The sequence below is a fragment of the Massilia sp. TSP1-1-2 genome, assembly GCF_049896185.1.
Taxonomy (GTDB): domain Bacteria; phylum Pseudomonadota; class Gammaproteobacteria; order Burkholderiales; family Burkholderiaceae_D; genus Telluria_A.
This window is the reverse complement of sequence record NZ_JAFCTU010000016.1, coordinates 1-115,343: the sequence shown is the minus strand read 5'-3', so window position 1 is coordinate 115,343 and position 115,343 is coordinate 1. Positions and strand designations below refer to the sequence as shown.

Below are 115,343 nucleotides of genomic sequence, written 5' to 3'. Positions count from 1 at the left end.
GGGTGCGAAGCACTGGGGGCGCAAGGCGCCACCGAGGACGCGAAAAATTCCGATCGGAAATCAGCATGAGCAAAATCGATTGAACTTTGCGCGGGTGAATAGTTCAACTTGATCTTGCACACATTTTGCGATTTCCCTACTGCTAACCTCGTTCAATTAAAACGGGTGCACTTTTCCGCCGCGCTGACGGCGGGGAGTGACGTCCAAGTCCAGCCAACCAAAAATAACGATAAACAATTGAACGGAGCAAAGTATGGAGCAGTCGCAGTTGCCCTCATGGATTGACCGACGGGCGAGTTCACGCTTACCAGAGGTACGTTTCATCCGTATGAAAGAAGTCCTGGCAATATGCGGAAAGTCGCGAAGTAGTGTCTATGAAGCCATGCAAAAGGGCGAATTTCCCAAACCAGTAAAACTTGGAAGCCGTTCATCAGCATGGGTTAAAAGCGAAATCGAGCATTGGGTACAGGCGCGCATCAAGGCACGTGAGACGCAGTAGTTTAGCTAGTAAGGATCAGACGGCCGTCACAGCGGATTTTGCTGGCCGCTTCGCGCAAGCTACAGCGGCAAGGTGAAGTTGTCCCGGGCAGGCTGCTGCAACGCGCCATGTGGGTCCGGGACACCCGCCATGCACCGCGCCGCCAACACGTAGCTTGTTATATTGCAGGCCCCCCACTCAGCAGAACCGACCACATTCGCAAGGTTCGCGGAAGACGATGCCAGCAAGTCGACGGCCGCAGCTCTCTCGCCGCAAAGGACCTCGTACGGAAGCCCAACCCATGAGTTCACTGCCTTGACTTCCCTCACCGTACTGGCGCAGATCAGTGTCATTGATCGCCGCATTTGCGCGCGCCCAGTCCCGGCTTTCATTTAATATTCTGTGTATACGCTGTGTATACGTTGCATATAGAAAAAGCCGGCACAGGCCGGCTTTCACTAAGTCTTTGATTCTATTGGTCGGGACGGAGTGATTTGAACACTCGACCCCTTGCACCCCATGCAAGTACGCTACCAGGCTGCGCTACGCCCCGACGAGTTGTGAATTATATCAGAGCATGCGCCGGTTTTGGCGCTGAAATTCACGCTCCACGTTTGCCCTCCCCGCAATAGGAGATAAGACAAACATGCGCGAAATTCCGGCGAATAACGCATCTTGCTTCGCGGAAAATCCCAAACTCAAGCGAACCGCAAGCCTTAGCCCAATCATGTGGTATCCAAATCAATAGTTGCAAAAACTAAATCTAAATCCGATCTAGGGGCACTTTCCCATGGAAAATCAAAACAGCGAAACCAACCGTTTTCTTTCGACCGGCGTGCCCGGCCTGGACACCATCCTCGGCGGTGGCCTCACCAGCGACCGTCTGTTCCTCATTGAAGGCGAACCGGGAACCGGCAAGGCCACGCTGGCCCTGCAATTTCTGCACGAAGGCGTGCGGCGCGGCGAATCGGTCATCTATATCACGCTAGCCGAAACGCGCGTCGAATTGACGTCCGTGGCGCAGTCGCACGGCTGGTCGATGGACGGCATCCACGTCGAGGATATCATCCCCAACGAGAACATCCTCCACCCGGACCACCAGTTCACCATCTTCCACCCGTCCGAAATCGAAATGGGCCTGACCACCCAGCGCATCCTCGACGCCATCGAAAAATACAAGCCGACCCGCGTCGTGCTCGATTCGCTCTCCGAGCTGCAGCTGCTCGCTGAGAGCGCGCTGCGCTACCGCCGCCAGGTGCTCGCGCTCAAACAGTACCTGTCCGGCAAAGGCTGCACCACCCTCTTCCTTGACGACCGCACCGCGCTCTCGGGCGACCTGCAAGTGCGCAGCGTGGCGCACGGCGTCATCACGCTCGAACTGATCAACCAGGACTACGGCTCCGAAAGGCGGCGCGTGCGGGTCGTCAAATACCGCGGTATCGCCTTTCGCGGCGGCTCGCACGACTACAAGATCCTCACCGGCGGCCTGTGCGTCTACCCGCGCCTGATCGCGGCCCAAACGCGCGTGACCGCGCCGCGCGGGCGGCTCTCGAGCGGCATCGCCGCGCTCGATGCGCTCACCGGCGGCGGGCTTGACGAAGGCACCAGCACCCTCATTTCCGGGCCGCCCGGCACCGGCAAATCCTCGCTGTGCTGCCAGTATGTATATGCCGCGATCCAGCGCGGCCAGAAGGCGGCCATGTTCCTGTTTGAAGAAGCGGCCAACAACCTGCTGTTGCGCTGCGCCGGCCTCGGGCTCGACTTGCAGGGTGCGCTCGACAAGGGCGACCTGACGATCCAGCAGATCGACCCGGCCGAGATGTCGCCCGGAGAATTCATGCAGGCCGTGGTCGACGCCGAAGGCGGCGGCGCGCGCGTGATCGTCATCGACAGCCTCAATGGCTACCTCAACGCCATGCCCGACGAGCGCTTCCTGACTACCCACATGCACGAGCTGCTGACCTACCTCGGCCAGCGCGGCGTGGTCACCATGCTGGTCGGCGTGCAGCCAGGCGTGATCGGCGGTGCGATGTCGTCGTCGGTGGACGCCAGCTACATTGCCGACAGCGTGATCATGCTGCGCTACTTTGAGGCGCGCGGCAAAGTGCACCAGGCGATCTCGGTATTTAAAAAGCGGGTCGGCCTGCACGAACGCACCATCCGCCTGTACTCGATGAGCGCCAAGGGCATCGCGGTGGGCGACGTGCTGACCAACTTCCACGGCATCCTGACGGGCGTGCCGAGCTTCGATGAAAACCAGTGCGACGTCCTGTTCGACGACGACCTCTCATAAGCCACCTATGGAAAAGCGTGTCCTGATCTACGCCCCGACCGGGCAAGACGCCATGCTGGCGTCGAAGGTGCTGACGCTGGCAAAGGTCGACAACCTGGTCACCGCTACCGCCGCGCAGCTCGCGGCCGAAATGGCGCTCGGCGTGGGTGCGGTGCTGACGGTGGAAGAGGCGCTGGCGAATGGCGCGGCGCTAAAGATGCTGGGCGAGGCGGTGCAGCGCCAGCCCAGCTGGTCGGATATTCCCATCGTCCTGCTGACCAATCGCGGGCCGGACTCGCTCAGCGTGCGCCAGGCCATCAGCGTGCTGGGCAACGTCACGCTGCTCGAGCGGCCGGTGCGCACGCTCACGCTCATCACCTCGCTGCAATCGGTGCTGCGCGCGCGCGAAAAACAGTACCAGGTGCGCGAGACCGATCGCCGCAAGGATGAATTTTTGGCCAGTCTCGGCCACGAGCTGCGCAATCCGCTGGCCCCGATCCGCACCTCGATGGGCGTGCTGACCCACATGTACCCGGACCAGGCACCCGTCAAGAAGGTCAGCGAGGTAGTCGAACGCCAGGTAACGCACTTGACGCGGCTGGTCGATGACTTGCTCGACGTGGCCCGTATCAACAGCGGCAAAATCGCGCTGCAGCGCGACTACACGACCTTTGGCGCCATCATGGACCATGTCACCGAGCTGTGCTCCGGGCCGGCGGCGGCGCGCCGCATCAAGATCGAGCTGGCCTTGCCCGCCGAAGAAGTGGTGCTGCACGCGGACTACGCGCGCGTAGTGCAAATCGTGTCCAATATAGTCTCCAACGCCGTCAAGTTCACGCCGGTCGAAGGCCGCATATCGGTGCGCGCGCTGGTCGAATGCGGCGCCATCAAGATCTACATCAAGGACACCGGCATCGGGCTCGATCCGGCTGCAGTGGAGCGCATTTTCGCGATGTTCGAACAAAGCCGGCCGCCTTCGGGCCAGATCACGAGCGGCCTTGGCATCGGCCTGAGCTTGTCGCGCCAGTTCGCCGAAATGCACGGCGGCAGTGTGCATGCGCGCAGCGAAGGCCTGGGCAAGGGCAGTGAATTTGTCGTCACGCTGCCGGTGGTGACCGAAGCGCGGCCAACCCAGGCGCCGCAGCCCGGCCAGGCGATTGGCAAGGTCGATCACCGGCCCAAGGTGCTGGTGGTCGACGACAACCGCGACGCGGCCGACTCCTTGCAGGCCCTGTTCGAGATGGAAAACTGTAACGTGGCCACGGCCTACGACGGCTACGGGGCGGTGGCGGCAGTGGATGCGGCAATGCCCGACATGATCGTCATGGACCTTGGTATGCCGAGCATGGACGGCTATGAAGCGGCGCGCCGCATCCGGTGCAAACCGGGCTCGCAAGACGTGCTGATGATCGCGCTGACAGGATGGGGGCAGAGCGATGCAAGGCAGCGCACCATTGAGGCAGGCTTTGATCACCACCTGATCAAGCCCGTCAATTTCGATGAGATCAAGCGCCTGGCCAGCGGGCAGTTAAGCCGCGCGCCCGTGCTGCGGCGCGTGGTCTAAGTCCGGTTAGCGCACCAGGGCTTTACTTCCAGTCGCCGCGCAAGTTCTTCACCTGCTGGTGCAAATACTCGGGCGTGGCCTGGGCCGGTTGCACCGGGGCGCCCACGGCCAGCGCCAGTTGCGAGCGGGGCCCGCGCGCGAACGAGCGCCCGAACAGGTTGGTCGGGTCGCGCGTAAGCAAGCTGCCCCACAGCCCGCGCAGCGCCATCGGAATGACGGGCACCTGGCTGCGTTCGAGGATCTTGACGATACCGCCCCGGAATTCATTCATCTCGCCGGTGCTGGTGAGCTTACCTTCCGGGAAAATGCATACCAGGTCCCCTTCCGCCAGCGCCTGCGCGATGTCGATGTATGCCTTTTCCATCAGCCACGGATCTTCCTTGGCCGGCGCAATGGGAATGGCGCGCGCCGTGCGGAAGAACCAGCCCATGAAGGGCGTCTTGAAAATGCGGTGATCCATCACGAAACGAATCGGGCGCGGACTGGCCGCACCGATCACCAGCGCATCGACAAAACTCACATGGTTACAGACCAGGACCGCCGCGCCTTCAGCGGGAATGCGCTCGACATCGACCACTTCAACCCGGTGGATGGTATGAATCAGCATCCAGGCCATGAAGCGGATCAGGAATTCGGGCACCAGCGAGAAGATGTACACCGCGACGATAGCGTTTAGCACCGCCGTGGCCAGGAACATCTGGGGAATCGACAAGCCAAACTGGTGCATGACGATGGCAGCGCCGGCAGCGGCAATCATGAACAGCGCATTGAGAATGTTCATGCCGCCGATGGTGCGCGACAAGTGCTTGGGGTCGCAGCGGGTCTGGATCAGCGCGAACAGCGGCACGATGAACAGGCCACCGAACACGCCGATCATGGCGACGTCGATCAAAATGCGCAGCGACCCATGATTGCTGAAAAACCCCGCCATGGTGACCAGTTGCGGACCGGCGCCATAGGCGACGCTGGCAAAATAGAGCTCGATGCCAAACAGCGACAGGCCAATCGAACCGAAAGGCACCAGGCCGATTTCAACCTTGTGGCCGGACAGTTTTTCGCACAGCAGGGAACCGACGCCCACGCCGATCGAAAACACCGTCAACAGGCCCACGAACACGCTCGGGTCGCCGTGCAGGTAGTCCTTGGCGTACAGCGGGAACTGCGACAGAATCATCGCGCCGTAAAACCAGAACCAGGAATTACCCAGCATGGACAGGAACACGGTGCGGTTCTTGCGCGAAAACGCCAGGTTGCGAATGGTTTCCGAAAACGGATTCGGGTTGATTTTCAGTTCAGGCTCGGGCGCCGGCGAGAGCGGAATGCGGGTGCTGACAAGCAGGCCAAGGACCGCAAAAAACAGCGTGGCGCCGGCCACCATGCCGATCCCGCCCGGCTTGTACTGCACCAGCGCCGTGCCGATGACTTGGCCAAGCAAGATGCCGACAAAGGTGCCCATTTCGATCAGGCCGTTGCCCCCGACCAGTTCTTCCGCCTTCAGCTGCTGCGGCAGATAGGCATATTTTACCGGTCCAAACAGCGTGGAGTGAACGCCCATGCCGATCACGGCGGCCAGCAGCAGCGGCACCGACTTGGTCATCCAGCCAAGACCGGCTACGAGCATGATGACGATTTCGATGACCTTCACATAGCGCGCTAGCCGCCCTTTTTCCATCTTCTCGGCGATCTGGCCGGCAGTGGCCGAAAACACCACGTACGGCAAAATGAACAGGCCCGGAATCAGCGTGGCCAGCATCGCCGGATCGGCAATGCCCCAGTTGGCGGCATCGAAGGTCAGCACGACCAGAAATGCTGTCTTGAACACGTTATCGTTGAACGCGCCCAGGAACTGGGTCCAGAAGAACGGGGCAAAGCGCCGCTGCGTCAACAATGAAAACTGGCCGGATTGACTCATATGGTGGTCTCGGAGAGGTTGAGGTAAGGTCGGATTTGAGGTAAGGATGGATCAAGCGACGGGATGGCGAAGCAAAGTCTTGAATGCATGCGGCACCCAGCGCCGCGCCGCGACCATGAAGCTGATCGCGTGGCGCTGCTCGAGCGGCAGCCGCGTTTCGTGCTGGTGCTGCTGTGCGAATTCGGAAGCCACCTGTTTCAGGCGCTCAAGCAGCGCGGCGCCAGACTGCTTGGTGAGCATCACGTTCACCAGCCGCAGCACTTCATCTTCGCCGTCAAAGCGCGAATCGAGGTAGTCGGCGGCGGCCTCGTGCCGGAAGTAGGTCTGGATCGGGCCATTGGCGATCCAGCTGAAAGTGCGCGCAATGAGCAGCTTGACGCGGTTATTCGGCATCAGTTCCAGAAAGCCGATCTTGTCGAGCCGCAGCAGGTACTTGGTCACCTCCACGTCGCTCAGGGCGTACAGCCTGACGATGTCGTCAAAGCTGATGTGGTTCATGGCCGACACCGCCACCACCAGCAAGCGCGAGTCGCCAATGATTTCGCGCTCCTGCGCCAGCGTCAGGTGCGAAATGAGCGTTGGCGCACTTTGGGCTGCGCTCAGTTCATCGAACTCGATGCCGCTGGCGCTGAGAATTTCGTCCAGCCGCTGCAAGGTGAAGTTTTTCTGTGAAAACATGCGTTTGACACTCGCTTCCGACATATCGATGCGTACGGCAAGTTCGCCGTACGTAATGCCACGCGCCTTCAACAAGCGCTTCAAGGTGTCGACCAGTGTAATTGCGTGCGGCATGCAAATGTCCCTTCGTCTATCGGTAGCAGATATTAATACTTATTCAACTTAAAAGCGATACCGTGGAGCATTTGATTGAGAAAAGTCAAATGGGACGTCATCATGCGTCCATGCCATCTGGTCCAACTTGACGAAAAAAGCCCAACACATGAAAACCGTTCTCTGCCTGGTTCTTGCCTGCACCTTGTGTAACGCCAACGCCCGCGCGCCCTTCCCGACCTACAACTCGAACGCTTCCGAGATGTCCGCCTTTGGCTCGGTCGTCGTAGTCGCGGGCACGATGTCGCTGCTGGCCGGCTCCGGCACTGCCGTGGTGGAGAGCGTGGAAAAAGTGGGCGAATCGACAGTGGTCGTGCTCAAGGGTGCAAGCGACGCGGCGCGCGTGACGCTCACCATGAGCGGCAAGGTGGTGACCGGCGCTTCAATGGTGGCCGGTACCGCCGTGAGCGTGGTGACGATGGCCAGTGGTTATGCGCTGGTCGTGGCTGGCGCCGTGATCGCCTTCATCCCCAATGAAATGGGCAAGGCGCTGCTGCACCATTCACGCGCGGAGGGACATTGATCATGAAGCGTTTTTTGTTGCTGCTCATATGCGGCCTGGTTGCGTGCAGCCTGGGCACGGCGCATGCGGGCCAGGCCTGCGAAGAGAAGCAATCCAGCGTAGCGAGTTTTGTCAGCAGCATGAAGCTGGCCGAGAACACGCTGGCGGCGCTGGAGGCGAGCGATGCGCAGGTGGCGCTGATCGCGCGCGTGGGGCAGGATTTGTCGCGCCAGGGCTTGCGCTATTCGCACATGGCCTACGTGTGGCGCGACCATCCGAAGGGGCGCTGGCTCGTGGTGCATGAACTGAACGAGTGCGGCACGGCGCAGTCGGCGCTGTATGACGAAGGGCTGGGCAACTTCTTTTTTGACGTGTTCGCGCACGAAGCGGCGATCTTGATTCCTTCGCCGCAGAGCCAGGCGAAGATCGTGGCGATGCTCGCCTCACCGGCGGCGCGCACCTTGCATTGGCCGCGCTATAACATGCTCGCGTATGCGTTTTCGACCCAGTATCAAAATTCGAATCAATGGGTGCTGGAGACGTATGCGGCCAGCGCCAGCGACATGGTTATTAGCGACCGGACGCGCGCGCAGCAGTGGCTCAAGCTGGCCGGGTATGCGCCGGTTACCGTGCATGTGCCGACCGCGCAGCGACTTGGCGCGCGCATGTTCAGGGCAAACGTGGAGTTTGATGATCATCCGTTCGGGCGCCGGGCGGCCGGGCAGATTGATACGGTGACGGTGGAGTCGGTGATGCGGTTTGTGAAAAAGAACGATCCGGCGGCGCGCGAGATGATGGTGAAGTAACGAAGACGGTCGCAAAAGTGGCGACCGGACGGCATAGCGCTAGGCGGGTTACAGTAGGGCGGAAAAGGGCAAGGCCCGCATTCCGCCATGCGTCGCGACGGCGCTTGTCGGATAAGGGGGCCGCCCAGGCCCTTCGGCCTTTTCCGACCTACGAGGCTACGCAATAGCCAACCCTTTTGCATCTGACCAGTAGCCGTCGCAGTTGCCCGACCAGCCTCAGCTCAAATTTTCCAGCCTGATTTTCACCAGCTTGCCAACCACCGTCTCCAGCGCCTCGATCTTGGCAATCGCCGCGTCGATGTTCTTTTCCTGCGTCTGGTGCGTGAGCATGATGATGTCGGTGCGCGTCTCGCCTTCGCCCGGCTCCTTCTGCAGTACGGCGTCGATCGAAATCTGCGCGTCGGCCAGAATGCGCGTCAAATCGGCCATCACGCCCAGCTGGTCCTTCACGTACACGCGCAGGTAGTAGCTGGTGGTGATCTCCGACATCGGCAAAATCTCGACATCGGTCATCTGGTTCGGCTGGAACGCCAGGTGCGGCACCCGATACTCCGGATTGGCCGTCGCCAGGCGCGTGATGTCGACCAGGTCCGCAATCACCGACGACGCGGTCGGCTCGGCGCCCGCGCCTTTGCCGTAGTACAGCGAGGCGCCAACGGCGTCCGCCTGCACCAGCACCGCATTCATCGCGCCCTCAACGTTGGCGATCAGGCGCTTGGCGGGAATGAGCGTCGGGTGCACGCGCAGCTCGATTCCTTCAGCGCCGTTGACCATCGCGCGCTTGGTAATGCCCAGCAGCTTGATGCGGTAACCGAGCTGCTCGGCGTAGCGAATGTCGATCGCCTGCAGGCTGCTGATGCCTTCCACGTGCGCCTTGTCAAACTGCACCGGAATGCCGAAGGCAATGGCCGACATGATGGTCAGCTTGTGCGCCGCGTCCACGCCTTCGATGTCGAAAGTCGGATCGGCTTCGGCGTAGCCGAGCGCCTGCGCCTGCTTCAAGACGGTGGCAAAGTCCAGCCCCTTGTCGCGCATCTCGGTCAGGATAAAATTGGTGGTGCCGTTGATGATGCCGGCCACCGATTCAATCCGGTTTGCCGTCAAGCCTTCGCGCAGCGCCTTGATGATCGGGATGCCGCCGGCCACCGCCGCCTCGAACGCGACCATCACGCCCTTAGCCTGGGCCGCAGCAAAAATCTCGTTGCCATGCAGCGCCAGCAGCGCCTTGTTGGCGGTGACGACGTGCTTGCCGTTGTTGATGGCGCGCAGGACCAGCTCCTTGGCCGTGTCGCAGCCGCCGATCAGTTCCACCACGATCTCGATATCCGGATGGTCCACGACCAGGTAAGGGTCGGTGACGACCTCGCAGTCGCCCGCAACAAGCGCTTCGGCGCGTTCGGCGTTGCGCACCGCGACCAGCGCGATTTCAATCCCGCGGCCGGCGCGGCGGCGGATTTCTTCCTGGTTGCGCTTCAAGACATTAAAGGTGCCGGTGCCGACAACGCCAAGGCCGATCAGGCCGATTTTGATGGGTTTCATAGTGTTCTATAAGTTGTTGGTCAGAGCCGGCCGTGGCGCCGACGGTAGCCGTCGAGAAAACGCGCGATGCGGCCGCAGGCGTCAAGCAAATCGTCGGAATTGGGAAGGAACACGATGCGGAAGTGATCCGGCGCGATCCAGTTAAAGCCCGTCCCCTGCACGATCAGGACTTTTTCTTCGGACAGCAGCTCATAGGCAAACTGCTGGTCGTCCGCGATCGGATACATCGCGGGGTCGAGCTTGGGGAACATGTACAGCGCCGCTTTTGGCTTGACGCAGGTAACGCCGGGAATATCGGTCAACAGCTTGTGCGCGATGTCGCGCTGCTTGAGCAGGCGCCCGCCCGGCCCCACCAGGTCGTTGATGCTCTGGTAGCCGCCCAGCGCGGTCTGGATCGCGAACTGGCCCGGCGCGTTGGCGCACAGGCGCATCGTGGCCAGCATGTTCAAGCCGTCGATGTAATCCTTGGCATGGCGCTTCTCGCCCGACACCACCATCCAGCCGGCGCGGTAGCCGCACGAGCGGTAGTTCTTCGACAGGCCGTTCAGGGTAATGAACAGCACATCGTCGGCCAGCGAGGCGATCGAGTCGTGCTGGCAGCCGTCGTACAGGACCTTGTCGTAAATCTCGTCGGCCATGATGATCAACTGGTGCTGGCGCGCCAGCTCCACGATCTCGAGCAGGATCTCGCGCGGATACAGCGCCCCGGTCGGATTGTTCGGATTGATGACCACGATCGCCTTGGTGTTGGACGTGATCTTGCGGCGCATGTCGTCAATGTCCGGATACCAGCCGGCCTGCTCGTCGCACACGTAGTGCACGGGATTGCCGCCCGACAGGCTGACCGCGGCCGTCCACAGCGGATAGTCGGGCGCCGGCACCAGCACTTCGTCGCCGGTGTTGAGCAGGCCGTTCATGGCCATGACGATCAGTTCGGAGGCGCCGTTGCCGAGATAAATGTCGTCGATCGTCACGCCGCTGATGTTCTTGCTTTGCGAGTAGTGCATGATGGCCTTGCGGGGCGCAAACATGCCTTTCGAATCGGTGTAGCCGGCCGCGCCATGCATGTTGACGATCATGTCGTGCACAATTTCGTCGGGCGGATCGAACCCGAACACGGCCAGATTGCCGATGTTGAGCTTGATGACCTTGTGCCCCTCTTCTTCCATCTGCCTGCACTTTTCCAGTGCCGGGCCGCGGATCTCGTAACACACGTCGTCTAATTTGTTCGATTTGAGAATCGGTCGCAAAATTTTTCCTGTCCAAAAGCGTTATGTTGCAGTGCGATAATTACCATTCTGCCCAAACCGGTGCATTTAATCAACTGGTGAGTTTCTTAAAACACAGAGAAATAGCCTGTTTCAGCCGCTTTTGACGGCAGAATCGTGAAAATTCGCGCTTTAACGCTCTTTATGGCATGCTGGCGTTCTCCCCCTTCACGAACATTCACCATGAAGCTTCATGCCAGCACTACCAAACAATACCAGACCGTCACCGGTTACGATGACGCAGGGGTCGAAATCAACGCCGAGCGCTATGCGTTCAGCCTGATCGTCATGCCCGAAACGGCGCCGCGGCCGTGGAATGTGCCCAATTTTGCGGCGCTTACCGCCGCCCATTTCGAGCAGATCGAGCAGGACAAGCCGGACGTCGTCATCCTTGGCACCGGCGAGCGCCAGCGCTTTGTGCACCCGAGGCTGATCGCCAGTCTGTCGGCCCGCCATATTGGCGTAGAATCGATGGACAGCAAGGCCGCATGCCGCACCTACAATGTGCTGATGGGCGAAGGGCGCAAAGTCACGCTCGCCCTGATCATTGACTCGGCCAAGCCGGCATGACGTTTCGCCATCTTTTTCAGTCCCCGTTAAGCTTCGGGGTATACACTACAGATGACAAATTTAATGGAGAGACCCGTGGCGGATAGCCCAACTGCAGCACCCTACAACGATTTTTCGGCCGTAATGACCGGCGGCGCACCGTTCCAGTTGCTCGGCCGTCCGGCGCGCTACACCGTGCTGTATTTTTACCCCAAGGACAATACCCCCGGCTGCACCACCGAAAGCATCGCGTTTCGCGAATTGCACCCGCAGTTCCAGGCGGCCGGCACCGAAATCTACGGCATCAGCCGCGATTCGCTGCGCTCGCATGACGGGTTTAAAGGCAAGCTCGACCTGCCCTTCGAACTCATTTCCGACCCCGACGAAGCGCTCTGTCTTCAGTTCGGCGTGATGAAAATGAAGAATATGTATGGAAAGCAAGTCCGAGGGGTCGAGCGTAGTACGTTTGTAATTGACGCTGAGGGCAAATTGGTGAAAGAATGGCGTGGTGTGAAAGTTCCTAATCACCCCGAAGAAGTGCTGGAATTTATTCAAGGCCAGCCGTGATCAACCGCTCTCGAACCTGAGTGAACCCATCCATTTTGAGTCAAACAGTCAGCTTCCACGCATCACTCCAATCTGGCCTTCGGCCGGGCAGGCAAGCATGCCGGCCCACCTTAGCGCCCTGTAGTACCCAAAATCGCATCGACCCCGTCGCCACCTGTGTTGCCTTTGGCGACGAAGCCGGGCTATCCTCCAAGAAATTTTTAGATTGAGACCCTGATGCCACTGCCGAAACTCCCTTCCAAGCCTGCCGCGCTGCTGCTCGCTAAAGATTACCCTAAAGCGGACCGGACCAAGCCTGCCGGCGCCGCGTTCGCGCCGCCCAAACCCAAGCTGGCCGCTGTCGCTGAAGCGCCGCCTGAGCCGGTCGCCAAGCCGGCGCGCGTGACCAAGGCCAAGGCCGCCGCACCCGTAGCCGAACTTGCCGCACCCGTAGCCGAACTTGCCGCACCGGTGGCAGAACTGGCCGCGCCTGAAGTTGCCCCTGCCCCTGCCCCTGCCCCTGCCCCAGCGCCAGCGCCCGCGGCCAAGCCGACGGCCCGCAAGGAAAAGCCGCACGTGGAACTGGAAGCCCATCCAGTCAAGCACAAGCCGGTGGAAATGATGGTCAAGTCCAAGGCGAGCCGCAATGCCGACCGCTCGGGCATGACCAAGCTGTTCGTGCTCGATACCAACGTGCTGATGCATGACCCATCATCGCTGTTCCGTTTCGAGGAACACGACGTCTACTTGCCGATGATGACGCTGGAAGAACTCGACGATCATAAAAAGGGGATGTCGGAAGTGGCGCGCAATGCACGCCAGGTGTCGCGCACGCTGGACGCGCTGGTCGGCACGCTGGAAGACGGCGCCATTGAAAACGGCATCACGCTCTCCAAGCTGGGCAACAAGGACGCCAAGGGCCGCCTGTTCTTCCAGACGCGCCTGCAAAACGGCCCGATGCTGCCCGAAGGCCTGCCGCAAGGCAAAGCCGACAACCAGATCCTTGGCGTGGTGCGCAACCTGGAGTCCGAGCAGCCGGGCCGCGCCATCGTGCTGGTGTCGAAAGACATCAACATGCGCATCAAGGCGCGCGCGCTGGGCTTGCCGGCCGAAGATTACTTCAACGACCATGTACTGGAAGACACGGACCTGCTGTATTCGGGCATCGTGCAATTGCCGGACGACTTCTGGAACAAGAACGGCAAGGACATGGAGTCCTGGCAGGAAAACAAGAACGGTACCTCGGCCACGTTCTACCGCGTCACGGGCCCGACCATTCCAACCTTGCTGGTCAATCAGTTCGTGTACCTGGAGCCAAAAAATGGCGAAGCGCCCTTTTACGGCCAGGTCAAGCAGCTCAACGGCAAGACGGCTGTGCTGCAAACCTTGCGCGACTTTAGCCACAACAAGAACAATGTCTGGGGCGTCACGGCACGCAACCGCGAGCAAAACTTTGCGCTGAACTTGCTGATGAATCCGGAATGCGATTTCGTCACCTTGCTCGGCCAGGCAGGTACCGGCAAGACCTTGCTGGCGCTTGCCGCCGGCCTGGCGCAAGTGCTTGAAACCAAGCTGTACAACGAGATCATCGTTACCCGCGTGACGGTGCCGGTGGGTGAGGATATCGGTTTCCTGCCGGGTACCGAGGAAGAAAAAATGTCGCCGTGGATGGGCGCGTTCGACGACAACCTGGAAGTGCTCAACAAGTCCGACTCCGACGGCGGCGAATGGGGCCGGGCGGCAACGCAAGACCTGATCCGTTCGCGCATCAAGATCAAGTCGCTCAACTTCATGCGCGGCCGTACGTTCGTCAACAAATTCCTGATCATCGACGAGGCGCAGAACTTGACGCCCAAGCAGGTCAAGACGCTGGTCACGCGCGCTGGTCCCGGCACCAAGATCCTCTGTTTGGGTAACATCGCGCAGATCGATACGCCGTACCTGACCGAAGGCTCGAGCGGCTTGACGTATGTGGTGGACCGCTTCAAGGGCTGGTCGCACAGCGGGCACGTGACGCTGGCGCGCGGCGAGCGTTCGCGCCTGGCTGACCACGCGAGCGAAGTGTTGTAAGCACAACGCGCTGCAGCAAAAAACCCTGTGCGCCTTGCGGTGCACAGGGTTTTTTATGCCGCCAGGTCATCGTCGCCCTATGCGGAGGTGCAATTGATACGCTCGACGGTCGATGAACTAAACGCTTCCACCACATCGTCCTCGCGCACGCGGGGACCCATAGAACAGTTGCTTAATTGAACCGTTCCATAGGTCCCCGCGTGCGCGAGGACGATGTGGTTGTCGTTTTCGAGTTCGCAAACTTCACCATTGCGAGAACGATGTGATGCTTACCGAACTTCGCAGCTGATCTTCTCGCTCGCCCCAACGCCAACGCCTGCACCGTCAGCCTTCACCTCCAAAAACGCCGCCGGCACCATGAACCGCGCCCCCGCATCAGCCGGAACAATCACCGGCGGCATATTCACGGACGGCACAAACCCAAACTGCCCCGCAGAAAACAACTGCGAACCACCATCATTGCTCACATTGATCATGCCATCGGTCACGTTCACATGCAGACCCGGCGCCAACGCCGACGACACACCCTCGGCCACAAACTCCGCCGAAAACGTCGTCCCCCGAATCCCGATGGTCGCGCTCGGCGTCTTGAGCTGGAACTTTTCCTTGTTGCGTTTGCCCAGCAATCCGGTAATCGAGCGCAAGCCACCCTTCACCAGACTGAAACTGGCGCTGTCGCCCGCCGGCTTGCCCGCATCGTAAGCGAACGCCTCCACCTTGAAGGTGGTGTTGGGCTTGAGTGTAATCTCGCTGTTGTCCACGAACCGGATTTGCGCGTACGTGTTTTTTTCCGACACCAGCGTGTCGCCCTGCTCAACCTCCGACTTGACCACCAGCACCTTCACCGCGCCGTCGGCCTTCTTCGCCAGCAGCGCGCCGCTGAGGTTCACGACCGTGCCCGCAACCTGCCCCGCAAAACCCAGGCCGCACACGCCGGCCAGCATCAGCGCGGCAAGCGCCTTAATCACAATAATTTTTGGCGACGTCATGACGCTTCTCCCCTGGCTTGGTCTCCACGCCGGCATCAGCGCTGGCGTTCTTTTTCTTCTTCTCGTCCTCCTCGGCAAGCGAGACGTCGTCGCGCGACTTGTCGAGCGCATCGATGGTCGTCTTGACGGCGGTCTCCAGCTTGCTGTCGGGTGTCGCCTTCACCGGCTGCAACACCACGCTGCAACCGGCCGCGTCGGGATTGGCGCCGCATGCGGCCAGGGTCGGGAGCACCACCGAACAGCCCGGCGTGTTGGGCTGGGCACTGCATGTGGCCAGGCTCGGCAGCAGTGCAAGGCAATTGGCCCCCGTCGGGGTGACAATGCACGCATTAAACGCATCCTTGAGCACGGCCGCGCAACCGGCAAGAGCGCCGTTCGCCAGGCAATTGCCCACGCCCGGCACCTTGACGGGCAAGCCCTTGACCGTCCCGCCCGGCGCGGAAAACGTGCCGCTGCCGGCAACGGACGCCGCAGCAATGTTGATGTTGCCGCTCGCGGTAGTGACGCTGCCATCGTTGACCAGCGAGCCACCTGCCAAGCCAATATTGCCGGCCCTGGCCGACACGCTGCCGGTGGGGCCAATCGTCAGCACGCCCGCATTGCCGGCCTCCAGCATGATGGCGCCGCTCTGGGACATGACGTCGCCGTCGATCGTCAGCGGGCTCATGGTTTTCAAGGTAATGTTGCCCTTGCCGCCAGTGAAAATTGACACCGGCACCGCCGACTTCGGCTCGAACTCGAGCAGCGTCATGCCGCCCTTGTTGGCGATGGTAATGTCGCCTTCATTGCCGCTGCCTGTCTGTTGAACGGCGCCCACGATCAGCGTGCCCGTGTTGGCAATATTGATGGGCGCCACACCATTGATGTGATCGTTTGCCGCCGTCAAGCCCGACGTTTCCGTCACGAACGGCGTCGTATTTCCACCGATGCCAAAACTGGCCTTCATCCTTACCAGGTCCGCCTTGGCGCTGGCCCCGGCCGCCGTTTGCAAGTCATTACCTTGCAGGAAAAGGTCGCCGATGGTTACCAGCTTGCCATTCAACTGCACATTGCCCAGGCCCCCATTCAACATCAACTTGCTCCCGGCCGGCAAACTACTGCTGAAATCCATGCCGCCGGCGGTGACGGTCAAACCACCCATCTGGCCGGCATTGCCGCCGATGGCGAGGATGCGCGTTTTGATGAACGCCAACTCCGTATCAAACAGGCCGAGCATGTCGAAACCGTCGACGGCGCCCACGCCGATCATGATCTGTCCCGTCGGCATGTGCGGGTTCAGGGCAACTTCGCCATTGCCGCCGGTGCCCATGATGCTGGCCCCGATCCCGATATTATTGGCGCGCAGCTCGATATGGTCTGCCGCCAGGGCGCCGCCCCGCGCCAGCTTGCCGTCCGCCGCCGTGGTAATGCTGCTCTTGTGATTGGCGCCTTCCACCAGCAGCAATAGCGCGCTGTCCACACCCGACGGCATCGTCACGGGCGCGTTGACCGCGATGTTGCCTTGCGTTTGAAATACCAGCTTGTTGGTCTTGCCGTTGCTGTATTCGGATTGCACACCAATATTGCCGGCATAGCCCTGGTGACCGATATTGATCGACGCCGCATCAAAGCGCGCCAGCGCCGCCGGATCGATTGCCAGGGCCGCCCCGGTGCCGCCACTGATCAGGTCAATCGGCCGCCCTGGTGTGTACGTGCTCAGGCTCACGACCGGCCGCGTTGCCTGGTACGGTCCAATGGCGCCCAGCAGCGACATGGTGTCGGCATTGACCACCACCGCATTGTTCGAGCCCAGCATCCAGTTGGGTCCCAGCGTAAAAGCGCCACCCATGGTATTGAACAGCATGAAGCCGCCGCTGGCCGAAGTGCCGGTGCCGCCAAACGCAATGTCGCTACCGGTGACGGTCAGGTGGCCGTTGCCGGTCGCGATATTCTGGTTGAAGCCAACTAGCGACGCGGCGTTGATCGTGACGTTGCCGTTGCCGGTATTCACCGGACCGTCCAGCATGACCTGGAAGCCGTTCAGGTTCACACTGCCCCCGCCGGTAGTGAGCGAACCACCCGTGCCCAGCTGGATCGCGCCGGTCTTGCCGGCGTAGTCCGGATGGTTGGCCGTCATCTTGACCGAGCCGCCGTTGGTATTGATCGCGGCATTGATGACAATGCTGTTGCCTGCGTCCAGCGTCAGACTGCCGCCTCCCAGCATGGGATTAATCGGCTGCGAAAACTTGATGTCGTGCGTCGCTTGCAGCACCACGTTGGTGCCCGGCGCAACCGTCGAGATGGTGCTGGCATCAATCTGCGCCAGCGTACCCGGATCGGCGAACTGGTCGATGTCAAGCAGTGCGGACTTGGCGCGCGCGTCAGTCACCTCGATATCGAATGGGTCGAGCAGCCAGACGCCGTTGGCGCCGTTTTGTACGCCCGCCTGTGCGCCAGCCTGCACGCTAATCCCGTTCACGTCCAGGAACTTGCCTGACGTTTCCACCGTGCCGCCGTTGCCCGATACCTTGCCCCCGCGCGCAGAAATCTGTCCGCTGGCGCGCGTACTCGCCTCGCTCCACAGCACTACCGTGCCGCCGTTGCCGGAGTCGATCGCGTCGGCCCGCACCGAGGCGTTCTTGCCCAATAAAGTTTGCTGCGCATTTTTGATGAGCGGGTTTTTCCCCTGGTAGCCGCCGCCCAGCATGACGCTGCCCCCGCCGGTGGCGCCGCTGGCGTCGATCCGGGCGTCGCCGCGCAAGGCCACGCGCATGCCTTCGACCGTGACGTCGCCGCCGCGCCCGGCGCCGGTCGCCGTGGTCACGCTGCCCGGCTCCAGCATGGCGTCGCCGTCGGCGCGCAGCACGATCTTGCCGTTCTCGCCCACCTGCGCGCTGTTGGCGTTGACCACGCCGCGCTGGCTGACCAATGCGCCGTAGATGCCAACCGTGCCGCCCTGCGCGATGATCTGGCCCAGGTTCACGGCACCGCTGGCCGGGGCGGACACCACCACGTGCAGGCTCGGATTGGCCGAATCGACCAATTGCACCGAATGTCCCGCAGCCAGCACCACCTGGCCTTGGGGCGACGTGATGATGCCGGCATTGTCGACGTTCGATGCGATCAAAAACACCTGTCCGCCGGACGGCGTGGTAATGCTGCCCTGGTTGACGATGGCGCCGGCCAGCGCATCGCCATCAAACCGCTTTTTCCCTGCCAGGAAATCGGCGTCGGTCATGCCCAGCGTGGAGGCGGTCAGGCCGTTGACGTCGATGCGCGAATCGCGCCCGAACAAAATGCCGTTCGGATTAATCAGGAACACATGGCCGTTCGACTGCAGCGCGCCCAGGATGCGGCTGGGGTCCTGGCCGACAATCCGGTTGAGCACCGCGCTGTCGCCGCTTTGCTGAATAAAGCGCGTCACTTCGCCCGCGTTGACCGAAAAGCTTTGCCAGTTGATCACCGCATTGGGCGTGTTCGTAATCGAAAAGACGTTCCCGTTCTGGGAAAACGTCGCCTGTCCCTGGACCACCAAGGGCGCTGTCGGCGCCGCCTGCGCGCTGCCGAAACAGGAAGCAACGAGCATTGCCGCCAGTGTGAGGAGCAGGGTCGGTGAACGGTGTTGGAGTGTCATGTGGAGCCCCTTAATAGGCAAAGGCCATGCGTACATGGAGACGGTTCTTGCCGCCGGTGGTCGCGCCAGGCCGGATCACGTGGCCATAGTCGAACTGCAGGTTGACCGCCTCGCCCATTGCCACGCGCGCGCCAAGGCCCGCGCTGGCGACCGAGGTGCTCTCGACTTCGCCCGGCAGGCTATGGTTGCGGGTGCCGCTCGCTGCATCGTAAAACGCCAGCGCCCTGCACTGCCAGCGTGCGGCCGCCGCGCACAGGTTCGACGTGTACAGTTCGGCGTTGGCAAACACGCCGGAGTCGGCCGACAGGGCGCGCTCGTCCAGGCCGCGCACCGAGGTGCCGCCGCCTGCGGCGAACTGTTCGCCGGGCACCAGCGCATCGCCCGTCAACTGGCCGTTGAGCAGCAAGCGCGCCTGCCAGTCGCGGCCAACGGCGCGCGTGACGGCGGCGGCAAAGCGCACGATCGTGTAGGCTGGCTTGGCGCCGGCGCGGGTGCGCTCGAAGTCGGCGTCGCCGCCGCGGCTGCCGCCGGTGATATTGTGCACCAGCGTGACGGAAGCATTCGCTTCGCCTGCGGCCAGCACACGGCTGGCCACGTAGCCCACGCTGATCGGGCGCACCGTGATGTCGTTGCCAAAATCCTGCCCGCCAAACAGCACCGTATTCTTGAACGCTTTCACGTCGGCGCCCAGGACCAGGCGCGCATCGAGCTCGCCCCGGCGCGCCAGCGTGTGGTTGTAGCGCGCGCCATACACGGCGCCCTTGCCGCTCACGGCCAGGTTGAGTAAACCTGCGGCCACCGAGCCGGAGTCGATGTTCGAATAGCTGGCGAACAGGTCGACCGAGTCGCCCAGCGTGTAGAGCGGCACGTGATACCCCAGTCCATAAACACTGACCTTGCTCGGTTCTTCCAGCGTGGTGGTGTACTGAAAGGTGCCGACGTGGTCGCGCCCCCACAGGTTGGCGTGCTGCAGCACCAGGCCGGCATGGGTTTTCCCGGTGGCGTCGGTCCCTGAATTGTCCAGATTCAGCGACGCCTTCCAGCTCTTCTCGTCCACCACCGCCAGCAGCGCGTCGACTTCATCGTCGGCGGCGGCGTTCTGCAGCTTGAGTGTGATCTTGCGCGCCGGGTTGTCGTTGGCCATGCGCAGGCTGGCCGAAACGTCGGTCAGTCTTGGCGTGGTGCCTTCCTGCAGCGAAGGCAGGCTGCGGCGCACGTTGGCCTCGTCGTGGAAGCGGTTGCCGCTTACTTTGACGCGCCCGATCCTGGTCTGCACCACGATCAGGCGCACCACGCCGCGGTTAAGTTCCTGCTCCGGCAAGCGCACCGACACCACGCTGTAGCCGCGCCGGTGGTACACGTCTTCGAGTGCCTCGAGCGCGCGCTGGACGTCGCCGAAATCGCGGTTTTTGCCGGCATACGGGGCCACGGCGGCGGCAGCTTCAGCTCCTGTGATCAAGGTGTTGCCGGCGATGTCGAAGCGGGCGATATCGAAGCGGATGGGAGCGTCGGCTTCGGCGGCGCAGGCGGCGCCCACGGCGCCGGCAAGGAGGGAAGCGGCGATCAGGCGCGCGTAACGAATGCTCATAATGTGTATGGTCACAAGGTGCTCTACGGTGTGAAGGATCGTTGGGGGCAAAGGCGGCGTTCAAAACCAGTCTATGCCGCTTTTATCTTGCACGTTAGAAATTCTATGCAAAATTGGTAAATACCCCGGGAAATGTTGCGCCGGTGCCGCGCTTGTTGGTCTGCTGATAGCAGTCCGATAAGGAAGCGGCAACCTTGTGCTATTTGGTGTCGAAACTGGTCGCGCCGTCCCAGTGGGGCGCGGGCGGATCGATCTGCCACTGCGCCAGGCGCGCGAGGTAAAGCTGATACAACGCGCAGCCCGGATGCGCCTCGGCCAGCGATATAACGGCAGCTTGCGCCGCGTTCCACTGCCGCCCGCGCACCAGAACCAGGGCCGCGTCCCACGCCGCCAATTCGGCCGCCAGCGCCGCACTGGCCGCTTCCACCAGGCCCAGCGGCTCGTAGATCGCCACCGGCACGTTCTTGCCCTTGACCCGCACCCGGTCCAGCTCCCGGTACAAAAAATGACACGCTGCCGCGCGCGTGGTTTCGCCCACCGCGATCCCCACGCCATAGACCTTGGTGATTCCCTCCAGGCGCGAACCGAGGTTCACCGCGTCGCCCATCACGGTATAGGCCTGGCGGATCTGGGAGCCCATGTCCCCCACATGCATGATCCCGGTATTGATGCCGATGCCGATCTTGAGCGGCGGCCAGCCGCGCGCGCTGAACTGGGCGTTCAGGCGCGCCGCGCTAGCCTGCATCAGCAGCGACGTGGCCACGGCGCGGCTGGCGTGGTCGGCAAAGGCCACCGGCGCGCCCCAGAACGCCATCACGGCGTCGCCAATGTACTTGTCCAGCGTGCCCTGGTGGCTGTCGCGGATATCGACCGACATCGCCGTCAGGTACAGGTTGATGTATTCGCGCAGCTCTCTGGGTTCCAGCCCTTCGGAGATCGTGGTAAAGCCGCGCACGTCGACAAACAGCACCGTCAGCTCGCGGCTCTCGCCCTCCATCGTGTACTGCTCCGGGTCGTCCGCCATTTCAGCCACTAGCTCCGGCGCCACGTACTGCGAAAAACGCGACACCAGCGCCTGGCTCTTGCGCACTTCAAAAAAATAGCCGTAGGCGACGTTGAGCACGAACAGCGCAACGATCAGCAGCAAGATCGCGGCGGCATTGATGACCGCGTTAAGCTGGTAATACAGGTACAGATTGATCGCCACGGCACCGGCCAGGGCGGCTACCGCCAGCGCGATCGAACGCAGCGGCGAGAGCACCGCCAGCGCGAAGCCGAGCACCGTGCCAAAGGCCAGCAGCTCGATCGCTTCGATCACCCAGCCCGTATCGGGCCTGGCCTTGAAGTCGTTGTCCAGAATCGACTTGATCATGTTGGCGTGCACCTCGACTCCCGGATAGGTGGCGTTGACGGGTGTGACGCGCATGTCGTTCAGTCCCGGCGCCGTGGTGCCCACCAACACCAGGGCGCCGCGCAGCACCTCCGGCGCCACGCTCCCGGTCAGCACATCGACCGCCGACACGTAGCGGAAGGCGCCGCCGTTCGCACCGCCCCTGCCCCGGAACTGCACAAACGCTTCCATGCCGTAGCCGACCGGGATGCTGATGTTGCGCTTGGGGAGAAACAGGGTCACGTAATCGACGCCGCCGGCGGCGCGCTCGTTCGCGCTCATTTCGTCGACGCTGCTTTCAAAGACGGGAAAGATCGCACGCGCCTTCAGGTAGACCGCCGCCGTGGCCAGCGACAGCGTGGGATAGTAGCCGTCGCCTATTTTATACAGCAGGACCGAGGAGCGGATCACACCGTCCGCGTCCGGCGCAGCAGTAAACACGCCGGCGCCGGCGGCAGCGCTTTGTAATCGCGCGATGTTCGCCTCATAGCCGGACGGCTCGCGCGCCAGCAGTTCGCGTCCGTTCAAGCGCTCGACCGTGAACGCGGGCGCCGGCAGCAACCCTTTTTTCATATTGTCCGACACGTTGTAGCCAAGCACCACCGGCTGGCCGCGCAGCGCGTCGGCAAACAGGCCGTCATAATCCATTTCTCCTTTTAGCGCGGCCAGCTGCTCGCGAAACAACGCCACGTCCTTGAGCGGGCCATCGGCCAGTTTTTGCAGCACGCCGTAACCGGACGAGGTATCCGCTTCGGGGAAAGAAACGTCAAAGCCGACCGCGCCCACGGCGTAAAACCCGGTCAACTGGCGCACCAGCGTGGCCTGTACATCGCGGCTCCACGGCCAGCGGCCCACCAGCGACAGGCTTTTTTCGTCGATGTCGACAATCACCACGCGCCGGTCCAGCACCGGCTTTTCGATGCGCATGCGCAGGCCCGACAAAAAGCCGTCCATGCGCTCGATTGAGTCGCTCGAATAGAATCCGATCGCGTGCAGCACCGCCGCCAGGCTCAAGGACAGGCCAAGGGCCCAGCGCGCGCCGTAGCGCAGCACGGCCCGCTTCCATCTTGTGCGGTTCTCGCGCATCGGCTAGGGCGTGTAGCCGGGAATCTGCGCTTCGTCGACCACGTCGATCTGGCACGGGTCCATGTTCGCCAACGCGAACGTGGCGTAGACTTTGCTGCGCACGAAAATGTCGAACAGGTCGGGATCGATATGGCCGTTCAGCGCAAAGTTGCCAAGGATGCGCAGCGATTCGCTGAGCATCTTGCCCTTCTTGTAGGGGCGGTCGCGCGCGGTGAGCGCCTCAAAAATGTCGGCAATGGCCATCAGGCGCGCCGGCACCGACATCTGCTCGCGCGTCAAGCCGCGCGGGTAGCCCTTGCCATCCATCCGTTCATGGTGCCCACCCGCGTATTCCGGCACATTGGCCAGGTGCTTGGGCCAGGGCAGCGCTTCGAGCATCCTGATCGTCACCACGATGTGGTTGTTGATGATCTTGCGTTCGGCCTCGGTCAGCGTGCCAAAGCGGATCGTCAGGTTCAGGACCTCGTCTTCGTCGAGAAAATCGCGCTCCACGCCGTCCATGTCGCGCCAGCGGTAGCGCGCGATGCTGCGCACGCGCTCTTGCGCAGCCTGCGTCATGCCTTCGCTGCCCACGTTCGCCTCGCGCAAAAAGGCGCGGTCGGCGCGCAGCGCAGCGAGTTCCCCGGCCAGGCGCAGATCGACCGCGTCGGCGTGCGCGCCTTCGGCCTTGTCGAGCAGCGCGCGGATCTGGCGCTCGCGCATCAATACTTCAAAGCGCGTATCGATGGTCTGGATGCGGTCGTAGATGGTTTCCATCTTGGTGGCCTTGTCGACCACGTGCACGGGCGTGGTGATCTTGCCGCAATCGTGCAGCAGGCCCGCCAGCCACAGCTCCTTGCGGTCGGCGTCGAGCATGCGAAACGACGCCATCGGCCCGGTGGTGGTGGCGTGCGCCGCTTCGGCCAGCATCATCGTCAGCTTGGGCACGAACTGGCAATGCCGGCCCGTATAGGGCGACTTTTCATCGATGCCGATGTTGATCAGGTTGACCGGCGACTCGAGCAATTCTTCGAGCTGCAGCACCAGGTACTGGTTGGTGATCGCCACCGCCGCCTGCGCCGCCAGCGCCTCGATAAAGCGCTGGTCGGTCAGTGAAAAGGCGCGCACTTGCCCGCTGTCGGCGTCGATTGCGTTGATCAACTGGAGCACGCCGACGAGTTGCCCTTCATGGTCGTTCATGGGCACCGACAGGAACGATTGCGAATGGTAGCCAAAGGCGGCGTCGAAGCTGCGCATGCTTGAAAAATTAAAGGCGTGCGCTTCATAGACGTCTTCGATGTTGACCGATTTGCCGCAGTTGGCCGAATACGCCGCCACCGAACTCAAGTTCGGGTTGCCGCGCGCGTCGAACAGGGGCACGCTGGGCATGTCAATCGGCGTGCCGCTGGCGCCGCCCTGGTACAGACCCAGCGTACCGTTGATCGAAATATCGAACAGCAGCATGGTTTTTTGCGCACTGGGGCGGTACAGCGTGCCGCCGTCGGCGCCGGTCATGGCCATGGCTACCTTGACGATGCGGTCGAGCAGCGTGCCGGTGTCCGGGCTGTGGCCCAGCGCTACGCTCACTTCGATCAGCAGGTCGAGCCGCTGTGCAATTTGGATGTGGCTCAACGCTTGCATATCTTGTCGCCAGAATTGCCGTGTTGAAAGTAAGTAAAGTGTAGCCCGACAAAAAGCGCGTGTACACTGCCGTTCGCGAAAGCACGGGAATTTGTCGCGTAAAGCATTTCTGTCGCTTCCAAGAAACATTTTTTGCGCTTGCGTGACACAAACCGGCTATCATCGTTCCTGATCGCGGCTGGCGCATTGGCGCCCCAACCGCGGTCCACGGGGGAGTTCACAAGTATGAAATTCCGATTCTGGGGTGTGCGCGGCTCGATCCCTTCGCCCGGCCCGCGCACCGCGCGCTATGGCGGCAACACCACCTGCATCGAAGTGCGCACCGACGCCGAGGCCCTGATCATTCTCGACGCCGGCACCGGCATTTTCGCGCTGGCGCAAGACCTGCTGCAGCGCCAGCCGGTGCGCGCAAATATCTTCATCACCCACAGCCACTGGGACCATATCCACGGCCTGCCCTTCTTTACGCCGCTGTTCATCCGCGGCAGCGTGGTGCGCCTGCACGGCGCGCCCGACGCGGCCAGCGGTTCCGGCATCGAACACGTGCTTGGCGTGCAGCTGCAAAACAGCTACTTCCCGGTCAGCGAGGCGCAGATGAAGGCCACCATCGAATACCAGACTCTGGCCGCGGGCGATTGCGTCACGGTGCACGATGCGGTGGTTGACCATGTCGTCATGAACCACCCCGTCACCAACCTGGGCTACCGCATCAGCTGCAATGGCAAATCGGTGTTTTTTACCGGCGACCATGAACAGTTCTACAATCTGTACCTGGACGACGATGCGCGCCATGCTCCCTACCAGGTCGAAATGGAACAGCGCGGGCGCGCCATCGACGCGGCCATGCAAGGGGTGGACGCGCTGATCGTCGACTGCTCGTACACCATCGAGGAATACCCGTCCAGGCAAGGCTGGGGCCATGGCACGTTCGACGCAGCGCTGGCGATGGCGCTGCGGGTCGGGGCCAAGGCGCTGTACTGCACCCACCATGAACCGACGCGCAGCGACGAGGAGCTCGAAGCCGTGTTCGCGCAACTGCTGGCGCGCAGCGCGCCGCTGCCCGACGGCCTGAAAGTCTGCCTCGCCTACGAAGGCCTGGAAGTTGACCTGTCCTGACCCTACCCCCGGAACATCCATGAACGTCACCGCCAACCCGTCCGACACCGATGCGCGCCTCGCGTTCTTCCAGAAGCTGCAGGCAGTGACCAACAAGATCCACGCCACCAGCAACATCGACGAGATCATGCTCGACCTGGGCATGGACTTTTGCGACCTGCTCAATTGCGACCGCTTCACGCTGTATGCCACGACGCCGGAAAAGACGCACATCATCGCCAAGGTCAAGACCGGGCTCACGTCGTTTCGCGACCTCAAGCTGCGCATTTCGCCGTCCAGCGTGGCCGGGTTCGTCGCGCAAACGCGGCGCACCATCAACATCACCGACGTCTACGACGAAGCCGAACTGCGGCGCTATTCGCCGGACCTGAGCTTTCTGATCGGCGTGGACCAGCGCACCGGCTACCGCACGCGCGAAATGCTGGCCGCGCCGCTGGTGGCGCAGCAAACGGGCGAGCTGCTCGGCGTAGTCCAGTTCATCAACAACCGCAGCGGCGGTCCGTTTTCGGGCGTGTGCGCCGAAGGCGTCAAGGAGCTGTGCGCGACGCTGTCGGTGGCACTTAGCCAGCGACTGAAACCGGCGCCGCCGGCGCGCTCCAAGTACGACGGTCTGGTCGAGGAAGCGCTGCTGTCGGCGCCGGAACTGGAAATGGCGGGCCGCTCGGCGCGCGCCAAGGACCTGGACGTCGAGGACGTGCTGGTGCAGCAGTTCCAGGTCAAGCCGGCGGCCATCGGCGCTTCGCTGGCCAAGTTTTTTTCGGTCGCTTACGAGCCATATCGGCTCGACCGCATCAAGCCGGCCGACCTGCTGCGCAACATCAAGGCGCAGTACGTGCAGCAAAGCGAATGGCTGCCGCTGGAAGACGGCAAGGATGGCCTGGTGGTGATGGCGATTGATCCGGAGCGCGTCAACACGAGCAAGATCGTCAACCAGATTTTCGCCAGGTCGACCATTGTTTACCGGGTCACCACGCGCCAGGAATTCAAGCTGACGGCCGAGCACTTTTTCGGCGCCGCCGTCGACGACGGCGCCTCCGTGGGCGATCTGCTCTCCGGGATGGACGGCGAATTTGACGACGTCGAGGCGAGCGCCGAAGTGTCCGAAGCGGTGGAAAACGAACTGGTCAAGCTGCTTAACAAGATCATCATCGACGCCTACCGCCAGGGCGTGTCCGACATCCACATCGAACCGCTGCCGGGCAAAGGCAAGACCGGCATCCGCTTTCGCAAGGACGGCACGCTGGTGCCCTACATTGAAGTGCCGGCCAGCTACCGCGATGCGATGGTCGCGCGCGTAAAAATCATGTGCGACCTGGACATCTCCGAAAAACGCAAGCCGCAGGACGGCAAGATCAAGTTCAAGAAATACGGGCCGCTCGACATCGAACTACGGGTGGCGACCATTCCGTCGGCCGGCGGCGTGGAAGACATCGTGATGCGCATTCTGGCGGCCGGCGAACCGATCCCGCTCGACAAGCTGGGCGTGCTTCCCTATAACCTGGAGCGCCTGCGCAACACGATCAGCAAACCGTACGGGCTGTTCTTCGTGTGCGGGCCGACCGGCTCGGGCAAGACCACCACGCTGCACTCGGTGCTCAATTACCTGAACACCCCCGAGACCAAGATCTGGACCGCCGAAGACCCGGTCGAGATCACGCAAAAAGGCTTGCGCCAGGTGCAGGTCAACCGCAAGGCGGGGCTCGACTTTCCCACAGTGATGCGCTCCTTCCTGCGCGCCGACCCGGACATCATCATGGTGGGCGAGATGCGCGACAAGGAGACCGTCGGCATGGGCATCGAAGCGTCGCTCACCGGCCACCTGGTGTTCGCCACGCTGCACACCAACAGCGCACCGGAGTCGATCGTGCGCCTGCTCGACATGGGCATGGACCCGTTCAATTTCGCCGACGCCCTGCTCGGCATCCTCGCGCCTCGCCAAGCGCCTGTGCGCAGCGTGCAAGCGGGTGTACCACCCGGACGAGGCCGAGGTCGCACAGATGCTGACCGAGTTTTGCAGCGAACTGCTGGCCACGGAAAGCTTCATCAAGGATGCCGACGCCGGCCGCGCGGCGGTGCTGGCAGGCTGGAAGCAGCGCTACGCGGATGCAAGCGGGCGCTTCACGCTGTACCGGCCGGTCGGCTGCGCCGAGTGCAACAAGGGTTACAAGGGGCGGGTTGGCCTGCACGAATTGATGATCGGCACCGACAAAGTAAAAAAACTGCTGCAGGAACACAGCCGGGTGGCGCAGCTGCTCGCCGCCGCGCTGGAAGACGGCATGCTGACGCTGAAGATGGATGGCATTGAAAAGGTTCTAAGCGGCATCACCGACCTGAAGATGGTGCGCCAAGTGTGCATCAAGTAGGGCGCGCAAGCGACAGCGCATTGCGCCAAAGTATTGCCACGTCGTGCGCCGGCTTGCCGCCCGCAGCGTTTGACAACCCTCCCCCCGCAGCGCTAACCTGTGCCCCATGCTGCAAGAACTCCCCTTCCCCTTTCCCGTGCGCATCGAATGCCCGCCCGGGCTATGCGTGTGCGAGCGCGAACAATTGCTGGCCGATCCGGCGGCGGACAAGCGCATCCTGATGCTGACGCGTGAGCAGGAAAAAAAGATGCTCGAACGCATAGAGCGCATCGACAGCTACGCCCAGCTGCAGCACGTAAGCAAGTTGATGCTTGACCAGCTCGGCATCGTACTGACCATCGCTCCCGCCGCGCGCGAAGTGAAAACCGTGCGCGGACTGGCGATCGGCGTGCGCGAGTTTCCCGGCCTGTGCCGCAAGACCCGCCAGGCCATCCCCGCCGCCATCCGCCGCTGCCTGGAGCAGCATCCCGAGATCGTCTACGCCATCCTCGACGAGCACGACCTGTTCGGCCAGGGCTAATCGCTCACCGGCCCGTTTTGCGCACCGGAAGCGGTGATCAAAATCAAAGACAATTGTCATATTTACCACAATATGGAAGGATCAACGTCCGTGATAGCGAGACACGCATGGTGCCCTTTAGCAAGTACGATGGCCTGGTGGTGGAGGCGACCCTTTCCCTCACCGAACTCGAGCTGGCGGTGCGCACGGCGCGCGCGCAGCAACTCCATATTGAAGAGGTGCTGATGCGCGACTTCAAGGTGCCGCTGCCGCTGATCGGCGCGGCCCTTGCGCGCCACTTCAGCGTGCCATACGAGCCGATGCGGCCCGCGCGCATCAAGCCGGGCGTATTGCTGCGCAACCTGAAGGCGCAGTATGTCGAAGACCACCAATGGCTCCCGCTCGACGAAGACAAGAACGGCCTGCTGGTGCTCGCGCTCGACCCGGACCGGATCCGCGCGAGCAAGATCGTCAACCAGGTGTTCCCCAAGTCGAACGTGACCTATTGTGTGACGACCCGGCTCGAATTCAAGCACACGATGGACCAGTTCTTCGGCACCACCGCGCGCAGCGACGGCAGTTCCCTGCGCGAGCTGCTCGCGGGGATGGAAGAGGAAACGACCGAAGAGACGGTGAACGTGTCGGAGGAAGTCGAGTCGGAGCTGGTCAGACTGGTCAACAAGGTGATCATGGACGCTTACCGCCAGGGCGTGTCCGACATCCATATCGAACCGCTGCCGGGCAATGGCCGCACCAGCATCCGCTTTCGCAAGGACGGTTCGCTGGTGCCGTATATCGACATCTCGTCGAGCTACCGCAATGCGCTGGTGGCACGCATCAAGATCATGTGCGACCTTGACACGTCCGAGCGGCGCAAGCCGCAGGACGGCAAGATCAAGTTCAACAAGTACGGACCGCTCGACATCGAGCTGCGCGTGGCGACCATTCCATCGAGCGGCGGCGTGGAAGACGTGGTAATGCGCATCCTGGCCGCAGGCGACGCGATCCCGCTCGATAATCTGGGCGTGCTGCCGCAGAACCTGGAGCGCCTGCGCGGGGCGATTGAAAAACCGTATGGCCTGTTTTTCGTGTGCGGGCCTACCGGCTCGGGCAAGACCACCACGCTGCACTCGGTACTCCAGTACTTGAATACGCCCGACACCAAGATCTGGACTGCGGAAGACCCGGTCGAAATCACGCAGAAGGGCTTGCGCCAGGTGCAGGTCAACCGCAAGGCGGGGCTCGACTTCGCCACCGTGATGCGCGCATTTTTGCGGGCCGATCCGGACATCATCATGGTGGGCGAGATGCGCGACAAGGAAACCGTCAGCATCGGCATTGAAGCGTCGCTGACGGGGCACCTGGTGCTGGCCACGCTGCATACCAACAGCGCCCCCGAATCGATCGTGCGCCTGCTCGACATGGGCATGGACCCGTTCAATTTTGCCGACGCCCTGCTCGGCATTTTGGCGCAGCGGCTGTGCAAGCGCCTGTGCACGCGCTGCAAGCTGGCCTATGTGCCGAGGGCCGAGGAGATCGAGTACCTGCTGACCGAGTTCTGCGCTGAACTGGTGAACACGGCGGCCTTTATCCGCGATCCGGAAGGCGGGCGCGCCAAAGTGCTGGTCAGCTGGCGCGAGCGCTATGCCCAGGCCGATGGCAGCTTTACCCTGTACCGGGCGGTGGGCTGCGCCGAGTGCAATCAAGGCTACAACGGGCGCATGGGATTGCATGAGCTGATGATCGGGACCGACAAGGTCAAGCAGCTGCTGCAGGAGCACGCGCGGGTGGCTGAATTGCTGGCGGCGGCGCTCGAAGACGGGATGCTGACCTTGAAGATGGATGGGATCGAGAAGGTGCTGCAAGGGCTGGTTGATTTCAGAACGGTGCGGCAGGTGTGCATCAAGTAGCAGCTCACCGGGCCACGATATGACGCGTTGACGCCTGTCGCAATGCGCTGCGCTTTTGCGACCTACCGTGCCATGGTGCGTGGCCGTGCAGGGTGCAGGCGAAAAAAAAGCCGTTCAATCTTCATCGAACGGCTGTTCTTGCATCTGACTGCTTACATGATTTTGGTGCCGATCCACCAAGCCACTGCCGACATGAATGCCGCCGCCGGAATCGTCAGGAACCACGCCCACACGATATTGCCCGCCACGCCCCAACGCACTGCGGACATCTTCTGCGCCGAACCGACACCGACAATGGCGCCCGTAATGACGTGCGTGGTCGATACCGGAACGCCCAGGAAACTGGACATGAACAGGGTGATCGCGCCGCCGGTTTCCGCGCAAAAGCCGCCGACGGGCTTAAGCTTGGTGATCTTTTGGCCCATGGTCTTGACGATGCGCCAGCCGCCAAACAGCGTGCCGAAACTGATCGCCGTGTAGCAGGCGACGATGGCCCAGTACGGCGGCGCGAGATCGGCCTTGCTCATGTGGCCGGACGCGATCAGCAGCATCCAGATGATGCCCAGCGTTTTTTGCGCATCGTTGCCGCCGTGGCCCAGGCTGTAGGCAGCGGCCGACACCAGCTGCAAGCGGCGAAACCAGGTGTCGACCTTGCGTGGCGTGGAGCGTACGAAGAGCCACGAGACGATCAGCATCATGATCGAGCCGAGCAAAAAGCCCAGCAACGGCGCCACAACGATGAACACCACCGTCTTGACCAGGCCGCCGGATACCAGCGCACCCGTGCCCGCCTTGGCGACCGCTGCACCCACCAGCCCGCCGATCAGCGCGTGCGAGGACGACGAAGGAATGCCGTAGTACCAGGTAATCAGGTTCCAGACGATGGCGCCCACCAGCGCGCCAAAAATCACATACTGATCGATGATCTCGGGATGAATAATCCCCTTGCCGATCATCGACGCGACCTTCAGCCCCACCACGAAGATGGCGATGAAGTTAAAAAAGGCCGCCATCGCCACCGCGCTCTGCGGCTTTAACACGCCGGTCGAAACCACGGTCGCAATCGCATTGGCCGCGTCGTGAAAGCCATTCATGAAGTCGAAAATCAGCGCCAGGCCGATCAACAGCACAAGCACATAAATACTGATCTGCAGGTTATTCATCTGATGTTCTTTATGCGTTTTCGACGATGATGCCTTCGATGATATTGGCGACATCTTCGCAGCGATCGGTGACCGTCTCGAGGATCTCGTAGATTGCTTTCATCTTGATCAGGTTGCGTACGTCCGGCTCGTCGCGAAACAGCTTGGACATGGCCGCGCGCATGACATGGTCGGCGTCGGACTCAAGGCGGTCGATCTCTTCGCAGATGGCGACGATCTTTTGCGAGTTGTCCATGTTGTGCAGCAGCGCGACGGCGGCCTGCACTTTTTCGCAGCATGCGAGGCACAGTTCGGCCAGGCGCTTGGCTTCCGGCGTAACGGCCTTCAAGTCGTACAGCGACACGGTCTGGGCGGCGTCTTCCATCAGGTCCAGGATGTCGTCCATGCGCGTGATCAGCTTGTGGATGTCGTCACGGTCGATCGGCGTGATGAACGTCTTGTGCAGCATGTCGACGGTGGCGTAGGTGATCTTGTCGGCCTGCTTTTCGATGCCTTCAATGGCGTGGGTGCGCACTTCAAGGTCGTCGAAGTTGGTCATCAGACCAACCATTTCTTGCGCGCCCTTCACGCACAGATCGGCGTGCTGGTTGAAAAGGTCAAAGAATTTGCCCTCGGTGGGCATTAAACGTCCAAACATGGCTATCTCCGTTAAAGCATATTGATACTGCTGAAGGCCGCCGCTATCAAAGCCAGACGGCGCATTGAATTAGTCACCCTGGTAAAGGGCCAGGCCACCGCTGTAGTTGCCGAACTTGGTGTACTGACCGATCCAGGTCAGGCGAATGGAACCGATCGGACCATTACGCTGCTTGCCGATGATGATCTCGGCCGTCCCCTTGTCCGGCGAATCGGGGTTGTAGACCTCGTCGCGGTACAGGAAAATGATGACGTCCGCATCCTGCTCGATCGCGCCCGACTCGCGCAAGTCGGACATGATGGGGCGCTTGTTGGGGCGCTGCTCCAGCGAGCGGTTCAGCTGGGACAAGGCGATCACCGGGCAATGCAATTCCTTGGCCAGGCCCTTCAGGCTACGCGAAATCTCGGAAATCTCCGAGGCGCGGTTGTCGCCCGGCTGGCTGCCCGTCATGAGCTGGATGTAGTCGATGATAATCAGGCCAAGCTTGCCGCACTGGCGCGACAGGCGGCGCGCACGCGCGCGCAGCTCGATCGGATTGAGCGCCGGCGTCTCGTCGATATACAACTGCGCTTCGTTCATTTTTTGAATCGCGTGCGTCAGGCGCGGCCAGTCTTCGTCAAGCAGGCGGCCGGTGCGCAGGCGGTGCTGGTCGAGCTGCCCCACGGAGCCGAGCATACGCATCGCCAGCTGGGTGCCGCCCATCTCCATCGAGAAAATTGCGACCGGCAGGCCCGCCTCGATCGCGACGTTTTCGCCGATGTTGACCGAGAATGCGGTCTTGCCCATCGAAGGACGGCCGGCGACGATCACCAGGTCGCCCGGCTGCAAGCCGGAGGTCATGCGGTCCAGGTCAATAAAGCCGGTTGGCACGCCCGTGATTTCGCTCTGGTTGTCACGGCTATACAGTTCATCGATACGCTCGACCACTTGGGTGAGCAGCGGCTGCACCGCGATCCAGCCTTGCGAGCCGCGCGCGCCCTGCTCGGCGATGGCAAAAATCTTGGACTCCGCTTCGTCGAGCATCTGCTTGACTTCCTTGCCTTGCGGGTTGAACGCATTGCCCTGGATTTCATCGGCCACGGTGATCAGTTTGCGCAGCACGCCGCGGTCGCGCACGATCTCGGCGTAGCGCCGGATATTCGCCGCCGACGGCGTATTTTGCGCCATCGCGTTCAGGTACTGCATGCCGCCCACGTCTTCGGCCTTGCCGATATTCGACATGGCCTCGAACACGGTGATCACGTCGGCCGGGCGCGAGCTGTTGATCAGCTTGACGATCTGTTCGAAGATGATGCGGTGGTCGTAGCGGTAAAAATCGTCCGCATGCATCATGTCGGCAATGCGGTCGAACGCGGCGTTATCACGCAGTAATCCCCCGATAACAGACTGCTCTGCTTCAATGGAATGCGGCGGAATGCGAAGAGCGTCGACTTGCGGATCGGATGGTGCGTTCATGGCGCGAATTATACCTGCTTAGGGTCAACCACCTGACATAATTGGGGAGAATTCGACGTAAAAAAAGCCGGGAAACCCGGCTTTTTTTGTAATGCAGCAGCATGTTGCTGCTTGATGGCGCTTCGTGCTTTAAGCAGCTTCGCCGGTAACAGCGATCGTGATTTCAACAACCACGTCGGTGTGCAGAGCGACAGCAACAGCGTGCTCGCCGGTCGTCTTCAATGGGCCGGTAGGCATGCGTACTTGTGCCTTTTCAACCGCGAAACCAGCCTTTGTCAGCGCTTCAGCGATGTCGAAGTTGGTGACCGAACCGAACAGACGGCCATCGACGCCCGCTTTTTGAGCGATAGCGATGGTCATGCCCGACAGCTTTTCGCCCTCAGCCTGGGAAACGGCCAGCTTTGCAGCGGCAGCTTTTTCCAGTTCAGCGCGCTTGACTTCGAATTCTGCCACTGCCGAAGCGGTCGCACGACGAGCCATGCGTTGCGGGATCAGGAAGTTACGTGCGTAACCGTCTTTGACTTTGACGACGTCGCCCAGATTGCCGACGTTAACAACTTTTTCTAACAGAATGATTTGCATATGAGTTCTCCTTTATCTGCCAGCGCTTAAGCGTGGTGCAGATCGGTGTATGGCAGCAACGCGAGGTAGCGGGCGCGCTTGATTGCGGTGTCAACCTGGCGCTGGTAGTGCGCCTTGGTACCGGTCAGGCGTGCTGGCATGATTTTGCCATTTTCCTGGACGAAGTCTTTCAGCGTGTCGACGTCTTTGTAGTCGACCTGTTCTACGTTCGCTGCCGTAAAGCGGCAGAATTTCTTACGCTTGAACAGTGGGTTCTGTTGTTTGCGTTTTTCTTTAAGCTTGAGCTTGTTCTTGTCGAATTTTTTACCGAATGCCATTTGAGGCTCCTGTATCTAAAATGTATCGTCGCTTAAGCGGCGGCACAGAAATCAATGATGTGAAACACCAGGCTTTTGCTGCTGCGGTTCTTTTTTGCCAAAAATCCCGTGAACTGGTGCGCTGCGCCTAATTCGGCCTGGCTGAACCTGCCTGAAATCTCGCCCGCTGCAACAGCGGCAATTTCAAACTCGGTCAGCCTGGGCACCCCTGCTTCGACCTGCTGCGAACTGTGCATCAGGGTGGCGGACACGATGGGCACGCCGGCCGGGGTGTAGCGCAACACATCGCGCTCGCCAATCAGGGCTACGAACTGGAGTTGATTCACCGAGGTGGCATCAATTCGCGTTCAGGACTTTCAAACAAAAAATTACGCTGCTGCTTGAACTGGGGCTGGAGCTGCTGCGGCAGGAGCCGGAGCTTCCGAGCGGTGGCTCTTGGCTGCGTCTTCACGTTGTACCGATTTCATCATCGGCGATGGCGTGGTTTCAGCCTTCTTCATGCGAACGGTGAGGTGACGCAGCACCGCATCATTGAATTTGAACGCGGTTTCGAGATCAACCAGCGTCTCGTTGTCGCATTCGATGTTCATGCAGATGTAGTGCGCTTTTGGCAGCTTGTTGATCGAGTAAGCCATCTGACGACGACCCCAGTCTTCAACACGGTGAATGGAACCACCGCGCGTGGATACGCTGGCTTTGTAGCGTTCGATCATCGCCGGGACTTGCTCGCTTTGGTCCGGGTGGACGATAAAGACGATTTCATAATGACGCATGCATAACTCCTTAGGGACGTTTAAACAGATGCCCACCTCGGCGTCAAGACGAGTGTGGGAAGGGAAAGCCGGCAATTATAGCGCGAGATGGCGCTTGCTGGCAATGCCCTTGTTGCTCCTTCAAAGTCCGGGGATGAAATCGTGGTCAAGAAGTTGGCTTGGGCAGCATGGCATGGCCGCCGGCAAAGCTGATCTCTGATCGCGTGAGGCCGCCTGCAAGGGCTACTTCGCTGATGAAATCTTCTTCATTCGCTGAAATTGACACGTCAAAGTGCAAATAATTCAGGCAAAACCGCATTTAATACTTGCGCTGGGCGAAATACTGTACAAAAATACAGTCTGTTTATACAAACAGTCTCTTATACCGATGATCAAGCTCACACCACGTCAAGAACAAATCCTCAACCTGATCAAGGACGCGATCGACAACACGGGCTTTCCACCGACCCGCGCCGAGATTGCCAACGAACTTGGCTTCAAGTCGGCCAATGCGGCCGAGGAGCATCTGCAAGCGCTTGCGCGCAAGGGTGCGATCGAAATTTCGCCGGGCACGTCGCGCGGCATCCGCCTGATCGGCGCCAGCCTGGACGTGATCCCGCTGGTGCCGGCCTCGCTGATGATGTCGCTGCCGCTGGTCGGGCGCGTCGCTGCCGGCTCGCCCATCTTGGCGCAGGAGCATGTGGAAGCCACTTACAGTGTCGACCCGGCGATGTTCTCGTCCAAGCCTGACTTTTTGCTCAAGGTACGGGGGTGGTCGATGCGCGACGCCGGCATCATGGACGGCGACTTGCTGGCCGTAAAAAAGGTCGATACGGCCAAGAACGGCCAGATTGTCGTTGCCCGGATCGGCGAAGACGTCACCGTCAAGCGCTACAAGAAAACCAACGGCATTATTGAACTGCTGCCCGAAAATCCCGATTTCAAGGTCATCCGCGTCGACCCTGAAACCGACGACTTCGCGCTCGAAGGCCTGGCCGTCGGCCTGATGCGCAGCTGGCACTAACAGCAACCATTCCCGCAATCTACCCCGGGGTAGATGTTGTTTGACTGTGGCTACTTGACCATGCGGTTGTGCTCGGCAACGTAGGCGTCGGTGGCGTCGCGCCAGACGGCGTAGTCGGCCAGCAGCAATTTGGAGGCGATGCGGGCTTCTTCGACGATGCGCGCCTGCACGCCTTCGAGGTGTGTGGTGGCGGTGGCCATTTCGTCTTTGGTGAGCAGGTCGGCAATGTCGGCAGGGATGCGCTTGGTCAGGGGCGTGGCGGCGTTGATGTTTTCAACAAAGCCGTTGTAGCACAGCTGCCAGGCCTGGACTTTGGCGGCGACGGCGGCAATTTCATCGTTCACTTTCGACATGGCCGGGATCCGCGGCACCGGACAACGGTACTTGCCTGACTTTAAGTCAGCACCGTCGTACTTCGACATCCAGTAAGCGATCTCTTCTTTGTGGGCTTCGCGCCGCTTCATCATCTCCAGCGCGGCAAGCGCCGTCTTGTTGCCCTTCGCGGCCGACTTCTTGAACCATGACTCGGCCTTGACCAGGTCCACGCTGCCGGCGTCGCCGTATAGATACATTTCGCCAACGTGCAACTGTGCTTCGGCATTGCCGGCGTTGGCGGCCTTGGTAAATAACTGCAAGGCTTGCGGATAATCCTTCTTGGCAAAGAGCGCGTTCGCGCTCGACAGGTCATCGGCTTGCGCCGCGCCGCACAGCAACAGGCTCAGGCAGAACAGGGTTTTCTTCATGTGTTGGCAGTCTTGCGCAGTAGGATCAAGCCAAGATGATAAACCGGTTTTGCGCTTTCAGTTCAATCCGCTTCGCCATTGACGCGCATCATCCGGCGCCGCAGCGCGCTGCCGAACGGTACAGGCATGCGCGAGCCTGCACCTTTCACAGCGTCGGCCATCAGGCGCGCCTCTTTCTTAGGGCCGGTAGTTGCGGCGCGCGGCGCGAATTGCGAGCAGCATCTCGGCCGCGCTCTGCTGCTTTGACAGCGCGCCCGGCGCCATGCCATACAGCAGCGCGTCGGGCGCAGCCGCTGGCTTGGGATGGCGCGCCGCTTCCACCAGCCCGCAGATCACGCCGGCATTGGCGGCAATCGCCACGCTATCAAATCCTGCAGCGCCATCATTGTCCGCTCCGTAGCGCCGCTTCATGTCGGCCAGCGCCTGCTTTGCGCCGAGCTGCACGCTGGCGATCAGTTTTCCACCATTGTCGAAAATCTGCTGGTCGAACGGCATGAACAGGCGGCTCTCGCAATCGGTGTGCGCTGTTTCGATGGCAAATGCGGCGCCAGGCGGCTGCTTTTGCGCGATGCCCGGGTGGGCGGCATCGGCCTGGTAGACCTGGTCGAAGGCACTCCCCTTCAAGCCTTTGACAACCACGCGCTCCAGGCCCGCGGCGCGCATGCCGGCGTTGACCTTGGCAAGCGTGGCTGCATCGGCCACGCTGTCGCTCGGCGCTGGAAAATAAGGACTGTTGATCGATTTGCGCCACGCGGCGTGCTGCCCGCGCATCTCGCCAAACAGCGCCAGCGCGGAAGCGGGCGGCTGCTTTTCCAGGCTGCTGAAGTCGTAATGCATGCGCGCCATGGTAAAGAGCTGCTTGCTGTCTTCGAGCTGCGCCGGATTGGCCGGGTCGGGGGCGACGAATTGCGCCTTGATCGCGCGCGCAGCGCGCTGGCCCTTGAGCGTAGGGCTCGACGCGGCTGCGCACGCGAGGAAAATGTCGCTCGGCTCGGGCCAGTTGTCGCTGTCGGCTCGCTTGAGCTGCTGCTCGAGCTGGGCGCTTACCTGGCGCGCCGGGCTGTTGCGCGAGGCGACCTGCACCCCGGCCTGGTCGAGCAGCGCGGTCGACGTTTCGGCATAAAAGCCGGTCTCGCAATCGATCAGGCGCGTGTCGTAGTTGTAGGCGGCGCGGCCCGCTTCGTCCGGCAGCCAGCCTTCGCTGCGGCTGCGCGGATAGCGGGTCGAGGAGGTGAGCAAGCCGTCGGTGCTGAAGACAAGCGACGTCAGGTGGATCGCGCGCGTATTGTCGGTGGCCGAGATCGGGAAGAACAGGTAATCGTCATCGGCGGCGTTGGCCAGCGGTGCGCCAACGAGCGCGATGAAGGCCAGTACACCTGCGGCAACTGGCCGTGCGGCGAAACGGAAAACGGTATTCGGGCAAAAAGGAATGATATTCTCCTGGGAGGAATGACAAGGTGCCGCCTTTGAAAACGGACAATCTTGCCTAGAATAACATCTTTCTTATTAAAAAATAATCCCCGACGCTGTCATTTCGCCACTATTTTTCCCTATACGGCTGCGGTGGACGGCGCGTCCCGCAAAGCCTCGCCAAAGTCGGCCAGCAGGTCGTCGATATCTTCGATGCCGACCGACACCCGGATCAGCGATTCGGCGATCCCCATGCTGGCGCGCCGCTCGGCGCCCATTTCGAAAAAGATCGTGTGCGCCACCGGAATGACCAGCGTGCGCGTGTCGCCCAGGTTACTGGCGGCGATACCAAGCTTGAGCCGGTTCAGGTAGTCGAAGCAATCGATGCCTTCTTTCAGCTCAAAGCTGAACAAGGCGCCATAAGCTTTGAACAGGCTGGAGGCCAGCGCGTGCTGCGGGTGCGACGCCAGGCCGGGATAATGTACGGCGGCCACGCGCTCGTCCGCTTCCAGCATGCGCGCCAGCGCCAGCGCATTGGACGAGGCGCGCTCCATGCGCAAGGCCAGCGTCTCGGCGCCCACGGCGATGTGGTGCGCCGCCTCGGGCCCCAGCGAGGCGCCAAAGTCGCGCAAGCCCTTGGCGCGCAATTGCACCATGCCCCACATCGGCTGCGGCTGGCGCTTGTAATTGGCCGCGATATTCGGATAAACGCTCCAGTCATAGACGCCGGTATCGGTCAGGCTGCCGCCCAGGGCGATGCCATGCCCGCCGATCGACTTGGTCAGCGCATTGACCACCAGGCCCGCCCCCACCGATTTGGGACGGAACAGGTAAGGCGTGGTCATGGTGTTATCCACCACGAACAGGATGCCGCGCTCCTTGCACAGCGCGCCGATGCGCGCCAGGTCCGCCACCTGCGTGCGCGGATTGGCGATGGTCTCGACAAATACGATGCGCGTCGCCGGCGTCAGCGCCGCCTCCACCTTGGCCACATCGGTGGCGTCGACAAAGGCCACGTCCACGCCCTGCCCCGCCGCCGTCTGCCACAGGCTGTTGGTGTTCCCGAACAGGAAAGCGGACGACACCACATGGTCGCCCGCCTTCAGCAGCGCCTGAAATACGGCGCCGATGGCGCCCATGCCGGTGGCAAAGCAGATCGTGGCCACGCCGTCTTCCATGCGCGTGACCTTGTCCTCTAAAGCGGCAATGGTCGGATTGCCCTGGCGGCCGTAGCGAAAGCCCGGCTCCTTGCCCTGGAAAACCGACGCCAGCTGGCGCGCGTCGGTGTAGCCAAAAGCGACCGAGGTATGCACGGGCTTGTGTAGCGAGCCGTGTTCGATCGGCTTTTGCCGGTCGTTGTGCAAAATCGTGGTCGTAAAGCCGTAGGTTTTTTTCTGGTTTTGCTCGCTCATGAAACTCCTTACTCGGCCGTGGCCAGGTTCAGGTTCAGCTGGGTGCGGGCCGCGTCTTCCAGCGGCGCGTCCTTCGGATGATTGCGCGCGTATTCCAGCTCGTTGAGGTAGTCCACCGTCACGTCGCCGGTCACGTAAATACCGTCAAAGCAGGAAGCTTCGAAGTTTTTCAGTACCGGGTTGACGTCCGAGATCGAGCGCTTGAGGGCGTCCACATCTTGGTACACCAGGGCGTCGGCCGTGATTTCGCGGCAGACTTCCTCGGTGCTGCGGCCATACGCGATCAATTCGTCGCGCGTTGGCATGTCGATGCCGTACACGTTCGGGAACAGCACCGGCGGCGCGGCGGAAGCGAAAAACACATTGCGCGCGCCGGCCTCACGGGCCATCTGCACAATCTCGCGGCTAGTGGTGCCGCGCACGATGGAGTCGTCCACCAGCAGCACGTTCTTGCCCTTGAATTCGGAAGCGATAGCGTTGAGCTTCTGGCGCACCGACTTGCTGCGAATCGCCTGACCAGGCATCAGGAAGGTGCGGCCGATGTAGCGGTTCTTGATGAAGCCTTCGCGGTATTCGACGCCCAGCTTGAGCGCGAGCTGGATCGCGGCCGGACGCGAGGAGTCGGGAATCGGCATGACGACGTCGATCTCGCCGTGCTGGAATTGTGCGCGCACCTTGTCGGCCAGGTACTCGCCCATTTTCAGGCGCGTGGCATACACCGAGGCGCCGTCGAGAATGGAATCGGGGCGGGCCAGGTAAACATACTCGAACGCGCAGGGATTGAGCGATGGATTGTCGGCGCACTGGCGCTCGTGGAGCTTGCCGTCGTTGTCGATGAAGACCGCTTCGCCCGGGGCGATGTCGCGCAGGAAGCGAAAGCCGATGCCTTCGAGCGCGACCGACTCGCTGGCGACCAGGTATTCGTTGCCCTGCTCGGTCTCGTTGACGCCGATGCACAGCGGACGGATGCCGAACGGATCGCGAAACGCCAGCAGCCCGTGGCCGGCGATCTGCGCAACCACGGCATAGGCGCCGCGCACGCGGCGGTGCACGGCCGCGACCGCCTTGAAGACGTTGTCCGGGTCGAGCGTCATGCCGGTGGTGGACTCCTGGATTTCGTGGGCCAGCACGTTGAGCAGCACCTCGGAATCGGAATCGGTGTTGATGTGGCGCCGGTCGTTGCGGAACATCTCGGACTTCAACTGGGCCTGGTTGGTCAGGTTGCCGTTGTGGGCCAGCGTGATGCCGAACGGCGCATTGACGTAGAACGGCTGCGCTTCTTCTTCGCTGGACGAGCCGGCGGTCGGATAGCGGCAGTGGCCGATGCCGGAATTGCCTTGCAACGAACGCATATTACGCGTGCGGAACACGTCACGCACGAGGCCGTTGGCCTTGTGCATGGAGAACATATTGCTATGACTGGTTGCAATTCCCGCCGCATCCTGACCGCGATGCTGCAACAGCAGCAAGGCATCATACAAAAGCTGGTTGACGGAATTATGCGAGACGACGCCGACGATGCCACACATGGTGCGCTCCTAGAGACTGAATGATGATAAAAAACTTAAAAGTTCACGTGCTGCGACAGGGCCGCAGGAAGAAAGGGTTTGACGGTGCGCGCCCCGGTTTCGGCCATCGGGCTCAGTAGCGCCTGGGTCCAGAAATCTTGCTTGGGCAAGGCGGTCATGCCGGCCACGATTACCGCCGCCAGCACAATGACAATCCCGCGCGCCAAGCCAAACAACCCGCCAAGTCCGCGGTCGGCCAGGCTCAAGCCACTGGCCTTGATCAGGGCATCGACCGCCAGCATCAACAGCCCCATCAACAGGCGCACGCCGATGAACAAGGCAATAAAGGCGACAATCAAGCGCATTGCGGCGCCCGGTATCACGTCCGGCAACAGGGGAGCCAATTGCGCGCCGAACATATTGGCAACGACAAAGGCGACGATCCAGCTGACCAGCGACAGTATTTCCTTGACCAGACCGCGCATGGTGCTGATGACGATCGACGCTGCCAGGATAAAGATGACCAGGTAATCGAAAATCGTCACGCCGCGCAGTTCCCGTCAGTCATGTTGCTATTAATGGGAGACGACGCTGGCCGACAGGCCCATTTTGGCCAGCTTGGGGCGGATCTTGTCACCCTCTTCCTTGCTGAACGGGCCGACGCGCACCCGGATCAGTTCGCCATTCGGGCTGGCGCCCTTTTTGGTAAAGGAGGCGACCCCTGCCGCCTTCAGTCTGGCTTGCAGTTCGTTGGCTTTGTCCTGGCTGGCCAGTGCGGCCACTTGCCAGACGATTTTCTGGCTGATTGGCGCGGCCGGCTTGTCTTCCAAAATCGCCATGGCGCGTTCGTCTTCGGTCCTGGCGTCCGGCTTGGCTTCGGCCAGCTTGACGGGCGGCTTGTCGACGGTCTTTGGTTCGACACGGGCCGGCTTCGGGTCCGGCTTGACTTCGGGCTTAAGTTCGGGCGTGAGATTGGGCTTAAGATCGGGCTTCAGGTCGGGCTTGAGCGCAACCGGGCGCACCTCGGCCACCTCGCGCGCAGGCGGTGCCGGATCGGCGGGGGGGACGAAGGAATTCGGCGGCGGCACAATCACCTCGCTTTTGTCGAGCGTCTCGGCAGCGGCCACAGGGGCCGGCAGCGGTTGTGCGGGCGCCCTGTCCTTGGCGGGAATACGAATATCGATGTCAGTGGCGAGCGGCTTGGGTTCGGAATCGAGGATCATCGGCAGGCCAACTGCGACCGCCAGCGCCAGTGCGATGGCCCCGACCAGGCGGCGGCGCGCGCGTTTTTTCTCGGGCAGCACCGGGTCAACTGCGGCGCGGCCATCTTTGGTGCGGCGGGCGGCAGGCTCGCCTGCGCTGGAAGCGCGCTTGGAACGGGCCCGCGCCCCGGCTGCGGCGTCATCGTCACGGGCGACGTAACTGCTGTCTTCGTCGGCAGCTTCTTGCTTGTTTTTATTGAGGAACGAGAACAAGCCCATGCGTTTTTCTTTAATGAAGTGAGGTTTTTCGGGCTGCCATCACGCCGGCGACGGTGTAGAAGGAGCCAAAGACCACAATTCTATCATTCTCCCCGGCCCGGCTCATTGCATTTGCAAAAGCTGCGGCCGGATCGGCAAAGCCGGCGACCGTGCGTTCGCCCGGTTTGGCGTCGCCCAGCGGCAATTGGCCGAGGCGCTCGACCAGGCTGGCCGCGCTGGCCGAACGGGGCGACGGCAGGTCGGCCGCGCACCAGTGGTCCACGTATTGCGCCATGGGCGCGATCACGCCGTCGATGTCCTTGTCTTGCATGACGCCAAACACCGCGTAGGTGTAAGGATGAAAACCCATATTGCCCAGGTTTTGCGCCAGCGCCGCGGCGGCGTGCGGGTTGTGGGCGACGTCCAGGATGACGGTGGGACGCCCCGGCAAGACCTGGAAGCGCCCCGGCAGCTCCACCACCACCAACCCGGTGCGGATATCCTGGGCGCCTACCGGCAGCTCCAGGCGCAGCACTTCCAGCGCGGCCAGCGCGGCCGAGGCGTTGAGCAACTGGTTGGCGCCGCGCAGGCTTGGATAGGCAAGCGAATTGCGGCGCTGCTCGCGTCCGCCGTAATTCCATTGCTGCTTGTCGCCCGAATAATTGAAGTCGCGCCCCAGCAGCCACAGGTCGGCGCCGATCGCCTCGGCGTGCGCCACCAGCGAGGCGGGAGGGACCGGGTCGCTGCAGATGGCAGCTTTGCCGGGGCGGAAAATGCCCGCTTTTTCAAAGCCGATTTTTTCGCGCGTGTCGCCCAGGTAGTCGGTGTGGTCGATGTCGACCGAGGTGACGATGGCGACATCGGCGTCGATCACGTTGACTGCGTCAAGCCGTCCGCCCAGGCCGACTTCAAGGATGGCCACGTCCACCTTGGACCTGGACAGCAGGTGCATGATGGCCAGCGTGGTGAATTCGAAATACGTCAGATCAATGTCGCCGCGCTTTTCTTCCACCGCGTCGAAGCTGGCGACCAGCGCTTCGTCGCTGGCCAGTTCGCCGTTGACGCGCGCGCGCTCGTTAAAGTCGAGGAAGTGCGGTTTGATGTACAGGCCCACCCGGTAGCCGGCGCGCAGCAAGATTGCCTCGAGCATGGCGCAGGTCGAGCCTTTGCCGTTGGTGCCGGCCACCATGATGACGGGACAGGCAAAGGCAAGGCTAAGGCGTTCCTTGACGGCGCGCACCCGCTCAAGGCCCATGTCGATATGGACTTCGGCGTGGCGCGATTCAAGCAGCGCGAGCCAGGCGGGCAAGGTGGTGGGAGTGGTGGGAGTGATGGACATGAGGAGAACCGGAGGAAGATATTGGCGGCTCATGGCGCAATGCGGACTTTGTCCTTTTGCGCCCTACGGTGCATTGCTGGCCGTAGGGCGCAAAAGCGAAGCGCATTGCGCCATGCGTGCCCGGATAAAACGAATGTTATGCGATCACTTCAACAGCCTGATCCTGCAGCAGCGCCAGCAAATGCGCGATTTCGTCGCGCATCTTGCGCCGGTCCACGATCATGTCGACCGCGCCCTTGGTGACCAAAAACTCGGCGCGCTGGAAGCCTTCAGGCAGTTTTTCGCGCACGGTGTTTTCAATCACGCGCGGCCCGGCAAAGCCGATCAGCGCCTTTGGCTCGGCAATGACCACGTCGCCCATGAAAGCGAACGAGGCCGACACGCCGCCCATGGTCGGATCGGTCAGCACGCTGATGAAAGGCAGCTTTTTCTCGGACAGCTTGGTCAGCATCGCGGTCGTCTTGGCCATTTGCATCAGCGAGAGCAAGCCTTCCTGCATGCGCGCGCCGCCGGTGGCGGTGATGCAGATGAACGGCACCTTTTGCTCAAGCGCGACCTGGGCACCGCGCACGAAGCGCTCGCCGACCACGGATCCCATGGAACCGCCCATGAATTCGAATTCAAAGCAGGCCACCACGACAGGCAGGCTCATGATGGAGCCGCCAAGGACGATCAGGGCGTCGGTCTCGCCGGTCGCTTCCATTGCCGCCTTGAGGCGGTCAGGGTATTTTTTGCTGTCCTTGAACTTGAGCGTATCGACCGGCAGCGTTTCCTGGCCGATTTCGTAGCGCCCGCCTTCATCCATCAAGCCGTCAAGGCGCGCGCGCGCGCGGATGCGCATATGATGGCTGCATTTGGGGCAAACATGGAGATTTGATTCGAGGTCGGTACGGTACAGTACGGCTTCGCACGATGGGCACTTGACCCACAAGCCTTCCGGCATGGTTTTACGGGAGGCAGCGTCGGAGCGCTGGATGCGGGGGGGCAGCAGTTTTTCTAACCAACTCATACATTCTCCTTCTGCGGCGATCTTCAGTGGTCAGTAGTTTAGCCTTTTAGCACCTGCTTGTCGAACATTAGCAAGGCAAAATTGCAATTATAATAACAATACCCGCATAAAACCAAGCGAAATACGCCCCACCGGCCGGTTGGACACCATGACCGGCCAGCAGTTCACCCATTCATCCGCCGCGAACGGCTTGAGCGCACTTACGTTAAGCTTGCTGACATGAACATACTCTCCCCGAAAAAACTGCTGCGCACCAAGTGGACGGCAGTCATCCCCGACAACAAGGAAAAGCACTTTATCGTCACCGCCGTGGTGCAGGCCGACCAGCCAGACCAAACGCCGGAGTGGATCGACCTTGAAGCGGTGCACAGCGGCGTCACGCGCCGGATCGGCTGGCGCGAATTGCGCGACGCATCGCTGTGGCGTCAGGGCTGGACCTGACGCCTGCCGCTGCCGAAGCTACCGAAGCTACCGATGCTACCTGCGGCCACGACTTTCTCAATTCCCGCGTCGTAGCGCCCGTTCGGCGCCCGTTCAGCGCGCGGCATCGAGCGCACTGCGAATGCCGGCCACAAAGCTTTGGACCGCGTCGAGTACCTGTTCTTTTGGCGTCGCTTCGATTTCCTGAATGATGCGGCTGCCGATCACCACCGCGTCGGCCACGGCCGCCACCGCCGTTGCCGTGGCCGCGTCACGGATGCCAAAGCCGACGCCGATGGGAATGCTGACGTGTTCGCGGATCGCCGCCAGGCGGCGCGCCACGTCTTCGGTGTCGATGTTGCCCGCGCCCGTCACGCCCTTGAGCGACACGTAGTAACTAAAGCCGCTGCCGAACTTTGCCACCTGTGCAATGCGCTCGGGCGTCGACGTGGGCGCCAGCAGAAAGATCAGGTCAAGGTCGTTGGCGCGCATGGCGGCGGCGAATTCTTCGCATTCTTCGGGCGGGTAGTCGACGACGATGGCGCCGTCGGCGCCGGCCGCGCGCGAAGCTTTAATGAAGGCCTCGGTGCCCATGCGTTCGATCGGGTTGGCGTAGCCCATCAGGACCACCGGGGTGCTCTGGTTGGTTTCGCGGAACTGGCGCACGTATTCGAGTACGTCCTTGGTGCCGATGTTAAATTTCAGGGCGCGCTCGCAGGCGCGCTGGATGACCGGGCCTTCGGCCATGGGGTCCGAGAACGGGACGCCCAGCTCGAGGATGTCGGCGCCACCGGCGACCAGCGCGTGCATCAAGGGCACCGTCATTTCAGGGCCGGGATCGCCGGCGGTGATGAAGGTGACCAGGCCGGTTTTGTTCTGGGACGCGAGGGCGGCGAAGGTAGGAGTAATTCTGGACATATTAAGTAGCTTTCTTGATGAATGGGGAGAGATCCGTAGGGCGGAAAAGCGTCAGGGCTGGGCGCCCCCCTTTTTCGCCATGAGCCGTCGAAACGCATGGCGAAAAAGGGGGGCGCCTAGCCCTATCGCTTTTCCGCCCTACGGTTGTACGGTTGTACGGTTCGTGATCCGTCTAACTCTAGCTGAAATCAAGCCCCATTCGCTCGGCCACCGTGTGCATGTCCTTGTCGCCGCGGCCCGACAGGTTGACCAGAATGAGCTTATCCTTGGGCAGCGTGGCAGCCAATTTGGCCGCATACGCCAGCGCGTGCGACGACTCCAGCGCCGGGATGATCCCCTCGATGTGGCAGCAGTCATGAAACGCCTGCAAGGCTTCGTCATCCGTCACCGACACATACTCGGCCCGGAACGAATCCTTCAACCACGCATGCTCCGGCCCCACGCCCGGATAATCCAGGCCCGCCGACACGGAATGCGTTTCAATGATCTGCCCATTTTCATCTTGCAGCAGATAGGTGCGGTTGCCATGCAAAACCCCGGGAAAGCCCGCCGTGAGCGAGGCCGAATGCTTGCCCGACTCCAGCCCTTCGCCGGCCGCTTCCACCCCGATCAGCTTGACATTTTTTTCGTCAAGATAAGGATAAAAAATCCCCATGGCGTTCGAGCCGCCGCCGATGCAGGCCATCACGTAGTCCGGCTGGCGCCCCGCCAATTCCGGCATCTGCACCAGGCATTCTTCGCCGATCACCGACTGGAAGTCGCGCACCATCATCGGATACGGGTGCGGCCCGGCTACGGTGCCGATGATGTAGAAGGTGTTCTCGATATTGGTGACCCAGTCGCGCATCGCTTCGTTGAGCGCGTCCTTGAGCGTCTTGGACCCCGATTCGACCGGCACCACGGTGGCGCCCAGGAGCTTCATGCGGTACACGTTTTGCGCCTGGCGCTTGACGTCCTCGCTGCCCATGTAGACCACGCACTCGAGCCCGAAGCGGGCGCAGATGGTGGCCGTGGCCACGCCGTGCTGGCCGGCGCCGGTTTCGGCGATGATGCGTTGTTTGTCCATGCGGCGTGCGAGCAGCGCCTGGCCGATCACGTTGTTGATCTTGTGGGCGCCGGTATGGTTCAGGTCTTCGCGCTTGAAGAAGATTTGCGCGCCGCCCTGCTGCTCGGACCAGCGCTTGGCGTGGTAGATGGGCGAGGGGCGCCCGACGAAATGCTTCAATTCATAACGAAATTCGTCGAGAAATTCTGGGTCGTGGCTATAGCGCTCGTACGCCGCAATCAGTACAGCGAGCGCGTGGCTCAGCGTTTCGGCGACAAAGGCGCCGCCGTAGGGGCCAAAATGGCCGCGCGCGTCGGGGAACTGGTATTCGGCAGTCTTGAACAGGGGTGCGGCCGGGGCGCGCTCAGGTGCTTCTTTCATGGTGTCTCTCGCTTTTAATGATGGTGTCGGCAGCCCGCACCGCCGCGGAAAACGCGGCGATTTTACGGGCGCATTTGATGCCCTTGCTTTCTTCGACACCACTGCTGATGTCGACCGCATAGGGACGTACGCTTACCACCGCGTCAGTCGCGTTTTGTACGTCCAAGCCACCACTTAAAACGACCCGAGGCGCGAGTTCTTTTGGAATGAGAGACCAATCAAAGACCTTTCCTGCGCCACCGTAGGCATCGACATAGGTATCGAGCAAAAGGCCCGAGAACAGTCGGCTGGCGGCGCGGTACTGCAGCTCATATTCTAGCAAATCGGCGCCGCTCGTGTCGGGCCGGACGCGAAACACGCGCAGGAAGGGCCGGTTCACGGCGCCGGCGATGTCGGCGCACTGCTGCGCGGTCTCGTCGCCGTGGAACTGGAGCTGGGCAAACGGCGCTGCAGCCGCCACCAACTGCACCTCACGGGCGCTGGCGTTGACGAACAAGGCGACGGTGCTGACAAAAGGCGGCACCTCGGCCATCAGCGCGCCGGCCTGCGCGGCAGTGACGAAACGCGGGCTCTTGGGATAAAACACGAAGCCGAGTGCGTCGGCGCCTGCGGCAACGGCGGCGCGGACGTCTTCAGGGCGGGTCAGGCCGCAAATCTTGATGCGTGTGCGTAGCATGTTTAGAACCAGGGTAATGGGCTGGTCGCGTCTTGCGGCAGTCCCCACTTGGGATCGTAATCGATTTTGGCCAGGTACAGGCCGTCGGGCATGAAGGTGGGCGCGGCCTCGCCGCGGTCGCGCCCTTCGAGCACGTCGCGCAGCCAGGCCGGCGTGTGCCGCCCCTGGCCCACATATATGAGCGAACCAATCAGGTTGCGCACCATGTGGTGCAAAAAGGCGCTGGCGCGCACCGTGAAGACGATCACTTCGCCATGGCGCCTGACGTCCACCGCGTGCATCAGCTTGACCGGCGTTTTGGCCTGGCATTGCGAGGAGCGGAAGGCGGAAAAATCATGGGTGCCCACCAGGCATTGCGCCGCTTCGCGCATCAGCGCCACGTCGAGCGGGCGAAAGGTCCAGCCGGCGCGGCCCACCAGCAAGGGTGAACGTACCGGGTTGTTAAACAGGACGTAGTGATAAGTGCGCGCAAAGGCGGAAAAACGGGCGTGGAATTCATGTTCAGGCAGGACCGGCAGTTCGTGCGCCCAGCGCACCGCGATCGAGTCGGGCAAAAAGGCGTTCACGCCCCTGACCCACGACTGCTTGTCGCGCGTCAGCTCCGTGTCGAAGTGGATGACCTGTTCGAGCGCGTGGACACCGGTATCGGTGCGCCCGGCACAGGTGGTGGACAGGGCAACGCGCGCAAACTTTTCGAGCGCGATTTCGAGCCTGTCCTGCACGGTATGTTTGTCTGGCTGCTTCTGGTACCCATTCCAGGCGGTACCGTCGTACTGGACACCAAGTGCTATCCGTTTCAATGTATGTCCAGTACCTTCAGTGCGTCAGGCCAGCTTGGCGCGCATATCGTTGGCCTTGCTGATCTGCTCGCCGCTGCCGCCCTTGATCACTTCGTCGAGCAGTTCGCGCGCGCCTTCCTTGTCGCCGATTTCCTGGTAGGCGATGGCCAGATCGAGCTTGGTCTCCATCTCCATGTGCATGGCCGACAGGTCGGCCGGGCTTTGCACCAGGGTGTCGCCGAAATCAGGCAGCGTGTTGCCCGACTCCTCGTTCGGCAAATCGAGATCGATACCCGACATGTCGAACTGCGGCGCAGCCTTGGTCGTCGACAGCGGCAGCTCGAAGTTCATCGCGTCCAGGTCGAGCGCATGGTCGGCATGGGCCGGCGTCGCCACTGGCGTTGCAGAAATATTGAAAGCATTGGCCAAGTCGCCCATGCCGCTCAGGTCATCCTTGGCTGCGTATTCGGCCGTGAAGTCGTTGCTCGCCAGGTCGGTGTCGATCTCTTCCATCGCCCGCGCATGGCTCACGCTTGCCGGCACCTTGGCGGGCGTGTCGAAGTCCATGTTGAAGTCCATGTCCATCGGCGCTTCTTCCTTGGCCAGTACCGGCGCTACGGGAGCCGAACCAGGCATGGCGAAATCCATGTCGGCGATATCGTTGGTCGTACCAAGCGTCGGCGCGGCCTTGGCCATGTCGACCGGCTCAAAACTCAGGCCGCCCAGGTCAAAGTCGAGCGTATTGTCTTCCGGGGCGGCGCCCGGTGCAACCACCACCGGCGCCGGCATTGCCGTCAAGTCCAGGTCGGCGTCGGACTGCTTGTTCAGCGACACCGCCGCCACCGTTGCTGCAGCGGCGACGGGAATGATGGTGGACGGACCGGCGTTCGCGGCGCTGGCGTATAGCGGATTGAGCGGATCGATCGACAGGCCGAGCGCGGCAGCCTGCGCCCACTCGTCGCCGCTGCCCTTGCTCATGCTGTACAAGTCGGTAGCCTGGGTTTCGAACGAGCGCGCGTCCTTGCGGGCGGCGTAGATCTCGAGCAGTTTCAGGCGCACCGGATAGCGCTCGGGGTGGGTGCGCAGCGCTTCCTTGAGAATTTCCTCGGCCTGGGCATCGCGGCCGTAGGCGATGTAGACGTCGGCTTCGGCCACCGGATCGACTTCGTTGGTGTCGAGCTGGCTGGCCGATGGCGCAAAGCTGGAGTTGAACACGCTGTTGCTGGTGTCCACGCTCTGGCCGCCCGTTTCGGCGAACAGCGAATGGGCCTGGTCGGTGGGCGCGCCCAGGATCGACGGTTCGTTGGACGACTTCATGTCGCTGCCGCGGCGCTTTTTCAGGCCCAGGGCGACGGCTACCAGCAAGCCCAGGCCCGCCAGCGCGCCGATGATCATCAGGATGTTATTCAAGATCCAGTCCACGATGCCAGGCGCTTCGGCGACGTCGCTGTTCTTTTTCAGTTCGGCCGCCGGTTTCGGCTTGACCGGACTGGCGCGCGGCGGCACGGCCGGCGCAGCCGGCACAGCTACTTCTGCCGGAGCCTGCACCACTGGCGCAGGCTCGGCAACCACAGGCGCCTTGACCGTTGCTACTGGCGCCGGCGGCACCACGGTGGCCACTTTGGCCGGCACTGGCGGCGCCACCGCGACCGGCGCCTTTTGCGCTTCGGCTGCGGCGCGGTTTTTCACCACCACCAGTTTTTCCAGTTCGCTGACGTTGCGCTCGAGTTCCTTGACGCGGGCGGTGGCGTCGGCCAGTGCTTTTTCCTTGGCGATGCGCTCTTCCGCGCCGGCGGTCTTGCCGGCGTCAGCCGGTGCCGCGGCCTTCGACAGCTTGAGCTTGTCCTGCGACGCATTGGCCGCGGTCGGGCGCTCTTCGACTTTCGAGGTGATCTTGCCGCCGGTGCTCTGGCTCGCTTCCTGCGCCTTTTCGGGCGCCGCGGTGGCGACCTGGCCGGCCAGCTTGTTGCGGTAAGCGTTAAAGTCGGCGGCGTGGGCGATGACGACACCGCGCGCTTCACCGGCGTTGGTGCCTTTGATGGCCGCGCTGTCGGGAACATTGAGAATCTGGCCCGACTTCAGGCGGTTCATGTTATTGCCGTTGAAGGCATCCGGATTGGCCCGGTACAAGGCGACGAGCATCATGTCGAGCGAGACGTCAACCGGCTTCAGGTTGGCTGCGATTTTGCCCAGCGAGTCGCCCTTTTGCACCTTGTATTGGGATGCGGCGCTCGCGCCTTCGGCCGGCGCGGCGGCGCGCTCGCGCTCACGGCGCGGGGCCGGGGCCGCAGCAGGTCGAGCAGGCTCGCTTGAGGTGGCCGGCGTGGCGCGCGTGGTCGATGCACCCTGGCGCGCAGGCGTGGTGCGCGAACCTTGCGAGAGCACGTCCACGGGCGCCGCCACTTGCGGCGCCTGGGCGCTGCGCAGTTCGGCCGGATCGAGCAGGAAGGTATATTCCCGCACCAGTTTGCCACTGCTCCAGCTCAATTCAAGCAACATGTCGACGAACGGTTCGTTGACCGGCTGCGACGAGGTGATCTTGATGAACTGGCGCGACCCGCGCTGCTCGACGACAAACCGCAGCGACAGCAGCGCCGGGCTGAATTCGATGTTGGCGACGCGGAAGGCGTCCACCGGCGCGAGCTTGGCGACCAGGCCTTTCGCTTCTTCGGCGGAGACGGACGTCAGTTCAATTTCGGCGTTCAATGGCTGTCCAAGTCCGGACATCACGGTGAGCTTGCCCAGGCCGGCCGCATGGGCCGACGAGGACAGTATCACTGCGCTGGCGACCGCGCCCGACAGTGTTTTCAACGCGAACGAAGTAATCTTGGAGCGAGTGTTTAAATGCATAGTTGGGGGCATTATGAGTTGACTGGCGAGAAGGCTGATTTCTCGGAAGTCTCAACATATCATCATGCTTTAGAGCATGCAAGCTTTTGGATGATAAGTAGGGGCTAAGTGCCTGTAAACGCGCAATTTGCAGCTTTCGGTCGCGCTGGGACCACAACTTGTGGTCCCAGCGCCAGCTTGCAGAAATTACAAGAATATGGAAGGTTTTGACAAGTTACTTGTCGAGGATAATACGAAGCATGCGACGCAGCGGCTCGGCCGCGCCCCACAGCAACTGGTCGCCCACGGTGAAGGCCGACAGGTAGTCGCCGCCCATCGACATCTTGCGCAAGCGGCCTACGGGAATGGTCAGGCTGCCGGTGACGGCCGCCGGCGACAGGTCGCGCATCGACGCTTCGCGCGTGTTCGGTACCACTTTCACCCACTGGTTGTTGGCGGCGATGATGTCGTTGATTTCATCCAGGGGCACGTCTTTTTTCAGCTTGATGGTCAAGGCCTGCGAGTGGCAGCGCATCGCGCCCACGCGCACGCACAAGCCGTCGACCGGGATCTCGCTGCTGCCGAAGGCGGCGCCCAGGCCGAGGATCTTGTTGGTCTCGGCGCCGGCCTTCCATTCTTCCTTGGACTGGCCGTTGCCCAGGTCCTTGTCGATCCACGGAATCAGGTTGCCGGCCAGCGGCACGCCGAACTGGCGGGTTTCTTCAGCCGACATGCCGTGCTGAGTGGCCAGCACCGTGCGGTCGATGTCCAGGATGGCCGCGGCCGGATTGTCGAGCAGCGCCTTGACAGATTGATTGATGGTGCCAAATTGGGTGAGCAATTCGCGCATGTGCTGGGCGCCGCCGCCGGAGGCTGCCTGGTAAGTCATGGAACTGACCCAGTCGACCAGCTTGTGCTGGAACAGGCCGCCCAGGCCCATCAGCATGCACGAGACGGTGCAATTGCCGCCGATGTAGTTTTTCACGCCGCGCGTCATCGCGTTCTTGATGACGTCGAGGTTGACCGGGTCGAGCACGATGACGGCGTCGTCGTTCATGCGCAGCGTGGAGGCGGCGTCGATCCAGTAACCGTTCCAGCCGGCCGCGCGCAATTTGGGGAACACCTCGCCAGTGTAGTCGCCGCCCTGGCAGGAGATGATGATCTCGCATTTGGACAGCTCGGTAATATCGGTCGCGTCTTTCAATGTGGTTTCATTTTTCGCCATCGCCGGGGCTTTGCCGCCCGCGTTCGAGGTGGTGAAAAAAACCGGTTCAATGTGGGCAAAATCACCCTCGTCCTGCATGCGCTGCATCAGGACTGAACCGACCATACCGCGCCAACCTACCAAGCCAACTAATTTCATCATGCTCTCTCTAGTATAAAAATGTGTAGAAAACTACGTCGTCCTCGCGCATGCGAAGACCCATAGAACCGACGAGTGACAGTTTCCATTATTCGAGCTAGTCACTGTAACGCATTGATTCCAAGAGAACTATTGGCATCTTGTCTATGGGTTCCCGCGTTCGCGAGGACGATGTAACTTTTTGCTGCTAGCCGAGGGCTTTTACCACCGCGTCACCCATTTGCTCGGTGCTCACCTTGGTCGTTCCCGCTTCAAAAATATCGGCCGTGCGCAAACCTTGCGCCAGCACGCTCTTGACTGCGTTCTCGATCCGGTCCGCCTGCTCGGTTTTATTGAACGTAAATTTGAGCATCATCGCGGCCGACAGAATCGTCGCCAGCGGATTGGCAATGCCCTTGCCCGCGATATCGGGCGCCGAGCCGTGCGACGGCTCGTACAGTCCCTTGTTGTTGGCGTCAAGCGAGGCCGACGGCAGCATGCCGATCGAGCCGGTCAGCATGGCCGCGCAGTCCGACAGAATATCGCCGAACATATTGCCCGTCACGATCACGTCGAATTTTTTGGGCGCGCGCACCAGCTGCATCGCCGCGTTATCGACATACATATGTTCGAGAACCACGCCAGGATAGTCGCGGTGCACGTCGGTGACGATATCGCGCCAGAACTGGAACGTTTCAAGCACGTTGGCCTTGTCGACGCTGGTCACGCGCCCATCGCGCTTTTGCGCGGCCTGAAAGGCCACGTGCGCGATGCGGCGGATCTCGGTCTCGGCGTAGCGCATCGTGTCGAAGCCTTCGCGCTCGCCCTTGAACGGGCCGTCGGGGCACTCGCGCACGCCACGCGGCTTGCCAAAGTAGATGTCGCCGGTCAGTTCGCGGATGATCAGGATATCCAGGCCGGATACCACTTCAGGCTTGAGCGTCGAGGCGCCGGCCAGCTCGGGATACAGGATCGCCGGGCGCAGGTTGGCAAACAGCGCCAGTTCGCGGCGCAGGCCGAGGATCGCCTGTTCCGGGCGCAGTGCGCGCTCCAGGTTGTCGTACTGGTAGTCGCCCACGGCGCCGAACAGAACCGCGTCGGCCGACTTGGCCAGCGCCAGCGTGGCCGGGGGCAGCGGGTGGCCGTGCGCGGCGTAGCCGGCGCCGCCGACCTGCGCGCTTTCAAGTTCGAACTGTTCGCCAAGGACGTTCAAGACCTTGACCGCTTGCGCCATGATTTCTGGGCCAATGCCGTCGCCGGGCAGGATTGCAATTTTCATGTGGTTCTTTTAAATGACGTTGGCCAGCCACGGCTGGGCGGCCAGGTGGCGCTCTTCAAAGGCGCGGATCTCGTCGGCGTGACGCAGCGTCAGGCCAATGTCGTCCAGGCCATTGATCAGGCAGTATTTGCGGAATTGGTCGATGTCGAACTGGTACGACAGCGAGCCGTTGCTGGTGGCGATGCGCTGCTGCTCCAGATCGACCACGAGGCGAAAGCCGGGAAAGGCTTTGACTTCATTGAACAAGTGATCGATCTGCGACTCCGGCAACACGATCGGCAGCAGGCCGCTCTTGTAGCAGTTGTTAAAGAAGATGTCGGCGAAGCTGGGCGCGATGATGGCGCGAAATCCGTACTGGTCGAGCGCCCACGGCGCGTGTTCGCGCGACGAGCCACAGCCGAAATTTTTACGCGTCAGCAGGATCGAAGCGCCCTGGTAGCGCGCCTCGTTCAACACGAAGCCGGGATTGAGAGGGCGACCGCTGTTGTCCTTGCCCGGCTCGCCGTGATCAAGATAGCGCCACTCGTCGAACAGATTGGGCCCGAAACCGGTGCGGTGGATCGACTTGAGGAACTGCTTGGGGATGATGGCGTCGGTGTCGACGTTGGCGCGGTCGAGCGGCGCCACCAAGCCTTCGTATATCGTGAATTTTTCCATGAGCTGTATAAGTAATTGATCCGCGTAGATGGTCAGCGCAGCGCGCGCACGTCGACAAAGTGGCCGCTGATGCCGGCCGCCGCCGCCATTGCCGGCGAGACCAGGTGGGTGCGCCCGCCCTGCCCCTGCCGGCCCTCGAAGTTGCGGTTCGAGGTGGAGGCGCAGCGTTCGCCAGGTTCGAGCCGGTCGGCGTTCATGGCCAGGCACATCGAGCAGCCCGGCTCGCGCCATTCAAAGCCGGCATCGCGGAAAATCTTGTCCAGCCCTTCGCGCTCGGCCTGGTCCTTGACCAAGCCGGAACCCGGCACCACCAGCGCCAGGCGCACGTTCGAGGCGCGGTGCTTGCCGCGCACGACCGCTGCAGCCGCGCGCAAATCCTCGATGCGCGAATTGGTGCATGAACCGATGAAGACCTTGTCGATGCGGATGTCGGCGATCGGCATGTTCGGCTGCAGGTTCATGTAGACCAGCGCCTTTTCCATCGCGTCGCGCCGCACGGCGTCCTTTTCCTGGTCCGGGTCGGGCACCCGCCCGTCGATCGACGTGACCATTTCGGGCGAGGTGCCCCAGGTGACCTGCGGCTTGACTTCCAGCGCGTTGAGGGTAACGACCATGTCGAACTGGGCGCCGGCGTCCGAATGCAGCGTGCGCCAGTAATCCACGGCGCGGTCCCAGTGCGGCCCGGCCGGCGAATACGGCCGGCCTTTGACGTAATTGATGGTGGTCTCGTCCACGGCGACCATGCCCGCGCGCGCGCCCGCCTCGATCGCCATGTTACAGACCGTCATGCGCCCTTCCATCGACAGCGAACGGATGGTCGAGCCGCCAAATTCGATGGCGTAGCCGGTGCCGCCGGCGGTGCCGATTTTTCCGATCACGGCCAGCACAATGTCCTTGGCGGTCACGCCGAACGGCAACGCGCCGTCGATCTGCACCAGCATGGACTTGGATTTTTTGGCCAGCAGCGTTTGCGTGGCCAGCACGTGTTCCACTTCGGAGGTGCCGATGCCGTGCGCCAGGCAGCCGAAAGCGCCGTGGGTGGAGGTGTGCGAGTCGCCGCAGACGACCGTCATGCCGGGCAGCGTGGCGCCCTGTTCGGGCCCGATCACGTGCACGATGCCCTGGCGCTTGTCGTTCATGTTGAAGTACGTCAGGCCGTAGCTTTTCGCGTTCGCGTCCAGCGTTTCAACCTGCAGGCGCGAGGTAGGATCGGCAATGCCGTCCTTGCGGTCGGTGGTGGGCACGTTGTGGTCGGCCACGGCCAGGTTGGCCGAGGTGCGCCACAGCGAGCGCTTCGCTTCGCGCAGGCCGTCAAACGCCTGCGGGCTGGTTACTTCATGGACCAAGTGGCGGTCGATATACAGCACGGTGGTGCCGTCGTCGTCGGCGCGCACCACGTGCGATTCCCAGAGTTTGTCGTACAGCGTTTTTATCATGATAGTTGGTGTCAGGCGAAGGCAATAATCGAGTACCGCATTTGATTATGCCATAATTGTGCACTGCGGTAGTACCTGCACCATGTTGATACTTTCGTTCCTTTTGATACGCTTTGACAGAAGTTTGTTCACTGGATGTATCACGTCAACAAACGAACGGTCATTTTCTTTCTTTAGTTCAATTTGAACGATGCCAGGAAAGCGTCCGTGGCGGCCGCTCCCTTGGCCGCGTCCGGCACCTCGATGCTGACCATGTAAAAATGCGTGCCGACCACCGCAAAGCGGGCCGCGCGCAGGCCGCCGCCCGGTGTGCCGATTTTGACCTGACGGCCTGTGGCGCCCTTGAGCAGGGTGGGCGTCGCTTCCATGAGCGTGCCATCCTTGGCCATCACCGAGCGCTGCATCGCGTCCATGACATCGAAGCGATTGTCGGGCATGCGGTCGTGATAGTCGATCGACTGCACCGTATAGACGTTGCCGCCAGCGGCCAGCTGGTACTGGTGCAGCTCGACCTCGCCCAATTGCTGGACCATGGCCGCCGGCAAGGCGACCTTCACGGGCACGCCGGGCAGCGCGACCGTAAATGGGTTGCCGGGCGGTGAAAACGGTACGCTGGCCTTGGCAGCAGCGGCGCTGCCGCGCGGGACGGGAAACGGCAGGCGGTTGTTGTACTTGCCCGAACTGGCCGCCCCAATCTGGCCGAACTGCAGCAGGATGAACAGCGTCGCGCCGACATTGACGAGCGTGGAGTTGGGGCCGGGCTGTTCGCCGTAGTCGTTCTCGCCATCGGTGCCGGGAATGAAGCAGTAAATGACCATCGACGCAATCCAGAAAACGACGAACAGCACGCCAAGCATGATCCAGTTTTGCAGCACGCCGCCGAGCAGCATCAGGGCGAAGGCGCCGGCCAGCCATTTGCCGCTCAGGTTCACGTCGTGCATGCGCAGCACCATCAGGCGCACCGAAAACCAGATGCAGGCCGGCACGCCGGCCACCAGCAAGGTCAGACCGAGCGCCTTGCTGGCCGGGACCAGCACCGCGGCAATGATGCCGACCACGGCCAGCGAGAGCATCACCGGAAACGAATAAGCGAGCACGCGCATGCGCCCCATGCGCCCGGCCAGCGAAAAGCCAAACATAGGCGGCGTTTCGGCCTCTTCCCAGTCGCCGCCAATGCCGCCCAGGCTGGCCGGCGGACTGTACACGCTGGCCGCGCTGGCATTCATGTCGACCCGGCCGAGCAGCCACTTCCACAGTGCGCGCTGCTCTTCAAATGCGCCGGCCGGCGCGCGCACGGTGATCGACGCGAGCACGCCGTCGGTCCAGATGCAGGCGACCAGATAGCGGCTCTCGCAGGCGTCGCCGGGAAAGGTGCCGGTAAATTCGGTCGCCATGCCCGTCACGCGGCCGCGCCAAAGTTCGCCTTCAAATGGGTAGGATTCGCCATCCTGGGTCAGGTATCGCATTTCCTGGCGCACCAGCGCCAGACGCATCTCGAGCCACTGCGCCATCGACAGGTTGGGGCGGTGAAAGCCGCTTGCCTCGACCGTGCAGGCGTGTTCGGTGCCGGTGAAGCGCAGGCCGGTGGCGGTGGCGCTCTCTTGCCAGCTGGCCGGCACAAAAAACTCGAGGCCGATTTTCGGCATCGTCACATTGCGCGGCTTGAGGGCGGCCACGTCCAGCACGCCGACCTGGTTGCGCGTGACGGGCGACGACTGCGGCGCTGCCTTGGCCAGCGTCAGGGTCGCTGCGGCCGGGGCCAGGGGCGCCAGGGTTGGAGCCGGAGCCGGAGCGGAATCCGGAGCTGAGGCCGGAGCCGGCAAACTACCTTGCTCGAGCGAAGGGAAGCTCGCCGCAGCCGGCTGCGCCTTTTCGGCGGCGCGCGCCCGGGCCGCTTCAATGCCTTTTCTGAGCCAGTCGACGCGGTCGCGGGCGATGGCAAAGACGCCTTCGCTGAGCGCAACCAGGATGCCCGCCTCGGCCTGCAAGCGGCGCACCACTTCGGCGCCCGACAAGGTCACCAGCGTATTGCCGCCGCCGACAACGAGACGCTCGCGCTGCTCTGAAATGCGGACCGCGATGTTGCCGTCGGCGTCGGCGTCTGCCAGCTGCAGCGTGAAGTTTTTCGGGTTGCCGTCGGCCGAGCGCACGATCGCCACAAAGAACCTGGTGTTGACAAATTTTTTCCACGCTTGCGTGGTGGAGCCTGCAGCCTGCGCCGCTGCCAGGACTTGTTCAAATGTTTCCGACGACATTACTTAACAACCTTCAATTATAGTTTTCAAATTGCAAAAAAAATACATGGCGATATTGCCATGTATTGAATAGCAATACAATCATAAAGTTGTTCGAAATTAATTTAGCAGCTGTCGGCCGCGCATGCCGCGCGGCGAGCCGGTCAACGTGTCAGTTGAGCTTGAAGGAATCGAGGAAAGCGTCGATCTCGGGCCCCGACTTCTGGCCATTGGCCGCCACCACCGCGACCATGCAAAATTTGCTGCCGCTAAAGGCAAAGCGCGCGGCGCGCACCGCCCCGTTGGCGAGTTGCACGCGCACTTCGCGCCCGGCCGCACTGCGCAGCGAGACCGGCCTGGCCTTGATCAGCGTGCCATCCTGGCCGACGATCGAGCGTTGCATGCCATCCATCGCCACGACCAGGTCGTCGGGCACGCGAGCGCCGTAATCGGTCGACTGCATGGTGTAGATGCGCTCGCCGATGGCCAGCTTGTACTGGTGCATGCGCAAGTCGCCCATCTGCTGGACCTGGTCGGGCGAGAGCTCCAGCTCTTCCGGCATGCCGGGCACATTGACGGTGAAGCTGTTGTCGACCGGGGAAAACGGTACGCCAGGGGCCAGTGGGGCGCTCGGCACCACGACGACAGGCGCGGCGGCAGGCGGCGGCACTGTCGCAGCGGGCGCGCGCGCGCTTGGCGCCATCTCGGTATCGGAGGCGCCTACACCGCCAAGCACCAGGTAAATGACGGCCGCGATGCCGACGGCGATCACGCTCAGCATGGCCGGCATGGAGGTGGCAAACGCGCGTGCGCCCGACGCACTCTTGCCGGCGGGCGCGGCGGCGCCATCATTCCATTGCGACGGCTCAAAAAACTCCAGGCCCGTCTTGGCCTGCTTGGGCACATGCAACGCGGCCAGCGCTTCCAGGGAACGGCGCACCGGCGCTGGCGCCGGCACCGTAACCGGGGCAGCGCTGCCGACCAGCTGCGCTGCCTGGACCGACAACACCGGCAGCGGCGCGGCCGGAGCGGCCGCCTGCAAGCGCTTGCGGGTGGCCACGCGCGCCTGCGTCACTTGTATACCGCTTTGCAACCAAGCGACGCGCTTCCTGGACACCGTAAATACGCCGTCGCTCAGTTCGACCAGGATGGCGCCCTGGTCGCCTAGCCGGCGCACGATATCGGCCCCGGAGACGGCGACTACGCCATCGCCCTGGTGCTGGTCGATCCGGTCGCGCACTTCGGCAATGATGACGACCGGCTTGCCGTCGCCCGGATTGCGTGACATCGACAGCAAAAAATTTTTCGGGTCCTCATCCGGCGAGCGCAGGATGGCAACGAAAAACTTGGTCTTGATGAATTTCTTCCAGGCGGGCGTCAGCGATCCGGCAAGCTGCGCCGCCTTCAGAACCGGCTCGAACGTTTCAAGCAGCATGACTGTCAGCCTTCACAAAAGCGGGAAGGAATGGTTGCCACCGCACCGGGCAACAGCGCGGCGGCGCAAGATTCAGGCGGCAACCTTCAAGTTACCGCGGCAACCGTCCATCAGGAACGACAATCCTACCACCAGCACCAGCTCGCCCTCGGCCGAGCGCGCCGTGCCGGTGATGCCGTCGACCGTGATGGCGGTCATCGGCTTGATCACCAGGTCGGCCGTGCCGTCGACCGCAGCGACCGCCAGGATGTAGGGCTGGGGCGCAGCGACCACGATGCCCACTTTCTCCAGGCATGCATCGTAGCCGAGCGCGCCGGCCAGCGAACGCACCGGCAGCGGACGGCCCTGGTCTTTCAAGACCGGGGCGCCGCCCACATTCATGAAGCTGTCGGGCAACTCCACCACGCGCTGGACGACAGCCATCGGCAGCGCCAGCATTGCGCCCGAGGTCGACACCAGCATCGTTGGCACGATCGACAATTCGATCGGCAATCGGATGGCAAACTTGGTGCCGTGCCCGAGCGAAGACTCGATATGGATCGCGCCGCGGTTTTTTTCGACCGCAGTCTTGACCACGTCCATGCCGACCCCGCGTCCGGAAACGGAGGACGCCACATCCTTGGTCGAAAAGCCCGGCAAAAATACCAACTGATAAGCTTCCTCGTCGCTTTGGGCGCCGGATTCGTTGATCAAACCCTTTTCGATGGCTTTTTTGCGCAGGCGCACCGGATCCATGCCCTTGCCGTCGTCTTGCAGCACGATCATCACGCTGTTGGCTTCTTGCCAGGCCTTGAGCGAAATGAAGGCCTTGGCCGGCTTGCCGGCCGCGAGCCGGTCTTCGGGCGACTCCACGCCATGGTCCAGCGCGTTGCGCAACATGTGCACCAAGGGATCGTACAGGCTGTCGACGACGACGCGGTCCACTTCCGTTTCCGCCCCTTCAATGGTCAATTCGACATCCTTGCCCAGGTCCTTGGCCAGCTCGCGCACCAGGCGCGGAAACTTCTGGAACAAGCGCCCTACCGGCTGCATGCGGGTCGCCAGTGTGGCGCGCTGCAGCTCGGCCGAATAGCGCGAGGCGCGCTCGAGCGTTTCGCTCAGCGTTGCCATCAGCGTGGCGGCCACGCCTTCAAACTTGAACTGCAGCAGGCGCTCTAACAGTACGGCCGCCTGATTGGCAGCTTGCACGGATTCGCCCGCCACTTCCAGCAGCGCGTCGAGCTTGACGGCGTCGACGCGGATGCTGTCTTCCTTGACGGGTGCCGAGGCGGCCCGGAATTCCTGGACCTTCTCGTCGCGACGCTCCTGGCCGTCCCAGCCGGCCGGCTTGGCTTGGGCCGCTGCCCCGGCGCTTGGGGCGTGAGCCGGCGCATGGGTTGACCCCGTAGTTGGACCCGTAGTTGGGCCGGTAGTTGAGCCGGTAGTTGAGCCGATAGTTGAGCCGATAGTTGGGCCGCCGCTTGGCGCAGGCGCAGCGGATGCGGCAGCGTGCCTGTTGGCCGGAGTGTAGGTGCCCGGTGGCACCACCGCCATGAACATTGCTTCCCAGTCGAGGCCGTCAGCGCCGACCGAGGTGACCGGTAGTGCTTGCGCCACCGGCATTGCTGGCATCGCCGGCGTTGCCTGTTGGGCGGCCGGCAGCGGCGCCGCGGGTGCGGAAACGGTATTGCCTTCGATGGCGTTGACCAAAATGCGTTCCAGCGAATCGGGCATCGACGCCAGCTGCTCGGGCAAGGCGCCGTTCGACAGGTCGGTCAACTGGTCGGCCACGAAACCGGACGCCTGCAGCGCCGCCTCGATCGCGATCGGCGTTACCGGCGCGGCGCCCGTGCGCAAGGCGTCAAACAGGTTTTCGGTCAGGTGGCAAGCGGCCACCAGCGCCGGCAGGTTCATGAACCCGGCGCCGCCCTTAATGGTATGGAAAGAGCGGAACACCGCGTTCAGCGTTTCCTTGTTGTTCGGGTCACGCTCGAGGCGCAGCAAGTGCTCTTCTACGTTGACTGCAAGATCCATCGCCTCGACGACGAAATCCTTGAGCATATCGTCCATTAGAATCCCAGATCAGCTAAAAGATCGTCAACATTGTCCTGGTCGAGCGCCACCGACGGCAGCGCGGGACCTTGCATCAGGGCAGGCTTGGCTTGCAATTTGTCGCGTACGGCCGGTGGTGCATTGTCGCGCAGCAGCTGGGCCAGTTCGTGCTCGACCGTCTTGGTGATCGTGACCACCTTCTTGATCAGCTGGCCGGTGATGTCCTGGAAGTCCTGGGCCATCATGATGTCGAGCAAACGCGCTTTTTCGGCCTCGGTCGCTTCCGTCACCGCTTGCGCAAAGGAGCGCGCATCGCCCGCCAGGGTTTTGAATTCGTCAATGCTCAGCTTGCCGGCAAACAGGTCGGCCCAGCGCGCTTCCATCGCTTTCGACTTTTTCGACAGCACGTCCTGGGCCGGCATGCCTTCGTCGAGCGTGTTGAGCACTTTGTTGGCGGCCTGTTCGGTCAGGCTGGCGACGTATTCCAGGCGGTCCTGGGCGTCGGTGATCTGGCTCGACGCTTCATTGAGCGCCTTGTCGTAGCCCAGTTCGCGCAGCGAATCGTGCAGCAGGCGCACAATGCCGCCCAGGCGCTCGAACATCGGCTTGTCGGCGGCGTTGACCTCGGCGCCGTCGGCGTGCGCGGCCGATTCAGCTGCGACAGCAGGTTCGGCTGCGGCCGGTGTCGGGGCGGGCGCGGAAGGCGCCACGGCCACCAGTTGCGGATGGGCAGCGGCGACCTGGTCAAACAGGGCGTCCATGTCATCTTCGGCGCTGGCGGGCGCGGCGGCCGGTTGCGCTGCAATTGCGGTATCTCGTTGCGCAGACACTTCATCGAACAGTGCGTCGAAATCATCAGCGGCGTCGGTCATATCCCTGCTTCTCCATAATATTAAATGTCGCGGTGGTCCAGAATGATTTGTGCCTTGCGAGTTTTTGGCAGAGCATGACCCGTGGCAACTTTTTGCCGCGTTCATGCGAGTGTAGCAGTGCTATGCGGCTGCGGTAAATCACTGTGCGGTCCCGGCCCCCTAATCAGGTCAGAAACTTGTGAGCACGACAAGCAAAATGTGTCTTTGCGGTCAAAATGGCGTCAACATCTGTTGTATTTCGTAATCGTACCATCGCGACGTCGGGAATTTTGGCGCGCCTGAGTAATAAATTTCGCCCCTGCACGCGCTGTTTCTCAAGACGGAGTTTGATCCGTATCAAACGTTTGCGCTCTATCAATAGTCAGAAACCCTGGAAAACGGGAAAATGTACCTAAACTCTGGGAGAAATGCAGCATGTACCAAAAAATTCTGATTACCACGGATGGCTCGGCAGTCTCGCGTCACACCGCGTGCGCGGGGGTGGAGTTTGCCCGCCAGATGGGCGCGCAGGTGCTGGTGCTGTATGTGGCGCCTTCGTACCAGTACCCCGTGTATGTCGAGATCGTGCCGCCGGCCTATCCCAGCGAGGAAGACTACATAGCCCACATGCGCCGCGTGGGCGACGAGCACACGGGCGCGGTGGTGCAGGCGGCGCGCAAGGCCGGCCTGGTTGCCGACGCCATGACGGCGTTCGCCGATTCGGCCGGCCTCAAGATCGACGAGATTGCCGACAGCGAACGCTGCGACCTGATCTTCATTGGTTCGCACGGGCGTAGCGGCTGGGGACAGCTGTTGCTCGGCAGCGTCACCAACAAGGTCCTCTCGCACACGACCAAACCGGTGCTGGTGCACCGCTTGATCAGCGAACCGGGCAGCTAAGCGGGCAGCTAGCGGGCAGCTAAGCGGGCAGCTAGCGGGCAGCTAAGCGGGCAGCTAGCGGGCAGTTAAGCGGGCAGCTAGCGGGCAGCTAAGCGGGCAGCTTGGCGTCATAACTGTTGCGTTGCTGCCAATTCCACCGTAGGCTACGGGTGTACTTACATTTTTACAAGTTAGTAACTAACAACCGGTAATAATCGGATACTCCACACTGCCAGATTGCCCACTTATGATACGAATAGTAGTTGCCGACGACCACACGATCATGCGCGAAGGCCTCAAACGCATTCTCGACGGCGCACTCGATATCGACATCGTGGGCGAAGCCACCAATGGGTTCGAAGTGCTCTCGCACGTGCGCCAGGGCGGCTTCGACCTGCTGCTGCTGGACTTGTCGATGCCCGGGCGCAGCGGCGTCGACCTGATTCGCCAGATCAAGAGCGAAGCGCCCAAGCTGGCCATCCTGATCCTCACCATGCACGAGGAAGAGCAATACGCGGTGCGCGCGATCCGCGCCGGCGCCCAGGGCTACCTGACCAAGGAGAGCGCGGGCACGCAACTGGTGGGCGCGATCCGCAAGGTCGCCTCCGGGCGCCCGTACATCAGCACCGAAGTGGCCGAACAGCTTGCGCTGAACATCATGACGCCCAACGAGCAACTATTGCACAAGCAATTGTCCGACCGCGAATTCGAAGTTTTCTCCCTGCTCGTGGGCGGCAAGTCGATCACCGAAATCGCCAACGGCCTGCACTTGTCCGTCAAGACGGTCAGCACCCACAAGACGCGCATCATGCAAAAAATGGGCATGACCTCGCTGTCCGAAATGGTCCAGTACGCGGTGGCGCACCGTTTGCTTTCCCCATTTCGTTCATGAAGCAAAGCGAAGATTTTTAGACAACATCCGTGCAATTTCGTGCGGACAAACGTCAATCGAATGCTTTCGCCAGGTATTTGCCAAGCGTTTTTCCGCCACGCCGTTCCGCCCCCTCCCCCTATGACAATGCCAACGTTTGTTAGGATTCATCCTACAAAGGCCCGCCATATCCTACTCCCAGATTCAGCCGTCGCTGATATCAATACCGGACTCGAGTTGGCATACTAAATCCAACGATTCGGGCTTTCCTGCGGTTCACTTTCAACGACGCAAGCTATCCCAGCCGTGCTGTTCCATCACTTTCAAAGCTCCGGTCGCGGCATCACAGATCGTTGTTTTAGCCCGTGATTGCCGCAGCTTGAACCTAAAAGTTTTTTCACCTGGAGATGAGCATGCTGTCCACGCCAACGTCAGATAACCGTACCAACCCCTCGTCGACCCTGCATTCCTCACCCATGGAAGCCGGTCGCCAGCGTCAAGGCCGCCTCTGGTCCAACCTCAAGGAAGTGTGCGACTTGCTGCACATTACCGCCGCCGTGTCCGTTAACAGCGAAGAATTGCTGTTCCAGCATGTGCAGTTCAAGACGGGGCAGCGCGTGCACACCATCGGCCAAGCCTTCGATACGCTGTACATCGTCAACTCGGGCTTTCTCAAAACCGTCCTGATCGACGAATTCGGCAACGAGCAGGTGCTCAGCTTTCCCATGAAGGGCGACATGCTCGGCGTCGACGGCATTCACACCCGTCATTACGCCTCGGAAGCGGTCGCGCTGTCCGATTGCGACTTGATCTTGCTGCCATTCAAAAAACTGACCGCGCTCGGCCGCGTGCACCTGGAACTGGAAAACGTCATGTACGGCGTCATGAGCCGCGAACTGGTGCGCGAACAAGCCATGATCGGCATGCTCGGCGCCCTGTCGGCCGAAGCGCGCGTGGCCCGTTTCCTGGTCTCGCTGGCCGACCGTTTCGCTGCCATGGGTTACTCGAGCAAGCTGTTCAACCTGCGCATGACCCGTCACGAAATCGGCAGCTACCTGGGCTTGACGCTAGAAACGGTGAGCCGCACGCTGTCGGCTTTTAACGAAATCGGCCTGATCACCGTCGACCAGCGCACCATCGGCATCAAGGACGCCGAAGCGCTCAAGACGCTGCGTCGCCTGCCGCCTTCCCGTTCGCGCGCCAAGGCAACGGCGAATGCCGCCGCCAAGGCCAAGGCCGAGGCCGAAGCGGCAGCCGGCAACGACCAGTCACTGGCAACGACGATTTGACCCCAGTGCTCAAACAAAAACGGCGCCCCAAAGGGCGCCGTTTTTTATTCAAGCGACAGAATTGGCAGATCGCGCTTAGCCCGGATCGCGGGCCAGTACGCCGTTGTTAACCTTGACCTTTTCGCCTACGCGCAGACCAGGGTCCTGCTCATACGTCACCGTCTGGGTACCGGCATTGGCGAAACGGACCACGACTTCGTAATGCTGGGTACGCTTGGCATTACGCTCGATGTTGCGGCCGATATACGCGCCGCCCAGTGCGCCGGCGATTTGCGCCGCCGTTTTGCCTTTGCCGTCGCCGATCTGGCTGCCGATTGCCGCGCCGATCACGCCGCCGCCGATGGTGCCGAGGTAGCTGCCGTCGCCATCCACCTGCACCACGTTGACCGTTTCAACCACCGCGCAATTGCCGCAATAGCGCGGCACGGCCGTGACCGTCATCGGCGTCGTGCTTGCCAGCAGCAGTGGTTTGTTCAGCTTGCTTGTCGCGACACGGTTGCCGACGCGCAAATTGGCCGTCACGACACTGTTCGACGCGATGCGGTCGGTGCGGCGGATGATGTATTCGCCGGCATACTCGCCCGGCTTAACTTCCGGCAAGAAGAACACGCCCTTGGCGCCTTCGATCGCCATGTCGACCTTGGCGCCCGGGGTGCCGTAGACCATGAAGTTCAGTTCATTACCCGGCGTGAGCTGGGTGTCGCCGCGCACGTCGAAACGCTCGATGCGCGGGGCGCCGTCATTGGTGGCGTACTGACCGCGGTCGTTGCGGCGCTCGCCAGGGCCGCGCTGGACCGACTCAGCCAGCACGCCGCTGGTGACAAGATTACCCACGCGCAGGTTGGCCGTGACCTGGCTGTCGGCCGTAATGCGGTCGCGGCTGCTGATGGTGTAGGTGCCTTCGTATTCGCCCGGATCCACTTCGGTCAGGTTCAGATTGCGCGTAGCGCCCTTGATGTTCAGGCTGGCGCGCCCGCCGGGCGTGCCGTACAGCTTGAAGCTCAGTTCGGCGCCCGGCACCAGGCGGCGCACTTCGTCGACTTCAAAGCCGCGGATGCGCGGCGCGCTCACGGTGGTGGCAGTCTGGTATTGCTGCGCTTGCGCAGGCGCGCTGACGAGCGAGATGGAAAACATCGGAACAACGGCCATCAGCCCGGTGAATAGTTTTTGTGAGGTTTTGATGATGCTCTCCTTGAAAGGTTAAACGGCGGTGCCGGATCTTTCCGACTCTCAACAGTAAGGTACGCTGCGCATGCATACACGTCAGTACGTTAGCGTACAGAGTGCACGGCCTCGCCTGAGCTGACATAAACGTGCTCACCGGCACTTGGGTTGACCGGGTGGCCGCCGGTAAAGGCGCCGAACGATGGCAGGATCATGCGCGTCGGGCCTGCCAGAAAACAGGGCAGTCGCAGTGAATCGAGCCGGCTCGACAGGATATACACCGGATGCACGTGCCCGGCCAGCACATAGCCGGGCGCGGCAATGTCCGGGTGGTGGCAAAAGGAAAAAGCGCCCACCGTGTGCGGCTCGTCGGCCATGTCGATGGCGAGCGCGGCGGCCGGATCGCCGGCGCGCAAATCGTGGTTGCCGCGCACCAGCGTCAGCCGCAGCTTGCTGTTGCGCTGGCGCCACGCCAGCATGGCGGCTAACGTTGCCGGCGCGTGCGCCGCCCTGGCGTGCAAAAAGTCACCCAGGAAGACAATTTCCACGGTGTCATGTTCGGCCATCAGCGCATCGAGCGCTTCCAGGTTCTGGGTGGTGGTGCCGCGCGGAACCGGCACGCCCTGCGCCCGAAACGACGCCGCCTTGCCAAAGTGGATATCGGCGATCACCAGCATTTTGCGTGCCGGCCAGTACAGCGCTTTTTCCGGCAGCAGCAGCACGGGTTCGCCCGCCAGCACAATCTCGCGTCCATTCAAGGCGTGGCCGCCTTTTCCAGCTCGCGCAGCATGCGGCTGACGCGGTCCGACAGTTTTTCGGTGGTCAGCTTTTCGCGGAAGCGTTCCACCATCAGCGCAAAGCCGAAGGGCGTGGCGCGCAGCACGGCGCAATGCGCCACGGCGCGGCCATGCAGTTCGGTCAAGGTGTCGCGCAGGCGCGTCAGTTCGAGTTCCTGCTCCATCACTTCGCGCTGCGCTTGCGTGAGCAGCAGGTTGCCCGCGTCGTGCTTGCGAAAGACTTCAAAAAACAGCGACGACGAGGCCTGTACCTGGCGCGCGCTTTTCGGCTGGCCCGGATAGCCCTGGAACACCAGCCCGGCGATGCGCGCCACTTCCCGAAAGCGCTGCTGCGACAACTGCGTCGCGTTCAAGCTTTCCAGCACATCTTCCAGCAGAGCCTCGGTGGAAAAAAGCGCCACGCCCGCACCGGTGGGCGCATTGAACACGCGTTCCCAGGCCACCGGTTCCCCCGCCAGCAGCTCGAAACCATAGTCATTGATCGCGATCGAAAACGTGATCGGCTGCGTGCGCCCGATCCGGTAAGCGAACAAGGACGCCAGGCCCATGTGCACCGAGCGCCCCGCGAATGGATAGACGAACAGATGATAGCCCTCGCGGCTTTTCATGCTCTCGACCACCAGCGTGTCGATGGTGGGCAGGGCCGACCAGCGCTGCTGGATCTCGAGCAGCGGCTTGATGGCCTGCATTTCGGGTCCCGCAAAGATGCCCAGCGCGGCCTGGCGCAACTGTTCGAGCGCGGCGTGCGCAAGCTCGGACGACATCGGCATCTTGGCGCCCTGCCAGCGCGACACCGCCCCGCGCGCCCCGCTGGCGCGCTTGACGAAGGCGGTCATCTCGTGGACCCGGATAAATTCAAGGATGCGCCCTCCGAACAGGAAATGGTCGCCCGCCTTCAAGCGCGAAATGAACGACTCCTCCACGCTGCCGATGCGCCCCCCGCTCATGTACTTCACCTGCACGCTCGAGTCGGACACGATGGTGCCGATGCCCATGCGGTGGCGCCGGCCAAGCGCAATGCTCGGCACCCGGTACACGCCCTCTTCGTCGGCGACCACGCGCTGGTATTCCGGATAGGCGACCAGGCTCTGGCCGCCGCGCACGACAAAGTCGAGCGCCCACTGCCATTCTTCCCAACTCAGGTGGCGGTACGACCAGGCGCTGCACACTTCCTTGTACAGCGCATGCGCGTCGAAGCCCCCGCCCAGCGCCACCGTCACCAGGTGCTGCACCAGCACGTCGAACGGCTTGTTGGGCACCAGGCGCGCCTCGATGCGGCGCGTGGCAACCGCTTGCCGGGCGCCGGCCGCCTCCAGGATTTCAAGGCTGTGGGTGGGCACCAGCGTCACGCGCGAGACGCGCCCCGGCGCGTGGCCGCTGCGCCCGGCGCGCTGCAGCAAGCGCGCAATGCCCTTGGCGCTGCCGATCTGCAGCACCCGCTCGACCGGCAAAAAGTCCACGCCCAAGTCCAGGCTGGCAGTGCACACCACTGCCTTCAGTTCGCCCTTTTTAAGTCCTGCCTCCACCCATTCGCGCACCTCCCGGTCGAGCGAGCCGTGATGCAGCGCGATCAGGCCGGCCCAGTCGGGGCGCGCCTCCAGGATGTTCTGGTACCACAACTCGGACTGCGAGCGCGTATTGGTAAACACCAGCGTGGCGTTGTAGGCCTCGATCTCGGCGATCACCGGCTGCAGCATCGCGATGCCCAGGTGCCCGCCCCACGGAAAGCGCGACACATTGGCGGGAATGAGCGAGTCGACCCGGATCTCCTTGCGCAGGTCGCCCTCCACCAGCACGCCCTGGCCAACGCCGAGCAGCACATCCTGCGCCTGCGCCAGGTTGCCCATCGTGGCCGAGAGGCCCCATACAACCAGCTCCGGGCGCCAGTGGCGCAGGCGCGCCAGCGCCAGCTGCACCTGCACGCCGCGCTTGCTGCCCATCAGCTCATGCCACTCGTCGATGATGATCATGTCCAGCTGTGCAAACTGCACCGCCGCCGTGGCATGGCTAAGCAGCAGCGACAGGCTTTCGGGCGTGGTGATCAGCGCCGAAGGCCAGGCTTTGGACTGGCGCGCGCGCTCGGCGGAGGTGGTGTCGCCGGTGCGTGCACCGATCGTCCAGCCGGGCGCCAGGTCTTTGGCGGACGCTTCGAGCGCGCGCTGGGTGTCGGCCGCCAGCGCGCGCATGGGCGTGATCCACAGCACGCGCAAGCCACTCGACTTTTTCTGCTTGACGAGCGCACCGCGCAGCAGCGCCGCAAACCACACGGCGTAGGTCTTGCCGGCGCCGGTATTGGCGTGCAGCAGGCCCGATTTGCCCGCCACGGCCGCCTTCCACACGGCGCGCTGGAACGGGAACACTTTCCAGGCGCGCGTGGCGAACCAGGCGTCGACCGCTTGCCCCATCACCGACTTGCTCATGCGCCGGCAGCGGCCAGCAGGCCCTTGAGCGTGTCAAGCGTATCAGCCTGGGCGACGGTCTTGTCGTCGCGGCGGCGCAAGATGCGCGGAAAGCGCACGGCAATGCCAGCCTTGTGCCGCGTCGAGAGCTGGATGCCTTCAAAACCAATTTCGAACACCATGGTCGGCTTGACCGAGCGCACCGGTCCGAATTTTTCAATCGTCGTCTTGCGAATCGCATTGTCGACAATCTTGATCTCGGCGTCGGTCAGCCCTGAATACGCCTTTGCGAACGGCACCAGCTTCAGTTCGCCAGTTTCATCGGCATCCCACACCGCGAACGTGTAATCGGTGTACAGCGAAGCGCGCCGCCCGTGCCCGGCCTGGGCGTAAATCAGCACTGCGTCAATCGCGTACGGCTCGACTTTCCACTTCCACCAGGTGCCCACATTCTTGGTGCGGCCTACCCCATACTGCGCGCTGACGGCCTTGACCATCAGGCCCTCCACGCCGCGGGCGCGCGACTCGGTGCGGATGGCTTCGAGCTCGCTCCAGCTGGCCGCGCCAATCAACGGGGACAGGCGCAGCTGTGGCCTGGCTGCTCCCTTGACCAGCGCTTCGAGCAGCACGCGCCGCTCGTGCTGAGGCAGCGCGCGCAAGTCCACGCCCTCTTCCTCGAGCAAGTCGTAGGCGACCAGCACGGCGGGCAGTTCGCTCAGCATCTTGGCCGAAATCGTCTTGCGCCCGATGCGCTTTTGCAGGTCCGCAAATGGCGCAGGGGTATCGGTATCGGTCCAGATCAGCACTTCGCCGTCGATCACCGTCCCTTCCGGCAGCGCCAGCGCAGCCAGCTCCGGAAAGCGCTCGGTGATCAAGTCTTCGCCGCGCGACCACAGATAGTTCTGCCCGCCGCGCCGCACCAGTTGCGCGCGGATGCCGTCGTACTTCCACTCCACCTGCCAGTCCTTCAGGTCCCCCAGCGCACCCGGCTCGCCCTGCAGTTGGTGGGCCAGGAAAAACGGATACGGCTGGCCGCCGCGCAGCTGGTGTTCCTGGTCCGACTGTTGCGCGATCAGTTGCAGAAAGCCCGCGGCGGTGGGGCGCACGCTGCCGTCGGTCCAGCCCATCAGGCGCTGGGCAATGACTTTGCTGTCCACCGCCGCCACTGCCGACAGCGCGCGCGTGACGAGCAGCTTGGACACGCCGACCCGAAAGCCGCCCCCGATCAGCTTGACCAGCAGGAAGCGCTCGCGCCAGTCCAGTTCATCCCAAAAGCCGAACAGCGCGCTGCGGATCGTCGCCGGATCGGCGCCGCGCAAGGGGCCGATGCGCTCCTGCATCCACTCGGCCAGGCCGATATCGCTGCGCCTGGTGGGCGGCGGCAGGATGTGGGCAATGGTTTCGGCCAGGTCGCCCACGGCGTTGTACGACTCGTCGAACAGCCATTCGTCGAGCTGCGCGTACTCGACCGCGAACTGGCGCAGCAGTTTGGACGGCACTGCCTGGCGCGGCTTGCCGCCGGCCAGGAAGTACACGGCCCACGCCGCGTTCTCCGGGGCGGCGCTGCCGAAGTAGCCTTGCAGCGCTTCGAGCTTGCGGTTGGTGGCGGTGGTCTCGTCCAGTTCCGTGTAGAGGCGGGCAAATTCACGCATCGTTTTCCTCGGCGGCGGGGACCGCGGTGGCGGGCACGGCGGCCACGGCGGGCACGACAATCTCGCCGGCCGCGCCGTTCTGGTCCTCATCCTCGTCGCCGTACTCGGTGTCGAAACCACTCGCGTCCAGCCCTACCTGGCGCAGCCAGCGCACCATGATGGGAATCGAGCCGTGGGTGACAATCACGCGCGGCGCCCCGGTGGCGCGAATCGCGCTCATCAAGCCGGGCCAGTCCGCATGGTCCGACAGGATAAAGCCGCGGTCCACGCCGCGCCGGCGGCGCGCGCCGCGCAGCTGCATCCAGCCGCTGGCAAAGGCGTCGGAATAGTCCCCAAAGCGCTTCATCCACGTGCTGCCCCCGGCGGACGGAGGTGCAATGACGATGGACCGTTTGATGTCGGCTTTCTCGACCGCCGTCACCATCACGGTGGGCGGCAAGGCCACGCCGGCCTCGCGGTACACGCGGTTGAGCGGCTCGGCCGCGCCATGGCAAATGATGGGGCCGATTGACGGATCAAGGCCCGACAGAATGCGCTGCGCCTTGCCAAAGGCGTACGCAAAAATGACGCTGCAGCGTCCCTCGGCCGCGTTCTTGCGCCACCAGGCGTTGATGTCGTCGAAAATCTCCTGCTCCGGCTGCCAGCGGTAAATCGGCAAACCGAAGGTCGATTCGGTGATGAAGGTGTCGCAGCGCACCGGTTCGAACGGCACGCAGGTGCGGTCCGGCTCCACCTTGTAGTCGCCCGAGGCTACCCACACTTCGCCGCGGTGTTCCATGCGCACCTGGGCCGAGCCGAGCACGTGGCCGGCCGGATGCAGCGAAATTTTCACGCCATTGTGCTCCACCGTCGCCCCGTACTCGAGGCCATCGATATGGATCTCGCCCAGGCGCGAGCGCAGCACGCCCACGCCGCTGGCGGCCGACAGGTAATGGCCGTGCCCCACGCGCGCATGGTCGCCGTGCGCGTGCGTGATCACCGCGCGCTCGACCGGGCGCCACGGATCGATGTAGAACTGCCCCGGAACGCAGTACAAGCCTTCCTTGCGAACGACGACCATGTCTGCCATACGCTGCTCCTTATGCCAGGGTGACAAAGTCAGCCAGGAGGGTCCTGGTGCTCTGGTCGGGAAAGCTGATGGTGACCTGGTCGGCAGCCACGCTCATGACGGTGCCTTCGTCAAACTTGGGCACCTTGACGCGCGCGCCAGGTTCGAACAAAGGCGCGCTCTCCCTCCCTTTGGCGCAGGTGTCGAATTCATCGTCGCGGATTTCGATCTCGGCAACCGCCGGCGGGTTGAGGCAATTGTCGCACTTGCAGCACTTCTCGAAGCCGTCGACTTCATCGTTGAAGTAATCGAGCAGCACCTTCCAGCGGCAAAAGCCGCTCACCGCGTACGACACCATCTGCTCGAGCGCGGTGCGGTCGCGCTCCTGCTTTTGCGCGTACAGGCCGGCCAGTTCCTCGAACAGCGCGGCGCCCGGCTCGGCCGAGGAGACGAGATATTCAAGCTTGCGGTTCTGGCGCAGCAGCTTGCCGTCCTTGAGGAGCTTCAGGCAAACCTTCAGCTTGCTCGACGCCAGCTCGTCCACCGCCGCCTCGATGGCGGCCGAAGTCAACTTGCCTTCGCCGGCCATGCCGCGCACCAGCTCGTAAATCATTTTCAGGTCGTTCGAGCTTGGGTGATGCTTCACCAGGAAAAACTGCTGCAAGCGCTTGTCATCCCGGAAGTACAGCAGCGTGCAGTTGGCGTCGTCGCCATCGCGCCCGGCGCGGCCGGACTCCTGGTAATACGCTTCCAGGTTGGCCGGCAGCTGCAGGTGGATCACGAAGCGCGTATCGGGCTTGTCGATGCCCATGCCAAACGCGTTGGTGGCGACCATGACGCGCTTTTCGCCCACCATGAACAGGTCCTGATTGGTTTTGCGTTCGCCCGCGGCCAGCTTGCCATGGTAGATGGTAACGCTTTCGCCGGCAGCTTCGAGCAGGGCGAGCATTTCTTCGGCCGCCTTGACGGTGGCGGCGTAGACGATGCCCACGCCGCGTGCGCCTTGCACCAGTTCGCGCGCGCGCGCAAAGCGCTCGTCGTTGTTCATGACCTGGACGACGCCGTAGTGCAAGTTGGGCCGATAGATCCCCGTATTGACCACGTGCAGGTGCGTCCGGCCCAGCTGCTTGCCGATGTCTTCCACCACGTCGTCGGTGGCGGTGGCGGTCAGCGCGAGCACGGGCGGCTTGCCCAGGGCATCGATGGAGGCGGCCATCTCAAGGTAGGCCGGACGGAAATCATGGCCCCAGTGCGAGATGCAGTGCGCCTCGTCGATGACGACCAGCGCGATCTTCACTTGGCGCAGCACGGCGAGAAAATCCGGGTTCGACAGCCGCTCCGGGGTGCAGAACACGATTTCGTGGAAGGTGCTGCGGATGCCTTCGAGCGCCGCTTCTTCTTCCTCGCGATTCAGGCTGCTGTTGACCTGGGCGGCGCGAATGCCCAACGATTCGCGCTTTTCCAGCTGGTCTTTCATCAGCGAAATGAGCGGCGACACGACGACGGTGGTGCCGTCGAGCATGCGCGCCGGAATCTGGTAGCACAGCGACTTGCCGCTGCCAGTTGGCATGATGGCCAGCGTATCCTTGCCGTCCAGGAAGCTGTCGATGACTTGCTGCTGGCCGTCGCGCAATTTTTCTACGCCGAATACACCACGCAAGAGCTTGTTGATTTTGTTGCGCCGGGCGGCGCGCGCACCATGATTCATAAGGAGAGGATTTAGTGTCGTCATACCCAACTGTAAGGCGCGCAATTGGACCGCGCCATAGGACGCAGCCTACATTTCACGTAGGAGCTTAGCATCATTGATAGGTGCAAGCCAACGTCCTACATGGTGCCGGACGGTTCGCCGATACGTGACAGGCACAACAGTGTTTAAAATCCAGTCATAGTATCAAAAACAATGCACCAACCGCTCCCGAAGGACACCCATCATGCGCATATTTCCACTTACCTGGGCCGCTCTCCACCTTGGCTTGGCCAGCGCCGCCACTTACCTGCTCATCTCGTCGGACATTCTGACGGGCGCTGCCCTCATCATGATTCACTGATTCATTGATTCATTGATTCATTGATTCATTGATCCGTAGTATAGAGCTATTGAAACCGTAATTGCATTCGATGTTTTCAACGGTGCTCATTGTCGGCACCAAACAGCCGGCCCGTCAGCTTTTTCTGGCGAGAAATGTGGACAGGTAGGGGGCGGTACGGCTGCGTGCCGACTTCGCCAGCTGGTGCGGGGAAGCGCTGGCCACCACGGCGCCGCCGGCATCACCGGCGCCCGGACCGATATCGATCACCCAGTCACTCGCCGCCACCACGCGCATATTGTGTTCCACCGCGATCACGCTGTTGCCCGCTTCGACCAGGCGGTTGAGCTGCACCAGCAGCCGGTCGACGTCGGCCGGATGCAGGCCCGTCGTCGGTTCGTCCAGGATGTAGAGCATGTTCCCGCGCGCGGCGCGCTGCAGTTCGGTCGCCAGCTTGATGCGCTGCGCTTCGCCGCCCGACAATTCCGTGGCCGGTTGCCCAAGACGCAGGTAGCCCAGTCCCACGTCGCGCAAGACGTCAAGCGAGCGAAAAATGGGCGCTTCCTCTTCAAAAAAAGCCGCGGCGGCGTCAACTGTCATGCCCAGCACCTCGGCGATATTCTTGTCGCGGTACGTCACTTCCAGCGTCCTGGCGTTATAGCGCGCACCCGCGCAGGTCGGGCACGGCGCATACACGCTGGGCAAAAACAGCAGTTCGACCATTACCTGGCCTTCACCTTGGCACTGCTCGCAGCGGCCCTTGGCGACATTGAACGAAAAACGCCCTGCATCGTAGCGCCGCGCACGCGCCATGCTGGTCGCTGCAAATAGTTTGCGCACGTGGTCGAACAGCCCCGTGTAAGTGGCCAGGTTGGAGCGCGGCGTGCGTCCGATGGGTTTCTGGTCGACCCGCACCAGGCGCTTGATGTGCGCCATGCCGTCCACGATCCGCCCTTCGGTGGGAATGGCGGCATCCTGTTCCAGCGCTTCGCCCTCCTGCGCGTCGGGCACTGCTTCGGGCCAGCCTTCCTGCCCCAGTTCTGCGCACACCAGCTCGACCAGCACCTGCGAAACCAGCGTCGACTTGCCCGAACCGGACACGCCGGTGACGCTGGCCAGCACGCCGAGCGGCAGGTCGACATCAAGGCCGTGCAGGTTGTTGCGCGTGACGCCTTCGAGCCTGAGCCAGGCGCTTGGCACGCGCGGCGTGCGCGCCGGCATGCGCTGCTCGCCGAACAGGTAGCGCCGCGTGTGCGACTGCTGCACCTGTTTCAAGCCGGCCAGCGGCCCGCTGTAAAGGATATGCCCGCCCTGCTCGCCCGCGTCCGGGCCGACGTCCACAATCCAGTCCGCGTGCGCGATTACATCCAGCGCATGCTCGACGACAAACAGCGAATTGCCCGACGCTTTCAGTTGCGCCAGCGCCGTCAACAGCGCCTCGGTATCGGCCGGATGCAGCCCGGCCGACGGCTCATCGAGCACATAGACCACGCCGAACAGGTTCGAGCGCACCTGCGTGGCCAGGCGCAGGCGCTGCAATTCGCCGGGCGAGAGCGTGGGCGTGCTGCGTTCGAGCGCGAGGTAGCCCAGTCCCAGCGCCAGCAGCACGTCCAGGCGCGCGACCAGGTCTTCGGCGATGCGGCGCATGACGATCAGTTGTTCCGGGTGGGCCCGCGCCTGGCGCGCATCTTGGTGCGCGCGCCCTTCGGCAAACGGCAGCAGCAGCGTATGCAGGCGCGCCAGCGGCAGGCGCGAGATGTCGGCGATATCCATGCCGCCAAAGGTGACGGACAGCGACTCCCGGCGCAGGCGCTTGCCGCGGCATAGCGGGCACTCGGCGCTGACCATGTAGCGCGCCACGCGCTTTTTCATCGAGGCGCTTTCGGTGCCGGCGAACGTGTGCAGCACATAGCGCTGGGCGCCCGTGAAGGTGCCCTGGTAGCTGGGCGCATCCTTGCGTTTTAGCGCGGCGCGCGCCTCTGGCGGCGTCAAGCCCGCGTACACCGGCACGGTGGGCTGTTCATCGGTGAACAAGATCCAGTTGCGTACTTTTTTCGGCAGCTCGCGCCAGGGCGTATCGACCTCGATCCCGAGCGTAACGAGGATGTCGCGCAAATTCTGGCCATGCCAGGCCGTGGGCCAGGCGGCAACGGCCCGTTCGCGGATAGTCAGCGTATCGTCCGGCACCATCGACTGTTCCGTCACTGTATAGACGCGGCCCAGGCCATGGCATTGCTGGCACGCGCCTTCCGGGGTGTTGGGTGAAAACGATTCGGCATACAGCAGCGCCAGGCCGCGCGGGTAGGTCCCGGCGCGCGAGTACAGCATGCGCAGCGAATTGGACAGGGTGCTCACGCTGCCGACCGACGAGCGGGTGGTGCTCGCGCCGCGCTGCTGCTGCAGCGCAACTGCCGGCGGCAAGCCGCTGATGTCGTCCACTTCCGGCACCGGCATCTGGTGAAACAGGCGCCGCGCGTAGGGCGAGACCGATTCCAGGTAGCGCCGCTGCGCTTCGGCGTACAAGGTGCCAAAGGCGAGCGACGACTTGCCCGAGCCGGACACGCCGGTGAAGACGACCAACGCGTCGCGCGGAATGTCGAGCGTGACGTTTTTGAGATTATGTTCGCGCGCGCCGCGTACCTGGACAAAGCCGGGGCGCACGGGCGGCGACGGGGCCGCGGAGGAAGCAGGTTTTCGCATACCGTATTACAACCCGGGCGGCCCGCCGCTTCCGTTCGGTGCCTCACCGAAACGGCAGTCCTGCCGACAAAGCAACAAAAGTTAGAATAATCCTGTAAATCAGCAAACCTTGCGCATGGTACGCTGGGCACCCTCGCATTTTGGAAGCTTATTTTGGAAGCCCCAGCCATGACCCAGCTCCACACCATTCCCGTCCAGGCGGGCGCGCCAGCCGTCGGCGAAGCCTCACCCGCGCAGATGGCGGCGGTGTTCGACGCGCAGCACGAGACCGCGCTGCGCTGGCGCGAGTCGGACGCGCGCCAGCGTATCGAGCGCATCAAGCGCCTGCGCGAGGCTATGATGGCCAAACGCGAGCAATTCTACGACGCTTTCGCCCAAGATTACCGCAAGGCGCCGGCCGAAGTCGAAGCGTCCGAATTCTTGCCGGTGATGGAAGAAATTCGCCATGTGCTGGGCCAGCTCAAGCGCTGGATGAAGCCGACCAGAATGTGGCCGACCACGACCATGCTGGGCACGTCGGCCTGGGTCCAGTACCAGCCGCGCGGACGCGTGTTGATCATCGCACCGTGGAATTACCCGCTCAGCCTGTGCTTTGGCCCGCTGGTGTCGGCGCTAGCGGCGGGCAACACCGCGATCATCAAACCGTCCGAAATGACGCCGGCCGTGTCGCGTTTGATGGCGAGCATCATCGCCGACGTATTTCCCAGCAATGAAGTGGCGTTGTTCGAAGGCAGCCTGCCCACCTCGAGCGCGCTGCTGGCGATGCCCTTCGACCATATCTTCTTTACCGGTTCGCCGGCGGTGGGCAAGATCGTCATGGCGGCGGCGGCCAAGCACTTGACCAGCGTTACGCTGGAGCTGGGCGGCAAATCGCCCACCATCATCGACGAGACGGCCAACCTGAAGCTGGCGGCCGAAACGGTCATGTGGGGCAAGTTCATCAACAACGGCCAGACCTGTGTCGCGCCCGACTACCTGTACGTGCACGCCTCGGTGAAAACGGCATTCATCGAGGAATGCAAAAAAGTCCTGGCCGCGCGTTATGGCAGCGGCGCCGCTGCGCAAAAAGCCAGTGCCGACCTGACGCGCATCGTCAACCGGCGCCATGCCGAGCGCGTGGCGCACCTGCTGTCCGATGCACTGGCCAAAGGCGCCGTGGTGCATGCCGGCGGCGACGTCGATACCGCGACCTGCTGGATCGCGCCCACCCTGCTCGACAACATCGCTCCCGGCAGCGCCATCCTCGAAGAAGAAATATTCGGGCCGCTGTTGCCGATCATGGCATACAGCGACCTTGACCACGTGCTAGCCTCCATCAACGCGGGGCAAAAGCCGCTCGCGCTGTACATCTGGAGCCGCAACCAGAAGCACATCGACAAAGTTTTGCTGCGCACCAGTTCCGGCGGCGCCTGCGTGAACCACTGCGTGGCCCAGTTCGCGCACGGCAACCTGCCCTTTGGCGGCGTCAACAATTCCGGCATCGGCAACGGCCACGGCATTTACGGCTTCAAGGCGTTCTCGCACGAGCGCGGCGTCCTGCGCTCCTCCCCGCTGATGCTGATCAAGCTGTTTTTCCCGCCTTACACCGCCAAGCGCCTGTACCTGATCCGCAAAACAGTCGACATGCTGCGCCTGCCCATGCTCTAAGCGAAAAATAATGAGAAAAGCCGCCGGGCTTGTGGCCCGGCGGCTCTTTTGTTGCCGCTTATCGCTGCCTTGCAGCTTTGCGCCTGCTTACTTGGTGCGGGTACCGACCACTTCGACGGTCACGCGGCGGTTCTTGGCGCGGCCTTCGGCAGTGTTGTTGTCGGCGAGCGGCTGGCTTTCGCCCTTGCCTTCGGTGTACACGCGCGATGCATCAATGCCCTTGGAGACGATGTAGGCCTTGACCGCTTCGGCGCGGCGCAGCGACAGGCGCTGGTTGTACGCGTCCGTGCCGACCGAGTCGGTATGGCCGACGGTGACCATCACTTCCGTGTTCATCCCGGCCAGCTTGGTAAGCAGGTCGTCCAGCGCTGCCTTGCCTTCCGGCTTGACGACCGACTTGTCGAAGTCGAACAGCGCTTCAGCGGCGAACGACACCTTTTCCGATACCGGCACAGGGGCCGGCATTGGTGCCGGCTGGGGCGCGGGCTCGACCACGACCGGCGCGGCAACCGGCGCCGGCGGTTCCACGTAGACCGGCGCGGCGGCAGCCGGACGACCCATCTTGTAGACCAGGCCAATGGTGGCCACATCGATGTCGCCGCGGTTGCCGACGGCGTCCTTGACGCGGAAGCGTTCAAGTTCGGCGCGCGCTGCCAGCGCTTCGTTGAACTTGTACTCCAGACCGAGGCCGACTTTGGCACTCGTATTGCTCTGGCTATTGTTCGGACTGGTCACGGCATTGAGGCGGTTGCCCGAAAACGTGGTCTTGGTCTTGGCGTACTGCGCGCCAATCCGGGCCAGCACCGAAAAGCGCTCGGTGATCGGCAACTGACCCACCAGGTCCAGGTTGACGCCATGGATGCGCGCCTTGCCGGCCAGCGAACCGTCCGACGTGGTGGCGTTGAAGACGAAGTCGCCCAGGTCGAAGTAGCCCGCCTCGAGCGCAAAATTGCGGCTCAGCTGCTTGCCGCCGAAAACCTTGTAGGCAATGGCGTATTTTTCATCTTTGGTGAAGGCCGTCACGGTCGAGCCATTACTGGCCAGCGCGCTGCGAATGCGCGCCTCGTCGATGGTTGCTTGCGAGCCGCCGATGCCACCGCCAACGTACCAGGCGTGGTTGGCCCAGTCCGGGTTGACGAAGGGCTCGTCAGCAGCAAACGCAACCTGGCTGGCCAGCAAGGCGCAACCGATGGCGCTTAGCGCGCCCACTTGTTTTAATAGTTTCATGTTCTGCTTTCGGGAAGTGTGCGTGGCTTATTTGTTGATCTTGTTGCTGGCGAGCGTGACGGCCGCTTGCGACAAGACGCGACCGTTGAACAGGTCGGTGTTGTCGCCAACCGTGATGGCCGACGCCTGGCCCAGGATCGAACCCTGAAAGTGGCCGTTGGCGCCCAGCGTGGTGGCGCCAACCGGCACCCAGAACACTTGCGACGGATCGGCATTGATCGTGGCGACGATCGCGCCGGCCACTGAATCAAGCGTCATCTTGGTGCGGAAAATATACACGCCGGGACCGTTCAGGATCAAGGTGCCGGTGATGCTGATCGCGCCGTCGTAGCAATACACGCCAGGCGGCAGAATCTTGCCGCCAAGATCAACGCCGGAAGGCGAGCTGACGGTGCAGGTGCGGCTGTTGGCGTCGGTGATGGCAGTCGTCAGTGAGGCCAGGCCGTTGGTCAACTCAGGACCGGCGACATAATTGAAAAAGCCCGGCAACACGCGCGGTGGCACGGTCTGCGATGGCGAACCGACGTCGCCGCCGATGATCGTGGTGACGTTCGAGTTGTTGGTCAGCGCGGTACCAGCGAGGACGGCGAAATTGGTGGCGGCGCCCAGGTTGACGGTGTTAAGCGGAATTGGCAGTACCACGGGCGGTGCGACTGGCGGCACAACAGGTGGAATTGGCGCGCCTGGCAGCGGCGGCACTGGCGGCACCGGCGGCGGCGGCGGTGGCGCGACCACGGTCAGCACTGCGCTGCCGCTCAGCAGGCCGCTGGTGGCGGTGATCAACGTCTGTCCTGGGACCAGGCCGGTGGCAAGGCCGGTCGGGGAGACGTTGGCGACCAGGACGTTCGAACGCGACCAGGTCACCGGCGCGGTGATCGGGGCGAAGGTGCCGTCCGAGTACGAACCGGTAGCCGTAAATTGCTGGGTGGATGCCGACAGGATGACCGGTTGCGCGGGCGCGATGCGGATGCCGACCAGGTCAGGCAGCACGGTCAGCGCTGCCGTGCCGGACTTGGCGCCATAGTTGGCGGTGATGTTAGTATTACCGCCCTTGATACCCGTGGCAAGGCCCGTAGCCGCACCGACGCTGGCGACGGCCGGCGTGCCCGCAACCCATTGCGACAGTGTCGTCACATTGCGCGTGGTGCCGTCGGCATAGCTGGCCGTCGCGGTGTATTGCTGGGTGCCGGTCATGCGAATCGTGGCCGTGGCCGGGGTCACCGCCACGCTGACCACGCTGGTGCCGTCCAGGCCAAGGATCGGATCGCGTCCGTTGTCGCCCCCGCCGCAGGCGGACAGGAACGTCGTCAGGATCAGGCCTGCCGCGCAAAATAAAGTTCTGGTGCTTTTTGTGACGTTCATGGTGTTTCCTTAGCGTGGTCACGCATTGATGTGTAGTTCTGAGGATTACACTATTGCTCATTGACAGCCTATCTATCTGTTCGGCACCGCACTTAGCAATTGCCTAAAAAAGATATTTACCACCACAACAACAAAAAACACTGCGACGGTGCGAGGACGATATAGTGCCGCTGCACCGTCGATCCTTTTGCAACAGCCACGCACGGGGCCGTAAACGACAAAAGCCGCCGGGCGAGCCCGGCGGCTTTTTGAACTAATGATGAAAAATTAGTTCGTCGTGGTACGGGTACCAACAACTTCAACGGTTACGCGACGGTTCTTGGCGCGGCCAGCTGCAGTTTTGTTGTCAGCGATTGGCTGGGACTCGCCCTTGCCTTCGGTGTAGACGCGCGATGCATCAACGCCTTTGGAGACGATGTAAGCCTTGACAGCTTCAGCACGTTTGATCGACAGCTTCTGGTTGTACTTGTCCGAACCGACGGAGTCGGTATGGCCAACGGTAACCATGACTTCGGTGTTCATGCCTTGCAGCTTGTTGAGCAGGTCGTCCAGAGCAGCTTTGCCTTCTGGCTTGACAGCCGACTTGTTGAAGTCGAACAGCGCTTCAGCAGCGAACGATACTTTTTCCGACGTTGGCACTGGCGCTGGTGCCGGTGCCGGTGCTGGCATTGGTGCTGGTGCCGGTGCTTCTGCAACTGGCTCTGGTGCTGGCGGCGGCGTGTAGACCACTGGCGCTGCTACCGGACGACCGAGCTTGTAGACCAGGCCGAGCGACATCAGGTCGACGTTGGCTTTGGTGCGGATGCTGTCGTCGAGGCGGGTGCGCTCGTATTCAGCGCGCATTGCCAGCGCTTCGGAGAATTTGTATTCCAGGCCCAGGCCGACTTTACCAGCGGCGCCTTTTTCGGTTTGGTTGCCACGGCCAGCGTTACGAATGCCAGTGTGCTCGGTCTTCGCTTCCATGTACGCTACGCCCAGACGGGTGTAAGCCGAGAAACGCTCGGTGAATGGCACCTGGGTGATCAGGTCCAGGCTCACGCCGCGGTATTTGATGTTCGCGCCGGCGGTGCCGATTTGCGAGTTGCTCGTGAACGTGGTTTCGCCCAGGTCCGAGTAACCAGCTTCAACGCTGAAGAAGCGGTTCAGTTGCTTGCCGACGAACAGGCGATAGCCAACGTCCTTGTCGTCGCTGCTGAACGAGCTCAGCACAACTGGGCTCACGGACAGCGAGCGGCGCGTGTCGCCGTCGTTCAGGTTGCCCTTGGTCTGGCCAACCGATGCGCCGATATACATTGCGTGGTCAGCCCAGTCAGGGTTGACGAATTCGGTGCTCTGCGCGCTCGCGCCATGGCTCATCAGGACTGCTGCGGCAGCAATCGCGGTCATCGATGCAACTTTTGTTGTAAATTTCATGTTTTTTCTCTCGCTAGTGTGGTTTTGGGGGCTCGCTAGGACTGATTCGTAGCAGAGTACATATTATTCCTTCTTATCAACTACAACTCGGTTCGTTACCGAACATAACAACTTGTTCACGTGTCGATTTCGCAAAAATACAACACTTTCAAGTTGTTCGCAAGCTTAGCTGAGTTCTCCGGCCGCGGCGCGTACCGCTTTGAGCAACAGCTCTGCTCCCGGAGACAACAGATGATCCTTCTGGCGGATGATACCGAACGCATCCATTTTGCACGGCAATTCTATAGGTAAAACGCTAATCACGTTCAGGGACGCGTAATAGTGCGCCACATCGACCGGCATCACGTGCAGTGAATCGGTCTGCTGCAGCAATGCCGTAATCAGCAATAAAGCAGTGGTATCGACAACATTGACAGGCACGTCCAGGCCCGCGCGGCGAAACATCATGTCAAAACGGTGTCGAAGGATACTACCGTGCGGCGGCAAAATCCAGGCCTTGTCATAAATATCTTCCAGGCTCAGCTTTTCGACCTGCAGCAAGGGATGGCCCACGCGCACCACGGCGCAGGCCGGCTCCTCGGTCAATTCCTCGTACACCAAGCCCGAAGAATTCTCTTTTTCAAGGATGCGCCCGATCATGAAGTCGAGCGTGCCGCGCTGCAGGCGGTCGAGCAGCACATTGCTCGCTTCCACATGCGCCTCGATGCGCAGCATCGGCGCCACCTTCTTGACGTTGGCAATGGCGCGCGGCAGCAGCGACATGGCCGGCGTCATGATCACGCCCACTTCCACCTGCCCCGCCAGCCCGGCCTTGAGGGCGACGATGTCGTCGTGCGCCAGCGCCAGGCTGGTCAAGGCCATGCGCGCATGGCGGATCATGGTTTCTCCATACATGGTCGGCTCCATGCCGCGCGGCAGGCGGTCGAACAGGCGCACGTCGAGCATCTCCTCGAGATCCTTGACCTGCTTCGAGGCAGCCGGCTGGGTCATGTGCAGTTCGTCAGCGGCGCGGTGAATGTTGCGATGGTCGTCCAGCGCAATGAGCAGCAGCAGCTGGCGCGTTTTCAGGCGCGCTTTCAAGAACCAATTGGGGTTGAGGGTATCCATCATAAAATTCTACCCGCAATCCATATCGAGGATGCGAAACCGATATAACTATTCATATCACTTGCAGCCAGGCGCCGGGTTGGCGCGGGGACCGGCAGCGCTTTGCGCCACCAGGCCGATGCGCCCGTCCTTGTCGTAATGCAGTTCCTCGACGGCGACGGAACGGCGAAATTCACCGCCGCCCTTCAGCTTGGCGTTGTGGTAAAAAATGTACGACTTGCCATTGAAGTCGATGATCGCCTGGTGAATCGTCTTGACGCCCTCGTTCTTGTCCATCACAACACCCTGGTAAGTCCACGGCCCGGCGGCGCTGTTGCTGGTCGCATACACCGTCTCCTCCGGGAAAAAGCGCGAGTACGTCAGGTAGTACGTCTTGCCGCGTTTGTGGACATACGGCGCTTCCGTGAAATCCTTGATGTCATGGCTCAGGATCGGGCCGTCCAGTTCGGTCATCGAGCGTTTCAGCTTGGCGTACTTGAGCACCGTATTGCCCCAGTACAGCCAGGCCTGGCCATCGTCGTCGACAAATACGCCCGGGTCGATATCGTCCCACATGATGGCGCTCTGCTTGGTCATGTCGTTGGTGACCAAGGCGGTGCCGCGCGCGTCCACGAACGGCCCGGTCGGGCTGCTGGAGACGGCCACGCCGATTGCCTTGCCCGGCACCGTCTTGTGATCGACCGTTGCGTAAAAATAGTACTTGCCGTCGCGCTTGGCTACGTCGCCGGCCCACGCATCGCGTCCGGCCCATTTGAAGGTCGAGTACTGCAGCGGCGAGCCATGGTCGGTCCAGCGCTGCATGTCGCAGCTCGAGTACACGCGCCACTCGTTCATCAGGTAGTCCTTGCCCCCTTCGCGCGCTTCGTCGTGGCCCACGTACAGGTAGACCCTGCCCCCGTCCACCAGCGCTGCCGGGTCGGCGGTAAAGATATCGGTAACGAGCGGATTGCCCGCGTGCGCGCACGCCGCGGCCACGCCCAGCGCCAGTGCGCAAAGTGTCTGCTTGATCATATATTCTCCTGTTGTGTTTTTTATGTAGGTCTGGCGTTGCTGATATTACGTTTGCAGCCGGCGCGCGGCGCCCATTGCCATCAACCGCTGCACGGCGCAAAAAAGGAACAGCAGCGCGCCGATGACGATCCGGGTCCACCACGAACTGAGCGTGCCGTCAAAGGCGATCAGCGTCTGGATGGTGCCCAGCACCAGCACGCCCGACAGCGCGCCGGCGATGTAGCCGTAGCCGCCCGAGAGCAAGGTGCCGCCGATGACCACGGCCGCAATCGCATCGAGCTCGGCGCCCTGCGCATGCAGGCCGTAACCGGAGAGCATGTAGAACGAAAACAGCACCCCCGCCAGCGCCGCGCAAAAGCCGGACAGCGCATACACCAGCACCTTGGTGCGGCCCACGGGCAGGCCCATCATCAGCGCCGACTGCTCGCTGCCGCCGATCGCATACACGCTGCGTCCGAAAGCGGTGTAGTGGGCCAGCCAGACCGCCAGCGCCAGCATCGCCAGCGCCACCAGCGCGCTGGGCGAGACAAAGCCGCCCAGCAGCGCAAACTGGGCCTGCGACATTGACAGGTAGAGCGGGTCGTCGATGGTGATCGAATTGATGCTGATCAGGTAGCACAGGCCGCGCGCCAAAAACATGCCGGCCAGCGTTACGATGAAGGGCTGCAGCTTGAAGGCGTGGATCAGCAAGCCCATGGCGCCGCCGAACAGGGCGCCGAGCACCAGCACGGTGATGATCACCAGCGCCGGCGGCCAGTGCGCCACGTTGAGCAGCCAGGCCGATATCATGGTCGCCAGCGCCAGCACCGAGCCGACCGACAGGTCGATCCCGCCGGACAGAATCACAAAGCCCATGCCGATTGCCAGCACCAGCAGGAAGGCATTGTCGATCAACAGGTTGAACAAGACCTGCACCGACAAAAAGCCGGGATAGGCGACGCCGCCGATGGACAGCATTGCCGCCAGCAGCGCAAGCGTCACAAACGGAGTAAAAAGCGGGGTAAAAGCCCGGGACTTCATGCGCTCCTCCGCGAAAAAAGCTGTTTGAACTGGGCCGATTGCGACAGGCACACCAGGAACACCACCACTGCCTTGACAACCATGTTGACCTCGGGCGGCACGCCCAGTGAATAGATCGTAAAGGTAAGCGTCTGGATGATCAGCGCGCCGATCACACTGCCCACCAGGCTGAACTTGCCGCCGGCCAGCGACGTGCCGCCCAGCGTGACGGCCAAAATGGCGTCCAGTTCGAGCAGCAGGCCGGCGTTGTTAGCGTCGGCGCTCTTGATGTTCGAGCTGACCATCATGCCCGCCAGGCCCGCGCAGGCAGCGCAGAACACATACACGAACACGATCAGCGTGGCCGTTCTCAAGCCGGCCAGCCGCGCGGCCACGGGGTTGATGCCGACCGCCTGAATAAAAAGGCCGAGCGCCGTCTTGCGCATCATGAATGCGATCGCCGCAAACACCAGCGCGACGACGGTCAGCGAAAACGGTAGCCCGAGGAAGTGGCCCCCGCCCAAGAAGAAGAAGGGTGTGTGATACACCGTGATGATCTGGCCGTCGGTGAGCAACTGCGCCAGGCCGCGCCCGGCCACCATCAAGATCAAGGTGGCAACGATCGGCTGCAGGCCGAGCGCGGTCACCAGCATGCCGTTCCACAAGCCGCACAGCAGCGCCACGCCCATGGCCGCCGCCATCGCCCACAACAGCGGCGTCTGGGCCTCCGGCCCGCCGCCCACCAGCACGGCGGCCACGCTGCCCGACAGCGCCACCACCGCGCCCACCGAAATGTCGATGCCGCGCGTGGCGATCACCAGCGTCATGCCAAGCGCAGCGAGCATCAGGGGCGCGGCGCGGTTGAGAATGTCGACAATGCTGCCGTACAGGTGACCATCCTTGAGCGAGAGCTGCAGGAAGCCGGGAATGGCCAGGATGTCGATCACCAGCAGCAGCGCCAGCGCCGCCAGCGGGCGAAACAGCGCATGTTGCAGCACCGATGGCGAGCCGGCTGCGCGCGCGCTCAAGCTACTCATGCCGCCTCCCCTGCGATTACTTGCAGCACCGAGCTGTCGTCAAGCTCGCCGCGCTGGTACTCGCCGCAGCCTTGACGGTCGCGCATGACCAGCAGCCGGTCGCTGCAGCGCAGCACTTCGGGAAGCTCCGACGAGATGAAGAGAATTGCCATGCCCTTGCGGCACAGTCCACTGACGTAGTCCATGATTTCCTGTTTGGCGCGCACGTCGATGCCGCGCGTGGGTTCGTCGAGGATCAACATCTTTGGCGAGGTGACCAGCCAGCGCGCCAGCAGCACCTTTTGCTGGTTGCCGCCGGAGAGCGATCCGATCGGGGTTTCAATGTCGGCCGTCTTGATGTCCAGCTTGTGCACGTAGTCGAGCGCCATCGCCTCTTGCACCTTGCGCGGAATGGCGCGCAGCAGGCCGGCGCGCGCCTGCAGCGCCAGGATCAGGTTTTCGCGCACCGACAGTTCAAGAATGGCGCCTTCATGCTTGCGGTCTTCCGAACAAAACGCGATGCCCTGGGCAATCGCGTCGCGCGGGGTGTCAAACGCGCGTTCGGCGCCGCCCACCTTGATGGTGCCGCCGTCGGCGCGGTCAGCGCCAAACAGCAAACGCGCCGTTTCGGTCCGGCCCGAGCCGAGCAGCCCGCACAAGCCGAGGATTTCGCCGGAACGCAGGGAAATGTCGAGCGGCGCCAGCGCGCCCTTGCGGGCCAAGGCGCGCGCCTCGAGAAAAACGTCGCCCGGCGCGGCGCTTTGCAGCGCGCCCGGCGCGTGGTCAAAGTCCTCTGCCGCGCCGATCATCTTGTTGACCAGGGCCAGGCGCGACAGTTCGCTGCATGCGTACTCGCCTTCGCGCTCGCCATTGCGCATCACGGTAATGCGGTCGGAGATGGCGTAGGTCTGGTCCAGGAAGTGGGTCACGAACAGGATCGCCATGCCTTGGGCGCGCAGCTTGCCCAGGACCCGAAACAGCAGCTGCACTTCGGCCTCGTCCAGGCTGGACGTGGGCTCGTCCAGAATGAGCACCTGGGCCGACACATTGAGCGCGCGCGAAATGGCCACCATCTGCTGCACCGCCAGCGGATAGGCCGACAAGGGCGCGCTGACGTCGATCTTTACCTCAAGCTGTTCGAGCAGCGTGGCCGCGCGCGCGCGCATCGCGCCCCAGTCGACCATGCCAAGCTTGCGCGGATAGCGGCCAATGAAGATATTTTCGGCGACCGACAAATTCGGGCACAGGTTCACTTCCTGGTAGACGGTGCTGATGCCCAGCTTTTGCGCGTGCGCCGTGGACGTGGGCCGGATTTCCTGCCCGTGCAGCGTGATGCTGCCCTTGTCGGGCGCATACACGCCCGTCAAGACCTTGATCAGGGTCGACTTTCCCGCCCCGTTCTGGCCCATCAGTGTGTGCACTTCGCCCGGAAACAGGCGCAGCGCCACATCGTGCAGCGCGCGCACGCCGGGGAACTGCTTGCAGATACCGCGCAGCTCGAGCACCGGGGTGGCAAGGGTGCCGCTCATGATCAATATTTGCGGTTAGGCAGTTCGCGCGCCGCCGTCTCGGCCGGGAACACGCCTTCGACAACGGTGATGCGCCTGGCGACCGGCTTGCCGGCGGCAACCGCCTGCGCCGCGGCCATCAGCTGGGGCCCCAGCAGCGGGTTGCATTCGACCGTGACGTTCAGTTTGCCCGCAGCCATGGCCTGGAATGCGCCCTTGACGCCGTCGATCGAGATCACCAGGATGTCCACACCCGGCTTCAGACCCGCTTCCTCGATCGCCTGAATGGCGCCGATGGCCATGTCGTCGTTGTGCGCGTACAGCACGTTGATCGACTTGCCCTGGGCCTTCAGGAACGCTTCCATCACTTCCTTGCCCTTGGTACGGGTAAAGTCGCCGGTCTGCGAACGCGTGATTTTCAGGTTGGCTTTGCCGGCGATAACTTCTTCAAAGCCTTTTTTGCGATCGATCGCGGGCGCCGAACCGACAGTGCCTTGCAGTTCGACGATATTGAACACTTTGCCCGGCGTTTTGGCCGCGCGCTCCACCAGCCAGCGCGCGGCGCGCCGGCCTTCTTCGACAAAATCGGAGCCGATGAAACTCGCGTACAGCGACGTGTCGGTGACGTTCACGGCGCGGTCGGTCAGGATGACGGGGATCTTGGCGGCCTTTGCTTCGCGCAGCACCGTTTCCCAGCCCGATTCGACAACCGGCGAAAAGGCAATCACGTCGACCCGCTGCGCAATAAAGGAGCGGATTGCCTTGACCTGGTTTTCCTGGCGCTGCTGGGCGTCGGCAAAGCGCAGCGTAATGTGCTGGGCGCTGGCCGCTTCCTTGATCGAACGCGTGTTCGCACTGCGCCATTCGCTCTCGGCGCCGACCTGCGAAAAGCCGATTACCAGCGGTTTGGCGGCCATGGCCGGAAAGCTGGCGGCGCCGATCAGGGCAGCGGCGAGGATGGTGCGGCGTGTGAGTTTCATGCTGGTCTCCTATGGATTTTTATTGTCCCAATGGTAGGAGAAAGCGACATAGCGAACCAATCAAATTTTGCGCAAAAGGTATATCGAAATTGATATCGCAAAAGCGACCCGGATTTCATCAGATGGTGAAATTCAACTACAATTCAAACCGGTTTGGCGCTACTATCTGATAAATTTTTCAACGAAAACGCGTAGTTTAATTACGGAGACAGTATGAAGACCATTCCCCGCGTGCTCAGCGCAGCCTCCCTTGCCCTGGCCTGCCTGCCAGCCTTGGCGCAACATGGCGCGAACGCGGCTCAGCCACCTGCCACGATGGCGCACGTCGCGTGGTCGCGCAACGCCAACATCTACGAAGTGAACATCCGCCAGTTCACCAGGGAAGGCACGATCAACGCCTTTGCCGCCGATCTGCCGCGCCTGAAAAAGATGGGCGTCGACATCCTGTGGATCATGCCGGTGCAGCCAATCGGCCAAAAGAACCGCAAAGGCTCGCTGGGCAGCTACTACGCGGTGCGCGACTACACGGCCGTCAATCCGGAGTTTGGCAGCATGGCCGACTTCAAGGCGATGGTCGCGCAGGCCCACAAGCTGGGCATGCACGTGATCCTGGACTGGGTCGCCAACCACACCGCCTGGGACAACACCTGGGTCGCGCAGCACAACGACTGGTACAAGAAGAACGAGAAAGGCGACATCTTCCCCGTCACCTTCAACGAAGGCGGCAACGTGGAATACTGGACCGACGTCATCGCGCTCGACTACACCAAACCCGCGCTCTGGCAAGGCATGACGCAGGCCATGGCGTTCTGGCTGCGCGAAGCGGACATCGACGGCTTTCGCTGCGACGTTGCAGGCCTGGTGCCGGTCGCATTCTGGAACCATGCGCGCGCCGAGCTCGACAAAATCAAGCCGGTCTTCATGCTGGCCGAATGGGCCGAGCCGGCGCTGCACGAACAAGCCTTCGACATGACGTACGACTGGGCGCTGGCCGACATTTTCAAGAAGGTCGGCAAGGGGAACGCCGACGCGCGCGACATCGTGGCCTACATCAGCAAGCCGGAAAAGGTATTTCCCTCGCACGCAATGCGCATGCTGTTCACCAACAATCACGACTTCAATTCCTGGCACGGCACCGACCGCGCACTGTATGGCCCGGCCTACCAGGCGCTGGCCGTGGTGGCGGCCACCCTGCCCGGCATGCCGCTCATTTACAACGGCCAGGAGTCGGCGCTGGACAAGCAGCTCGCATTCTTTGAAAAAGACCCGATCGCGTGGGACAGCTATCGCTTGACGGATTTTTACAGTGGCCTGCTCAAGGTCAAGCGCGACAATCCCGCCATGGCCAACGGCCAGTATGGCGCGCCAGCGACCTTTAGCGCGACCGGCAACGACAAGGTGCTTGCGTACAAGCGTGTGCTCGGTACCAATGTCGTCGAGGTGGTGGTCAACCTGTCGGCAGAGCGGCAGTCGTTTACGCTGGACGGCGCCAAGGCCGCGCCGCTGGCGGCATGGACTTGGCGCATCAAGACGAAGCAGTAAGCGACGCAGTAAGCGCTAGCGCATCAGCCGCAGGCCGTACAGGCCTCCGGCGATCGACCCTTCGCGCGCGACAAAGCGCACCACCAGCTTGCCTTGCGACGCCGCACTCACGGCCGTCGGAATGGCGAAGTCCCGCTGGTACAAGACTGCGTTGGCCTGTTCTTCGAGCGTGACGGCGGCGATCGGCGTGCCATTGACGACAACGTCGAAGCGCCGCCCTGCATCTCCCGCAGCAAACGTCAGCCTGAGCGATGTCGCTTCCAACGCAGGATCGTTCAAGGTGTAGCTGAACCACTTGCTGGCGTGGCGCCAGCGCCCGGCAGGCGCCAGGCCCGCGTCGCCGCCTTCGGCCTGGTAGGCGTGATCGGACTCCGGCTGCTGTTCGCCGGGGGCCACCTGGTCGATCGTGCGCGCGTCCACTGCGCGCTGCTGCGCCTGCGCTTCGGCAATCGCCGGCGCTCTGGAGGCAAGTGCACCGGGCGTCGAATACGGCCAGTACAGCATGTAGCGCGCGTCGTGCAGTCTGAAAAACGGGATCAGGCGCAGCGCACCGGCATTGTCGCCTTTCACCAGGCCGCGCATCGTGAAGGTCAGCGGCTCGCCGGCCACCGGTTTGATTTTGCCGGCGAACGCGCGCGTGTCGCTGACAAACACGGGCGCAGCCTCCCGCGGACAGACCGGCCCCTGCGCGATATGGCCCATGCGGGTATCGTCGGCCGCAAAGTTGAGCTTTTCATCAGCGAACAACTGCGTTTTTGCCGCCAGCACAATAGGCCCGTGCAGCACCGCGTAGTAGTCCGACTTGTCGGGCATCTGTTCAAGCGTGGTCGTCATCGGCACCCGGATGTCGACCCGGTCGCCTTGGCGCCATTGGCGCTGCACGCTGACGTAACTGCCCGGCGCGGCGGCGATATTGAGCGCCCTGCCGTTGACCCGCACCTGCATGCGCCCCTTCCCCACCCAGCCCGGATAACGCAGCTTAAGCGTAAAGGCGCCATCGCCGTCGATGGTCAGGCGGCTGCTGTCGCGATCCGGAAAACCGGTCGACTGCGTCAGCCGCACGTTCTTGGCGCGCCAGTACAGCGTGGACGGTGCGAACAGATTGACGATCAGCGCGTCGCCATCGTGCGCATAAATAAATTCGCCGTACTTGGACTGGCTTTCGATGCCGGAGCCAACGCAGCACCACATCGCCTTGTCCGCCTGCGAGTACACGCGGTAATGGTTCGGGCGCATCGGGGTGAAGTAGACCAGGCCGCCGTCACCGGGTCGTTGCGACGACAGAATGTGGTTGTACAGCGCGCGCTCGATATAGTCGGCGTAGCGCACCTGCCCGCCGCGTTCGAACAGCATCTGCGACAGGCGCAGCATGTTGTAGGTGTTGCAGGTTTCGGGGCCTTCCACTTCGCTGATCATGGATGCAAAGTTCGTGGCGTCGTGGAAGTGCTCCTTGACGCTGTTGCCGCCAATGGCAACCGTGCGCCGCTCGCGCACCGTGGTCCAGAAAAATTCGGCAGCGTCGAGCCACTTGCGTTCGCCCGTCACTTCGCCAATGCGTTCAAAGCCGATGACCTTGGGGATCTGGGTGTTGGCGTGCAGGCCGGTCAATGCATCCTGCCCTGCTGCCAGTGGTGCAAGGATCGCGTTGTGCGAAAAGCGCCGCGCCAGCGCCAGGTATTTTTTGTCGCCGGTCAGCTGGTAGACGTCGGCAAAGACTTCGTTCATGCCGCCATGCTCGCTGCGCAACATGGTTTGCATCTGTTCGTCGCCAAGTTTTGCGGTGAGCGTGATGGCCCAGTCGGACAGCGCAACGAGCATCGCGCGCGCCTCTTCGCTGCCCGCGTAGCGATGGGCGTCGCGCAGGCCTGCGTAGAGCTTGTGCAGGTTATACCAGGGCACCCACTTGCCGTTGACCGAAAATTATCCGCCTCCAGTTTGCCCATGGCGATCGCCTGCCACGCTGCGGCGCCGCCGGGAATGCCGCCCAGGTAGCCATTGCCGTTGGCTTGCTGGCACGCCTTCAATTCGGCGATCGCGTATTCCAGGCGCTTGAGGACGTCGGCGTCGCCGGTGGAGGCGTACATCAGCGCCATGGCAGACAGATAGTGCCCGCCCATGTGACCATCCAGACCGCTCGCTTCCCAATTGCCGTAACTGGCCTGCCGGGCCGGCAAACCCGCTTCGCGCCTGAAGGGCGCCAGCAGGCGATCCGGGTCGAGCGACATCAGGTAGCTGCGGTTGGTGTCCTGGGCTTGCAGGAAGGGGCCGCCGGTCAGCCGCACATCGGCCAGCGGAAAACGCTGCGCAGCGCCAGCCTGAAAGGTGGCTGCGGCCAGTATCAACGCCAGCGCTGCGTGCCTCATTTCACCTGCTTGCCCTGGTAGCGGTCAAGGTCGAGCGGGTCAACTGTCGGCCAGCCATCCTGGTCCCATTTGATGTCGGCGATCTTGAGCTTTTGCTTGTAATCGTCGGCAGTTTCATAGGCGTGCATCACCATCAGGTCGCGCCCGTCGATAGTGTAGGCGCTGTTGTGGCCAACGCCCTTCCATGTCGCGTTGCCGCCAATGACGGGCGAGCCGCCGCCGTGGTTCATGTCCTTGCCGCTGCGGTCCAGGTAAGGCCCGGTAAGCTGCCTGGAGCGACCCACCACGACCCGATAGGTAATCTCCTGCTTGCGGCAGCACAGTCCCCATGACACGAACAAATAGTAATAGCCATTCTTTTTCAGGAGGTGCGGCCCTTCGACTTCATTTGGCGTCGCTTCGGTATCGGGCAACTCGTGGCGCGCGAGCGCATGCCACACCTGCGGCTCGGCCAGGCGCGTGCGAGTTGCGTCGAGCTTGACGATCTTGATGCCGCTCCAGAACGATCCGAAAGCCATCCACGCATCGCCCTTGTCGTCAACGGCGATGTTGGGATCGATCGCATTCCAGTTGTCGCGCGCGGGCACCGACTGCAGCACGATACCCTGGTCGGTCCACCGGTAGCCGGGCGCGCGCGGGTCGAGCGTGGGGCTGGTAGTCACGCCGATGGCCGACGCGTTCTTGCCAAACCCCGACACCGAGTAATACAGGTAGTATTTACCGTTGTAAAACTGGATATCGGGCGCCCAGATATGGCCATCAAAATTGGGCGCCGCCTGTTTGGCCCAGCGCGGATCTTGCTTGAAGATCCGGCCCTCGTCGCGCCAATTGAGCATGTCGGTCGAGCTGTAGAAGCTGATGCCCGGCCCGGTACTGAACAGGTAGAACGTCTTGCCTTCCTTTGCCATGACCGGGTCGTGCACGCTTACCGGAGCGGCCTGGCACGCGGCCAGCCATAACGCGCCGGCGCTGCAGGCGAGGGATCGGATCAAACCATGCATGTGATACTCCTTGGGTGACTCAGGCGCCGGTCCGCACGCCCCAGACGGACACGCCGTCTGCAGCTTGTGCGGTGAATGTTACGACAAAGCGCTTGGCATTGGCGTTGAACTGGCGCGACAGCACGCCGTTGAACGTCGCCCCGCCCGTCAACATCAGCTGGACCTTGTTGCCGCCCCGGTGCGTCCAGGTGCCCGCCACCGCGCCCGATACCGCGCCGCCCGCCTCCAGCCGGATCGCCTGCGCGGTCCTGGTCGCGGCCGTGATGTCCTTGCCATGGTTGATGAACTGGTAGCTGCCCTGCGCCTCGGCGCTGGTCACTTCCGCCACCAGCGGCACGGCGCTCTTGCTCAGCGGAGCATAACGCAGGGGCGCTACCACCGGCCAGCCATCTTCGTTGACGAACATTTCATGCACGCGGATTTCGTGCTGCTCGCCGCGACCTGAGAAACGCGTATGGAAGAACAGGAAGTACTGCTGCGTGGCCGCCTCGTAGCGCGCCGAATTGTGGCCGGCCGACACGTAACCCGAGGTCACGCCCGCTTCGCCCACGCCCGTCGTGAACTGGTGGTTGCCAAACAGCTTCTGGCCGTGCGGCGCGATGCTCGCGTCGTCGAACAGCGGCAGCGCCGGATTGGCCTTGACGCTCGCCATGTCGGTACCCTTGGCATCCACATACGGCCCGTTCGGGCTGCGCGAGCGTGCCACGCGCATATTGTAGGCGCCATTGGCGTCAAGCCCGCCAAAGGACGTGAACATGTAATAGTAGTCAGACTGCGGGCTGTACATGACGTAGGCGCCCTCGATGCGCGAATGGTTCCCGCCCATCAGGTGCTTGCCGTAGCCCTGCCCGGCCAGCGGCATGCCGGTCGCCTTGTCCATCCCCATGATGAAAATGCCGCCCGAGTAGGAGCCATAGATCATCCACAGCTTGCCTTCCTTGTCGCGGAACGTGTTCGGGTCGACCACGTTGGGATGGATGCGCGCGTCGTAGATCGCGCCGTCCGGGCTGGCCTCGCCCCACATGCCGGACTTGATGAACACGCCCTTGTTGACGTACGGGCCTTCGATCTTGTCGGCCACCGCCAGGCCCAGCGCCGATCGCGGCGAGTCGCCCTTGCAGGTGTTGTAGTAGAAGTAGAACTTGCCGTCGTCGAGTTGAATGACGTCAGCCGCCCACAGGCCCGTGACCTGGGACCAGGCAAATGCCTCAGCCAGCGCCGTGGTCACGTTGGCGATCAAGGGGTTGCTGTTGTCGACGCCATCGGCGATCTTGGTCCAGTTCATCAGGTCCGTGCTCTTGGCGGCGGCCAGGTGCGAGCCGAAGACATAGTAAGTGTCACCGCTCTTGATGACCGACGGATCGTGGACCGACGCTTCGGTAAAGGCGAGTAGCGTATCGGGAACGGTGGAACCCGGTGGCGTGACCACGGGTGGCGTCACTACGGGTGGGGTCACTACGGGTGGGGTCACTACGGGTGGCGTTACCACGGGCGCCGGCGCGGAAGAACCGCCGCCGCCGCCGCCGCCGCCGCCGCAGCCGGCGGCCAGGATTGCTGCAGCAAGTGCGCAAGCGCGCAAAGTCAGTGGTGTGCGCATGTTCAGTTCTCCAGTGCGACGACGATCACGGCCTTGGCAGGCACACTGATGGACAGCTTGCCGTCGGCGCCGCGGGCGCTGAACGGGGCCGGCTTGACTGCCTGCGGATCCTTGAAGGTGTTATGCGCATCCATCGCCGCGGCGGTCAAGACGCGCCCGCTGGCGGCGGCGAGCTTCTGGCCTGCCAGGTTCACCGTCACCTCGGTTGCCTTTGCCGGATCGGTATTGACCAGCGCCAGGTAGACCTTGCCGTCCTTGGCGCGCGCAGCCGACACGCTAATGCCGGGAATGCTCGCGTCGCCCAGCTTATAGGTGGTGTTGCCCGTGACGGCAACCGGCAGCGATGTGGCGTCCTGGAACGGCACGTACATCTGGAACGCGTGGTAGGTCGGCGTGAGCAGCATCTTGTCCTTGTCGGTCAGGATCATCGCCTGCAGCACGTTGATCATCTGCGCGATGTTGGTCATGCGGACCCGGTCTGCATGCGCGTGGAAGATGTTGAAGTTGAGCGCAGCGACCACCGCATCGCGGATCGTGTTTTGCTGGTACAAAAAGCCGGGCGTGGTGCCCTTTTCAACGTCGTACCAGGTGCCCCACTCGTCCACCAGCAGGCCGATCTTTTTCTCGGGGTCGTTCTTGTCCAGCGCGGCCACGTTATTGACGATCATCGAATCGATCTTCAAGGTGTTCGCCAGCGTAGACATCCATTCGCCTTCAGGAAAGCCGGTCGCCATGCCCTTGCCTTCCCATTTTCCGGTCGGGATGGTGTAGTAGTGGAAGCTGATGCCGACGGTCTGGCCCTTGAGGCCCTTGCTCAGCACATCGGTCCACTTGGTGTCGTAGTCATTGCCGCCGCTGGCGATCAATTTAGGACGGCTCTGCTCCGGCGCCTTCAGAAAGGTCGAGTAATTTTTGTACAGGTTGGTGTAGTGCTCCGGCGTCATGTTGCCGCCGCAGCCCCACGCCTCATTCCCGATCGCGAAGTAATCGACCTTGAATGGCTTGTCGCGGCCATTCTTGCGGCGCAGGTTGGCCAGCGTCGACTTGCTGTCGGAAGTCATGTACTCGACCCAGTCAGCCATTTCCTGCACCGAGCCGGAGCCCAAGTTACCGTTGACGTAGACTTCGGCGCCCAATTGATCGGCCAGCTCGAAAAATTCATGGGTGCCGACCGCATTGCTCTCTTCCACGCCGCCCCAGTTGGTGTTGACCTTGACCGGGCGCTTGGCGCGTGGGCCGACCCCGTCCTTCCAGTGGTATTCGTCGGCAAAGCAGCCGCCCGGCCAGCGCACCAGCGGCACATGCAGCTGTTTGAGCGCGCCAATAACGTCCTTGCGCCAGCCCTTGACGTTCGGGATCTTCGAGTCGGGGCCCACCCACATGCCTTCGTAGATGCCGGTGCCGAGGTGTTCGGCAAACTGGCCGTACACATTTTTGTTGATGACCGGTCCCGGCTTGGCCGCGTCGATCGTGATGCTGACCTGGGCCATGGCCGCCCCTGCCGTGATCAATCCTGCCATACCGATAATGGCGATGCTGTGCTTGATGATGTTCATGCGTGTCTCCTGATTATTTCCTGATTCTTATTTGAATACAGCCACGAAACCGCCGTGTGCCTTGATGGTGATGCTGGCCTTGCCGCCCGCGATGTCGGACCGGGTGAATTCACGCTCTGTGGCGCCGTCCGCAATCAGTACACCCTTGCGCTTGCTCAGAAAGGAAAGGTCGAGCGCAATCGTCTTGTCGGCATCGTCCGCGTTCAAGCCCGCCACGTACCACGCCTTGCCGGCCTTGCGCGCGATGACCACATGGGCGCCGGGGTAGCCGTCGACGAACTTGCTGTCGTCCCAGCTGCGCGGTAGCGCTTGCAGGAAGCTTTTGACGTAGGCGGGCACGCTGGCCATGCCCGTGGGCGTTTCGGCAAAGTGCTGGATGCCGGACAAAAACAGCACCGATTCGGCCAGCTCGAAGCCATTGCGCGTGGCGCGCTTGATGTTGGGAATATCGCCGAACACCATGGGTGTAAAGTCCATCGGGTCGAACAGGTTACGGGCAAACGGCAGCATCGCTGCGTGCCGTACCACGGCATCCTGGTCCACCTGCGTGAAGGTCGTAAATTCCAGTCCCTTGATCGCTTCGGCGCTCATCAGATTGGGGTAAGTGCGCGCCCAGCCGCGCGGCAGCGTGGCCCCGTGGAAGTTGACCAAGAGGCCCGCATCGGCCGCGTCCTTGAGCAGCGCGATGTAGTAAGCCATGACGGAGGCGCCGTCACCCGGGAAGAAGTCGATCTTCACGCCCTTGATGCCCATCTCTTTCAAGCGCGCGAATTCCTTCTTGCGCTGGTCGGCCGTGAGCAAGGCGCCTTTGGGCGAATACTCGGTCTGATTCCACAGGCCCGACGAGTTGTACCAGACCAGCACGCCCACGTTCTTGCCGGCGCCGTACTGCGCCAGTTCGCGCATCTTGTCGTAACCGATCTTGCGGTCCCAGTCGGCGTCGACCAGTGCATAGTCCCACTTCATGTCGGCCGCGTAGTCGATGAACTGTTTCTGGACGTCGTAGACGGTGGCGTCGTCCTTGAGCAGGGCCCAGCTCCACGCGGCGTGGCCGGGCTTGACTTTCGCTTTGTCGAAAGCGATTGCCGGCGCCGCCAGGTCGGTGCCCAGGGTCGAGTCCATCACCGTTGGCAGGGAACCGAGCGCGATCAGACGCCATGGCGTGACCAGCGTTCCCGTCACGTCGGCCAGCACGGCACCGCCGGTAAATTTTTCGTCCGCCATCGGCAGGCCGATGCGATAGGTGGCGTCGGGCGACTCGGCCTGCAGGCGCGAGGCATGAAAGCTGCCATCCATGTCCGCTTCCGACAGCGCCACCCAGGTGTCGCCCGTCTTGAACAGCGCCGGGAAGACCCAGCCGGCTTTCGATGGCGAGGTGGTGCCCGCCGCGATGTCGCGCAAGTAGTGTTCTTCGTAGGCTGGATTGGTGTTTTTCCAGCCGGTCTGCGCGACCTGCATCGGCTGCAGCCAGGCTTTGGCCGAAGGCGCAAAGGCAAAGCTGGTCGCTTCGCTGACAAACTGCTTGCGCCCTTCCCCCTTGACGATGTAACGCAGCGCCACGCCGTCATTGGAAACGCGCAGCACCACGTCCATGGCCTGCCCCGCCCCATTGCGCACCGTGAACACCTGCTCGTTGGCGCGGTAGCTCACGTGGCGCCGTTTGCCAACCGCCATCTCGTACTGTTCGCTGACAGCCTTGACGCTTGATGTCTGCGCCAGCGTGAGCTTGCCGGCCAGGTCGGCGCCGGCCAGTTGCAGGCCCAGGGTCGATGGCAAGATCACTGGCACCCCGTTGCGCTGAACCGAATAGGTCAGCGTCTGCTGCGCGTCGAGGGCCACCTTGACGCTAATGCGGCGATCGGGACTATCGAGGGCGTGGGCCGGAAATGCGCTGGCGACGAGCGCGGCGAAGACGGATTTGTGGATGAGGTTCATGCTGCGCTGCCTTATAGGTGACGTGCGAAGGCCCAGCGACCGCAACGGCCCCGGGCAACTGGCAAAGCTGTAGATTTAGATCCAGCCGGCGTCGACGACGAAATCCTGGCCGGTGCACATGGCGCTATCGTCGGAGGCGAGGAACAGGGCCATGGCCGATATATCGTGCGGCATCAACAGCCCCGGCAAGCACTGTGCGCGCTTGATTTCAGCCTTGCCCGCATCGTCCACCCACAGGTCGATCTGGCGCTGCGTCATGACCCAGCCGGGCGTGAGCGTATTGACGCGGATGCCGTGCGCGCCCAGGTCGCGCGCCAGCCCGCGCGTGAGACCCACGACTGCAGCCTTGGTCGCGCAGTAGACCGGATAGCCGCCGTTCATGGCGTGATACGACATGGACGAGACGTTGATGATCGAGCCGCCGCCCTTGGCCTTCATGCCTTCGAGGACCGACTGGCAGGTAAAGAACATGGGGCGTTGGTTGATCGCGATGCGCTGGTCGTAGAAGTCGACAGTGACGTCTTCGGCCTGGTGGCGCTGGTCGTTGGCGGCGTTATTGATCAGCACATCGAACTCGCCCAGCTTGACGGACAGTTCGTCCATCGTCAGCTGCAGCGTATTGATGTCGGTGATGTCGCAAAAGCGAAATTGCGGACGCACGAAACCGGCCGCGCCGATCCGCTCGCACAGCGCTTCGCTCGCTTCGCGCACGATATCGACAAAAGCGACGATGGCGCCCTGGGCGGCAAAGGCGGCGACCATGTCTTCGCCAATGCCGCTGCCCCCGCCGGTGATGAATACGCGCTTGCCTACAAGGCTTGGGTAGGTGGCTTTTTTCATGTTACTGGTCTCCTGCTTGTTTTTATAGTGGTCAAACGCGCTGCATCAATCGTGGGTCATCACCCCGTCGCGCCGGCGCCAGATCGCGCCGGCGTTTTCATCGCGCAGGGCCTGCGGCAATAATGCCTGGGGCAAGTTCTGATAGCAAACCGGGCGCAGGAAGCGGGCGATCGCGGCCGTGCCGACCGAGCTGCTGCGACCGTCGGAGGTGGCGGGGAACGGCCCGCCGTGCACCATCGCCGTCGACACTTCAACGCCGGTGGGCATGCCGTTGGCCAGGATGCGCCCGACTTTGCGCTCCAGCACCGGCAGCAGCGCCCGCACTTGTTCCAGATCGGCGTCATCCATCTGCACGGTGGCGGTCAACTGCCCTTCCAGCATTTCGGTAATCGCGCGCATTTCGTCAACGTCGTCGCAGGCCACCAGCAGCGAAGCCGGCCCAAAGATTTCGGCGTGCAGCGCATGCTCGGCCATGAATGCCTTGCCGGTGGTGCGAAACAGCGCCGGGCTGCCCTTGCCTTCCGCGTGCGCGGGCGCCTTGAGCTGCTCGACAGCGTCGTGCGAACCGAGCATGTGCACGCCGCGCTGGTACGCAGACGCGATGCCCGCGGTGAGCATGGTGCCCGCTTCGATGTCGGCCAGCGAGCGCGCGGCCTGCTCGGCGAAAGCGTCAAAGTCGGGACCGGCCAGCGCCAGCACCAGGCCGGGATTGGTGCAGAACTGCCCCACGCCCATTGTCATGGAACCGGCAAAGGCGGTGGCGATCTGCACGCCGCGCGCGGCCAGCGCATGCGGGAACAGGAAGAAAGGATTAATGCTGCTCATCTCCGCATACACGGGAATTGGCTGCGCGCGCGCGGCGGCGACAGCCATCAGCGCGGTGCCGCCCGAACGCGAGCCGGTAAAGCCGACTGCCTTGATGGCGGGATGGGCCACCAGGGCCTGGCCGATGCCGTTGCCGGTTCCAGTCAAGAGCGCGAACACGCCGGCCGGCAGTGCGCACAGTTCAACCGCCTTGACGACAGCGCGCGCCACCAGCTCGGACGTGCCGGGGTGGGCCGAATGGGCCTTGAGGACCACCGGGCAGCCGGCCGCGAAGGCAGCAGCGGTGTCGCCGCCGGCCACCGAAAACGCGAGCGGGAAATTACTGGCCGCGAAAACGGCGACCGGGCCAAGGCCGATCATGCGCATGCGCAGATCAGGGCGGGCCATTGGTTGACGGTCCGGCAAGGCGCTGTCGATGCGCACATCGGCCCACGAACCTTCGCGCAGCAAGTCGGCGAACAGCTTGAGCTGGCCGACCGTGCGTCCGCGCTCACCTTCAAGGCGCGCGCGCGGCAGGCCCGATTCGGCCATTGCGCGCACGATCAGGTCGTCGCCCAGGGCCAGGATTTGCACGGCGACCGTCTCCAGGAAGCTGGCGCGCGCCTCGTTGCTGGTGGCGCGGAAGGTGTCGAAAGCGCCTTCGGCAAGGCGGCATGCTTCATCGATCTGGGCCGCATCGACCATGTAGATGGCCGGTTCGATCGCTGCGCGCAGGGCCGGGTTGAAAGCCTGGAAGGAACCGCCATTGCCGCGGACCTGGCGCCCGTCAATCAGTGCGTCACCGGTAATCATCATAGGGAGCTGACTTTCGTAAAAGTGGATTGTTCGACCGTGAGGCTGTTGCGCAGCGCCGGACCGAAGGCTGGCGCCTCGACCTCGAACGTCTCGCCAGGGAGCACGGTGATGTTGTCGGCCACGCTCAGGGTGGCGGTGCCGAAGAAATGGATATGCACGTCGCCCGGACGATTGAACAGGCCGTACTTGAAGTGGTGGTACTCGAGGTTGGCGATACTGTGCGACATATTCTGTTCGCCGCTGACGAACGCCTTTTCCCAGCGCACCTGGCCGTCCACGCCATAGATGCGCGAGGTGCCTTCCACGTGGTCCGGCAGCTCGCCCACCAGCAGCGCGGCGCCAAGACCGCAATTGCGCAGCTTGGAGTGCGCCAGGTACAGATAGTTCTGGCGTTCCGTCACGTGGTCGGAAAACTCGTTGCCGATCGCGAAACCGAGGCGGTACGGCTGGCCGTCGTCGCCGATCAGGTACAGGCCCGCGATCTCCGGCTCCTCGCCGCCGTCGAGCGCGAACTCGGGCATCTGCAACGGCTCGCCGTCGGCGCGCACGATCGAACCGTCGCCCTTGTAGAACCACTCGGGCTGCACGCCGCGCTGGCCTGAGGCCGGCTTGCCGCCTTCCACGCCCATGCGGAACATCTTCATGCTGTCCGACAGCGTCTCGGCGTCGCCGCCGATTTTCTTGTGCATGGCGTCGCGCGTGTCGGCGCTGCCAAGGTGGGTCAGACCGGTACCGGTGACGTAGCAGTGGGCCGCGTCGTCATGGTCGAGGGGCGCCAGCGGCGTGATGTTGGCGTACGCATGCTCCGTGCTGCCGGCGCTGGCCTGGGCCAGTTCGGCCAGGCCGGTCTTGCTGCGAATGGCCTGCTGGCCCAGCGCGTAGGTGCTGGTAAAACCATCGATCTCGCGGATCGCTTCGTGCTCGATGATGCCGACGCGGCGCTCGCCGGCGGCGTTCTTGAATTGAATGAGTAGCATGGTAGGTCCCGGATCAGTGAGAGTGGCGCGGCACGGCCGAACCGCGGCTGCCGAGCAGGAAGTCGAAGTCGCAGCCTTCATCGGCCTGCAGCACATGGTCGATATACAGCTTCTGGTAGCCGCTGGTCGCGGTCGGCGCCTGAGTGCCGGCGCGCGCCGCCAGGCGATCGGCCATTTCTGCATCCGAAATTTCAAGGTTCAACACGCCATTGGCGCAGTCGAGCGTGATGAAGTCGCCATCCTGGACGATACCGAGCGGGCCGCCCGCCATCGATTCAGGGGCCACGTGCAGCACCACGGTGCCGTAGGCGGTGCCGCTCATGCGCGCGTCCGAAATGCGTACCATGTCGGTGATCCCTTGCGCCAGCAGTTTGGGCGGCAAGCCCATGTTGCCCACTTCAGCCATGCCGGGGTAACCCTTGGGGCCGCAGTTTTTCATGACCAGGATCGAGTTCGCGTCCACGTCCAGATCAGGGTCGACAATGCTGCGCTTGTAGTGATCGAAGTCTTCGAACACGACGGCCTTGCCGCGATGCTGCATCAGGTGCGGCGAGGCGGCCGACGGCTTGAGCACGGCGCCGCGCGGGGCCAGGTTGCCGCGCAAGATGCAGATGCCGCCGTCTTCGATCAGCGGCGTGACCAGCGGGCGAATGACTTCATCGTCGTAGATCGGTGCGTCTTCGCAGTTTTGCCAAAGGCTCTTGCCGTTGACGGTGAGCGCATCTTTGTGCGGAATCAAGTTGCCATCGCCGAGGCGGCGGATCGCGCCCGGCAGGCCGCCGGCGTAATAGAACTCCTCCATCAAAAAGCGGCCCGACGGCATCAGGTCGACGATGGTCGGCGTGCCCTTGCCGATCGTGGTCCAGTCTTCCAGTTCGAGCGGCACGCCGATGCGCCCGGCGATTGCCTTCAGGTGGATCACGGCGTTGGTCGAGCCGCCAATGGCGGCGTTGACGCGGATCGCGTTCTCGAATGCTTCGCGGGTCAGGATTTTTGACAGGCGCAAGTCTTCGCGCACCATCTCGACGATGCGGATGCCCGACATGTGGGCCAGCACATAGCGGCGCGAATCGACGGCCGGGATGGCGGCGTTGTGCGGCAGCGACGTGCCGAGCGCTTCGGCCATGCAGGCCATCGTCGAGGCGGTGCCCATGGTATTGCAGGTGCCGGCCGAGCGCGACATGCCCGATTCGGCCGACATAAATTGGTGCAGCGTGATGGTGCCGGCCTTCATCTGCTCGTGCAGCTGCCAGACGGCGGTGCCGGAGCCGATGTTCTTGCCGTTGAGCTTACCGTTGAGCATCGGGCCGCCGCTCACGACGATCGTCGGCAGGTCGACACTGGCCGCGCCCATCAACAGGGCCGGCGTGGTCTTGTCGCAGCCGACCAGCAGCACGACCGCATCCATTGGGTTGCCGCGGATCGATTCCTCGACATCCATGCTGGCCAGGTTACGGGTAAGCATCGCCGTTGGGCGCAGATTCGATTCGCCGCTGGAAAAGACCGGGAACTCGACCGGAAAACCGCCCGCTTCGAGGATACCTTTTTTGACATACTCCGCCAGTTGGCGGAAGTGGGCATTGCAGGGGGTCAGTTCAGACCAGGTGTTGCAAATGCCGATGATCGGCTTGCCGTGGAATTCGTGATCGGGAATGCCCTGGTTCTTCATCCAGCTGCGGTACATGAAGCCGTTTTTATCCTGGCTACCAAACCATTCAGCAGAGCGCAGAGTAAGCTTTTTCGTCTCAGACATGTATTTCTCCTAGTTGTTCTGGCCGTATCGAAACGCATGTCGTCGTTCGGCTGGCGATGGAGAAATAATAGAGACTCTTGAGATGCCTTTCCAATCAATTTTTTGCAAGTATTGATACTGAAATCGGTATGAATCATCCAAAATCCACTCCGGGCTCAGTTTCCTCGCAGACACGAGCTCTACCGTCACGCCTTGATTTCGTGCTTTAAAACGCAGTTTTCCTCGGAGGGATGAGTGTCATGGCGCCACCCTAATGCGCGATCTGCGTAGCGCTTCGCCGCTCGGCTGCCGGTCGAGCATGGGCGCCGATTTCCGTCATGCTAATGCGGTTGACCCATACGCGGCCAAGACCTCGTCACGCAAGGAAAATTGTTGCTTAGATTTAGTCCAGGGAGTCGGACGATGCTCGGCGTTGTGCTTTCGCCACCCACGCGAGCTTGTCCGTGAAAAAATTTTTTGATCAAGCCGGATGGCCCGGCCCGCCGCGCTTACCAGCTCAGGTTCATCGAAACCTGGTCCATGCGCATGGCCATCGTGCCCTTCATAAAGGCTGGCTCGACGAGATCGACCTGGCCGCTATTGTCGACCTGCATGGTCGCTTGGGTGGTATCGGGACTGGGGAAGATTGTCACCACATTGAGCGAACCATCTGCGCGCTTGCCCAGCACCATCACGATATGGTCGATATCCTTTTTTTGATATTGAAACGTGTCGGCCACCGGATTGGGATTGCCGGCCGTGCGCACCGCGCCGGCCCGCATGTCGGTCACGCGCTCGATCACGAGCGGCTTGGGGTGCGGTACCTTCAGCTTTTTCTTGGGATCGTTGATGAATCGATCGACTTGGTCGACAGCGGTCTTGGAAAATACACCGACCGTTCCCGGATCGCCCAGCGGCTTGCTGCGCAGCAGCGCCAGCGCGCTTCGGCCGGCGCTGGAGCGCAAGGCGGCGCACAGATGCATGGCCATCGATTCGGAGTCTTCGAACATGGTGTGCTTTTCACTGCCCGCAATCCGCGTGACCTTCTGGCGGATAACGTTCGCGACATAACTGACCTTCGCTTCACCGCCCTTGCTGACGCGTTTCCAGTCGCCATTGGGCTGGGTGGGAGCTGCCACGGAAAAACGCCCGTTCAGGGTTTTGACGCGTGAAGGGATATCGCCCACGTCTTCATCAACCACCATGAAGGACGGCAAGTCTGGAGCGAGACCCGTGACGTTTTTCTTGGTTATTGCGTCGCTGCGCGTCATGACCGGGTCCAGGCGGGTGATGGGAGTAATCCCGGGCACCTCTGCTTGGGCCGAGCGCAAATCGTATTTGCTGCGCGTGCTATTGGGCGCCGGGAGGGCGCTGCGCCGCACGTCGAGGTGGAAGCAGTTGCTGGGCGGACTGCCGACGCCGTCCCACATCGGTACCACTACGGGCTGCACCCGCGCCGCGGTGGTCATATGCGCTTCTTCGTAGTGATTCCTGCTCAGGTCGTTGTTCAGTACAAAAGCAGGAATCTTGCCCACCGCAAAGCCGTCGCGCAGATGCATGTGCGCGTGACTGACTGTCGGAATCTTTTCCTGATCTGCAAGTATGGCGACGGCTTCGGAAATGCTCAGCGTGCCACTGATGTTTTTAAGAAGGACCTCAAATACTTTCATCGCTGACTCCTGAGAGAAGATGAAGGAAGGCGGCCGTTGCGCCTGGTCTGCAAGATCGTGGGAAGTGTACACGCGTAAATACATTTCCGGCAAGATTTATCCGAAACCATCCCGGCCATGGCGTTCAGGCACGCGACCAGGCACCTGGAGTGCTCGCCCGCGCATCGTGTCGCCATCCTTGCTCGCCCTCAGAGTTTGAAGCGGCTCTCCGGCAAGCCCCGCACGCCACGCAGCTTTGCGCTGAACAGCGCGCCATCGTGTAGCGCCGGCTCGCTCATCCCCACGCGGGCGCTCGTCACATACAGGACATCGCCGTCGGGACCGCCAATGGCCACGCAACTCGGCTGCAAGGCGGGCGACTCGACCACGCGCTCGATGTTGCCGTCCGGCGCGTAACGCACTACCCGGCTGGCGCCCCATTGCGCATTCCACAAGTGGCCGTCGGCGTCGATGCACGAGCCATCCGGCTCGCCCGCGTTGCCTTCGAGTTCGGCAAACACGCGCTCGTTACCGATCGCGCCAGTGACAACGTCGTAATCGCAGCAGCGAATCGTCCGGTCCGGCGAATTGCAGTAGTACATGGTGGCGCCGTCCGGACTGAAACAGATGCTGTTGGCAATGGCGCAGCCCGGCAGCGGCAGGCGCTCGAGCTGCAGGTCGGCGCCGAGGCGGTAGTAAGCGCCAATGGCCGCGCGCGGCTGCACCGTATTGAAGGTGCCGAACACAAAACGGCCCTGGCGGTCGCAGCGGCCATCATTCAGACGCGTGGTCAAGCCTGCCTCAACCGCGCAGATGGGCGTCACGGCGCCGGTCGAGAAATCGAAAAACGCCAGTTGCGACGCCAGGCCCAGCAGCAGCCTGTCATCATTGCCCGTCAGCGCGAACGAGGCTAGCGGTTCGGGCATCGGCCAGGTGCTGGTCGTGCCCGTGGCCGGGTGGTGCGCATACAGCGTGGCGCCCAGGATGTCGGTCCACAACACCCGCTCGCTGCGCTCGCACCACAGCACGCACTCGCCAAGTTGATTCTCGACGTCGACCATTAACTCAAGCATTGTTACTCCACTGAAAATCTGTATTTGGACACGGTTGCATATTCTTCTCCCGGGCGCAAAATTGTGTTGGGGAAGGACGATTGATTGGGCGAATCCGGAAAGTGCTGCGGTTCAAGGCAAAAGCCGCTGCGAAAACCATAGTTGCGGCCTTTGCCGGTCAGCTTGCCGTCGAGGAAATTGCCGCTATAAAACTGGACGCCCGGTTCTTCGGTCAGCAATTCGAGCACCCGGCCCGATACCGGTTCGCGCACGCGCGCGGCCAGGGTGAGGCGGTCGATGCCAGCCTTGTTCAATACAAAATTGTGATCGTAACCGCTGCCGTTGCGCAGTTGTTCATCGTCTTCTCCCACCCGCGCGCCGATCAGGCGGGGGGCGCGGAAGTCGAAGGCTGTGCCTTCCACGGGCGCAATCTCGCCAGTGGGAACCAGCGCGCGATCGATGGGCGTAAAGCTATCGGCGGCAATCGTCAACTCGTGCGCCAGGATATCGCCCTCCCCGGCCAGGTTGAAGTACGAGTGCTGCGTCAAGTTCACGGGCGTGGCCTTGTCGGTCACGGCATCGAAATGCATCACCAGTTCGTTGGCGCTGTTGAGCTCGTAAATGACGACGACATCGAGCGTGCCGGGATAGCCCTGCTCGCCATCCGGGCTGCGGTAGCTCAGCGTCAGGCCGACCGAATCGCCCTCCTGGAACGGCAAAGCATTCCACAGCACCTTGTGGTAGCCATCGTGCCCGCCGTGCAAGTGATTGGTGCCATTGTTGACGGGCAGTTGCCACAGCTTGCCGTCGAGCGTGAAGCGGCCGTCGCGAATCCGGTTGCCATAGCGTCCGATCAGCGCGCCGAAATAAGGCGAATCGTCGATATACGGTTCCACGCTGTCGAAGCCGAGCACGATGTCGGCATGGTTGCCTGCGCGGTCGGGCGTATGGATGGCGGTGATGATGCCGCCGAAGTCGGTGATCTTGACGACCAGCCCGTTGGGGTTGGTCAGCGTATAGAGTGTGGCGGCGCGGCCGTCGGGCAACATCCCGAACGGCGCTGTATGGATGCTGGCTTGCAAATTAGTCCTCGTTGATGTGGTCCCCGCCGTTCAGGCCAACGACGGCGTGCCGAACAGCGGCATGCCATCCTTGTCCCAGCGTAGCGGCTTGACATAGGTGTGGCGGTCGGGATTCCATAGGGGATCCCCGACAATCTCGGTATAGGTGCGCGCGTGGTAGACCAGCATCACCGTTTCGCCATCGTCGCCCACGGTAAAGCTGTTGTGGCCGGGTCCGTAGACACCGTGCTCGTAGCAGGTCGACAGCACCGGTTCCTTCAGTTTGGTCCAGGCGGCCGGGTCGAGCACGTCAGCTTCGGCGTCGGCCCACAGCAAGCCCATCGCATAATTTTCATCGGTGGCACTGGCCGAATAGCTGATGAAAATCTTGCCGTTGCGCTGCATGACGGATGGGCCCTCGTTGACCCAAAAGCCACGGATTTCCCAGTCGAATTCGGGTTTGCTCAGCAAGACAGGCGGCCCGCCCAGTTGCCACGGCGTGGCCATGGGGGCGATATACAGGTTCGAATTGCCTTCGATCGCTTCATCCTTTTGGGCCCACAGGTAGTACAGCTTGCCCTGGTGGGTGAAAGTGGTGGCGTCCAGGCAAAAGCTATCGATGCCAGTATCGATCTGGCCCATGAACTCCCACTCCCCGACCAAGGGATTGGGGTTGCTGTTGCGAACGGCGTACATCCGGTGCTGGAACAATTTGTTCTTGATCTCGCGGCTAGGCGCGGCCGCAAAATACACGTACCACGCGCCATCGTTGTAATGAAGTTCTGGCGCCCACAGCAATTCGCTATACGGGCCGGACTCTGGCTTATGCCATATATCGACAGCTTTCTCGGTCGCAAGTTCCGCAATTGTGCGGGCGCGACGCAATTCAATCCGATTATATTCCGGGACCGAGGCCGTGAAATAATAATAGCCGTCGGTGTGGCGATAAATATGGGGATCGGCGCGTTGCTCGATCAGGGGGGTCAGTTTTTGCATGTGTTTAGATCGCTGCGTAGCCACGGATTTTCATATCGGCCTTTACTTGGCCGTAATAGTCATCGCTGATGCGGTACTTGAACATCAGCAGCCCCATGATGAGGTGAAAGAAGCCAGGAATGATGGTCAGCATCAGGGCAATGCCGGTCAGCGCCAGCGGCGACTGGGCCACGTTGGGCTGGTAATTGAAAAACGTCAGCAACACGCCGACCAGCGCGCCGGCCACGGCCATGCCCGCCTTCTGGCACACGGAAATACCGCCAAAGGCAAAGCCGGACACTCGCTTGCCAGTCTTGAGCTGGCCGTAATCGATGGTTTCGGCAATGGCCGACCAGAACACCGGTGCGTGCAAGTCCACGACAAACGACAGCACAAAGTAAAGCACGAAGGCCAGTGCAATGTCGCCCGGCTTGACGGCGTAATAGATCAGCACGCTGATGGCAGCGACGGCGATCTGGGTGTTGCGAAACAGCTTGACCTTGCAATACGACTTGGTGATCCAGGTCGAGGCGACCATCGACAGGATCGCGGCAACTACGCCGGTCGTCAGGAAGGCAGACACGACGGCCGTATCGCCGCCCAGGTAATACTTGGCGTAATAAATGGCGACCGAGCCGCGCACCACGTAGCCCACAGTGCCGCTAATGCACACGCCGCACAGCACCAGCCATTGGTCGTTGCGCATGAGCAGCTTGAATTGTTCGGACAGCGATTGCTTTTCAACGACGTGCACCACACGCTCGGTGGTCGTGAAAACGCAAAACAAAAAGAGCGCCACGCCCATCACCGCCATCACGGCCATGGCCGCCTGGTAACCGGTCGCAGGATTGCCATTGCCCCATTTTGCCGCCAAGATCGGCACAATGATGGTGACCATGAAAGCGCCGATCTTGGCAAAGAACAGGCGGTAACCGTTGGCCGAGAGGCGCTCCTTGGGGTCCGCCGTCAAGCCGCTGATCAACGAGATGTACGGAATGCCCACGCCCGCCGTCATGATGGTCATCAGGATGTAAGTGGAGTACGCCCAGACCAGCTTGGCGCTGTAAGCCCAGTCCGGCGTGGTGAACACAAAAAAGACACTGATGCCGTAGGGAATGGCCAGCGCCAGCAGCCACGGCCGATAGCGGCCCATGCGCGAACTGAAGCGATCGGTCATCTGCCCCATCGCCAGGTCGGCCACCGCGCCGATCACTTTGACAATGACGAACAGCAAGGCCAAGTCTTGCGTGCGCAAGCCGTAAATATCCGTGTAAAAAAACGTGATGATCAGCATCATCGACGAAATGACGACGTTCAGGGCCATGTCGCCCGCGCCGAACCCGACCTTTTCCAGCGTGGATAATTTTTGGGTGTTCATCGTGAACCTTGTGCGGCGCGTGCCCGGGACTGAGCGGCGCAAGAGAAATAGGTCATGGCCGCGAACGGGCCAGTGGGCTTGGTATTCATGCGTCTCCTAAGTATTCTTTTTATGTAATCTTTTGGCATTTGCATGCTCTAAAAACATATTATGGAAACGCGAGAAATCAATCCAATCAATTTTTTGACGTTTTCGATATCGTTTTTGATATCGAGATCAGCATGGTTTGCCATCCCTCGTATGCATCAAATTGCGCGCTGACCGTCTTGCAGCGCTCAGCAAGACGCCTCGAGGCCAGCAAGGCGCGCAAGTGCGCCGTCAGCTTCGTTGTCGTAAGGCGCGCTCTGGTCAGGCCAAGTCCAACGCCGAGTCCGCTTACCCGTTCTGCATTATCGAATTGATCGTAGGCAAGCGCCACGATCAATTGAGGAATTCCTGCACGCAATGCTTCCGCTGTTGTTCCGATACCACCGTGATGGATCAGCGCGGCCGCGTGGGGCAGTATTTTGCGCAGCGGCAGGTAGGACTGCCACAGCACGCCCGGCGGCAAGTGGGCAGCAACCTGGTCGCGGTGCGGCGTGAGGAAGATGGCGCGCTTGCCGAGCGCGCGCGCCGCCGCCAGGGCATGGCCAAAGTAAGCGTCGGCCTGGCGGTTGGCGGTGCCCGGCGTAAATACCAGTGGCGCCTCGCCTGCCGCTAAAAATTGCGCCAGCTCTGGCGTGAACTCGGCCTCGGGGTCGGGGTCAAACAATGCGAAGTCGCCGCAGCACAGTGGTTGCGGCCAGTCAGGCTTGGGTTCGCCAAACCAGGGAGGGAAAAGCGTCACCGACAAATCCGGTCCATCGTGCAGCAGGTCGAGCAAGCTCTTTGCCGGGGCCACGCCGGCGGCGGCGCGGTCAGCGTTAATGTCCGGCATGACGACCGGGTCAATCAGGCGCGCACCGATCTGCCGCCACAGCCAGCGCCGCGCCGCAAGTGGCACCCAGCGCGGCACGCGCAGCGGCCCCAGCAGCAGCGGATCGTACACCGTTGGTATGTTTGACGGTGCCAGGTAGCCCAGCACAACGCGCAGGTCGGGCCGCAGTGCGCGGCACAGCAGCGCCTCGTGCAGCGCCAGCGGGTGGGTGACAATGACGCACGGCTCATCCTCGGGCAAGGCAGCGACAATGTCGCCCAGTTCGCGCAGGCCCGGGCGCACCGCGCGCCAGACCACGCCAAAGCCGCGCGTGGGATGCCAGACGTCCGGGTCGTCGAGTACGGCCGGATCGGCAAAGGTGCCGTGAAACGGCAGGCCGGCCTGCTGCACGGTCTGTGCGTGCAATTGTGGGCCGACAAAAGTAATCGCATGGCCGGCGTCGCGCAGACCGAGGGCCAGCTTAAGGAATGGAAACAGGTCCCCGGCCGAGCCGGTCGTGACGACGACCGCGTGCGAGGTCAAGATGGCGCAGCGGGGGTTGAAGGAGCCGTTGAAGGGAGCGTCGAAGGCAGCGGTAATCCCCCCGCCAGCGAAGCGGGCAAGCTCAGGCGTTTCCAGTAGAGTTTGGTGCCGGTCAGACCGCCGTGCGGCTTGAGCGCGTAGTCGGGAATTTCCCCGGCGAAGGTAAAGCCGAAGCGTTCATACAGGGGCGCGGCGCCGCCTTCGGTCGCCGTATCGAGTACCAGCAGCGTTTTGGCCAGGCGCACGGCGCACGCCTCGACGTGCGTCATCAGCCTGGCGGCAATACCGCGGCCACGGTACGCGGGGCGCGTCATCAGTTTGCCGATCTCGGCGCGGTGCGGCTGGTTGGGCGGACAGTCGACGATCAACGTCACGGTGCCGGCCAGCACATCGCCATCCCATGCGCCCAGCACCACCCGCTCGCCCCGCCCGGCCGCCGCGAGCGCATGCTCCCAGAACGCACCCGCGGCCTCGGGCGCGAGCGGCGCCATGAAGCTCACCGAGCCGCCGTCCGCCACCACTTCCACCAGCAGCGTGGTCAGTTGGCCCAACGTATCCCGGCAAGCATTCAGGGAATGAATCGCAATTTCCATCTTCTAGCTCCGGGCGAGGACGACAACATACTGACAGGGAAGTTCCGTTTCATTAACGAAGGTTACCTCAGAAGGCGGCCCAAAAGGAAGGCAATCGCCGGCGGCCAGTACTTGGCGCGCGCCATCTTCAATAATGACCAGTTCGCCCACCTGCACCCAGACCGCTTGCCGGATGTGAACATACGACGACGCCGGCAGCACGATTGTCTGGCGCGCAGGCAGGGCGACCTGCACAATTTCCAGTGGATGGTCGGCGCGGGCCAGTACCTGGCGTCGCTCGTAGCCCGTGGCGGGGTCGCGCCACAGGATCTGATCTGCGGCGCGAGAAACGCGGCTGGCATGGGCGTTGTTGAATTAATCGACGCTGGGCAAAAAGAGCACCTGTTTTCCGGCTTTTCCAGATTTTTACGGACAACGGCATGCCGAGACTGTTCATCCTGTTGAGTGCAGACGCACTGATCCACGCCTCGGTTTTCTGGCGTGCCAGAGCACGTGCTTTCATCGTATTGCCAAAGATTCGCTTGTAGCGCTGCATCGCAAGTTCCACGTAGCTGCGCAAATTGTAGCCCGTTATCCGCTGCCAGGTGAGGCGCCCTTTCTCAGCAATAGTTTTAATATGTTTGTCCCGCTAGGTGTGGCCGGTGGCGGAAAGTACAGCGCCCTTGTGCGGTGGTATGATTACCTGCGCATCGGGCTGCTTCTCCAGCACTGCCTGCGCTACCGGCTCGCCGTCGTAGGCGCCATCACCCATGAAAGTTTCAAACGGTGTCGTGATCTGACCGAGCAGATCTGGGACGGCCGTCGGGTCGCCCACTTCCGGTGTCGTCAGTTCGCACGCAAGAATTTGATGATGCTCGTTGATCGCCAAGTGCAGCTTACGCCACGTGCGGCGCGCGGCAACGTCATGCTTTTCCTGGCGCCATTCGTCTCTTCCGTACACTTTGAGCCCGGTGGAGTCCACGATGACGATCGTGCCTGGCTCCAGCGCTTTGCTCAAGGCCTGTCTTGGCAAACCGATGCTTCTCTTGGAGATACAGCTGAAATCAGGGATGCTGATCTCCACCTTCAATCCACGGGCAAGCGAGTTCATGAAGCCTTCGGTCTGCCGCAGTGCCAGATGAAAAACCTGACGTAGAAACAGCGCGGTTTCGATCGCTACATGGGAATACTTCATCGGCCGGCCGCGCGCCCCGGTCTTGGCCCAATCCAACCAAGTTAAGACCTTTCAACAGTTTTTCTGAGTCATCTTCTTGTGTGGTTTTACGCCGGGCTTCCTGGGCTTCGAACGATTCTCTCGATG

Annotated in this window: 89 protein-coding genes, 1 tRNA gene and 3 pseudogenes; 20 read left to right on the top strand and 73 right to left on the bottom strand. The window is 62.3% G+C overall.

All coding sequences use genetic code 11. The features are described 5' to 3' along the window. The first annotated feature begins 253 nt into the window (after positions 1 to 253). On the top strand, positions 254 to 499 hold the full coding sequence (locus ACP7BV_RS15635) for a helix-turn-helix transcriptional regulator (RefSeq protein WP_426105085.1): 246 nt from the start codon (positions 254 to 256) through the stop codon (positions 497 to 499). A 455-nt stretch (positions 500 to 954) separates the two neighbouring features. Here the strand turns inward: ACP7BV_RS15635 and ACP7BV_RS15630 are convergent. Continuing rightward, positions 955 to 1,031 (bottom strand) — tRNA-Pro (locus tag ACP7BV_RS15630). A 237-nt stretch (positions 1,032 to 1,268) separates the two neighbouring features. Between ACP7BV_RS15630 and ACP7BV_RS15625 the strand changes: the two genes are divergently transcribed. Further along, positions 1,269 to 2,771, top strand: a complete 1,503-nt coding sequence (locus tag ACP7BV_RS15625) for an ATPase domain-containing protein (RefSeq protein WP_426105083.1) — start codon at positions 1,269 to 1,271, stop codon at positions 2,769 to 2,771. A 7-nt stretch (positions 2,772 to 2,778) separates the two neighbouring features. Continuing rightward, the gene (locus ACP7BV_RS15620; protein WP_426105082.1) at positions 2,779 to 4,314 is read left to right on the top strand and encodes a hybrid sensor histidine kinase/response regulator; all 1,536 of its coding nucleotides are present in this window, start codon (positions 2,779 to 2,781) and stop codon (positions 4,312 to 4,314) included. Between the two features lie 22 nt (positions 4,315 to 4,336). On the opposite strand, the gene ACP7BV_RS15615 is transcribed toward ACP7BV_RS15620, so the two are convergent. Both ACP7BV_RS15615 and ACP7BV_RS15610 read right to left on the bottom strand, forming a co-directional pair. After that, entirely contained in the window at positions 4,337 to 6,226 is a 1,890-nt protein-coding gene (locus ACP7BV_RS15615; protein ID WP_426105081.1) for an MFS transporter, read from the bottom strand. A gap of 51 nt (positions 6,227 to 6,277) precedes the next feature. Next, on the bottom strand, positions 6,278 to 7,018 hold the full coding sequence (locus tag ACP7BV_RS15610) for a helix-turn-helix domain-containing protein (RefSeq protein WP_426105080.1): 741 nt from the start codon (positions 7,016 to 7,018) through the stop codon (positions 6,278 to 6,280). Between the two features lie 148 nt (positions 7,019 to 7,166). On the opposite strand from ACP7BV_RS15610, the gene ACP7BV_RS15605 reads away from it, so the two are divergent. Beyond that, a complete protein-coding gene (locus tag ACP7BV_RS15605; RefSeq protein WP_426105078.1) occupies positions 7,167 to 7,580 on the top strand; it encodes a hypothetical protein in 414 nt (137 codons plus the stop codon). Between the two features lie 2 nt (positions 7,581 to 7,582). Next, positions 7,583 to 8,365 (top strand): DUF2145 domain-containing protein, encoded by a 783-nt coding sequence (locus tag ACP7BV_RS15600; RefSeq protein ID WP_426105076.1) that lies wholly within the window; start codon positions 7,583 to 7,585, stop codon positions 8,363 to 8,365. A gap of 216 nt (positions 8,366 to 8,581) precedes the next feature. On the opposite strand, the gene ACP7BV_RS15595 is transcribed toward ACP7BV_RS15600, so the two are convergent. Continuing rightward, entirely contained in the window at positions 8,582 to 9,904 is a 1,323-nt protein-coding gene (locus tag ACP7BV_RS15595) for a homoserine dehydrogenase (protein WP_426105074.1), read from the bottom strand. Between the two features lie 20 nt (positions 9,905 to 9,924). Further along, positions 9,925 to 11,154 (bottom strand): pyridoxal phosphate-dependent aminotransferase, encoded by a 1,230-nt coding sequence (locus ACP7BV_RS15590; protein ID WP_426105073.1) that lies wholly within the window; start codon positions 11,152 to 11,154, stop codon positions 9,925 to 9,927. Between the two features lie 201 nt (positions 11,155 to 11,355). Here ACP7BV_RS15590 and ACP7BV_RS15585 point away from each other — a divergent pair, with 201 nt between their 5' ends. From ACP7BV_RS15585 to ACP7BV_RS15575, 3 genes are all read left to right on the top strand, one after another. Beyond that, a complete protein-coding gene (locus ACP7BV_RS15585) occupies positions 11,356 to 11,742 on the top strand; it encodes an Mth938-like domain-containing protein (RefSeq protein WP_426105071.1) in 387 nt (128 codons plus the stop codon). A gap of 63 nt (positions 11,743 to 11,805) precedes the next feature. Further along, on the top strand, positions 11,806 to 12,288 hold the full coding sequence (locus tag ACP7BV_RS15580) for a peroxiredoxin (protein ID WP_426105095.1): 483 nt from the start codon (positions 11,806 to 11,808) through the stop codon (positions 12,286 to 12,288). A gap of 216 nt (positions 12,289 to 12,504) precedes the next feature. Continuing rightward, the gene (locus tag ACP7BV_RS15575) at positions 12,505 to 14,337 is read left to right on the top strand and encodes a PhoH family protein (protein WP_426105070.1); all 1,833 of its coding nucleotides are present in this window, start codon (positions 12,505 to 12,507) and stop codon (positions 14,335 to 14,337) included. Positions 14,338 to 14,606: 269 nt separating this feature from the next. Here the strand turns inward: ACP7BV_RS15575 and ACP7BV_RS15570 are convergent, their stop codons facing one another. The 5 genes from ACP7BV_RS15570 to ACP7BV_RS15550 form a co-directional block, all read right to left on the bottom strand. Further along, positions 14,607 to 15,326: a FecR family protein gene (locus ACP7BV_RS15570; RefSeq protein WP_426105069.1), complete on the bottom strand. Its 720-nt coding sequence runs from the start codon at positions 15,324 to 15,326 to the stop codon at positions 14,607 to 14,609. Further along, positions 15,298 to 18,939: a filamentous hemagglutinin N-terminal domain-containing protein gene (locus ACP7BV_RS15565; protein WP_426105068.1), complete on the bottom strand. Its 3,642-nt coding sequence runs from the start codon at positions 18,937 to 18,939 to the stop codon at positions 15,298 to 15,300. The genes ACP7BV_RS15570 and ACP7BV_RS15565 overlap by 29 nt, the downstream gene beginning before the upstream one ends. 10 nt (positions 18,940 to 18,949) lie before the next feature. Continuing rightward, entirely contained in the window at positions 18,950 to 20,527 is a 1,578-nt protein-coding gene (locus ACP7BV_RS15560) for a ShlB/FhaC/HecB family hemolysin secretion/activation protein (RefSeq protein ID WP_426105066.1), read from the bottom strand. A gap of 199 nt (positions 20,528 to 20,726) precedes the next feature. Next, positions 20,727 to 23,003, bottom strand: coding sequence for a CHASE2 domain-containing protein (locus ACP7BV_RS15555; RefSeq protein WP_426105065.1), 2,277 nt, complete (start codon positions 23,001 to 23,003; stop codon positions 20,727 to 20,729). Between the two features lie 3 nt (positions 23,004 to 23,006). Continuing rightward, the gene (locus ACP7BV_RS15550; RefSeq protein ID WP_426105063.1) at positions 23,007 to 24,623 is read right to left on the bottom strand and encodes an HD domain-containing phosphohydrolase; all 1,617 of its coding nucleotides are present in this window, start codon (positions 24,621 to 24,623) and stop codon (positions 23,007 to 23,009) included. Between the two features lie 225 nt (positions 24,624 to 24,848). Between ACP7BV_RS15550 and ACP7BV_RS15545 the strand changes: the two genes are divergently transcribed. The 4 genes from ACP7BV_RS15545 (at position 24,849) to ACP7BV_RS15530 (ending at position 30,511) form a co-directional block, all read left to right on the top strand. Further along, on the top strand, positions 24,849 to 25,739 hold the full coding sequence (locus ACP7BV_RS15545; RefSeq protein ID WP_426105061.1) for an MBL fold metallo-hydrolase: 891 nt from the start codon (positions 24,849 to 24,851) through the stop codon (positions 25,737 to 25,739). Between the two features lie 19 nt (positions 25,740 to 25,758). Beyond that, positions 25,759 to 28,044: a GspE/PulE family protein gene (locus ACP7BV_RS15540; RefSeq protein ID WP_426105059.1), complete on the top strand. Its 2,286-nt coding sequence runs from the start codon at positions 25,759 to 25,761 to the stop codon at positions 28,042 to 28,044. 164 nt (positions 28,045 to 28,208) lie between these two features. Further along, positions 28,209 to 28,622 (top strand): hypothetical protein, encoded by a 414-nt coding sequence (locus tag ACP7BV_RS15535; protein ID WP_426105058.1) that lies wholly within the window; start codon positions 28,209 to 28,211, stop codon positions 28,620 to 28,622. 107 nt (positions 28,623 to 28,729) lie between these two features. Further along, positions 28,730 to 30,511: a GspE/PulE family protein gene (locus ACP7BV_RS15530; RefSeq protein WP_426105056.1), complete on the top strand. Its 1,782-nt coding sequence runs from the start codon at positions 28,730 to 28,732 to the stop codon at positions 30,509 to 30,511. 152 nt (positions 30,512 to 30,663) lie between these two features. Here the strand turns inward: ACP7BV_RS15530 and ACP7BV_RS15525 are convergent, their stop codons facing one another. The 7 genes from ACP7BV_RS15525 to rpsF form a co-directional block, all read right to left on the bottom strand. After that, the gene (locus ACP7BV_RS15525) at positions 30,664 to 31,674 is read right to left on the bottom strand and encodes an anion permease (protein ID WP_426105054.1); all 1,011 of its coding nucleotides are present in this window, start codon (positions 31,672 to 31,674) and stop codon (positions 30,664 to 30,666) included. A 10-nt stretch (positions 31,675 to 31,684) separates the two neighbouring features. Beyond that, positions 31,685 to 32,311, bottom strand: coding sequence for a DUF47 domain-containing protein (locus tag ACP7BV_RS15520; RefSeq protein WP_426105053.1), 627 nt, complete (start codon positions 32,309 to 32,311; stop codon positions 31,685 to 31,687). 69 nt (positions 32,312 to 32,380) lie between these two features. Then, positions 32,381 to 33,766 carry a replicative DNA helicase gene (locus ACP7BV_RS15515; RefSeq protein ID WP_426105052.1) on the bottom strand — a complete coding sequence of 462 codons (1,386 nt, stop codon included), beginning with the start codon at positions 33,764 to 33,766 and terminating at the stop codon, positions 32,381 to 32,383. A gap of 129 nt (positions 33,767 to 33,895) precedes the next feature. Then, positions 33,896 to 34,348 carry a 50S ribosomal protein L9 gene (gene rplI / locus ACP7BV_RS15510; RefSeq protein ID WP_426105051.1) on the bottom strand — a complete coding sequence of 151 codons (453 nt, stop codon included), beginning with the start codon at positions 34,346 to 34,348 and terminating at the stop codon, positions 33,896 to 33,898. Positions 34,349 to 34,374: 26 nt separating this feature from the next. Beyond that, positions 34,375 to 34,665 (bottom strand): 30S ribosomal protein S18, encoded by a 291-nt coding sequence (rpsR, locus tag ACP7BV_RS15505; protein ID WP_008450941.1) that lies wholly within the window; start codon positions 34,663 to 34,665, stop codon positions 34,375 to 34,377. Between the two features lie 32 nt (positions 34,666 to 34,697). Continuing rightward, positions 34,698 to 34,991 (bottom strand): primosomal replication protein N, encoded by a 294-nt coding sequence (gene priB, locus ACP7BV_RS15500; protein ID WP_426105049.1) that lies wholly within the window; start codon positions 34,989 to 34,991, stop codon positions 34,698 to 34,700. A gap of 42 nt (positions 34,992 to 35,033) precedes the next feature. Continuing rightward, a complete protein-coding gene (rpsF, locus tag ACP7BV_RS15495) occupies positions 35,034 to 35,438 on the bottom strand; it encodes a 30S ribosomal protein S6 (protein ID WP_426105047.1) in 405 nt (134 codons plus the stop codon). A gap of 367 nt (positions 35,439 to 35,805) precedes the next feature. Here rpsF and lexA point away from each other — a divergent pair, with 367 nt between their 5' ends. Next, positions 35,806 to 36,441 (top strand): transcriptional repressor LexA, encoded by a 636-nt coding sequence (gene lexA, locus ACP7BV_RS15490; protein WP_426105046.1) that lies wholly within the window; start codon positions 35,806 to 35,808, stop codon positions 36,439 to 36,441. Between the two features lie 50 nt (positions 36,442 to 36,491). Here the strand turns inward: lexA and ACP7BV_RS15485 are convergent, their stop codons facing one another. The 8 genes from ACP7BV_RS15485 to accD form a co-directional block, all read right to left on the bottom strand. After that, positions 36,492 to 37,184 carry a tetratricopeptide repeat protein gene (locus tag ACP7BV_RS15485; RefSeq protein ID WP_426105045.1) on the bottom strand — a complete coding sequence of 231 codons (693 nt, stop codon included), beginning with the start codon at positions 37,182 to 37,184 and terminating at the stop codon, positions 36,492 to 36,494. 177 nt (positions 37,185 to 37,361) lie between these two features. Continuing rightward, positions 37,362 to 38,423, bottom strand: coding sequence for a hypothetical protein (locus ACP7BV_RS15480; protein WP_426105044.1), 1,062 nt, complete (start codon positions 38,421 to 38,423; stop codon positions 37,362 to 37,364). 311 nt (positions 38,424 to 38,734) lie between these two features. Then, positions 38,735 to 40,006 carry a cystathionine gamma-synthase family protein gene (locus ACP7BV_RS15475; RefSeq protein ID WP_426105043.1) on the bottom strand — a complete coding sequence of 424 codons (1,272 nt, stop codon included), beginning with the start codon at positions 40,004 to 40,006 and terminating at the stop codon, positions 38,735 to 38,737. Between the two features lie 8 nt (positions 40,007 to 40,014). After that, positions 40,015 to 41,535 (bottom strand): amidophosphoribosyltransferase, encoded by a 1,521-nt coding sequence (gene purF, locus ACP7BV_RS15470; protein WP_426105042.1) that lies wholly within the window; start codon positions 41,533 to 41,535, stop codon positions 40,015 to 40,017. Between the two features lie 35 nt (positions 41,536 to 41,570). Further along, the gene (locus ACP7BV_RS15465) at positions 41,571 to 42,059 is read right to left on the bottom strand and encodes a CvpA family protein (RefSeq protein ID WP_426105041.1); all 489 of its coding nucleotides are present in this window, start codon (positions 42,057 to 42,059) and stop codon (positions 41,571 to 41,573) included. Between the two features lie 30 nt (positions 42,060 to 42,089). Further along, positions 42,090 to 42,995, bottom strand: a complete 906-nt coding sequence (locus ACP7BV_RS15460; RefSeq protein ID WP_426105040.1) for an SPOR domain-containing protein — start codon at positions 42,993 to 42,995, stop codon at positions 42,090 to 42,092. A gap of 10 nt (positions 42,996 to 43,005) precedes the next feature. Further along, a complete protein-coding gene (gene folC / locus ACP7BV_RS15455) occupies positions 43,006 to 44,313 on the bottom strand; it encodes a bifunctional tetrahydrofolate synthase/dihydrofolate synthase (RefSeq protein ID WP_426105038.1) in 1,308 nt (435 codons plus the stop codon). 136 nt (positions 44,314 to 44,449) lie between these two features. Beyond that, complete coding sequence (gene accD / locus ACP7BV_RS15450) at positions 44,450 to 45,322, bottom strand: acetyl-CoA carboxylase, carboxyltransferase subunit beta (protein WP_426105037.1); 873 nt, start codon at positions 45,320 to 45,322, stop codon at positions 44,450 to 44,452. A gap of 219 nt (positions 45,323 to 45,541) precedes the next feature. On the opposite strand from accD, the gene ACP7BV_RS15445 reads away from it, so the two are divergent. After that, entirely contained in the window at positions 45,542 to 45,763 is a 222-nt protein-coding gene (locus ACP7BV_RS15445; RefSeq protein WP_426105036.1) for a TIGR02450 family Trp-rich protein, read from the top strand. 93 nt (positions 45,764 to 45,856) lie between these two features. Here ACP7BV_RS15445 and trpA read toward each other — a convergent pair whose 3' ends face one another. From trpA to ACP7BV_RS15380, 13 genes are all read right to left on the bottom strand, one after another. Continuing rightward, positions 45,857 to 46,660: a tryptophan synthase subunit alpha gene (gene trpA / locus ACP7BV_RS15440; protein ID WP_426105035.1), complete on the bottom strand. Its 804-nt coding sequence runs from the start codon at positions 46,658 to 46,660 to the stop codon at positions 45,857 to 45,859. 178 nt (positions 46,661 to 46,838) lie between these two features. Continuing rightward, positions 46,839 to 48,086 carry a tryptophan synthase subunit beta gene (gene trpB / locus ACP7BV_RS15435; RefSeq protein ID WP_426105034.1) on the bottom strand — a complete coding sequence of 416 codons (1,248 nt, stop codon included), beginning with the start codon at positions 48,084 to 48,086 and terminating at the stop codon, positions 46,839 to 46,841. After that, positions 48,070 to 48,762 carry a phosphoribosylanthranilate isomerase gene (locus ACP7BV_RS15430; protein WP_426105032.1) on the bottom strand — a complete coding sequence of 231 codons (693 nt, stop codon included), beginning with the start codon at positions 48,760 to 48,762 and terminating at the stop codon, positions 48,070 to 48,072. Before ACP7BV_RS15430 ends, trpB begins: the two co-directional genes overlap by 17 nt. 2 nt (positions 48,763 to 48,764) lie before the next feature. Then, positions 48,765 to 49,562 (bottom strand): tRNA pseudouridine(38-40) synthase TruA, encoded by a 798-nt coding sequence (gene truA, locus ACP7BV_RS15425; protein WP_426105031.1) that lies wholly within the window; start codon positions 49,560 to 49,562, stop codon positions 48,765 to 48,767. 24 nt (positions 49,563 to 49,586) lie between these two features. Further along, entirely contained in the window at positions 49,587 to 52,391 is a 2,805-nt protein-coding gene (locus ACP7BV_RS15420; RefSeq protein WP_426105028.1) for a FimV/HubP family polar landmark protein, read from the bottom strand. A 214-nt stretch (positions 52,392 to 52,605) separates the two neighbouring features. Continuing rightward, positions 52,606 to 53,733, bottom strand: coding sequence for an aspartate-semialdehyde dehydrogenase (gene asd, locus ACP7BV_RS15415; RefSeq protein WP_426105094.1), 1,128 nt, complete (start codon positions 53,731 to 53,733; stop codon positions 52,606 to 52,608). 187 nt (positions 53,734 to 53,920) lie between these two features. Further along, positions 53,921 to 54,991, bottom strand: coding sequence for a 3-isopropylmalate dehydrogenase (leuB, locus tag ACP7BV_RS15410; protein WP_426105026.1), 1,071 nt, complete (start codon positions 54,989 to 54,991; stop codon positions 53,921 to 53,923). Between the two features lie 9 nt (positions 54,992 to 55,000). Next, complete coding sequence (gene leuD / locus ACP7BV_RS15405; RefSeq protein WP_426105024.1) at positions 55,001 to 55,648, bottom strand: 3-isopropylmalate dehydratase small subunit; 648 nt, start codon at positions 55,646 to 55,648, stop codon at positions 55,001 to 55,003. Positions 55,649 to 55,680: 32 nt separating this feature from the next. Continuing rightward, positions 55,681 to 57,084, bottom strand: a complete 1,404-nt coding sequence (gene leuC / locus ACP7BV_RS15400) for a 3-isopropylmalate dehydratase large subunit (protein ID WP_426105023.1) — start codon at positions 57,082 to 57,084, stop codon at positions 55,681 to 55,683. 173 nt (positions 57,085 to 57,257) lie between these two features. Continuing rightward, on the bottom strand, positions 57,258 to 59,339 hold the full coding sequence (locus ACP7BV_RS15395; protein ID WP_426105022.1) for a DUF805 domain-containing protein: 2,082 nt from the start codon (positions 59,337 to 59,339) through the stop codon (positions 57,258 to 57,260). A 151-nt stretch (positions 59,340 to 59,490) separates the two neighbouring features. Further along, the gene (locus ACP7BV_RS15390) at positions 59,491 to 60,753 is read right to left on the bottom strand and encodes a hypothetical protein (RefSeq protein ID WP_426105021.1); all 1,263 of its coding nucleotides are present in this window, start codon (positions 60,751 to 60,753) and stop codon (positions 59,491 to 59,493) included. A 72-nt stretch (positions 60,754 to 60,825) separates the two neighbouring features. Continuing rightward, the gene (locus ACP7BV_RS15385; RefSeq protein WP_426105020.1) at positions 60,826 to 62,802 is read right to left on the bottom strand and encodes a chemotaxis protein CheA; all 1,977 of its coding nucleotides are present in this window, start codon (positions 62,800 to 62,802) and stop codon (positions 60,826 to 60,828) included. Continuing rightward, on the bottom strand, positions 62,802 to 63,656 hold the full coding sequence (locus tag ACP7BV_RS15380; RefSeq protein WP_426105018.1) for a protein phosphatase CheZ: 855 nt from the start codon (positions 63,654 to 63,656) through the stop codon (positions 62,802 to 62,804). The genes ACP7BV_RS15385 and ACP7BV_RS15380 overlap by 1 nt, the downstream gene beginning before the upstream one ends. Before the next feature lie 414 nt (positions 63,657 to 64,070). Here ACP7BV_RS15380 and ACP7BV_RS15375 point away from each other — a divergent pair, with 414 nt between their 5' ends. From ACP7BV_RS15375 to ACP7BV_RS15365, 3 genes are all read left to right on the top strand, one after another. Further along, positions 64,071 to 64,535: a universal stress protein gene (locus ACP7BV_RS15375; protein ID WP_426105017.1), complete on the top strand. Its 465-nt coding sequence runs from the start codon at positions 64,071 to 64,073 to the stop codon at positions 64,533 to 64,535. Positions 64,536 to 64,761: 226 nt separating this feature from the next. Next, a complete protein-coding gene (locus ACP7BV_RS15370) occupies positions 64,762 to 65,406 on the top strand; it encodes a response regulator (RefSeq protein ID WP_426105015.1) in 645 nt (214 codons plus the stop codon). A gap of 455 nt (positions 65,407 to 65,861) precedes the next feature. Then, entirely contained in the window at positions 65,862 to 66,674 is an 813-nt protein-coding gene (locus ACP7BV_RS15365) for a Crp/Fnr family transcriptional regulator (RefSeq protein WP_426105093.1), read from the top strand. A 75-nt stretch (positions 66,675 to 66,749) separates the two neighbouring features. On the opposite strand, the gene ACP7BV_RS15360 is transcribed toward ACP7BV_RS15365, so the two are convergent. From ACP7BV_RS15360 to ACP7BV_RS15330, 7 genes are all read right to left on the bottom strand, one after another. Further along, entirely contained in the window at positions 66,750 to 67,808 is a 1,059-nt protein-coding gene (locus ACP7BV_RS15360) for a glycine zipper 2TM domain-containing protein (protein ID WP_426105013.1), read from the bottom strand. Positions 67,809 to 67,945: 137 nt separating this feature from the next. Further along, positions 67,946 to 68,596: a ligase-associated DNA damage response endonuclease PdeM gene (pdeM, locus tag ACP7BV_RS15355; RefSeq protein ID WP_426105011.1), complete on the bottom strand. Its 651-nt coding sequence runs from the start codon at positions 68,594 to 68,596 to the stop codon at positions 67,946 to 67,948. Next, entirely contained in the window at positions 68,593 to 71,055 is a 2,463-nt protein-coding gene (locus ACP7BV_RS15350; protein ID WP_426105009.1) for a ligase-associated DNA damage response DEXH box helicase, read from the bottom strand. The genes pdeM and ACP7BV_RS15350 overlap by 4 nt, the downstream gene beginning before the upstream one ends. Next, entirely contained in the window at positions 71,052 to 72,686 is a 1,635-nt protein-coding gene (locus ACP7BV_RS15345; RefSeq protein ID WP_426105007.1) for an ATP-dependent DNA ligase, read from the bottom strand. The genes ACP7BV_RS15350 and ACP7BV_RS15345 overlap by 4 nt, the downstream gene beginning before the upstream one ends. Further along, the gene (locus tag ACP7BV_RS15340; protein ID WP_426105006.1) at positions 72,679 to 73,755 is read right to left on the bottom strand and encodes a ligase-associated DNA damage response exonuclease; all 1,077 of its coding nucleotides are present in this window, start codon (positions 73,753 to 73,755) and stop codon (positions 72,679 to 72,681) included. Before ACP7BV_RS15340 ends, ACP7BV_RS15345 begins: the two co-directional genes overlap by 8 nt. Positions 73,756 to 73,765: 10 nt before the next feature. Beyond that, a complete protein-coding gene (locus tag ACP7BV_RS15335) occupies positions 73,766 to 75,442 on the bottom strand; it encodes a RecQ family ATP-dependent DNA helicase (RefSeq protein WP_426105004.1) in 1,677 nt (558 codons plus the stop codon). Positions 75,443 to 75,899: 457 nt separating this feature from the next. After that, positions 75,900 to 78,464: an excinuclease ABC subunit A gene (locus ACP7BV_RS15330; protein WP_426105002.1), complete on the bottom strand. Its 2,565-nt coding sequence runs from the start codon at positions 78,462 to 78,464 to the stop codon at positions 75,900 to 75,902. 168 nt (positions 78,465 to 78,632) lie between these two features. Here ACP7BV_RS15330 and ACP7BV_RS15325 point away from each other — a divergent pair, with 168 nt between their 5' ends. After that, a complete protein-coding gene (locus ACP7BV_RS15325; protein WP_426105000.1) occupies positions 78,633 to 80,111 on the top strand; it encodes an aldehyde dehydrogenase family protein in 1,479 nt (492 codons plus the stop codon). Positions 80,112 to 80,198: 87 nt separating this feature from the next. Here ACP7BV_RS15325 and ACP7BV_RS15320 read toward each other — a convergent pair whose 3' ends face one another. The 10 genes and pseudogenes from ACP7BV_RS15320 to ACP7BV_RS15275 form a co-directional block, all read right to left on the bottom strand. Next, the gene (locus ACP7BV_RS15320; RefSeq protein WP_426104998.1) at positions 80,199 to 81,338 is read right to left on the bottom strand and encodes an OmpA family protein; all 1,140 of its coding nucleotides are present in this window, start codon (positions 81,336 to 81,338) and stop codon (positions 80,199 to 80,201) included. A 27-nt stretch (positions 81,339 to 81,365) separates the two neighbouring features. Next, entirely contained in the window at positions 81,366 to 82,700 is a 1,335-nt protein-coding gene (locus ACP7BV_RS15315; RefSeq protein ID WP_426104996.1) for an ice-binding family protein, read from the bottom strand. A 267-nt stretch (positions 82,701 to 82,967) separates the two neighbouring features. Continuing rightward, a pseudogene (locus tag ACP7BV_RS15310) lies at positions 82,968 to 83,411 on the bottom strand (OmpA family protein); the annotation flags it as partial. A 45-nt stretch (positions 83,412 to 83,456) separates the two neighbouring features. After that, a pseudogene (locus ACP7BV_RS15305) lies at positions 83,457 to 84,086 on the bottom strand (outer membrane beta-barrel protein); the annotation flags it as partial. Positions 84,087 to 84,278: 192 nt separating this feature from the next. After that, positions 84,279 to 85,220: a LysR family transcriptional regulator gene (locus tag ACP7BV_RS15300; protein ID WP_426105092.1), complete on the bottom strand. Its 942-nt coding sequence runs from the start codon at positions 85,218 to 85,220 to the stop codon at positions 84,279 to 84,281. 57 nt (positions 85,221 to 85,277) lie between these two features. Continuing rightward, the gene (locus ACP7BV_RS15295) at positions 85,278 to 86,231 is read right to left on the bottom strand and encodes a glycoside hydrolase family 43 protein (RefSeq protein ID WP_426104995.1); all 954 of its coding nucleotides are present in this window, start codon (positions 86,229 to 86,231) and stop codon (positions 85,278 to 85,280) included. A 45-nt stretch (positions 86,232 to 86,276) separates the two neighbouring features. Then, on the bottom strand, positions 86,277 to 87,251 hold the full coding sequence (gene yjfF, locus ACP7BV_RS15290) for a galactofuranose ABC transporter, permease protein YjfF (RefSeq protein ID WP_426104993.1): 975 nt from the start codon (positions 87,249 to 87,251) through the stop codon (positions 86,277 to 86,279). Next, on the bottom strand, positions 87,248 to 88,267 hold the full coding sequence (locus tag ACP7BV_RS15285; protein WP_426104992.1) for an ABC transporter permease: 1,020 nt from the start codon (positions 88,265 to 88,267) through the stop codon (positions 87,248 to 87,250). The genes yjfF and ACP7BV_RS15285 overlap by 4 nt, the downstream gene beginning before the upstream one ends. Next, positions 88,264 to 89,775 carry a sugar ABC transporter ATP-binding protein gene (locus ACP7BV_RS15280; RefSeq protein ID WP_426104991.1) on the bottom strand — a complete coding sequence of 504 codons (1,512 nt, stop codon included), beginning with the start codon at positions 89,773 to 89,775 and terminating at the stop codon, positions 88,264 to 88,266. Before ACP7BV_RS15280 ends, ACP7BV_RS15285 begins: the two co-directional genes overlap by 4 nt. A gap of 2 nt (positions 89,776 to 89,777) precedes the next feature. Continuing rightward, on the bottom strand, positions 89,778 to 90,734 hold the full coding sequence (locus ACP7BV_RS15275; protein ID WP_426104989.1) for an ABC transporter substrate-binding protein: 957 nt from the start codon (positions 90,732 to 90,734) through the stop codon (positions 89,778 to 89,780). 213 nt (positions 90,735 to 90,947) lie between these two features. On the opposite strand from ACP7BV_RS15275, the gene ACP7BV_RS15270 reads away from it, so the two are divergent. Then, positions 90,948 to 92,276: an alpha-amylase family glycosyl hydrolase gene (locus ACP7BV_RS15270; RefSeq protein ID WP_426104987.1), complete on the top strand. Its 1,329-nt coding sequence runs from the start codon at positions 90,948 to 90,950 to the stop codon at positions 92,274 to 92,276. A gap of 15 nt (positions 92,277 to 92,291) precedes the next feature. On the opposite strand, the gene ACP7BV_RS15265 is transcribed toward ACP7BV_RS15270, so the two are convergent. The 17 genes and pseudogenes from ACP7BV_RS15265 to ACP7BV_RS15185 form a co-directional block, all read right to left on the bottom strand. Further along, a complete protein-coding gene (locus ACP7BV_RS15265; RefSeq protein ID WP_426104985.1) occupies positions 92,292 to 94,175 on the bottom strand; it encodes a beta-L-arabinofuranosidase domain-containing protein in 1,884 nt (627 codons plus the stop codon). A gap of 125 nt (positions 94,176 to 94,300) precedes the next feature. Beyond that, positions 94,301 to 94,501: pseudogene (locus tag ACP7BV_RS15260) on the bottom strand (beta-L-arabinofuranosidase domain-containing protein); the annotation flags it as partial. Between the two features lie 134 nt (positions 94,502 to 94,635). After that, positions 94,636 to 95,640 carry an arabinan endo-1,5-alpha-L-arabinosidase gene (locus ACP7BV_RS15255; RefSeq protein ID WP_426104984.1) on the bottom strand — a complete coding sequence of 335 codons (1,005 nt, stop codon included), beginning with the start codon at positions 95,638 to 95,640 and terminating at the stop codon, positions 94,636 to 94,638. Positions 95,641 to 95,659: 19 nt separating this feature from the next. Then, positions 95,660 to 97,237 (bottom strand): glycoside hydrolase family 43 protein, encoded by a 1,578-nt coding sequence (locus tag ACP7BV_RS15250; protein ID WP_426104983.1) that lies wholly within the window; start codon positions 97,235 to 97,237, stop codon positions 95,660 to 95,662. Between the two features lie 2 nt (positions 97,238 to 97,239). Continuing rightward, complete coding sequence (locus ACP7BV_RS15245) at positions 97,240 to 98,793, bottom strand: alpha-N-arabinofuranosidase (protein ID WP_426104981.1); 1,554 nt, start codon at positions 98,791 to 98,793, stop codon at positions 97,240 to 97,242. Positions 98,794 to 98,820: 27 nt separating this feature from the next. Beyond that, the gene (locus ACP7BV_RS15240) at positions 98,821 to 100,728 is read right to left on the bottom strand and encodes a glycoside hydrolase family 97 catalytic domain-containing protein (RefSeq protein ID WP_426104979.1); all 1,908 of its coding nucleotides are present in this window, start codon (positions 100,726 to 100,728) and stop codon (positions 98,821 to 98,823) included. A 75-nt stretch (positions 100,729 to 100,803) separates the two neighbouring features. Further along, complete coding sequence (locus ACP7BV_RS15235; protein WP_426104977.1) at positions 100,804 to 101,568, bottom strand: SDR family NAD(P)-dependent oxidoreductase; 765 nt, start codon at positions 101,566 to 101,568, stop codon at positions 100,804 to 100,806. Between the two features lie 45 nt (positions 101,569 to 101,613). Further along, complete coding sequence (locus ACP7BV_RS15230; RefSeq protein WP_426104976.1) at positions 101,614 to 103,188, bottom strand: aldehyde dehydrogenase (NADP(+)); 1,575 nt, start codon at positions 103,186 to 103,188, stop codon at positions 101,614 to 101,616. Further along, positions 103,185 to 104,165: an AraD1 family protein gene (gene araD1, locus ACP7BV_RS15225; RefSeq protein ID WP_426104974.1), complete on the bottom strand. Its 981-nt coding sequence runs from the start codon at positions 104,163 to 104,165 to the stop codon at positions 103,185 to 103,187. Before araD1 ends, ACP7BV_RS15230 begins: the two co-directional genes overlap by 4 nt. A gap of 13 nt (positions 104,166 to 104,178) precedes the next feature. Continuing rightward, complete coding sequence (locus ACP7BV_RS15220; RefSeq protein WP_426104972.1) at positions 104,179 to 105,918, bottom strand: IlvD/Edd family dehydratase; 1,740 nt, start codon at positions 105,916 to 105,918, stop codon at positions 104,179 to 104,181. Between the two features lie 488 nt (positions 105,919 to 106,406). Then, entirely contained in the window at positions 106,407 to 107,639 is a 1,233-nt protein-coding gene (locus tag ACP7BV_RS15215; protein WP_426104971.1) for a hypothetical protein, read from the bottom strand. A 116-nt stretch (positions 107,640 to 107,755) separates the two neighbouring features. Next, positions 107,756 to 108,619 (bottom strand): SMP-30/gluconolactonase/LRE family protein, encoded by an 864-nt coding sequence (locus ACP7BV_RS15210; protein ID WP_426104970.1) that lies wholly within the window; start codon positions 108,617 to 108,619, stop codon positions 107,756 to 107,758. A 2-nt stretch (positions 108,620 to 108,621) separates the two neighbouring features. Then, positions 108,622 to 109,680: an aldose epimerase family protein gene (locus tag ACP7BV_RS15205; protein WP_426104969.1), complete on the bottom strand. Its 1,059-nt coding sequence runs from the start codon at positions 109,678 to 109,680 to the stop codon at positions 108,622 to 108,624. A 30-nt stretch (positions 109,681 to 109,710) separates the two neighbouring features. Further along, positions 109,711 to 110,655, bottom strand: coding sequence for a glycoside hydrolase family 43 protein (locus ACP7BV_RS15200; RefSeq protein WP_426104967.1), 945 nt, complete (start codon positions 110,653 to 110,655; stop codon positions 109,711 to 109,713). A gap of 4 nt (positions 110,656 to 110,659) precedes the next feature. Further along, positions 110,660 to 112,012, bottom strand: a complete 1,353-nt coding sequence (locus ACP7BV_RS15195; RefSeq protein ID WP_426104966.1) for an MFS transporter — start codon at positions 112,010 to 112,012, stop codon at positions 110,660 to 110,662. Positions 112,013 to 112,187: 175 nt separating this feature from the next. Further along, on the bottom strand, positions 112,188 to 113,450 hold the full coding sequence (locus ACP7BV_RS15190; RefSeq protein WP_426104964.1) for a glycosyltransferase: 1,263 nt from the start codon (positions 113,448 to 113,450) through the stop codon (positions 112,188 to 112,190). Next, entirely contained in the window at positions 113,447 to 114,043 is a 597-nt protein-coding gene (locus ACP7BV_RS15185) for a GNAT family N-acetyltransferase (protein ID WP_426104962.1), read from the bottom strand. Before ACP7BV_RS15185 ends, ACP7BV_RS15190 begins: the two co-directional genes overlap by 4 nt. Between ACP7BV_RS15185 and ACP7BV_RS15180 the strand changes: the two genes are divergently transcribed. Beyond that, complete coding sequence (locus ACP7BV_RS15180) at positions 114,026 to 114,487, top strand: hypothetical protein (RefSeq protein ID WP_426104961.1); 462 nt, start codon at positions 114,026 to 114,028, stop codon at positions 114,485 to 114,487. The two genes, ACP7BV_RS15185 and ACP7BV_RS15180, sit on opposite strands and share 18 nt — an antisense overlap. Positions 114,488 to 114,671: 184 nt before the next feature. Here ACP7BV_RS15180 and ACP7BV_RS15175 read toward each other — a convergent pair whose 3' ends face one another. After that, a complete protein-coding gene (locus tag ACP7BV_RS15175) occupies positions 114,672 to 115,253 on the bottom strand; it encodes an IS5 family transposase (RefSeq protein ID WP_426104960.1) in 582 nt (193 codons plus the stop codon). Positions 115,254 to 115,343: the final 90 nt, after the last annotated feature.

Excerpts from the sequence above, each read along its gene's own strand:
- ACP7BV_RS15185 (WP_426104962.1), bottom strand. The coding sequence starts at position 114,043 with ATGGAAATTGCGATTCATTCCCTGAATGCTTGCCGGGATACGTTGGGC.
- ACP7BV_RS15485 (WP_426105045.1), bottom strand. The coding sequence starts at position 37,184 with ATGAAGAAAACCCTGTTCTGCCTGAGCCTGTTGCTGTGCGGCGCGGCG.
- leuB (WP_426105026.1), bottom strand. The coding sequence starts at position 54,991 with ATGAAAATTGCAATCCTGCCCGGCGACGGCATTGGCCCAGAAATCATG.
- asd (WP_426105094.1), bottom strand. The coding sequence starts at position 53,733 with ATGAAATTAGTTGGCTTGGTAGGTTGGCGCGGTATGGTCGGTTCAGTC.
- ACP7BV_RS15270 (WP_426104987.1), top strand. The coding sequence starts at position 90,948 with ATGAAGACCATTCCCCGCGTGCTCAGCGCAGCCTCCCTTGCCCTGGCC.
- ACP7BV_RS15555 (WP_426105065.1), bottom strand. The coding sequence starts at position 23,003 with ATGCGCGAGAACCGCACAAGATGGAAGCGGGCCGTGCTGCGCTACGGC.
- ACP7BV_RS15235 (WP_426104977.1), bottom strand. The coding sequence starts at position 101,568 with ATGAAAAAAGCCACCTACCCAAGCCTTGTAGGCAAGCGCGTATTCATC.
- ACP7BV_RS15600 (WP_426105076.1), top strand. The coding sequence starts at position 7,583 with ATGAAGCGTTTTTTGTTGCTGCTCATATGCGGCCTGGTTGCGTGCAGC.
- ACP7BV_RS15560 (WP_426105066.1), bottom strand. The coding sequence starts at position 20,527 with ATGAGCATTCGTTACGCGCGCCTGATCGCCGCTTCCCTCCTTGCCGGC.
- trpA (WP_426105035.1), bottom strand. The coding sequence starts at position 46,660 with ATGTCCAGAATTACTCCTACCTTCGCCGCCCTCGCGTCCCAGAACAAA.
- ACP7BV_RS15390 (WP_426105021.1), bottom strand. The coding sequence starts at position 60,753 with ATGCTGCTTGAAACGTTCGAGCCGGTTCTGAAGGCGGCGCAGCTTGCC.
- ACP7BV_RS15585 (WP_426105071.1), top strand. The coding sequence starts at position 11,356 with ATGAAGCTTCATGCCAGCACTACCAAACAATACCAGACCGTCACCGGT.
- rpsR (WP_008450941.1), bottom strand. The coding sequence starts at position 34,665 with ATGGCATTCGGTAAAAAATTCGACAAGAACAAGCTCAAGCTTAAAGAA.
- ACP7BV_RS15535 (WP_426105058.1), top strand. The coding sequence starts at position 28,209 with ATGCTGCAAGAACTCCCCTTCCCCTTTCCCGTGCGCATCGAATGCCCG.
- ACP7BV_RS15295 (WP_426104995.1), bottom strand. The coding sequence starts at position 86,231 with ATGATCAAGCAGACACTTTGCGCACTGGCGCTGGGCGTGGCCGCGGCG.
- ACP7BV_RS15255 (WP_426104984.1), bottom strand. The coding sequence starts at position 95,640 with ATGCATGGTTTGATCCGATCCCTCGCCTGCAGCGCCGGCGCGTTATGG.
- ACP7BV_RS15280 (WP_426104991.1), bottom strand. The coding sequence starts at position 89,775 with ATGAGCGGCACCCTTGCCACCCCGGTGCTCGAGCTGCGCGGTATCTGC.
- ACP7BV_RS15365 (WP_426105093.1), top strand. The coding sequence starts at position 65,862 with ATGGAAGCCGGTCGCCAGCGTCAAGGCCGCCTCTGGTCCAACCTCAAG.
- ACP7BV_RS15395 (WP_426105022.1), bottom strand. The coding sequence starts at position 59,339 with ATGTCGTCGGAAACATTTGAACAAGTCCTGGCAGCGGCGCAGGCTGCA.
- ACP7BV_RS15340 (WP_426105006.1), bottom strand. The coding sequence starts at position 73,755 with ATGGCAGACATGGTCGTCGTTCGCAAGGAAGGCTTGTACTGCGTTCCG.
- folC (WP_426105038.1), bottom strand. The coding sequence starts at position 44,313 with ATGTCCATCACTCCCACCACTCCCACCACCTTGCCCGCCTGGCTCGCG.
- ACP7BV_RS15575 (WP_426105070.1), top strand. The coding sequence starts at position 12,505 with ATGCCACTGCCGAAACTCCCTTCCAAGCCTGCCGCGCTGCTGCTCGCT.
- ACP7BV_RS15565 (WP_426105068.1), bottom strand. The coding sequence starts at position 18,939 with ATGACACTCCAACACCGTTCACCGACCCTGCTCCTCACACTGGCGGCA.
- ACP7BV_RS15610 (WP_426105080.1), bottom strand. The coding sequence starts at position 7,018 with ATGCCGCACGCAATTACACTGGTCGACACCTTGAAGCGCTTGTTGAAG.
- ACP7BV_RS15315 (WP_426104996.1), bottom strand. The coding sequence starts at position 82,700 with ATGAACGTCACAAAAAGCACCAGAACTTTATTTTGCGCGGCAGGCCTG.
- ACP7BV_RS15515 (WP_426105052.1), bottom strand. The coding sequence starts at position 33,766 with ATGAACGCACCATCCGATCCGCAAGTCGACGCTCTTCGCATTCCGCCG.
- ACP7BV_RS15445 (WP_426105036.1), top strand. The coding sequence starts at position 45,542 with ATGAACATACTCTCCCCGAAAAAACTGCTGCGCACCAAGTGGACGGCA.
- ACP7BV_RS15550 (WP_426105063.1), bottom strand. The coding sequence starts at position 24,623 with ATGCAAGCGTTGAGCCACATCCAAATTGCACAGCGGCTCGACCTGCTG.
- ACP7BV_RS15245 (WP_426104981.1), bottom strand. The coding sequence starts at position 98,793 with ATGAACATCATCAAGCACAGCATCGCCATTATCGGTATGGCAGGATTG.
- ACP7BV_RS15300 (WP_426105092.1), bottom strand. The coding sequence starts at position 85,220 with ATGGATACCCTCAACCCCAATTGGTTCTTGAAAGCGCGCCTGAAAACG.
- ACP7BV_RS15370 (WP_426105015.1), top strand. The coding sequence starts at position 64,762 with ATGATACGAATAGTAGTTGCCGACGACCACACGATCATGCGCGAAGGC.
- ACP7BV_RS15620 (WP_426105082.1), top strand. The coding sequence starts at position 2,779 with ATGGAAAAGCGTGTCCTGATCTACGCCCCGACCGGGCAAGACGCCATG.
- ACP7BV_RS15475 (WP_426105043.1), bottom strand. The coding sequence starts at position 40,006 with ATGAGCGAGCAAAACCAGAAAAAAACCTACGGCTTTACGACCACGATT.
- ACP7BV_RS15380 (WP_426105018.1), bottom strand. The coding sequence starts at position 63,656 with ATGACCGACGCCGCTGATGATTTCGACGCACTGTTCGATGAAGTGTCT.
- ACP7BV_RS15570 (WP_426105069.1), bottom strand. The coding sequence starts at position 15,326 with ATGACGTCGCCAAAAATTATTGTGATTAAGGCGCTTGCCGCGCTGATG.
- ACP7BV_RS15635 (WP_426105085.1), top strand. The coding sequence starts at position 254 with ATGGAGCAGTCGCAGTTGCCCTCATGGATTGACCGACGGGCGAGTTCA.
- ACP7BV_RS15460 (WP_426105040.1), bottom strand. The coding sequence starts at position 42,995 with ATGGGCTTGTTCTCGTTCCTCAATAAAAACAAGCAAGAAGCTGCCGAC.
- ACP7BV_RS15615 (WP_426105081.1), bottom strand. The coding sequence starts at position 6,226 with ATGAGTCAATCCGGCCAGTTTTCATTGTTGACGCAGCGGCGCTTTGCC.
- ACP7BV_RS15325 (WP_426105000.1), top strand. The coding sequence starts at position 78,633 with ATGACCCAGCTCCACACCATTCCCGTCCAGGCGGGCGCGCCAGCCGTC.
- ACP7BV_RS15275 (WP_426104989.1), bottom strand. The coding sequence starts at position 90,734 with ATGAAACTCACACGCCGCACCATCCTCGCCGCTGCCCTGATCGGCGCC.
- ACP7BV_RS15285 (WP_426104992.1), bottom strand. The coding sequence starts at position 88,267 with ATGAGTAGCTTGAGCGCGCGCGCAGCCGGCTCGCCATCGGTGCTGCAA.
- ACP7BV_RS15345 (WP_426105007.1), bottom strand. The coding sequence starts at position 72,686 with ATGCGTGAATTTGCCCGCCTCTACACGGAACTGGACGAGACCACCGCC.
- trpB (WP_426105034.1), bottom strand. The coding sequence starts at position 48,086 with ATGAAAGAAGCACCTGAGCGCGCCCCGGCCGCACCCCTGTTCAAGACT.
- ACP7BV_RS15385 (WP_426105020.1), bottom strand. The coding sequence starts at position 62,802 with ATGGACGATATGCTCAAGGATTTCGTCGTCGAGGCGATGGATCTTGCA.
- ACP7BV_RS15580 (WP_426105095.1), top strand. The coding sequence starts at position 11,806 with ATGGAGAGACCCGTGGCGGATAGCCCAACTGCAGCACCCTACAACGAT.
- ACP7BV_RS15350 (WP_426105009.1), bottom strand. The coding sequence starts at position 71,055 with ATGAGCAAGTCGGTGATGGGGCAAGCGGTCGACGCCTGGTTCGCCACG.
- ACP7BV_RS15625 (WP_426105083.1), top strand. The coding sequence starts at position 1,269 with ATGGAAAATCAAAACAGCGAAACCAACCGTTTTCTTTCGACCGGCGTG.
- rpsF (WP_426105047.1), bottom strand. The coding sequence starts at position 35,438 with ATGCGTCATTATGAAATCGTCTTTATCGTCCACCCGGACCAAAGCGAG.
- yjfF (WP_426104993.1), bottom strand. The coding sequence starts at position 87,251 with ATGAAGTCCCGGGCTTTTACCCCGCTTTTTACTCCGTTTGTGACGCTT.
- ACP7BV_RS15180 (WP_426104961.1), top strand. The coding sequence starts at position 114,026 with ATGAATCGCAATTTCCATCTTCTAGCTCCGGGCGAGGACGACAACATA.
- ACP7BV_RS15525 (WP_426105054.1), bottom strand. The coding sequence starts at position 31,674 with ATGAATAACCTGCAGATCAGTATTTATGTGCTTGTGCTGTTGATCGGC.
- ACP7BV_RS15360 (WP_426105013.1), bottom strand. The coding sequence starts at position 67,808 with ATGTTTTCCATCTCGCTCGTCAGCGCGCCTGCGCAAGCGCAGCAATAC.
- ACP7BV_RS15230 (WP_426104976.1), bottom strand. The coding sequence starts at position 103,188 with ATGATGATTACCGGTGACGCACTGATTGACGGGCGCCAGGTCCGCGGC.
- ACP7BV_RS15320 (WP_426104998.1), bottom strand. The coding sequence starts at position 81,338 with ATGAAACTATTAAAACAAGTGGGCGCGCTAAGCGCCATCGGTTGCGCC.
- ACP7BV_RS15530 (WP_426105056.1), top strand. The coding sequence starts at position 28,730 with ATGGTGCCCTTTAGCAAGTACGATGGCCTGGTGGTGGAGGCGACCCTT.
- ACP7BV_RS15430 (WP_426105032.1), bottom strand. The coding sequence starts at position 48,762 with ATGCTACGCACACGCATCAAGATTTGCGGCCTGACCCGCCCTGAAGAC.
- ACP7BV_RS15200 (WP_426104967.1), bottom strand. The coding sequence starts at position 110,655 with ATGCAAAAACTGACCCCCCTGATCGAGCAACGCGCCGATCCCCATATT.
- ACP7BV_RS15335 (WP_426105004.1), bottom strand. The coding sequence starts at position 75,442 with ATGAATCATGGTGCGCGCGCCGCCCGGCGCAACAAAATCAACAAGCTC.
- ACP7BV_RS15195 (WP_426104966.1), bottom strand. The coding sequence starts at position 112,012 with ATGAACACCCAAAAATTATCCACGCTGGAAAAGGTCGGGTTCGGCGCG.
- rplI (WP_426105051.1), bottom strand. The coding sequence starts at position 34,348 with ATGCAAATCATTCTGTTAGAAAAAGTTGTTAACGTCGGCAATCTGGGC.
- ACP7BV_RS15210 (WP_426104970.1), bottom strand. The coding sequence starts at position 108,619 with ATGCTTGAGTTAATGGTCGACGTCGAGAATCAACTTGGCGAGTGCGTG.
- ACP7BV_RS15420 (WP_426105028.1), bottom strand. The coding sequence starts at position 52,391 with ATGCATTTAAACACTCGCTCCAAGATTACTTCGTTCGCGTTGAAAACA.
- araD1 (WP_426104974.1), bottom strand. The coding sequence starts at position 104,165 with ATGCTACTCATTCAATTCAAGAACGCCGCCGGCGAGCGCCGCGTCGGC.
- ACP7BV_RS15240 (WP_426104979.1), bottom strand. The coding sequence starts at position 100,728 with ATGAACCTCATCCACAAATCCGTCTTCGCCGCGCTCGTCGCCAGCGCA.
- ACP7BV_RS15540 (WP_426105059.1), top strand. The coding sequence starts at position 25,759 with ATGAACGTCACCGCCAACCCGTCCGACACCGATGCGCGCCTCGCGTTC.
- lexA (WP_426105046.1), top strand. The coding sequence starts at position 35,806 with ATGATCAAGCTCACACCACGTCAAGAACAAATCCTCAACCTGATCAAG.
- leuC (WP_426105023.1), bottom strand. The coding sequence starts at position 57,084 with ATGATAAAAACGCTGTACGACAAACTCTGGGAATCGCACGTGGTGCGC.
- ACP7BV_RS15330 (WP_426105002.1), bottom strand. The coding sequence starts at position 78,464 with ATGCGAAAACCTGCTTCCTCCGCGGCCCCGTCGCCGCCCGTGCGCCCC.
- ACP7BV_RS15545 (WP_426105061.1), top strand. The coding sequence starts at position 24,849 with ATGAAATTCCGATTCTGGGGTGTGCGCGGCTCGATCCCTTCGCCCGGC.
- leuD (WP_426105024.1), bottom strand. The coding sequence starts at position 55,648 with ATGGAAAAATTCACGATATACGAAGGCTTGGTGGCGCCGCTCGACCGC.
- accD (WP_426105037.1), bottom strand. The coding sequence starts at position 45,322 with ATGAGTTGGTTAGAAAAACTGCTGCCCCCCCGCATCCAGCGCTCCGAC.
- purF (WP_426105042.1), bottom strand. The coding sequence starts at position 41,535 with ATGTGTGGCATCGTCGGCGTCGTCTCGCATAATTCCGTCAACCAGCTT.
- ACP7BV_RS15595 (WP_426105074.1), bottom strand. The coding sequence starts at position 9,904 with ATGAAACCCATCAAAATCGGCCTGATCGGCCTTGGCGTTGTCGGCACC.
- ACP7BV_RS15220 (WP_426104972.1), bottom strand. The coding sequence starts at position 105,918 with ATGTCTGAGACGAAAAAGCTTACTCTGCGCTCTGCTGAATGGTTTGGT.
- ACP7BV_RS15375 (WP_426105017.1), top strand. The coding sequence starts at position 64,071 with ATGTACCAAAAAATTCTGATTACCACGGATGGCTCGGCAGTCTCGCGT.
- ACP7BV_RS15250 (WP_426104983.1), bottom strand. The coding sequence starts at position 97,237 with ATGCGCACACCACTGACTTTGCGCGCTTGCGCACTTGCTGCAGCAATC.
- ACP7BV_RS15520 (WP_426105053.1), bottom strand. The coding sequence starts at position 32,311 with ATGTTTGGACGTTTAATGCCCACCGAGGGCAAATTCTTTGACCTTTTC.
- ACP7BV_RS15605 (WP_426105078.1), top strand. The coding sequence starts at position 7,167 with ATGAAAACCGTTCTCTGCCTGGTTCTTGCCTGCACCTTGTGTAACGCC.